103 protein-coding genes (1 of these 103 running past the window's edge) are annotated in these 115,343 nt (G+C 47.2%); 77 read left to right on the top strand and 26 right to left on the bottom strand.

The features are described from left to right. The 6 genes from pstA to F5971_RS18680 all read left to right on the top strand — a co-directional run. A protein-coding gene (pstA, locus tag F5971_RS09550) for a phosphate ABC transporter permease PstA (RefSeq protein WP_081763902.1) crosses the window boundary here: on the top strand, positions 1-777 show its 3' portion. 600 nt of this gene lie to the left of the window's left edge; the window shows 777 of its 1,377 coding nt (coding positions 601-1,377); its start codon lies off the left edge, out of view; its stop codon occupies positions 775-777. Positions 778-779: 2 nt separating this feature from the next. Beyond that, a complete protein-coding gene (gene pstB / locus F5971_RS09545) occupies positions 780-1,613 on the top strand; it encodes a phosphate ABC transporter ATP-binding protein PstB (RefSeq protein ID WP_081763903.1) in 834 nt (277 codons plus the stop codon). A 38-nt stretch (positions 1,614-1,651) separates the two neighbouring features. After that, a complete protein-coding gene (phoU, locus tag F5971_RS09540) occupies positions 1,652-2,374 on the top strand; it encodes a phosphate signaling complex protein PhoU (RefSeq protein ID WP_193494839.1) in 723 nt (240 codons plus the stop codon). A 154-nt stretch (positions 2,375-2,528) separates the two neighbouring features. Further along, positions 2,529-3,542, top strand: coding sequence for an ArsJ-associated glyceraldehyde-3-phosphate dehydrogenase (locus F5971_RS09535; protein WP_193494838.1), 1,014 nt, complete (start codon positions 2,529-2,531; stop codon positions 3,540-3,542). A 2-nt stretch (positions 3,543-3,544) separates the two neighbouring features. Beyond that, positions 3,545-4,774, top strand: a complete 1,230-nt coding sequence (gene arsJ / locus F5971_RS09530) for an organoarsenical effux MFS transporter ArsJ (RefSeq protein ID WP_223116305.1) — start codon at positions 3,545-3,547, stop codon at positions 4,772-4,774. A 1-nt stretch (position 4,775) separates the two neighbouring features. Further along, positions 4,776-5,192 carry a metalloregulator ArsR/SmtB family transcription factor gene (locus F5971_RS18680; RefSeq protein ID WP_272944859.1) on the top strand — a complete coding sequence of 139 codons (417 nt, stop codon included), beginning with the start codon at positions 4,776-4,778 and terminating at the stop codon, positions 5,190-5,192. 67 nt (positions 5,193-5,259) lie between these two features. Here F5971_RS18680 and arsB read toward each other — a convergent pair whose 3' ends face one another. Next, entirely contained in the window at positions 5,260-6,324 is a 1,065-nt protein-coding gene (gene arsB / locus F5971_RS09520) for an ACR3 family arsenite efflux transporter (RefSeq protein ID WP_193494837.1), read from the bottom strand. Positions 6,325-6,631: 307 nt separating this feature from the next. Here arsB and F5971_RS09515 point away from each other — a divergent pair, with 307 nt between their 5' ends. After that, entirely contained in the window at positions 6,632-6,973 is a 342-nt protein-coding gene (locus tag F5971_RS09515) for a hypothetical protein (protein ID WP_036513497.1), read from the top strand. Between the two features lie 57 nt (positions 6,974-7,030). On the opposite strand, the gene F5971_RS09510 is transcribed toward F5971_RS09515, so the two are convergent. Both F5971_RS09510 and F5971_RS09505 read right to left on the bottom strand, forming a co-directional pair. Beyond that, positions 7,031-8,179, bottom strand: a complete 1,149-nt coding sequence (locus F5971_RS09510; protein WP_036513499.1) for an MFS transporter — start codon at positions 8,177-8,179, stop codon at positions 7,031-7,033. A gap of 73 nt (positions 8,180-8,252) precedes the next feature. Continuing rightward, a complete protein-coding gene (locus tag F5971_RS09505; RefSeq protein ID WP_193494836.1) occupies positions 8,253-10,883 on the bottom strand; it encodes a glycosyltransferase in 2,631 nt (876 codons plus the stop codon). Positions 10,884-11,065: 182 nt separating this feature from the next. On the opposite strand from F5971_RS09505, the gene phnD reads away from it, so the two are divergent. The 5 genes from phnD to F5971_RS09480 all read left to right on the top strand — a co-directional run bounded on the left by phnD (position 11,066) and on the right by F5971_RS09480 (position 15,257). After that, positions 11,066-12,034 (top strand): phosphate/phosphite/phosphonate ABC transporter substrate-binding protein, encoded by a 969-nt coding sequence (gene phnD / locus F5971_RS09500; protein WP_193494835.1) that lies wholly within the window; start codon positions 11,066-11,068, stop codon positions 12,032-12,034. Between the two features lie 78 nt (positions 12,035-12,112). Next, entirely contained in the window at positions 12,113-12,943 is an 831-nt protein-coding gene (gene phnC / locus F5971_RS09495; RefSeq protein ID WP_193494834.1) for a phosphonate ABC transporter ATP-binding protein, read from the top strand. After that, a complete protein-coding gene (gene phnE / locus F5971_RS09490; RefSeq protein WP_036513505.1) occupies positions 12,940-13,761 on the top strand; it encodes a phosphonate ABC transporter, permease protein PhnE in 822 nt (273 codons plus the stop codon). Before phnC ends, phnE (F5971_RS09490) begins: the two co-directional genes overlap by 4 nt. Further along, positions 13,761-14,588: a phosphonate ABC transporter, permease protein PhnE gene (phnE, locus tag F5971_RS09485; RefSeq protein WP_193494833.1), complete on the top strand. Its 828-nt coding sequence runs from the start codon at positions 13,761-13,763 to the stop codon at positions 14,586-14,588. Before phnE (F5971_RS09490) ends, phnE (F5971_RS09485) begins: the two co-directional genes overlap by 1 nt. Before the next feature lie 9 nt (positions 14,589-14,597). Further along, entirely contained in the window at positions 14,598-15,257 is a 660-nt protein-coding gene (locus F5971_RS09480) for a histidine phosphatase family protein (protein WP_036513508.1), read from the top strand. Between the two features lie 241 nt (positions 15,258-15,498). Here F5971_RS09480 and F5971_RS09475 read toward each other — a convergent pair whose 3' ends face one another. Together F5971_RS09475 and F5971_RS09470 are read right to left on the bottom strand one after the other, a co-directional pair. After that, positions 15,499-15,999 (bottom strand): GNAT family N-acetyltransferase, encoded by a 501-nt coding sequence (locus F5971_RS09475; RefSeq protein ID WP_036513510.1) that lies wholly within the window; start codon positions 15,997-15,999, stop codon positions 15,499-15,501. Continuing rightward, complete coding sequence (locus tag F5971_RS09470; protein WP_112159198.1) at positions 15,999-16,277, bottom strand: type II toxin-antitoxin system TacA family antitoxin; 279 nt, start codon at positions 16,275-16,277, stop codon at positions 15,999-16,001. The genes F5971_RS09475 and F5971_RS09470 overlap by 1 nt, the downstream gene beginning before the upstream one ends. 91 nt (positions 16,278-16,368) lie before the next feature. Here F5971_RS09470 and F5971_RS09465 point away from each other — a divergent pair, with 91 nt between their 5' ends. Next, entirely contained in the window at positions 16,369-16,599 is a 231-nt protein-coding gene (locus F5971_RS09465; protein WP_193494832.1) for a hypothetical protein, read from the top strand. A 93-nt stretch (positions 16,600-16,692) separates the two neighbouring features. Here the strand turns inward: F5971_RS09465 and olsF are convergent, their stop codons facing one another. The 3 genes from olsF to F5971_RS09450 all read right to left on the bottom strand — a co-directional run bounded on the left by olsF (position 16,693) and on the right by F5971_RS09450 (position 20,035). After that, positions 16,693-18,402, bottom strand: coding sequence for a bifunctional ornithine lipid synthase OlsF (gene olsF / locus F5971_RS09460; RefSeq protein WP_036513512.1), 1,710 nt, complete (start codon positions 18,400-18,402; stop codon positions 16,693-16,695). A gap of 84 nt (positions 18,403-18,486) precedes the next feature. After that, entirely contained in the window at positions 18,487-19,506 is a 1,020-nt protein-coding gene (locus tag F5971_RS09455) for a glycosyltransferase family protein (RefSeq protein ID WP_193494831.1), read from the bottom strand. 1 nt (position 19,507) lies between these two features. Continuing rightward, on the bottom strand, positions 19,508-20,035 hold the full coding sequence (locus F5971_RS09450; protein WP_051514603.1) for a phosphatase PAP2 family protein: 528 nt from the start codon (positions 20,033-20,035) through the stop codon (positions 19,508-19,510). A 156-nt stretch (positions 20,036-20,191) separates the two neighbouring features. On the opposite strand from F5971_RS09450, the gene F5971_RS09445 reads away from it, so the two are divergent. From F5971_RS09445 to F5971_RS09420, 6 genes are all read left to right on the top strand, one after another. Continuing rightward, positions 20,192-20,902: a UTRA domain-containing protein gene (locus F5971_RS09445; RefSeq protein ID WP_036513518.1), complete on the top strand. Its 711-nt coding sequence runs from the start codon at positions 20,192-20,194 to the stop codon at positions 20,900-20,902. 131 nt (positions 20,903-21,033) lie between these two features. After that, positions 21,034-22,845 (top strand): GGDEF domain-containing protein, encoded by a 1,812-nt coding sequence (locus F5971_RS09440; RefSeq protein ID WP_193494830.1) that lies wholly within the window; start codon positions 21,034-21,036, stop codon positions 22,843-22,845. 125 nt (positions 22,846-22,970) lie between these two features. After that, entirely contained in the window at positions 22,971-24,086 is a 1,116-nt protein-coding gene (locus F5971_RS09435) for an ABC transporter ATP-binding protein (RefSeq protein ID WP_193494829.1), read from the top strand. Between the two features lie 16 nt (positions 24,087-24,102). Beyond that, positions 24,103-25,074: an ABC transporter substrate-binding protein gene (locus F5971_RS09430; RefSeq protein ID WP_193494828.1), complete on the top strand. Its 972-nt coding sequence runs from the start codon at positions 24,103-24,105 to the stop codon at positions 25,072-25,074. After that, on the top strand, positions 25,074-26,750 hold the full coding sequence (locus F5971_RS09425) for an ABC transporter permease (RefSeq protein WP_193494827.1): 1,677 nt from the start codon (positions 25,074-25,076) through the stop codon (positions 26,748-26,750). The genes F5971_RS09430 and F5971_RS09425 overlap by 1 nt, the downstream gene beginning before the upstream one ends. A 37-nt stretch (positions 26,751-26,787) precedes the next feature. After that, entirely contained in the window at positions 26,788-27,189 is a 402-nt protein-coding gene (locus tag F5971_RS09420; RefSeq protein ID WP_051514604.1) for a tetratricopeptide repeat protein, read from the top strand. Between the two features lie 165 nt (positions 27,190-27,354). Here F5971_RS09420 and F5971_RS09415 read toward each other — a convergent pair whose 3' ends face one another. After that, entirely contained in the window at positions 27,355-28,188 is an 834-nt protein-coding gene (locus tag F5971_RS09415; protein WP_246187786.1) for a DeoR/GlpR family DNA-binding transcription regulator, read from the bottom strand. 66 nt (positions 28,189-28,254) lie between these two features. Between F5971_RS09415 and F5971_RS09410 the strand changes: the two genes are divergently transcribed. The 5 genes from F5971_RS09410 (at position 28,255) to F5971_RS09390 (ending at position 33,578) form a co-directional block, all read left to right on the top strand. Beyond that, positions 28,255-29,229 (top strand): ABC transporter substrate-binding protein, encoded by a 975-nt coding sequence (locus F5971_RS09410; RefSeq protein ID WP_193494826.1) that lies wholly within the window; start codon positions 28,255-28,257, stop codon positions 29,227-29,229. 5 nt (positions 29,230-29,234) lie between these two features. Continuing rightward, positions 29,235-30,938: an ABC transporter permease gene (locus tag F5971_RS09405; RefSeq protein ID WP_193494920.1), complete on the top strand. Its 1,704-nt coding sequence runs from the start codon at positions 29,235-29,237 to the stop codon at positions 30,936-30,938. After that, positions 30,926-31,975 (top strand): ABC transporter ATP-binding protein, encoded by a 1,050-nt coding sequence (locus F5971_RS09400; RefSeq protein ID WP_193494825.1) that lies wholly within the window; start codon positions 30,926-30,928, stop codon positions 31,973-31,975. Before F5971_RS09405 ends, F5971_RS09400 begins: the two co-directional genes overlap by 13 nt. A 9-nt stretch (positions 31,976-31,984) precedes the next feature. Then, the gene (locus tag F5971_RS09395; protein ID WP_193494824.1) at positions 31,985-33,052 is read left to right on the top strand and encodes an MBL fold metallo-hydrolase; all 1,068 of its coding nucleotides are present in this window, start codon (positions 31,985-31,987) and stop codon (positions 33,050-33,052) included. A gap of 70 nt (positions 33,053-33,122) precedes the next feature. Then, on the top strand, positions 33,123-33,578 hold the full coding sequence (locus F5971_RS09390) for a phosphatase domain-containing protein (protein WP_193494823.1): 456 nt from the start codon (positions 33,123-33,125) through the stop codon (positions 33,576-33,578). A gap of 175 nt (positions 33,579-33,753) precedes the next feature. On the opposite strand, the gene F5971_RS09385 is transcribed toward F5971_RS09390, so the two are convergent. After that, entirely contained in the window at positions 33,754-34,701 is a 948-nt protein-coding gene (locus tag F5971_RS09385) for an Rpn family recombination-promoting nuclease/putative transposase (protein ID WP_193494822.1), read from the bottom strand. 256 nt (positions 34,702-34,957) lie between these two features. After that, on the bottom strand, positions 34,958-35,929 hold the full coding sequence (locus tag F5971_RS09380; protein WP_193494821.1) for an Rpn family recombination-promoting nuclease/putative transposase: 972 nt from the start codon (positions 35,927-35,929) through the stop codon (positions 34,958-34,960). A gap of 309 nt (positions 35,930-36,238) precedes the next feature. On the opposite strand from F5971_RS09380, the gene F5971_RS09375 reads away from it, so the two are divergent. The 20 genes from F5971_RS09375 to F5971_RS09280 all read left to right on the top strand — a co-directional run bounded on the left by F5971_RS09375 (position 36,239) and on the right by F5971_RS09280 (position 57,724). Next, a complete protein-coding gene (locus tag F5971_RS09375; protein WP_193494820.1) occupies positions 36,239-36,790 on the top strand; it encodes a sugar transferase in 552 nt (183 codons plus the stop codon). Then, the gene (locus tag F5971_RS09370; RefSeq protein WP_193494819.1) at positions 36,787-38,721 is read left to right on the top strand and encodes a polysaccharide biosynthesis protein; all 1,935 of its coding nucleotides are present in this window, start codon (positions 36,787-36,789) and stop codon (positions 38,719-38,721) included. The genes F5971_RS09375 and F5971_RS09370 overlap by 4 nt, the downstream gene beginning before the upstream one ends. A 19-nt stretch (positions 38,722-38,740) precedes the next feature. Next, a complete protein-coding gene (locus F5971_RS09365; protein WP_193494818.1) occupies positions 38,741-39,958 on the top strand; it encodes an O-antigen ligase family protein in 1,218 nt (405 codons plus the stop codon). 264 nt (positions 39,959-40,222) lie between these two features. After that, positions 40,223-40,651 (top strand): pilin, encoded by a 429-nt coding sequence (locus F5971_RS09360; protein ID WP_193494919.1) that lies wholly within the window; start codon positions 40,223-40,225, stop codon positions 40,649-40,651. An 81-nt stretch (positions 40,652-40,732) separates the two neighbouring features. Continuing rightward, the gene (locus tag F5971_RS09355; protein WP_193494817.1) at positions 40,733-42,436 is read left to right on the top strand and encodes a PglL family O-oligosaccharyltransferase; all 1,704 of its coding nucleotides are present in this window, start codon (positions 40,733-40,735) and stop codon (positions 42,434-42,436) included. A gap of 92 nt (positions 42,437-42,528) precedes the next feature. Next, positions 42,529-43,785: an MATE family efflux transporter gene (locus tag F5971_RS09350; RefSeq protein WP_223116304.1), complete on the top strand. Its 1,257-nt coding sequence runs from the start codon at positions 42,529-42,531 to the stop codon at positions 43,783-43,785. Between the two features lie 24 nt (positions 43,786-43,809). Further along, positions 43,810-44,970 (top strand): UDP-4-amino-4,6-dideoxy-N-acetyl-beta-L-altrosamine transaminase, encoded by a 1,161-nt coding sequence (pseC, locus tag F5971_RS09345; RefSeq protein ID WP_193494815.1) that lies wholly within the window; start codon positions 43,810-43,812, stop codon positions 44,968-44,970. Continuing rightward, positions 44,967-45,671, top strand: coding sequence for a pseudaminic acid cytidylyltransferase (gene pseF, locus F5971_RS09340; protein WP_193494814.1), 705 nt, complete (start codon positions 44,967-44,969; stop codon positions 45,669-45,671). The genes pseC and pseF overlap by 4 nt, the downstream gene beginning before the upstream one ends. Next, a complete protein-coding gene (gene pseG, locus F5971_RS09335) occupies positions 45,668-46,756 on the top strand; it encodes a UDP-2,4-diacetamido-2,4,6-trideoxy-beta-L-altropyranose hydrolase (protein WP_193494813.1) in 1,089 nt (362 codons plus the stop codon). Before pseF ends, pseG begins: the two co-directional genes overlap by 4 nt. Continuing rightward, positions 46,753-47,268 (top strand): UDP-4-amino-4,6-dideoxy-N-acetyl-beta-L-altrosamine N-acetyltransferase, encoded by a 516-nt coding sequence (gene pseH / locus F5971_RS09330; RefSeq protein ID WP_223116303.1) that lies wholly within the window; start codon positions 46,753-46,755, stop codon positions 47,266-47,268. Before pseG ends, pseH begins: the two co-directional genes overlap by 4 nt. Beyond that, a complete protein-coding gene (gene pseI, locus F5971_RS09325; protein ID WP_193494812.1) occupies positions 47,265-48,317 on the top strand; it encodes a pseudaminic acid synthase in 1,053 nt (350 codons plus the stop codon). Before pseH ends, pseI begins: the two co-directional genes overlap by 4 nt. Positions 48,318-48,336: 19 nt before the next feature. After that, positions 48,337-49,590 (top strand): hypothetical protein, encoded by a 1,254-nt coding sequence (locus F5971_RS09320; RefSeq protein WP_193494811.1) that lies wholly within the window; start codon positions 48,337-48,339, stop codon positions 49,588-49,590. A 115-nt stretch (positions 49,591-49,705) separates the two neighbouring features. Then, positions 49,706-50,842, top strand: coding sequence for an N-acetyl sugar amidotransferase (locus tag F5971_RS09315; RefSeq protein WP_343042595.1), 1,137 nt, complete (start codon positions 49,706-49,708; stop codon positions 50,840-50,842). Next, positions 50,839-51,459 (top strand): imidazole glycerol phosphate synthase subunit HisH, encoded by a 621-nt coding sequence (hisH, locus tag F5971_RS09310; RefSeq protein WP_036513263.1) that lies wholly within the window; start codon positions 50,839-50,841, stop codon positions 51,457-51,459. Before F5971_RS09315 ends, hisH begins: the two co-directional genes overlap by 4 nt. Continuing rightward, entirely contained in the window at positions 51,460-52,251 is a 792-nt protein-coding gene (locus F5971_RS09305) for an AglZ/HisF2 family acetamidino modification protein (protein WP_193494810.1), read from the top strand. A 10-nt stretch (positions 52,252-52,261) separates the two neighbouring features. Then, positions 52,262-53,296: a polysaccharide biosynthesis protein gene (locus F5971_RS09300; protein WP_193494809.1), complete on the top strand. Its 1,035-nt coding sequence runs from the start codon at positions 52,262-52,264 to the stop codon at positions 53,294-53,296. A gap of 3 nt (positions 53,297-53,299) precedes the next feature. Beyond that, the gene (gene wbjC, locus F5971_RS09295) at positions 53,300-54,421 is read left to right on the top strand and encodes a UDP-2-acetamido-2,6-beta-L-arabino-hexul-4-ose reductase (protein ID WP_193494808.1); all 1,122 of its coding nucleotides are present in this window, start codon (positions 53,300-53,302) and stop codon (positions 54,419-54,421) included. Positions 54,422-54,448: 27 nt separating this feature from the next. Next, on the top strand, positions 54,449-55,591 hold the full coding sequence (gene wecB, locus F5971_RS09290; protein ID WP_193494807.1) for a non-hydrolyzing UDP-N-acetylglucosamine 2-epimerase: 1,143 nt from the start codon (positions 54,449-54,451) through the stop codon (positions 55,589-55,591). Next, on the top strand, positions 55,591-56,760 hold the full coding sequence (locus F5971_RS09285; protein ID WP_193494806.1) for a glycosyltransferase family protein: 1,170 nt from the start codon (positions 55,591-55,593) through the stop codon (positions 56,758-56,760). The genes wecB and F5971_RS09285 overlap by 1 nt, the downstream gene beginning before the upstream one ends. A gap of 1 nt (position 56,761) precedes the next feature. Next, the gene (locus tag F5971_RS09280; protein ID WP_193494805.1) at positions 56,762-57,724 is read left to right on the top strand and encodes a UDP-glucose 4-epimerase family protein; all 963 of its coding nucleotides are present in this window, start codon (positions 56,762-56,764) and stop codon (positions 57,722-57,724) included. Here F5971_RS09280 and F5971_RS09275 read toward each other — a convergent pair whose 3' ends face one another. Both F5971_RS09275 and F5971_RS18675 read right to left on the bottom strand, forming a co-directional pair. Continuing rightward, positions 57,725-58,474 (bottom strand): RES family NAD+ phosphorylase, encoded by a 750-nt coding sequence (locus F5971_RS09275; RefSeq protein ID WP_193494804.1) that lies wholly within the window; start codon positions 58,472-58,474, stop codon positions 57,725-57,727. It abuts the gene before it with no gap. Position 58,475: 1 nt separating this feature from the next. Then, entirely contained in the window at positions 58,476-58,724 is a 249-nt protein-coding gene (locus F5971_RS18675) for an MbcA/ParS/Xre antitoxin family protein (protein ID WP_281348311.1), read from the bottom strand. A 45-nt stretch (positions 58,725-58,769) separates the two neighbouring features. Between F5971_RS18675 and F5971_RS09265 the strand changes: the two genes are divergently transcribed. Then, on the top strand, positions 58,770-59,201 hold the full coding sequence (locus F5971_RS09265) for a nucleotidyltransferase substrate binding protein (protein WP_193494803.1): 432 nt from the start codon (positions 58,770-58,772) through the stop codon (positions 59,199-59,201). Next, positions 59,185-59,535 (top strand): nucleotidyltransferase family protein, encoded by a 351-nt coding sequence (locus F5971_RS09260; protein WP_051514587.1) that lies wholly within the window; start codon positions 59,185-59,187, stop codon positions 59,533-59,535. Before F5971_RS09265 ends, F5971_RS09260 begins: the two co-directional genes overlap by 17 nt. Before the next feature lie 41 nt (positions 59,536-59,576). On the opposite strand, the gene F5971_RS09255 is transcribed toward F5971_RS09260, so the two are convergent. From F5971_RS09255 to F5971_RS09245, 3 genes are all read right to left on the bottom strand, one after another. Then, positions 59,577-61,571, bottom strand: a complete 1,995-nt coding sequence (locus F5971_RS09255) for a methyl-accepting chemotaxis protein (protein WP_193494802.1) — start codon at positions 61,569-61,571, stop codon at positions 59,577-59,579. 353 nt (positions 61,572-61,924) lie between these two features. Beyond that, on the bottom strand, positions 61,925-63,613 hold the full coding sequence (locus F5971_RS09250; protein WP_223116302.1) for a choice-of-anchor I family protein: 1,689 nt from the start codon (positions 63,611-63,613) through the stop codon (positions 61,925-61,927). Positions 63,614-63,687: 74 nt separating this feature from the next. Next, on the bottom strand, positions 63,688-64,689 hold the full coding sequence (locus F5971_RS09245; RefSeq protein ID WP_193494800.1) for a porin: 1,002 nt from the start codon (positions 64,687-64,689) through the stop codon (positions 63,688-63,690). Positions 64,690-64,934: 245 nt separating this feature from the next. Here F5971_RS09245 and F5971_RS09240 point away from each other — a divergent pair, with 245 nt between their 5' ends. The 18 genes from F5971_RS09240 to cheD all read left to right on the top strand — a co-directional run bounded on the left by F5971_RS09240 (position 64,935) and on the right by cheD (position 85,986). Then, the gene (locus tag F5971_RS09240) at positions 64,935-65,957 is read left to right on the top strand and encodes a putative 2-aminoethylphosphonate ABC transporter substrate-binding protein (RefSeq protein ID WP_193494799.1); all 1,023 of its coding nucleotides are present in this window, start codon (positions 64,935-64,937) and stop codon (positions 65,955-65,957) included. Between the two features lie 188 nt (positions 65,958-66,145). Continuing rightward, the gene (locus F5971_RS09235) at positions 66,146-67,282 is read left to right on the top strand and encodes a putative 2-aminoethylphosphonate ABC transporter ATP-binding protein (protein WP_425489334.1); all 1,137 of its coding nucleotides are present in this window, start codon (positions 66,146-66,148) and stop codon (positions 67,280-67,282) included. Between the two features lies 1 nt (position 67,283). Then, a complete protein-coding gene (locus F5971_RS09230; protein ID WP_193494797.1) occupies positions 67,284-68,981 on the top strand; it encodes a putative 2-aminoethylphosphonate ABC transporter permease subunit in 1,698 nt (565 codons plus the stop codon). Positions 68,982-69,018: 37 nt separating this feature from the next. Beyond that, positions 69,019-70,152, top strand: a complete 1,134-nt coding sequence (locus tag F5971_RS09225; protein ID WP_337588672.1) for a 2-aminoethylphosphonate--pyruvate transaminase — start codon at positions 69,019-69,021, stop codon at positions 70,150-70,152. Between the two features lie 12 nt (positions 70,153-70,164). Then, the gene (gene phnX, locus F5971_RS09220) at positions 70,165-70,992 is read left to right on the top strand and encodes a phosphonoacetaldehyde hydrolase (RefSeq protein WP_036513294.1); all 828 of its coding nucleotides are present in this window, start codon (positions 70,165-70,167) and stop codon (positions 70,990-70,992) included. Next, complete coding sequence (locus F5971_RS09215; protein ID WP_036513296.1) at positions 70,989-71,885, top strand: EamA family transporter; 897 nt, start codon at positions 70,989-70,991, stop codon at positions 71,883-71,885. The genes phnX and F5971_RS09215 overlap by 4 nt, the downstream gene beginning before the upstream one ends. A gap of 15 nt (positions 71,886-71,900) precedes the next feature. Continuing rightward, on the top strand, positions 71,901-72,566 hold the full coding sequence (locus F5971_RS09210) for an HAD family hydrolase (protein ID WP_036513298.1): 666 nt from the start codon (positions 71,901-71,903) through the stop codon (positions 72,564-72,566). 97 nt (positions 72,567-72,663) lie between these two features. Beyond that, positions 72,664-74,691, top strand: coding sequence for a PhoX family protein (locus tag F5971_RS09205; RefSeq protein ID WP_193494796.1), 2,028 nt, complete (start codon positions 72,664-72,666; stop codon positions 74,689-74,691). Between the two features lie 164 nt (positions 74,692-74,855). Further along, entirely contained in the window at positions 74,856-75,890 is a 1,035-nt protein-coding gene (locus tag F5971_RS09200) for a GGDEF domain-containing protein (protein WP_036513299.1), read from the top strand. Between the two features lie 148 nt (positions 75,891-76,038). Continuing rightward, positions 76,039-76,404: a response regulator gene (locus F5971_RS09195; protein ID WP_036513301.1), complete on the top strand. Its 366-nt coding sequence runs from the start codon at positions 76,039-76,041 to the stop codon at positions 76,402-76,404. Between the two features lie 54 nt (positions 76,405-76,458). Beyond that, complete coding sequence (locus F5971_RS09190) at positions 76,459-78,636, top strand: chemotaxis protein CheW (protein ID WP_193494795.1); 2,178 nt, start codon at positions 76,459-76,461, stop codon at positions 78,634-78,636. A 13-nt stretch (positions 78,637-78,649) separates the two neighbouring features. Continuing rightward, on the top strand, positions 78,650-79,144 hold the full coding sequence (locus F5971_RS09185; RefSeq protein ID WP_193494794.1) for a chemotaxis protein CheW: 495 nt from the start codon (positions 78,650-78,652) through the stop codon (positions 79,142-79,144). Between the two features lie 23 nt (positions 79,145-79,167). Beyond that, on the top strand, positions 79,168-81,591 hold the full coding sequence (locus F5971_RS18670) for a methyl-accepting chemotaxis protein (protein WP_223116301.1): 2,424 nt from the start codon (positions 79,168-79,170) through the stop codon (positions 81,589-81,591). A 67-nt stretch (positions 81,592-81,658) separates the two neighbouring features. Continuing rightward, positions 81,659-82,510, top strand: coding sequence for a CheR family methyltransferase (locus F5971_RS09175; protein WP_051514594.1), 852 nt, complete (start codon positions 81,659-81,661; stop codon positions 82,508-82,510). A 2-nt stretch (positions 82,511-82,512) separates the two neighbouring features. Further along, positions 82,513-83,127, top strand: coding sequence for a chemoreceptor glutamine deamidase CheD (locus tag F5971_RS09170; protein ID WP_223116300.1), 615 nt, complete (start codon positions 82,513-82,515; stop codon positions 83,125-83,127). A 5-nt stretch (positions 83,128-83,132) separates the two neighbouring features. Continuing rightward, on the top strand, positions 83,133-84,188 hold the full coding sequence (locus F5971_RS09165; protein WP_281348310.1) for a protein-glutamate methylesterase/protein-glutamine glutaminase: 1,056 nt from the start codon (positions 83,133-83,135) through the stop codon (positions 84,186-84,188). Between the two features lie 13 nt (positions 84,189-84,201). Further along, complete coding sequence (locus F5971_RS09160) at positions 84,202-85,344, top strand: methyl-accepting chemotaxis protein (RefSeq protein WP_193494791.1); 1,143 nt, start codon at positions 84,202-84,204, stop codon at positions 85,342-85,344. 30 nt (positions 85,345-85,374) lie between these two features. After that, positions 85,375-85,986: a chemoreceptor glutamine deamidase CheD gene (gene cheD, locus F5971_RS09155; protein WP_036513311.1), complete on the top strand. Its 612-nt coding sequence runs from the start codon at positions 85,375-85,377 to the stop codon at positions 85,984-85,986. A gap of 29 nt (positions 85,987-86,015) precedes the next feature. Here the strand turns inward: cheD and F5971_RS09150 are convergent, their stop codons facing one another. Continuing rightward, entirely contained in the window at positions 86,016-87,029 is a 1,014-nt protein-coding gene (locus tag F5971_RS09150; protein WP_036513313.1) for a GGDEF domain-containing protein, read from the bottom strand. 122 nt (positions 87,030-87,151) lie between these two features. On the opposite strand from F5971_RS09150, the gene F5971_RS09145 reads away from it, so the two are divergent. Next, positions 87,152-89,479 carry a putative bifunctional diguanylate cyclase/phosphodiesterase gene (locus tag F5971_RS09145; protein ID WP_193494790.1) on the top strand — a complete coding sequence of 776 codons (2,328 nt, stop codon included), beginning with the start codon at positions 87,152-87,154 and terminating at the stop codon, positions 89,477-89,479. Here the strand turns inward: F5971_RS09145 and F5971_RS09140 are convergent. The 4 genes from F5971_RS09140 to F5971_RS09125 form a co-directional block, all read right to left on the bottom strand. Further along, positions 89,460-90,830 carry a metallophosphoesterase gene (locus F5971_RS09140; protein WP_193494789.1) on the bottom strand — a complete coding sequence of 457 codons (1,371 nt, stop codon included), beginning with the start codon at positions 90,828-90,830 and terminating at the stop codon, positions 89,460-89,462. The genes F5971_RS09145 and F5971_RS09140 overlap by 20 nt on opposite strands. A gap of 1 nt (position 90,831) precedes the next feature. Then, positions 90,832-91,722: a GAK system ATP-grasp enzyme gene (locus F5971_RS09135; RefSeq protein WP_193494788.1), complete on the bottom strand. Its 891-nt coding sequence runs from the start codon at positions 91,720-91,722 to the stop codon at positions 90,832-90,834. Then, on the bottom strand, positions 91,709-93,337 hold the full coding sequence (locus tag F5971_RS09130) for a phosphotransferase (protein ID WP_193494787.1): 1,629 nt from the start codon (positions 93,335-93,337) through the stop codon (positions 91,709-91,711). Before F5971_RS09130 ends, F5971_RS09135 begins: the two co-directional genes overlap by 14 nt. 84 nt (positions 93,338-93,421) lie before the next feature. After that, positions 93,422-95,446, bottom strand: a complete 2,025-nt coding sequence (locus F5971_RS09125; RefSeq protein ID WP_193494786.1) for an oxidoreductase — start codon at positions 95,444-95,446, stop codon at positions 93,422-93,424. Positions 95,447-95,532: 86 nt separating this feature from the next. Between F5971_RS09125 and F5971_RS09120 the strand changes: the two genes are divergently transcribed. Further along, entirely contained in the window at positions 95,533-96,141 is a 609-nt protein-coding gene (locus tag F5971_RS09120; protein ID WP_193494785.1) for a TetR/AcrR family transcriptional regulator, read from the top strand. A 178-nt stretch (positions 96,142-96,319) separates the two neighbouring features. Then, on the top strand, positions 96,320-99,865 hold the full coding sequence (locus F5971_RS09115; protein WP_157682399.1) for a DUF1631 family protein: 3,546 nt from the start codon (positions 96,320-96,322) through the stop codon (positions 99,863-99,865). Between the two features lie 8 nt (positions 99,866-99,873). Here F5971_RS09115 and F5971_RS09110 read toward each other — a convergent pair whose 3' ends face one another. The 4 genes from F5971_RS09110 to F5971_RS09095 are packed head-to-tail and all read right to left on the bottom strand — an operon-like array spanning position 99,874 to position 104,217. Continuing rightward, on the bottom strand, positions 99,874-100,623 hold the full coding sequence (locus tag F5971_RS09110; RefSeq protein WP_193494784.1) for a sulfite exporter TauE/SafE family protein: 750 nt from the start codon (positions 100,621-100,623) through the stop codon (positions 99,874-99,876). Further along, positions 100,624-102,834, bottom strand: coding sequence for a DNA helicase II (gene uvrD / locus F5971_RS09105; RefSeq protein ID WP_193494783.1), 2,211 nt, complete (start codon positions 102,832-102,834; stop codon positions 100,624-100,626). Between the two features lie 29 nt (positions 102,835-102,863). Then, a complete protein-coding gene (locus F5971_RS09100; protein ID WP_036513325.1) occupies positions 102,864-103,838 on the bottom strand; it encodes a homoserine kinase in 975 nt (324 codons plus the stop codon). A gap of 10 nt (positions 103,839-103,848) precedes the next feature. Continuing rightward, positions 103,849-104,217: a DUF2782 domain-containing protein gene (locus F5971_RS09095; RefSeq protein ID WP_237748671.1), complete on the bottom strand. Its 369-nt coding sequence runs from the start codon at positions 104,215-104,217 to the stop codon at positions 103,849-103,851. On the opposite strand from F5971_RS09095, the gene polA reads away from it, so the two are divergent. Then, positions 104,216-106,969 (top strand): DNA polymerase I, encoded by a 2,754-nt coding sequence (polA, locus tag F5971_RS09090; protein ID WP_193494782.1) that lies wholly within the window; start codon positions 104,216-104,218, stop codon positions 106,967-106,969. The genes F5971_RS09095 and polA overlap by 2 nt on opposite strands. A gap of 169 nt (positions 106,970-107,138) precedes the next feature. Here polA and yihA read toward each other — a convergent pair whose 3' ends face one another. Then, entirely contained in the window at positions 107,139-107,789 is a 651-nt protein-coding gene (yihA, locus tag F5971_RS09085; protein ID WP_193494781.1) for a ribosome biogenesis GTP-binding protein YihA/YsxC, read from the bottom strand. A gap of 202 nt (positions 107,790-107,991) precedes the next feature. On the opposite strand from yihA, the gene F5971_RS09080 reads away from it, so the two are divergent. The 9 genes from F5971_RS09080 to tatC all read left to right on the top strand — a co-directional run bounded on the left by F5971_RS09080 (position 107,992) and on the right by tatC (position 114,917). Then, positions 107,992-108,597 (top strand): c-type cytochrome, encoded by a 606-nt coding sequence (locus tag F5971_RS09080; protein ID WP_036513333.1) that lies wholly within the window; start codon positions 107,992-107,994, stop codon positions 108,595-108,597. Between the two features lie 152 nt (positions 108,598-108,749). Then, positions 108,750-109,379, top strand: coding sequence for a thiol:disulfide interchange protein DsbA/DsbL (locus tag F5971_RS09075; protein ID WP_036513339.1), 630 nt, complete (start codon positions 108,750-108,752; stop codon positions 109,377-109,379). A gap of 125 nt (positions 109,380-109,504) precedes the next feature. After that, a complete protein-coding gene (locus F5971_RS09070; protein ID WP_193494780.1) occupies positions 109,505-111,034 on the top strand; it encodes a sensor domain-containing diguanylate cyclase in 1,530 nt (509 codons plus the stop codon). 39 nt (positions 111,035-111,073) lie between these two features. Further along, on the top strand, positions 111,074-112,699 hold the full coding sequence (gene ubiB, locus F5971_RS09065) for a ubiquinone biosynthesis regulatory protein kinase UbiB (RefSeq protein ID WP_193494779.1): 1,626 nt from the start codon (positions 111,074-111,076) through the stop codon (positions 112,697-112,699). A 58-nt stretch (positions 112,700-112,757) separates the two neighbouring features. After that, the gene (hisI, locus tag F5971_RS09060) at positions 112,758-113,150 is read left to right on the top strand and encodes a phosphoribosyl-AMP cyclohydrolase (RefSeq protein ID WP_036513345.1); all 393 of its coding nucleotides are present in this window, start codon (positions 112,758-112,760) and stop codon (positions 113,148-113,150) included. 4 nt (positions 113,151-113,154) lie between these two features. Then, positions 113,155-113,487: a phosphoribosyl-ATP diphosphatase gene (locus tag F5971_RS09055; protein WP_036513348.1), complete on the top strand. Its 333-nt coding sequence runs from the start codon at positions 113,155-113,157 to the stop codon at positions 113,485-113,487. A gap of 51 nt (positions 113,488-113,538) precedes the next feature. Continuing rightward, positions 113,539-113,805 carry a twin-arginine translocase TatA/TatE family subunit gene (tatA, locus tag F5971_RS09050; protein WP_036513351.1) on the top strand — a complete coding sequence of 89 codons (267 nt, stop codon included), beginning with the start codon at positions 113,539-113,541 and terminating at the stop codon, positions 113,803-113,805. A gap of 15 nt (positions 113,806-113,820) precedes the next feature. Next, on the top strand, positions 113,821-114,171 hold the full coding sequence (gene tatB / locus F5971_RS09045; RefSeq protein WP_193494778.1) for a Sec-independent protein translocase protein TatB: 351 nt from the start codon (positions 113,821-113,823) through the stop codon (positions 114,169-114,171). After that, positions 114,168-114,917 (top strand): twin-arginine translocase subunit TatC, encoded by a 750-nt coding sequence (gene tatC, locus F5971_RS09040; protein WP_193494777.1) that lies wholly within the window; start codon positions 114,168-114,170, stop codon positions 114,915-114,917. The genes tatB and tatC overlap by 4 nt, the downstream gene beginning before the upstream one ends. Positions 114,918-115,343: the final 426 nt, after the last annotated feature.

Here is a 115,343-nt window from a genome sequence, read left to right as displayed (position 1 = left end):
CAGTGGGTGGATGAGCTTGAAGCGCGCGGCATCATACAGAACAAGTTTAGTACGGCACTCTTCATGAATCCGGACTCTCGCAGCTCTCTGGCATCGGCGGGTCTTGCTGGCGCATTTATGGGTTCTGTGATGATGATGTTGATTGTGATGTTTTTAGCAGTCCCTGTGGGCGTGGCCTCTGCGATTTATCTTGAAGAGTTTGCACCGAAGAACAAACTGACCGATTTGATAGAGGTCAATATCAACAACTTGGCCGCAGTACCGTCGATTGTCTTTGGTTTGTTGGGTGCCTCGGTCTTTATTCTGTGGTTTAAATTGCCATTGTCGGCACCCATTGTAGGGGGACTTGTGCTATCCCTAATGACTTTACCGACAGTGATAATTGCGACCCGTTCAAATTTAAAAGCGATACCACCGTCCATTCGCCAAGCGGCATTAGGGATCGGTGCTTCAAAAGTGCAGTCTGTGTTTCATCACGTTTTGCCCTTGGCGATTCCCGGCATTCTAACGGGAGCCATTTTGGGTGTGGCACAAGCATTGGGTGAGTCCGCTCCCTTATTGCTGATCGGCATGAGTTCATTCGTTGCCAGCGTGCCTTCAACGCCGTTTGATCAGTCCACGGCACTTCCTGTACAAATTTATTTATGGCAAGGCAATGAGCTGCGCAATTTCTTCGAGGCAAGAACCTCTGCGGCAATTATTGTGTTGTTAAGTCTAATGATTTCGCTTAACGCGTTGGCCATTTGGTTGCGTAAGCGCTTTGAAACTCGGTGGTGATTATGAATATGGAGCAAGCAGCGATGGGTGCGATGCAAATGACGTTTTCTGATGAGAAAAAACCGACTCCTACGAGTGGAAAAGTCAAAATGGCCGCGCGTGATGTCAAAGTGTTCTACGGTGACAACGAAGCCATCCATGGTGTGAATATGGACATCATGGAGAACGAGGTGGTTGCGTTCATTGGTCCATCAGGATGTGGTAAATCGACGTTTTTACGATGCTTGAATCGAATGAACGATACCATCGATATCTGTCGCGTCACGGGCAAGGTGACCTTGGATGAGCGTGATATTTACGATAAATCCTTGGATGTTGTGCAGTTAAGAGCACAAGTGGGCATGGTGTTCCAAAAGCCGAACCCTTTCCCTAAGTCCATTTACGAAAATATCGTGTACGGTCCTAAGTTGCACGGTTTGGTGAATAGCAAAAGCGATATGGATGAGATTGTCGAGTCGAGTTTGCAAAGAGCAGGCCTCTGGAAGGAGGTTAAAGACCGACTGGATTCACCAGGAACGGGTTTGTCGGGTGGTCAACAGCAGCGTTTATGTATTGCCCGTGCGATCGCCGTGAGCCCAGAGGTGATTTTGATGGATGAGCCGTGTTCTGCGCTTGACCCCATCGCGACCTCGATCATTGAAGAGCTGATTGATGAGCTCAAAGGCAGTTATACCATCGCTATTGTGACGCACAATATGCAGCAGGCTGCCCGTGTATCCGATAAAACAGCCTTCTTCCATATGGGGGATTTGGTTGAGATTAGCGAAACGCGTGAGATTTTTACCAATCCTAAAGATCGTCGCACTGAAGATTATATTACCGGTCGTTTCGGTTAATTTGAGCGCCCCACAGCGGCGGTAATGAAGGAGTGAACATGAACAAGCAACGAGTCGACGGTCATACGTCACAGGCCTATGATGCGGAGATGAACCAAGTCGTCAATCACGTTCTAGAAATGGGTGAGTTGGTGACGCAGCAGGTTGAAAAGGCCTTGCAGGCGTTTATTCACAGTGATTCTGCGTTGGCACAACAGGTCGTCGAGAAAGATCATCTTGTCAATAAAATGGAAGTGGACATTGACAATGAGTGCGTGCAAATTCTTGTACGTCGTCAACCCGCAGCGGGTGATTTGCGTGCAGTGATTGCCGTCATTAAAACGATCAAGGATGTTGAGCGTATTGGTGATCAAGCCAAGCGTATTGCACGGTTGGCTTTAAAAGCATCTGAATCCGATCAAATGATGGCACCAAAAGAGTTCAATGAGTTTCAGACCATGGGCAGCCGTGTCTTGGAAATGTTGCGTGGTGCTATGCAAGCCTTCAGAAAAATGGATGCAGAGGATGCCTTAAGCGTTGCCTTGCTTGATAAGCAAATCGACAACGATTATGAAGCTATTTTGCGCCAGAATATGACCTATATGCTTGAAGACCCACGTAACATTACCCGAATTGTCGAAATGACTTGGGCTGGACGTGCGATTGAGCGTATTGGTGACCACGCCCGAAATATCTGCGAATACACTATTTATTTCGTCAAAGGTCAGGATGTCCGTCACCAAGATGACTCTGTGCTAGAGGCAACGGTGAAAGGCCGTTAATACAGCGTAGTGTGTTTAGAAGAAAGGAGCCTTGTGCTCCTTTTTTTAGCAATAAACCTTTGTGCTCTGATATTAGCCGTAAACGATTTGTCATGAATCTGTCATCATATTCGTTTATTGTTATATGCACTTTAACATATATGAGGAAGACGACATGGCGATTAAGGTCGGTATCAATGGCTTCGGCCGTATGGGGCGTTTAGCACTCAGAGCGGCGTGGAATTGGCCTGAGTTTGAGTTCGTTCGTATCAATGACCCTGCTGCGGGTGCTGAGAGCTTGGCGCATTTGCTTAATTTTGACTCAGTGCATGGGCGCTGGTTACATGAAGCCAAGGCTGAAGGCGATCAGATTCTTATCGATGGCAAGTCCATTCAGGTGAGCAGTGAAAAGGAGATTGCCGCTACCGATTGGTCTGATTGTGACCTGGTCTTTGAATGCTCAGGCAAGATGAAAAGCCAAAGCGTCTTGCAAGCCTACTTAGATCAAGGGGTTAAGCGGGTCGTTGTCTCTGCACCGATTAAGGAAGCGGGCGTGTTGAACGTCGTAATGGGCGTGAACGATCACCTGTATAACCCAGCAGAGCATCGTATCGTCACCGCTGCTTCGTGCACCACGAACTGCTTGGCACCCGTGGTCAAAGTTATTAAAGAAAAACTCGGCATCAAGCATGCGAGCATGACCACCATTCATGACTTAACCAACACCCAGACTATCCTGGACGCACCCCACAAGGATCTGCGTCGTGCGCGCGCCTGTGGCTCTAGCTTAATTCCAACCACAACGGGATCGGCGAAAGCGATTATCGAGATTTTCCCTGAACTGGCGGGTCGTATCAACGGTCATGCGGTGCGTGTTCCGTTGGCCAATGCTTCTTTAACCGACTGTGTATTCGAGGTTGAAACACCCACCAGTGCGGAGCAGGTCAATGCCTTTTTAAAAGCCGCGTCTGAAAACGAGTTGGCGGGCATTCTGGGCTATGAAGAGCGCCCATTGGTGTCTGTGGATTACCGTGGGGATTCACGCTCCAGCATCATCGATGCCTTATCAACGATGGTGGTGAATGAAACGCACGTCAAAATCTATGCATGGTACGACAATGAGTGGGGCTACAGTGTCAGAATGGTCGAGCTGGGGCGTAAAGTTGGCGTATTAGATTTAGGACAATAACCATGTTAGCAGGGCTTTCGCGTGAGGTGCGGCAATATCTGATTGTCACAGGCAATTATTGGGCGTTTACGCTGACAGACGGTGCACTGCGCATGTTGGTAGTGCTCTATTTTAACCAGTTAGGCTACAGCCCCTTACAGATTGCCCTGTTGTTTATTTTTTATGAAATTTTTGGCGTGGTGACCAACCTTGTCGGAGGTTGGCTTGGCGCGCGTTTAGGTTTAAACCGCACCATGAATGTGGGGTTGATTCTGCAGGTTGGCGCGTTATTGATGCTGACCCTGCCTGCAGAATACTTAACCGTGGCTTGGGTCATGCTGGCGCAGGCCTTGTCGGGGATTGCCAAAGATTTAAATAAAATGAGTGCCAAGAGTTCGATTAAACTCTTGGTTCCTGACAATGCTCAGGGCACGCTCTACCAATGGGTGGCGTTGCTAACCGGTTCAAAAAATGCGTTGAAGGGCATCGGTTTTTTCTTAGGGGCCATGTTGTTAACACTTCTGGGCTTTACGGGTGCGGTTGCTGTGATGGCGGCCATGTTAGGTTTGGTGTGGATTTTTTCCATTCTCACCTTGCGTGATGATTTAGGTCGTATGAAAAACAAGCCTAAGTTCACAGATGTGTTCTCGAAAAGCCGTGCCATCAACTATCTGTCAGCAGCGCGTTGCTTTTTGTTCGCGTCCCGGGATGTTTGGTTTGTCATCGCCTTGCCTGTTTTTTTGAAAGACGGCTTGGGTTGGAGTTTCTGGCAAGTGGGCTTTTTCATGGCCAGTTGGGTGATTGGTTACGGCATTGTGCAATCCGTAGCACCGTATTTTACCGGCAAACGTTCGGGTCGAATTCCGGGACGTGGCGCCGTGGTTGCATGGGGCAGTGTGTTGGCCGCTTTACCCTTGATGATGGCGGTCGGTTTATCGTTTAACTGGGATGCACAAACGCTATTGATATCGGGCTTGATGGCATTCGGTGTGGTGTTTGCGGTGAATTCATCTCTGCACAGTTACTTAATTGTTAGCTATGCCCGTGGTGACGGTGTTTCGCTGGATGTCGGTTTTTACTACATGGCCAATGCCATGGGGCGTTTACTCGGCACAGTTTTGTCAGGATGGCTCTACATGGCCTATGGCTTGCAAATGTGCTTGAGTGTTTCGGCAGTCATGGTAGGGTTAGCAGTATTGATTTCGTTGGCTTTGCCGCAGGGGCGTCAACTGGATGCAGTAGAGGAAAAGTAGAGTGATCGGCGTTGAAAAAACAGGCAATCCAGTAGGTTACGAAGCGCAACGGCAGAACCTGAGCGAAGGGGCAGGGGATGCTCTGATGTTCTATAAGAATCTAGCAGAAGAAAACCGATTGCTCAGCTTGTTGCTGCTGAAGCAAGAAGGTGAACTGTGCGTGTGTGAGATTATGGAAGCACTGAATCAGTCGCAACCCAAAATCTCTCGTCATTTGGCGCAACTACGTCGGTCAGGGTTGCTCGTAGATCGACGCCAAGGGCAGTGGGTCTTATATCGTCTTAATCCTGATATGCACACTTGGATGCAGGACGTATTAGAGCGGACGCTCATCGAAAACCCTCATCTGCTGGAAGAGCCCAGCCGACGTTTAAGCGATATGTCGACTCGGCCAATCTTCTGCTCCACGTCCGCCTGAATAGACCGTCTTCAGTTGCCGATAAAAGGCTGCTGAAGAGGTGTTTAGATTTGTGAGGACTTGACGGCTAAGCAAACTGTCCTCGGGTACGATTGGCATAGCGCACCAGCGCTAACATCAAAGGCACTTCCACCAAGACGCCAACCACCGTTGCCAAGGCCGCGCCAGATTGTAATCCAAACAGGGCAATCGCCGCGGCAACCGCCAACTCAAAAAAGTTACTTGCGCCGATCATCGCACCGGGTGCGGCAATGTTATGTGGCACCTTCCAGCGCTTTGCCCAGTAGTAGGCCAGTAAAAATATCAGCACAGTTTGTATGATAAGTGGCACAGCAATGAGGGCGATATGCAAAGGGTTGGCTAAAATCACATCGCCTTGGAACGCAAACAGCAGCACCAGTGTAATAATCAAGGCAATGGGTGTGACTGAGCCAATTTTTGGCAAAAAAACCTGGTCAAACCAATCCTGACCGTTCTTTTTAATGATGCTAATGCGGGTGAGATACCCCGCAGCTAAGGGAATGACGATATACAGCACAACTGACAGGGCGACGGTGTCCCAAGGTACGGGGATGTTAGAGATCCCTAGTAGTAGCACCACGATGGGAGCGAAGGCAAAGAGCATGATGAGGTCGTTTAGCGCGACTTGTACGAGGGTGTAGGCGGCATCGCCACGGGTTAGGTAGCTCCAGACAAAGACCATCGCAGTACAGGGTGCCGCACCCAGTAAAATCGCCCCGGCTAGGTATTCATAGGCCAAGGCTTCAGGAATAAAGGGGCGAAACAGCACCACCAGAAAAAACCAGCTGATGGCGAACATGCTAAAGGGTTTAATCAACCAATTGACGCAGGTGGTGATCATCAATCCTTTTGGTTGTTTGCGCACGTTCAATAAGGCTGAGAAATCAATTTGCACCATCATCGGAAAAATCATACCCCAGATTAAAAGGGCAACGGGTATGGAAACTTGAGCAACTTCATAGGCGGCTAAGGCTTGCGGTAGGGCGGGTGCAAACTGCCCCAGTAGTACACCGGCGATGATGGCCAGTCCGACCCAAACGGATAGAAATCGGCCAAAGACTCCCATGCTTTCACTAGAGGGGTCCGCGTGAGTGGCGGTGGACTGAGTCATTATTGTTTTCCTTTGAATGATATACGTTTTTTCATATATAAATAAGTATAGCGAATTTCAAAGGTGTTACCATTACCGTTTTGTGAAAATTGCCTCGTGACGTAACAATTAACTCCGTTGAAGCAATAGGCGGTTGAAGTCTGTGAATTGAGTGAATCATGGCTAAGTTTGAGTGTTTAGAGTGTAACATGGAGAGCGATAATAGCGCTTGGAAACACAGGGTATCTCTGGTTAAATGCATTGAGTTACAAGATTCCGATCAGAACAATAATAACTGACACCATGTTTAATGGTCAGAGATTGAACAATGAGCATTACCTTACCCTTGCCTCCGCACAAAAAAATCACCTTTACCTGCCGTGTTGAGGCGGGTTGCCTAGGCCCTGATGGAGCGCTTCATGTACAGGCGTTTTGCCAACATGCTGAACAGGAAATCGCGTTTTTTGATACAGGTGTCATACAATGGCGCTTGGTGCCTCGACATGACAAGTCGGAGGACGAGATCCAGTATTCCATCGCCTCAAAGATCCTGACGCGTGAGCAAGCGGCTCGCTATTTTTCCTTGCTAGACCGTGACATTGAAGATATCGAAAATTTCTTCCACGGTTTTCTAGTACGATTGATCAACGAGTATCTCGGGCACGAGTAAGTACTCACTTACGCTGATCTTTAAGAGACTTGGGAAAGCGGTCTTCCGATAGCGATTCTAGGCGGATCGCGTCTTTCGGTTCTTAAAAATCCATACGCTTAGGAGCATCGTGATCAGGGTTGAGCCCCAATAGAACTCAGTGATCAAGTCCTGCTCAATCAAAATCGCTGCAAATAAAGCCCCAATCGCAACGGAAAAATCACGCCAGAAGGTGAAAGCACTTAATGAAAGCTGACGTTCATTTTCTTGCTCACTGATATCCGCTAACAGCTTCGGCATTAAAATCATGAGAAGCGCATGTCCCGTGGCTGCCAGTACGCTGGCAAAGAGAATCCAAGCCGTTGGCATCAACAGCCCCGATACCAACAAGCATCCGACCGTAAACACCAACCAACCATAGGTATTGGCGAAGAGGGCGAAACGCACGGAGATGAGTCCAATCACCATGCTAAAAATACGCTTTGCCGCGAAAATAAAGGCGACCGTGGATAAGGCAATGTGGGTTGAATAGCCCATATTGACCAATTGTGGCGCTAGAATGATGACCCAGACACCGTCAAACAATAAACACAATAAAAAGGTGAGCTGGTGCAGGGGAGCCGGTTTGGGCCAAGATGCCGTTGCCTTTGCTTGGCTTTGGCGTTGCGGGTTAGGCAGTCCCAAGGCCGGAAGAATGGCGAGCACACACAGGAGCGTACCGAACATTAGCACCTGACTCAGGGTTAAAAAGGTCAGTAGCCAAGGCGAGAGTAGCATGACCAGCAGCGGCCCGATTTCTTGAAAGCTGGTAAACCAGCCTAAGTTTTTAAGGCTAAGGGATCGCTCTTCCGTCGCATAATGCAAACACGCCAAACGCATTAAGGCAAAGGCACAGCCCCAGAGCACACGTGAAGCCAACAAAATCCAAGGGCTGGCCATGAGCACAAAGCATAGGCTTGCTATCGTGGCTAAGGCAATCGCCTGCAATAACGCCTTACGCGCACCCATGATCTGAAAATAACTGACGAGCCATGGATTGATCAGCAGTCGAATGAAACGATTTAAGGATAACAGGAGTCCTACCCATAACAGGGTTAAGCCAAACGACTCGAAGTACAGGGGTAACAGCAAATAGAGTAAGGCGTCCGACACCAGTGTCAGGGTCAGCACTAGGCTGGATAACAAGGTGTTTCGCGTCGAATGCTGAACAGGTGTTGATGCGGACATAACCGCCGCTCCTTTTAGCGAAAAAGAGCAGGCTAGAATAAACTAAAAGCGAGCGAGACGGGTAAAGGATTTTTTACAATCCAATATCGCTTAACAATTGGGACATGATATCGCTTGCCCGATAGTCAGTTTCCCGCAGTTGTGCGCCCTTTTGGAGGGTTTGGCGTGCTTGTGGTTCCCAGTGTAAGTATTGGCAAACGATCTGTGCCATTTCTGTTGCGTTTTCAGCGGTAAAGGAGTTAATGCCATGCTGAATAATGTCTTTAGGGCCTTTGACATTGTATGCCACGACGGGAAGACCTGTGGCCATGGCTTCTAAGACTACACAGCCAAAGGTGTCAAAACGTGAGGGCAGCAGGAGCAGATCGGCTTGCAGGTACAATGAGGCGAGTTTGTCTTTTTCTACCCAGCCTAAATAGCAGGCATCCGGCATACGCTTTTGCAGTTTTTTCAATGCAGGGCCTTTGCCTGCGATGAGCAGTTGTGCATCTGGGTGAAGCGTTTTGATGGCAGCAAAAATACCGGGTAAATCCAATACCCCTTTTTCACGGCTGATGCGTCCAGCAAATAGCAGCGTTTTACCTGGCGGCTTAGCACCACGTTGAACACCCGCTTCGACATAACGCGCATCTATCCAATGCTGAGTGCTATAGAGACGTTCAATTGGAAAATCCATTGCGTCAGAGGCTAACCAAGCTTTGTGGTCAGAATTGAGGACAAACAAGCCATCATACTGTTGATAAAAAAAGCGTAACAAACGTCGCAGGCGGTCGCTGGACTGTGCATCCAATGCAGCACTTCGTTTAAAGAATTCATTCCAGTCGGTATGCATGTAGAAGTAGGTGGGCACCGAAAAGGCTTTCTTCAGATACAAGGCGATGAGTCCCATCACCAACTCGGTGGAGCAGATAATTCGATCATAGCCACCCACTTCAAACAGTGTTTGCACCTCCAGCATGTCCGGGATATAGAGCGTCTGTTCACTCAGTGATGGAATACTAAAGGACTTCATTGGTTTTAGAACATGCAGGTGAGCCTGTGCCTCCTGAGTGGGATGGCAGATCAGCATATCAATCGGCAGTTCATGCGCTTGCACATGAGCAAGGGTCGACTGCAGTACTGAAGACACACCATTGGCATCGGAAAAGCTATCGGTTAACCAAAGCACGCGCTTCGAGTGTTGGCCTTCTTGTAAATCCTCGGCCAGATCATTTAAAAAATCACGGTTGGCGTAGAGCACCTGACTGCCCGCAAAGGAGGCCCCGCCGATGACCAGAGTTGCCAGTGCAGGGAAGGTCACCTGATCCAGCAAGCCAAATATGTTAAGATCCGTCATGCGTGGATGCTTAGCGTAGCTGTTGTTAAACAGGCTTCTAAACGAGGTAGGCAGCTCAAAATGCTCAATGAGGGTCTGGGCATTGATACGTTTGAGGGTCTTCTTAGGCAAGGATAGAATTTCGTGTTCTAAGCGGTCAAAAAAGACTTGAGTCACTTCCCGATACAAGGCGGGAAGCGTCTGGCGTAGGGTTGCCGTAAAGTGCTTAGGCTGTTGTTGGCGAGCCTTGGCAATGTCTTTGATAATCTTTAACGTGGGCTTAAAGGCTTTGCTAACTCCTAAGCTTTTCCAGAGGGCCGGTGATTGGCCATGCAAGGCCTGATGAAAGGTTTTTAAAAAGCCCAAGGTGTATTTATGGCGTTGCAATTCCTGCATCGCATTGCTCACGGCCAAACACATTACCTTGTCTTGTAAACGGCCTTTATGCAGCATTAAACGCAATAAGCCGGGGTCTTCCATGTTGAGCGTTACCTGCGCGAAATAGTCCAGAAAGGCCGTGGTTAGGCGTTCCTCTTCACCTGGCTCACCATAGGGAGCGGTATACCCCTTGCGTAGGGCCTCTAGTGCCAGTTGCGATAAGGGCGTGCTTATGCGCCGTTCAGCCAAGTTATCCACGTGTAGGAACGTGCCACATTCTCCTGCAAAAATGCCGTTATGGTCATCGGAGCCACCCGTCATGCATTTGTTAAAGGGGTGAGCACAAAAATCGGCTGGATTGATTTTATGCTTATGCGCCAGTTCTGTGATTTTTTCGTCTGTTAAACTGGCGACCCAGCGTTGGGTTAGATGGTTTTGCCAATAACCGCGTTGACCGTTGAGCACTTCAAAACGCTCGAACAAGAGGGCGAACTTTTCCAGTAATTCGATGTTTGGCTTCTTTTTGGCGGTATAAAAGAATAAGGGATGGGGTAAAACCGTGGGAATATCTTGCTCAAGTGCATAGGCTTGGAACTGAAAAATATTGAATCGTAGTTTGTTCAGCCTGACTTCTTGAGCGGGCGAAAAGCCATAGGCCAAGACATGAATGCTTAAACTGTCATCGGGAAAGTGGCAGGTAAATTCAGCGCCTGAGAGAATATCCAGACCCTTGTCCATCAACGTCCAGCAGGAGCGAGCATTGTTATGATTGGTAACGGTCATTAAATCCGCCCCAGCATCATTCAATCGTTCCAGTAGCTTATGTGACGGTAACCAGGTCTCGGGTAGCTTAAGCAAACGCCCCCAGAGCTCGTCAGGAACATCGCTATTTAAATCATGACAATGCAAGTCTATTTTCAGTCGATTCTCAACAGGAAAGCGCGCTCCCTGCGTGAATAAAAAACGATCATATTCTTGACGAATTTGAGAATGGAAAGGGCTACCCGTCATGGCAAGACGTTCCTGAGAATAAGTTACATTCTATGGTATGAAACCGATATGACAGTTTTCTTACAAAGGGTAAAAAAGATGAGTAAACAATGTGTCATTGGATTGTCATGAAATCGTCACCGGGATGAAATGAAGTCACTTTAGAGTTTTGACCTAAGTTTAAAACTAAGGGTAAAACACCAATGAACCTCGTTTCTAACATTCAGAAATTCGCGACGCTGCCTGTTCTTTTAGGTTTAGCGATCTCCAGTGCAACCCTACAGGCCAGTGATTTGGCACCTCGTTTCACGGATGCGAACGGCGACATGGTGGCGGATGCACCAACCGACCCGAAGGATTGGATTGATCCTAATGTACTGATTTTCGCCTATACACCGGTTGAAGACCCCGCTGTGTATGCTCAAGTGTGGGACGATTTCTTAAAGCACATGGAAAAAGTGACCGGTAAGCGTGTGCAGTTTTTCCCAGTGCAGTCGAATGCGGCTCAGTTAGAAGCCATGCGTGCTGGACGCCTTCATGTCGCAGGCTTCAACACAGGCTCAAATCCGTTGGCGGTTAACTGTGCGGGATTTGTACCCTTCACAATGATGGCGCGGGACGATGGCAGCTTTGGGTACGAAATGGAGATTATCACCCGTCCAGATTCGGGGATTGCGAAGGTTGAAGACATCAAAGGTCGAAGCTTAGCCTTTACTGCGCCAACCTCCAACTCTGGGTATAAAGCGCCTTCAGCACTCTTGTCTGCCGAGTTTGGTTTAGAGGCTGAAGTTGACTTCACGCCGTCTTTTTCCGGCAGTCATGACAACTCCATTTTAGGGGTTGTGAATAAAGACTACGATGCGGCGGCAATTGCGAACTCAGTGTTGAAGCGTATGGTGTCTAGAAATGTCGTGTCTGAGGCTGACTATACCACTATTTACACCTCACAAACCTTCCCAACCACGGGTTACGGTTATGTGTATAACCTGAAGCCTGAATTAGCCGAAAAAGTGAAAGAGGCGTTCTTTAGCTATGAGTGGGCGGGTTCACCCTTAGAAGCTGAATTTAAAAACTCGGGTGAAGCTCAATTCATTCCAATTACCTATAAAGAACATTGGGAAGTGGTGCGCACTATCGATGCAGCGATGGATGTCACCTACAACTGCAACTGATTTAAGGCTCGAGCTTACGCTCATTTGGCCCCTCTTTATGAGGGGCTGTTTTTTTGTATAGTTTAGGAGCCGTTTGCTATGTTAAGCATTCAATCGTTAAGTAAGCGCTACAACACGGGTGATAGAGCCCTGACGAATGTGAATATTCAGATTCCAAAAGGGCAGGTTGTGGCTTTGATTGGGCCGTCTGGAGCGGGCAAAAGTACACTCATTCGCTGTGTCAACCGATTGGTTGAGCCGACCGAAGGTCAAGTGTTTTTGGGTGATACACAGCTGACTCAACTAAATAATCGCCAGTTACGTGCGGCGCGTCGTCGTATGGGAATGATTTTTCAGGATTACGCGTTGATTGATCGTTTGTCGGTCATGGAAAACGTCCTGTCTGGCTATTTAGGCTATACGGGATTTTGGCGCAGTTTTTTGCGTCGCTACCCCCAAGATGTGATTGCCGAAGCCTTCCGCTTATTGGAGCGCGTTGGCTTAGAGTCATTTATTGATAAGCGTGCCGATGCCTTATCCGGTGGACAGCGCCAGCGCGTTGGTATTGCACGGGCCTTGTTGCAAAACCCACAGATTCTTCTTGTGGATGAGCCGACCGCCAGTTTAGATCCGAAAACCTCACGCCAAATTATGCGTCTGATTCGTGAGTTGTGTGCAGAGCGCGAGTTGTCAGCAATTATCAACATTCACGACGTGCATTTAGCACAGCAGTTTGCTGACCGTATAATCGGGTTAAAAGCGGGAGAGGTTGTGTTTGACGGTGAGCCCGAGGCGTTGGATACCGATATGCTAACGCTGATTTACGGTGAAGAAGACTGGAACCCGCAAACTGACACGGAAGACGATGACAGTGTTCAAACGCAAACGCCGGATCCGATTCGCATGGGCGCTAAGGTGGCGATGGTATGAAACCCCTGTTGAACCGAACCGATTTGGCTCGCCAAGGGCAGTGGCGACCCATGCCATTAATTCGAGATGTGCGTTATCGCTATCTGTTGATTCTGGCTGTACTGGCGTACTTCTGCTTGGCTTTTCTGAGCATTGATGTGAATTGGACGCGTGTTGCAGAGGGCATGGGCCGGGCTGCGCGCTTCTTGTCCGCTTTCTTACAACCGGATTTTACCTCTCGTAGTCAGGATATTATCAATGGATTGTTAGAGTCGTTGACCATGACGTTGACCTCGACAGTCATTGGGGTGTTATTGGCCATTCCGGTGGGTGTTGGGGCTGCACGTAATATTGCGCCTTTGCCAATCTACTTGTTCTGTCGTGCCATTATCGCCATCTCACGTACCTTCCAAGAAATCATTATTGCCATACTGTTTGTGGTGATGTTTGGCTTTGGTCCTTTAGCGGGCATGATTACCCTGGCCTTCGCGACGGTCGGCTTTATGGCGAAGCTGTTGGCTGAAGATATCGAGGATATTGATGAGCGCCAAGTGGAGGCCATACGTTCAACGGGCGCGCGTTGGTTGCAGTTAATGAATTATGCGGTGCAACCCCAGGTGATGCCAAGGTTGATCGGTTTGTCTGTGTACCGCTTGGACATTAATTTTCGGGAGTCTGCGGTGATTGGTATCGTCGGGGCTGGTGGTATAGGTGCGACGCTCAACACGTCTCTGAGTCGCTATGAATACGGTACGGCCGCAGCAATATTGATTATCATTATTGCGATTGTCATGTTAACCGAATATTGCTCGGGTTATATCCGCAGGTGGGTACAGTAATGCCAGTCCGTTATTTAGACAATTCGACATCGCTTGCAAATGCACAGTGGAGCGCTAAAACCCGCAAGCAACAATGGTTAAGCTGGTTGACTTGGTTGCTGGGTGTTTCTTTATTTATTCTGTGTTGGAAAATGATTTCGGATAACACCCTTTGGGTTTTTGTTGAAGATGCACCCAAACAGGGAGCTGATCTCATTTCTAGGATGGTTCCACCCCAGTGGGACTATACCCCCAAGCTTTGGCAACCCCTGTGGGACACGATTAATATCGCTACTTTTGGCACTCTGCTGGGCATCGTAATGGCTTTTCCGTGTGCCTTTTTGGCTGCACGCAATACCACGCCTCATCCGCTGATTCGCTCAGCAGCGTTGATGATTATCGTGTCTTCACGCTCAATTAACTCGTTAATTTGGGCGATGCTGTTGGTCACCATTCTCGGCCCTGGATTACTAGCGGGTATTTTGGCCATTGCGTTGCGCTCCATTGGCTTCGTCGGAAAACTCCTCTATGAAGCCATAGAAGAAATCCACCCAACTCCCGTGGAAGCTATTACCGCAACGGGCGCAAGTCGATTGCAAGTCATGGCCTACGCCGTTTTACCGCAAGTAATGCCTGCCTTTGCGGGCATTAGCATCTATCGCTGGGACATCAATATTCGTGAATCAACCGTGCTTGGGTTGGTCGGTGCGGGCGGGATTGGTCTGCAGCTCAATGCCGCCATCAATACCCTAGCTTGGGACAAAGTCAGCATGATATTTATATTAATTTTTGCGACGGTGTTAGTGTCTGAGTGGATCTCGGCTAAAGTCCGCAAAGCCTTTTTGTGAGGATTTAACATGCGTTTAACGGATGCAAATGTAACGCGGATCGACTTGATACGCCACGGCGAGCCAGAAGGCGGTCGCAAGTTTCGTGGTAGCACTGATCATCCTTTGAGTGTATTGGGCTGGTCTCAAATGCAAGCGGCTGTCGGTGAATATAACCAATGGGATGCGATTGTAACGTCGCCTTTACTGCGTTGCTGCGAGTTTGCACATTGGTTAGGTGATAAGCATAACATTCCCGTGGCGGTGGAGTCAGATCTGGCTGAAATGCATCTGGGTGACTGGGAAGGGCTGACCATGGCCGAAGCAAAAGCCCGTTTTCCGGCCATCGATGAATACCCAGATCAGGTCACGGCTTTCTGGGCAGACCCTTTGCATTATCCGCCACAAAATGGTGAAACCTTCCAGCGTTTTGACTTGCGGATACAGCAAGTGTGGACACGTATTTTAGAGGCGTACAAAGGTCAGCGTGTGTTGATTGTGGCGCATTTGTTCACCTGTAACTTTATTATCCGCCAAGTGTTGCAACAGCCACTCGAAAAAGCGATTTTCTTCGACTTGCCGTATGCCGGCCTGAGCCGTTTGCGCTTTGAAGACACGCCGACCAGTGAACTCATTCAGTTGGAATGGGTGGGACGCAGTGACATACCCAGTGCGCCGTTGAAGTCTTAGGGTTATTAAGGAATTAAGGGGGGTAAATATCTTAGCGTACGTTTTTCGTTCCGTTGGACTTTACACCCCTTAATATGCCCAGTCCCTCAGCGCTTGCCAATATGTAAGTAGTGAGTCCAAATCTGGCCTTGCTTTTCTGCGTCTGACCAACGGGCAGAGGTTAGTACTATGGCTTCCCGAGAGTTTTATGGCGGATCAAGCCGAGTTTGCCTGTGTATTTTCGTTGGAGCCAGAAAAGGCTTTATTTTAATAATGCTTTGAGATCCTTAAGCATTAGAAATAAGTGGTATGGATCGGTTGGGCTATTTTCGAAATCCCATGCTTCATACCATTGTCGAGCGGTCTCATTCTTGGCATGAACCAGCAGGCATCGAATACCTGCGATGTCAGCAGCTTGTGCGGTACGCAGCAATGCGTCTTTTAATAGAGCCTTACCTAGACCTTTTCCTTGGTGTTGTTGATCAACTGCTAAGCGTGCTAACACCATGACGGGTACGGGGTGTCGAGCTAATCCTTTTATGATTCTCTCTGGGGCGGAGCTTGGATCAACACTTCCGACTGTTAAACTGTAGAATCCCACCACTGCATCGTCGAGGCAACACACATAGGTGTGTGCACTGTTGGCCTTTTGATTGATCAGCGCATATCGTTTCAGAAATTGATCTAGAGCTGTTTGCCCACTATCAAATCCATTTACAGAGTCCGTCGGTTGAAGTTTGCGAATGGGTTGATAACGAGCCATTAATCCAGTAGCCCTGGCTGGCTAAGCAATTTTTTCATGTTCGGTTTAGCTTGAGCGGGACGATCCAGTGCATCTTGAAAAGCCGCCCATTGCTCATCACTGAGTACAAATTTTTGGCGATCTGCCAACGCTTGATTAGCTGCAGTCACTCCTGCATCCAGCAGGAACTCACTAACACTCTTATGACACGAACGTGCGGCATCCTGTAATAACTGCTTAACAGCGCTATTCGCCCGAATATCGATCCGTTCAGTCTTTGATTGATTCACATTGTTCATATTCGTCACCATCATTCTATAGGCTTAATCGTAGCGTACGTACGATATCCTGACAAGCGTTGCATTTGTATTTACTAGAGTGCAGCAGTCTATGAAAAGGTATGTTGGTATATCAACGGAGATAATCTGTTCGGTCTTTACCGTCAATCGAATGGTCGTAATGTCTAGGCAGTTTTTATTAATTGGCAGTCTTGCCCAGTCTCTCAGCGCTTGCCAAGATGTAAGCCGTGAGTCTAAAGCTAGCTTTGCTATTTCCGCTTCTGACCAACTGACAGAGGTTAGTACTATGGCTTGCCGAGAGTTTAATGACGGTCTGGTGTAGAACGCCGACTTTTTCGTTGGAGCCGACACACGCGGCAGAGATGGATCAAGGAATAAAGCAACACACATAGGCTTGTGTACAATTGGCTTTCCTCTACCCCATATACCTCTGCCGCTTTTTCTCTTTAATCTTATCGATCTCCACCAAGACCAGCCCATCAATACAGTAGCCAAAGTCCGCGTCGACACTAAAATCGAGAAAGCGTACACCGCCATCTTCACACAGCTCAGTGTATTGTTTGTAAAGCGTAGGGACGGTAACTCCGTACATATCCAAACGCTCTTTCAAGACAATGAAGTCATCTTTGGCATCTTGGAAGGTAAAGAGTTTTTGCGCTTCTTGAAGCCCTGCTTCGGAGGCGAGGTAGGGGGCATTGGCACTGGCCAGTAGTGAGATTTCACCAAAATAGTGCCGATAGTAAATGACGAGCAAGTCACGCGCGGTTTGTGGGAGCTTCGCTGAAATCGAGACAGGGCCGATCATATGGGTTATGTGGGGGCGTGAGCGTAAATACGCGCCAATTCCGTACCAGAGATAATCTAAGCTGCGTCGTCCCCAGTATTTGGGCTGCACAAAGCTGCGACCTAGCTCAATTGTTGTGTTTAAGGTGGAGTGAAACTCCTCAGCGTAGCTAAACAAGGTAGACGAGTAGAGGCCTTTAATGCCCAGCTCTTTCATCAGTGTATTACCATCACCAATTCGATAAGCGCCCACCAACTCTAAGGCTTCATCATCCCAAAGAATCAGGTGTTGATAATGCCGGTCAAAACTGTCCACATCAACGCGCTCGCCAGTGCCTTCTCCGACACGACGGAAAGTGAGCTCGCGTAAACGACCCAGTTCACGTAGAACGGTCGAATCGGGGCGATAATCGAATAAAAAGATCTGCATGCCTTCTTGAGTGACGCCTAAACGCTCGGCTTGACGCAATTCACGCCGCAAAGCGAGACGCTCCTCAGGATGGGCTATCGGCTTTTCGGTGACAAATAACGGCTTTTTGTTTTTAGGAAGACGATAGACATGCTTCTTTAACAGCTTAATCTTTGTTTTTAGAGGTAAATCCGAGCCATCAAAACGCTCTAGCGGAATCAGCTCCCCAATACGAACGGGCATATCCTCGGTATGTTTTTTAAACATCTCATTGACCAGCATTAAACCGCCAATAGGGCGGTAAATTAGGGACAGTGAGTAAAACAGGGCTGAATTTTTGCTGCTTAAATGAACGGGTAGAATAGGGGTGTTGGTTTTGCGAGCGAAATGCACAAAGCCACTTTGCCAAGGGCCATCTTTAATGCCCGTGGCGCTGGCTCTTGAGACCTCTCCGGCTGGGAAGATAATCAGCGCTTCTTCTTTCTTTAAACAATCCGTCACTTTACGCAGGGTTTGCCGATAGCCGCTTTTGCTTAGGTTATCCAAAGGCAGCAGTAACGGCCGCAAGGGTTCGAATTGCCAGAGTAAATCATTGGCGATAATTTTGACGTCTTTGCGTACTTCACCGATCAGCTTTAACAACACCAATCCGTCTAGAGTGCCAAGAGGATGATTGGCGACGATGATCACTCGGCCTTGAGTTGGAATGTTTTCCTTTTCGCGTGCCGATACCAAGTAACTGATATTAAAGTGTTCCAATACTTTATCGGTAAACTCAAATGCACCGAGGGCTTGGTGCTTATTTAAGAAGAGATTGACTTCCTCTTCATGAAATAAGTGCCTGAGCATATTCAAAATGGGGCCTTTGACCATTTTAGGCTTGGTTAAAAGCTTGGGATACTTTTCAGAGATCAAGGTTTCTATGCTAATCATCGGGCAGATCCTATGGGATTATCTATAAAGATCTAACCTGATTTAGATGAAAGGCGCGTGACAACGGTGTGTCATTTCGATGAATCAAGTATCCCAAACAGACTCAACAAACCCTGCCACGGGCACTTCACAACCTGACGCTAACCAAGCGGCAATCGCATCCGAGACGGGGGGGAAGACCATGGGGGTTGCACTGGGTTGTTTTAGCCACTCTAAAAGTTCATTCGGATCAAATCGCTTTAATAGGGTGCCCTTTTGCATTTGGACCAGTGCTTTGGCATTGCAGATTTGCTCAATTTGGCCTTTAAGGGGTTTGGTAAGGATCTTTTTGCCTGCGACGAGAGCTTCGCTGCACAAACCAAAACCACTGTTGCAAATGACCCCCTGGCTGGCAACAAGATCTAACGGAAATTGAGTTCGTGATAGCGGGACCAAATGCACATTCTTATAGTAAAGAGGGTAGTCGACCTGGGTATACACACGAAAATACTGTTCAGGACAGCCCTGTAGCCAGCTGACGACCTGTGATGTGTCTTCGAATGGCAAGTACACGAGGATCATACTAGGCTCTGCTTCATGTGGTGCACAAGGAAGAGGGCTGATTAAAGGAGGAAGGATGGGCGCATTGAATGCCTGCCAATGGATACCAAGATAATGGGTAGCGGGGGCAAAGGCGCTGAGGCTGAGTGTAAGCCAAGGAGCGCGTTGGGTGCCAGGCACCTTGTACTTGAGGGCATACTGGTGCGCCAATCCAACGCACAATCGCTTTTGACGCTTTGCAGCCCAAGCACTGACCGGTTCGAAGTCTGTCAAAACCAGATCATAGTGGCTGACGTCCAGTGCACGAACATCGCGTAAAAACTGCAGGGGCTGAGTATTCATAAGGGTTTGCAGTGCCTGGACCTTGCCCTGATCCGTCTTGAATGTGAAGCCAGAAAAGCAGCGATAATTGCCAAACCTATCCATATCAAACAGGTCTTGAGAGGGGCGACCACTAAATACAAAGTCGACCTCTATCCCTGCGCGTGTTAAGGCGGGCAGCATCGCTCGTGCACGTGTTATATGACCATTGCCTGTGGCTTGCACGCCATAGAGGATTTTCATCTCAACTGCTCTTAAAGACCAATAAAAGACTCGCGACGGATAGACCTAAACAACAGCCTGCCAAGATGTCGGTTGGATAGTGGACACCCAGCAATACGCGAGAGACGCCAATGCATGAAGCCACGGTAAAGGCAACTAAACTCAATCCGGGATAAAACTCAGCTAACAGGAATGCAAACATAAATGCAGCGGCGGTATGACCTGAAGGGAAACTAAAGCGATCTGACGGGGCAATGCTGGCATGTAACCCTGCGAAGCGACGATAAGGGCGCTCGCGTTGAATGACATTCTTCAAGAATAAATACAAAGGCAACTCAATTAAAAAGGCAAGTCCGACCCAGAGTAAAAATGCACTGCCAATGACCCGGTCAAACAAAAAAACACCGAGGACAATGAACGCATATAAATAGCCATCGCCACATTTTGATAGGGTTAAGCTTAAATGATGGATAGGGCGGTGTTTACCCCAATCATACAGGTAAAAAAAGAGTTGCCGATCGACGGATGTGATTTTATCCAGAGTCATCATATTCTCACTCCTTATTTCAGTCGCTTCATTATCCTGCATGAAAAATGACAGAGGGATGACAGGTGCGTTAAAACTTAATGACGTGGACGGTTGATGCGTAAGCAGCGTGTTAAGATTCTGCGAATATGGGTAAACTAGCCAATTTTGGATGCTGTCATGTCAGACCAGCCACTCTACTTACAACTCAGGGATCAATTGCTTGAGCACATGGCGCGAGGAGCTCTTCAGCCGGGAACGCGTTTGCCTTCTGAACGCGCATTGGCTGAGACCTTCGAAACCACGCGTGTGACATTAAGACAGGCACTGGCTCAGCTAGAAAGTGAAGGGGCTATATACCGCAGTAATCGCCGTGGTTGGTTTGTGTCCGCACCTCGTCTGGAATACGATCCGGTGATGGACATTAGCTTCACACGTTATGTTGCTGATCAAGGTCGAACACCGCGTACGGAGGTGGTTGGTATTGAGCGGATGCCCGCTCCTGTTCACGTTGCCAAAGCCTTAAAATTGGGCGAGGTTGCGGATGTGTATTTACTGAGACGTAAACGCTATGTTGATGAACGCTTAGTGTTTATTGAGCGCATTTGGTTAAACCCTATTTACTTACCGCATCTTGATCAGCAGCCAGTGGATGCATTATGGAAAATGCTCAACGAAAAATATGGCATTGAGCTGAAACGAAAACAAATCACCATCACACCCATTGCACTTATTGGCTCTATAGCTGAGGCTTTGGATGTGAACTCGGGGTGTCCCGGGTTGTTTATCACGCGTTTGGGTCAAACCGCAAAGGGTGAAGCCATTGAGTATGATGAGGAATACTGGTTACATGATGTGCTAACCATTCGTGTGAGTACTCAAAGTCTTTAATTCCGCTGTTGGCTGTTGGGAGCACTTGTTTGTCATCAAGCTGTCATAAAACTTACATATTCTTACAATGCGCTTTGTATTCAAGGTATTGATTTAAAGTCAGTAAGCGACTCAAGGACAAGAGTCAGTCGATGAAACAGCCGGAATTGCGCGCAGGATACACCGATAATGACACAAGAGTTCATGATGACATGTCTAAGATTTTCCCCCTATTACCTACGAATGAACAGCTTTGTGTCGAATTATCGGCAATCTTAGCCAACAAGCGCATCAGTACCTTGTTTCAACCGATTGTGGACGTACAGCAAATTGAGGTCTTCGGATACGAAGCCTTAAGCCGTGGGCCTTCTGACAGCCCCTTGCATGCGGCACCGATTTTGTTCGAAACCGCAGAGCGTTGTGAGAAGAATAGTCAACTGGAGTTGTGCTGTTTGAATGCAACGTTGGAGCATTGGCAACAATACTCTTTAACCAACAAAGTGTTTATTAACATGAACCCTGAGATGTTAATGCATCCCGGGTTTGGCGTTAAAAAACTGCTGTTAAGTCTAAAAAAGCGCAACATTTCGGCCAGTAGTATTGTGATTGAAATGTCCGAGCGCTTTCCAATCACGAATATAGTGCAGTTAAAATTAGCCGTGACCTGGCTCAGAGAACAAGGCTTTTTGATTGCCATAGATGATCTTGGCGCAGGGTACTCTGGCTTGAAGCTTTGGTCAGATTTAAAACCCGATTTTGTGAAGATTGATCGTCATTTTATACGTGATATCCATGAAGACTTGGTGAAGCGCGAGTTTGTGCGCTCGCTGGTTGATTTATCGGAGCGAATTGGGTGCGAGATCATTGCCGAAGGCGTGGAAACCAGCGCCGAACTCGCGGTGGTAAAAGCGTTAAATATTCATCTGATTCAAGGTTTTTACTTTGGACGACCTCGTGCTATTCCCAACGCCTCATTAGAACTGTGTCAAACCAAAGAGATGCCTCAGCCGCGTACGTATGGGCAGTTTGCGCGTGACCTTTCCGAGTATATTGAGCCGGTGAGTTCAATGACGTCCTTAAAACATGCTTGGGACGTATTGCAAAAAAATCCTACGATTTTTTCCTTGCCAATCGTAGATGATGGCCGACCCTTAGGACTTTTACACCGTTGGCGTGTATTGGAGCTGTATGGAAGTCAGTATGGTCGTGCCTTGTATGAAAAGCATCCCGTCATTAAGTTTATTAACAAGGACTCGTTGATTGTCGATGTTAATATGTCGTTGGACGATGTCAGCCAGCGCTTGATCGATGAAGATTACCACTATCTTAAACAGCACTTTATTGTTGTTGAGCAGGGGTATTACTTGGGAATGGGGACGACGCGCTCCTTGCTTAAACAGCTAACGCAGCAGCGTATTCAAATTGCCCGTTATGCGAACCCCTTAACGCAATTGCCAGGCAATGTGCCGATTAAAACTGAAGTTGAGAAGCGTATTGAGCGAGGTGAAAGTTTTTATTTTGCCTATGTTGATATCAGTCATTTTAAGCCTTTGAATGATTATTTGGGGTATAAAGTGGGTGACACGGTTATTTTAAAATTAAGCGTGTTATTGAAAAGTACCTTTACCGGTGCGGCCGATTTTGTAGGTCATATTGGGGGGGATGATTTTGTGGTGATGTCGAGAAATCCGCAGATTGAGTCTGTGTGTCAAAGGCTTAGAAGGGACTTTTTTGAAAGCATCAAACATATCTACAACCCGAGCATTTTAGAGCAGGGCTATCATCTGGGCAAAAATCGAAAAGGAAAGGAGCAAAAGATGCCCCTAGCCTCTATCTCTATCGGAGTGGTGTGGCTTAAGGGCATGAGTCGGATCAGCGAGGATGAGTTGGCCGAGATGGCCGCGATGGCAAAGTCCGAGTCCAAAAAAGCGCTGAATGGATATTTTCAATTGACCGCTGAATAAGCGAATCTAAACGATTGCGGATCGATGGTTCCTTAGTTTCCGTCATGTATTTGTCATCTGTATGTCACCGAAACGCAATAAAAAGGGATTAGCCTCTTTGGATTGTTTTTTAGGGTGGCTTTCCTGTGAATGCATTAACACAACATACAACGCAACCGGCTCTAGACATAAAGGGCGTCGTAAAACGCTTTGCCGGCGTTGAGGCCTTAGCCTCAGTCAACCTGACGTTACCTGCTGGGCAAGTGTTAGCGTTACTCGGTCCATCTGGCTGTGGAAAAACCACCTTGCTGCGTTGTATCGCAGGGCTTATAGAGCCATCTGAAGGCCGTATTCTGATCTCTGGCGAAGAAGTGTCAGGTCCACGCGGCTGCCTGCCACCCGAAGCACGGCGGTTGGGCATGGTGTTTCAGGATTATGCCTTATGGCCGCACATGACTGTGGCTGAAAATGTCGCCTTTCCTTTGACGATGCAGGGCATCGCTAAATCTGAACGTCAGAAAAAAGTTGAATGGGCTTTAAATACTGTGGGTCTGCAAGCCTTTGCCAGTCGATCCCCTGGTACTTTATCGGGCGGTCAACAACAGCGAGTGGCCTTAGCGAGAGCGATCGTTAGTGAACCGCGTTTGTTGTTGATGGACGAGCCCTTGTCGAATCTGGATAAGGGGTTGCGAGAGTCTCTCGCCGTTGAGATTCGCCGTCTGATTAAATCCCTGCACTTAACCGCAGTGTTTGTCACGCACGATCAACACGAAGCCTATGCCATGGCGGATCAGGTTGCGGTCTTACACAAGGGGATCATTGAACAGATTGCACCGGCTCAAGTGCTGTATCGTCAACCAGCCACGCCCGATGTCGCTAAGTTTCTAGACGCTGGGACTTTGATGAGTGCAACCGTCGATGCTAAAGGGCTTTGGCTGGACTCTTCTTTACCACCCTTGCCTTTGTCTTTGCCTGATGCAGAAGAGCAGACTCAAGTGCAAATTATGCTACCGCGATCCGCATTACAGGTGTCGTCGACACCCTCGGCTTATCCGGTCGAGGTGTTTGCCTCGGTGTATCAAGGTGAGTTCTACAGTATCACCCTAGTGCTGTCCCCGAGCGGTGTTCGCCTGCAGATGCTGACGCAAGATCCTCCTGCACCTCAAGGCTATCTTCATATTGATCTGCGCCAGATTCGGGCGTGGGATTCGAATAACCGTGTCATCGAACTGCGTTCTGTATCCGATCATACCTACATTTAAAACGTGAGGCTTCACTGTGAACACAAAACAACTTTTGGCGTCTGCTATTTTATCAATCACCTTGGCTGCCAGTGCCCAAGCACAAACCTTAACGGTTTACTCCGCTGGCCCCGAAAGCTTAATTAACCATCTTGCGCAGGATTTCACGGCCCAGTCTGGAATTGCGGTGAATGTGTTTCAAGGGACGACAGGGCAGGTGATGGCCCGTTTAGAAGCTGAACAGGCCAATCCCATTGCCGATATTTTGATTTCAGCGTCTTGGGACTCTGCCGTTGACTTAAAAGCGCGCGGCGATTTGTTGGAGCATGTGTCACCGAATGCAACACAGGTCCCCGAGTATTTAAAAGACACGCATTATGTTGCCCAAGGCGTGTCGGCCCTCGCGATGGTGTGGAATAAAAACAGTCAAGTGACGATGCCAAAAGACTGGTCAGACTTGGCTCAGCCTGCTTACAACAATGAAGTCACCATGCCGGACCCTGCTCAGTCTGGGGCGGCTTTTCAGTTGATTACAGGCTTGCTGGCTTCACAGGGCGAGGATGCAACCTGGTCATTAATGCAACAGCTGAAAGACAACAACATGATTGTGCCAGGACCGAATGCACGTGCGCTGAATCCTGTGTTGCAGGGTGCCAAGTCAGTGGTGTTTGGTGCCGTGGATTACATTGCTTTAGGTCAGCAAGCCGATGGTGAGGCGATTGAAGTGGTGTTTCCTGAAAGTGGCACGGTGATTGCACCAAGACCGATGATGATTTTCAAATCGACAAAGTCACCTGATCAAGCGAAAGCCTTTATTGATTTCGTTTTGTCCGATGCCGGTCAAGAGCGTGTAGCGCAAAGTTACTTAATGCCAGCGAGAACCGATATTCCAGCATTGCGTCCAACGCTTAATGAGCTGAACCTGATTCAGTATGATGAAGCGCAATACGAAGCGCGTCGCGAAGACATACTGCAGTCTTTCAGAGCGATTTTTGGTCAGTCAAACTAATGAGATTATCGGCTTATACGATGCAAGGTGTGATGCTAGCAACGGCTGGCATCCTCCTACTTTTGGTTGGACTGCCTTTACTCTACATTGTATTGCAGGCGATCTTCCCAGACGTAAGCCGGGGCAGTTGGGCTCAGCCTTTTTCGGTGTTTATTCCGACACTGAAAGATCCTGAGCTCGCGCATTTGCTCGGCAATACTCTTAAGCTTGGTTTGGCGGTTGTGCTGGGCAGTGCTTTGCTCGCGATTCCACTGGGTGCTTTAAGAGCACTGGCGAAAGTGCCAGGTGCTGCTATTTGGGATGTGGTGTTTCTGGTGCCTTTCCTGATACCACCTTACATTGCTGCTTTAGCTTGGATGATGTCCTTACAAAACCGAGGCTACTTGCAACAACTCCTCGGGTTTAATGCCGATGCATTTTTATTCTCCTTCTGGGGGATTGCATTCGTTATGGTGCTGAATGTGTTTCCTGTGGTGTATTTTGCCATTTCAAGAACATTAATGGCTGTCGGTGGGCGTTATGCGTCGGTGGGACGCGTCTGTGGTGCCGGGCCATGGCGGTCATTCTTTCGAATTAGCTTGCCCTTATCGATCCCCGGTATGGCGGCGAGTTTATTGTTGGTGTTTGTTTTAACGATTGAAGAGTTTGGAACCCCCGCGACATTGGGTGCTCAATCTGGCTACTTTGTGTTAGTGACGGGCATTCATGAGCGTTTTTCCGACTGGCCTTTGGATATTCCTGGTGCGTCGGTCTTGTCATTATTGTTGGTGATACTGGCGATGGCAGCCTTTTATTTTCAGCATTGGTTAGTCACGCGTCGTTCGTATATTTCGGTGACGGGTAAGCCGTCTGCGATTGAGCAGATCGAACTGGGCCGTTTGAAATGGCCGGTGTTTATGCTCTTTATGTTGGTTGCGTTTATTTCGGTAGCGGTTCCGATTCTTGCGGTTTTAGCAACGGCGTTATCTTCAACCTTATCGGGTGGGTTGAGTTGGAGCAATCTATCACTGCGGCATTTTGAGGCACTTTTTAATAATCGTGCCGGTGCGTTGCAGGCTTTGTCGACCAGTCTAGGCTTGGCGACAGGGGCGGCGCTGTTAACAGGTATTCTGGGTGCATTGATTGGCTATTTAGTGGTGCGAGCACAAGTTAAAGGCCATAAGCTTTTGGATTTTTTATCGTTATTGCCCAATGCCATGCCGGGGATTGTGGTGGCTGTGGGTTTAATTCTCGCGTGGAATCAAACCCATTGGCCGATTCAGGTGTACAACACCAGTGCTATGCTGTTGCTGGCCTACACCTGTTTGCTACTGCCGTATCCGGTGCGGTATGCTAGTGCAAGCTTCCGGCAAATGAGTGAAAATCTCGAAGCCGCCGCGCGCGTCTGTGGGGCTGGGTTTGTACAAATGTTTATTCGAGTGTTGCTACCCGCCTTGTCTCCGGCACTGATTGTGGCGATGCTTCTGGTGTTTGCGATCGCGTCAAGGGAGCTAGTTGCTTCGCTCATGGTTGCCCCAGCAGGCCTGACGACGGTATCAACCTTTGTTTTTGGTCAATTTGAGCAGGGGTCACCCGGCCTTGGGATGGCGATGAGCGTTGTGGCCATTTTTAGTACGACATTCCTCTTATTGGTGTTGACCCTGTTGGGACGTCGTCGATTGAGTGGTGAATATTAACCTGAAGACCTGACAGAATAGAGGGGCGGAACACCGAATGCGTTTTATTGGCACGTTGCTCGCCCCTGTGGTGTTTTGGATTGCGTATGCGTTGTTTCGCTCACCCTTTGCCCGCAGTGGCAAAGCCCAACACCAAGGTGTGATGAAGTTATTCCGTTACGCGGCCGATCATGGCAACCGCCGTGCCTTATCCGTTTACGGGCATTTGCTGCATTTTCGAGGAGAGGGCGTCAGTAACCGTATTCAGGGCGCCATTTACCTGCAGCGCGCCGCTGATTTAGGGGATATGAAAGCCCAGTATCAGATGGGTCGGGTATTTGAGCAGGGCTTCGAGCATTATTTTCAGCCGGATGGTGTAAAAGCCAAACAGTATTATACGCTCGCGGCCAAGCAAGGACATATGTTGGCACAGCGTTGGTTGGAGCAGAGTGATGTGTAAGGGCTCCAACCGTTTGTCAACGTACTAGTCTTTACTGCCTGATGTATTGGGTTCTGATGAACCTACTCACCGATGCGCAAATTGCACTAGCATCAGGCCTAACCGAAGAAGACATTGCAGCACTGCGCACGACACTTCACCACTGAGTGTGTTTATAGGACGTACTCAGCCTACCAACACGTCCACCTGTTTGGCAGATAATTGACTGCGTAGGCTTGAGTGCAGTGCCTCGTCGCTAATCACGCTGTGGAAATCGCTGATATGACCCGCTCGACACACGCCCTCAGAATTAAACTTACTGCTGTCGATTAACAAAATATGATGGCGGCTGTTGCGCAATAAGGCTTCTCGGGCCATGACTTCGTCTGTGTTGTAGTCATAGAGATGCCCTAATTTATCCATGCAACCCACTGAAACGATGCCAATTTCGGCATTAAAGCGATTAAAAAACTCAATTGAGTCACCACCGACAACATCCTGATCTCGCTTTCTGACCAATCCACCGGCAATTAATAACTCACAACTCGGGTGGTGGCAGAGATGGCGTGCGGCGTGCAAATTGTTGGTCATAATCCGCAGACCAGAGACTTGATAGAGCACTGCAGCCAAATGCTCGACAGTGGTGCCTGTGCCCAATAATAGGCTTTGATGCTCTGCAAGCAGGCTTAAACAGCGTTGAGCAATACGTGCTTTTCCTTGAGCGTTGCGGATTTGTCGTTGTTCAAAGTCCACGTTCTCTCGGCCTGGAAAGGGTGCAACAACACCATGGCGGCGAATCAGTAACCCTTTATCTCCAAGGGTGCGTAGATCGCTGCGAATGGTTTGCACCGAGACCTGATACTGTTCGGCCAATTGCTCTGGGCGCACAGCGCCTGCGTGATTAATCTGTTTTAAAATTCGCTGGCGTCTTTCTTTCGAATTCATAATGACCTTCTCAATAAATATAGGCTTGGCTAAAAAACGAAAGCATTCAACTAGCATACGAAAGAAAGATGTCATTTTAGTGTCACCTGAACCCTTTAGCATGGTCACCTCTTCTTGATGAGACAACAAAAGGTGATGTCCATGTTCAATGTTAAAAAAGCGTTACTCTCTGTGGCTCTTGCGCTGCCGTTGACAGTTCAGGCTGCCGAAAAATTGGTGCTGTATACAAGCCAACCCAATACCGATGCTCAGATGACGGTGGATGCCTTCATGAAGGCACACCCAGGTATTGAAGTTGAGTGGGTAAGAGACGGTACGACTCAGTTGATGACGCGTTTGCGTGCGGAATTGAGTGCTGGGGTATCTAAACCCGATGTGCTTTTGATTGCCGATAGTGTGACAATGGAGTCTCTGATAGAAGAAGACCTTCTTCAGCCGTATATGAGTCCTGAGCGTACGGGTTACGATGCAGCACTTTATCATCCCGAAGGTTATTACTACGGCACAAAAATGATTACCACGGGCATTGCTCATCATACCCGTGCTCCTCACCAACCCACGTCTTGGACGGATCTGACACACGAAAATCTTAAAAACCAGGTGGTGATGCCAAGTCCTTTGTATTCGGGCGCGGCCTTAATTCATTTGGCGGCACTGACTGATATGGATGGATTTGGCTGGGACTACTACCAGCAGCTCCAGGCCAACCAAGTCAGCGCTCAAACGGGCAATGGAGCTGTGTTATCCGCAATCACTGCTGGCACAAAACCCTATGGCATCTTAGTTGACTTTATGGCCATTCGTGAAGCGGCCAAAGGTGCGCCGATTAAGTTTGTCTTCCCCAGTGAAGGCGTCACTGCCGTGACTGAACCCGTGGCGATTTTCAAAGAGGCAAACCATCCAGAAGCCGCTCAAAAGTTTGTCGATTTTCTCTTGTCGAGTGCAGGCCAAGCATTGGTATCTGAGCAAGGCTACATTCCAGCATTGGAATCCATCGCGTTACCTGACGGATTTCCGGATCGCTCCGAAATACGCTTGATGCCATTAGACGCCGCTAAAGCACTGCAAAATGCTGAAGACAATAAAAAGCACTTCAGTGAGATCTTTGGAAGCTGATGACCATGCAGCCAATCTCGAACATCAGCAGTCAGCCTTCGCGCTGGCTGCTTTCTATACTCCTCTTGGTTATCTTGCTGCTGACCTTGATTCCGAGTCTTCGTTTGTTGATCGAGGCGTTAAAGGACTGGCATTTATTAGGCGATTCTACCTTTGCGCAGGTATTGCAAGAGCCTTCGACTTGGCGAGCCTTCTCACGGAGTCTTTACACCTCTGGTTTGGGAACACTTATTGCCGTGTGTTTAGGCAGTTTATTTGCATTTAGTGTGACCTTGACCAACATCCGTGCGAAAACGGCCTTGGTGTTTTGTTTCATGCTGCCGATGATGATTCCGCCGCAAGTGACGGCCTTAAGCTGGTTGCAGTTAATGGGTCCTGGTAGCCCTTTATTGAATACCTTGGGTTTGGCTCCGGCATTGGGTTCTCCACAACCCTTGTATTCGGCGGAAGGTATTGCCATGTTGTTGGGCATTCAGCATGCGCCTTTGGTGTTTTTAGCTCTGCGCACCAGTTTAATTCATTTGCCTGGTGACTTAATCGAAGCGGCCCGTTTATCGGGTGCACGTCAGCATCACATCTGGCTCGATATTATTCTGCCCTTGACGCGCAACGGTTTGATTGCAGGCACATCAATTGCGTTTGTATCGGCACTTGGGAACTTTGGTATTCCTGCGATGCTGGGCATTCCAGCGTCTTACTACGTATTGCCCACGCTCATTTATCAAAAAATGTCGGGTTTTGGGCCGAGCGTACTGCCTGAAATGGCGTCACTATCGGTATTAATCGGCGTATTGGCCTTGATTGGAATACAAATTCAACAGTATGCCGCACAAAAGGGCCGTTTTCGCTTACTCGGCAACAGCAGTAAAGCGCAATCATTTGATTTGAAAAGAGGGCGAGTTGGGTTGGAAGTGGCCCTTTGGTTAGTGATCAGTCTGATTTTAATGGCCCCCTTACTGGCGTTAATGACCAGCTCTTTAGTGCCTGCATTAGGAGTGCCGTTGACTTGGGAGACCCTGACGTTCTCGGCCTATGATGAAATGGTCTCTCGTCAAGGGATGACTCGACGTGCCTTTTCCAATAGTTTGCTGCTGTCTATTAGTGCGGCATTGTTACTGATGGTGCTCTCTATCCTCATTGCCAATAGTTTGCGTAAGTCATCGGCGAAGATAAGTACTTGGCTGCTCAGTAGCATTGAAATTCCCTATGCCTTGCCCGGCGTAGTCTTGGCGATTGCCTGTATTTTGCTCTTCGCTAAACCCTTGCCGTTCATCAATCTCGCGCTCTATGGCACCTTGTGGATTATATTTATCGCCTATTTAGCGCGCTTTTTAAGCGTTGCGTTAAAGCCCGTTTTGGCCAGTATCAATGAAATGGATCCGAGTCTTGAAGAGGCCGCGCAAATTGCAGGCGCGTCGCCTTCACGACGACTGATCGACATCGTGTTGCCCTTAATCGCACCGGCTGTTGGGGCGGGAGGCCTGTTGGTGTTTTTAACATCCGTGAATGAGTTGACGGTCTCGGCGTTGCTTTGGAGTGCGGGTCGAGAAACCTTGGGGGTTCTGATTTTCAATCTCGATGAAAGTGGTGACAGTATTCTCGCGGCCGCCATTGCGGTGCTGGTCGTGCTGATGGTGTTTGTATTGATGATGTTGTTGAGCTTGTGTGCTCGCTATTTACCCAAAGGAGTTGTCCCTTGGCAGAGTTAATCCTGAATCAGGTCAGTAAAGTATTTGAGCAAAATCCTGTGGTGGATCAGATTTCGCTTAACATTCCACAAGGTAGCTTTGTTGCGCTCTTAGGGCCTTCCGGTTGTGGAAAAACCACCACACTGCGCATGTTGGCAGGATTCGAGACGCTCAGTGGAGGTGAGTTACGTTTAGGACATCAAACCCTTGCAACCGCGAAGGCTCAGATCTCCCCTGAAGACCGCAATATGGGTATGGTGTTCCAGTCCTATGCCTTATGGCCGCATATGACGGTGGCTGAAAATGTCGGATATCCATTAAAGCATCGACGCATTCCTTCAGGTATGTATCAAAAAAAGGTAAATGACGCCTTAGAAACCGTGGAAATGATGCCTTACGCGCAACGTTATCCACAAGACTTGAGCGGTGGGCAGCGTCAGCGTGTTGCGCTGGCGCGTTGTTTAGTGACCGATCCTGACGTGGTGCTGCTGGATGAGCCGTTGGCCAATTTAGACCGCCACCTGCGGGCATCCATGGAAGAGAGCTTTCGAGCCTTTCATCAGCGCACAGGCGCGACCATGATTTATGTGACGCATGATCAAGCTGAAGCCATGTCGTTAGCCAATCAAATTGCTGTTATGGAAAAAGGTCGGCTGGTGCAATGGTCCAGTCCAGAAGCGCTCTATCACCAACCTAAAACCCAATGGGTGGCTGAGTTTATCGGACAGGGCAGCATTTTGATGGGGCAGAAAGTTCCCGAGAACCAAACCCTGACGGGAGAGGGCGTCAATGCGTTGTTTCATCCAACCAATGAGCGTGCGCAAAGTGCATTTCTGGTTCGACCCCAGCATGTGCAGATTGAGTTAATCAACGCTTCCTTGCCGCAATCAGCGACTTTGACGGCCCGCGTGATCTCTCAGGTGTATCGTGGTGAGCGTTATGAAATCCATCTGGAAATGCCGAACCAACAGCGGTTACAGGCCTTTCATCCAGTGGCTGTCCCGATTGGAGCCACGGTTAGCCTTAATCTCACACAGGCTTGGTCATTGGCGGCATAAGGGGTCAGTATGGCAGTTGTAATACGGTGTCTTAGCGGTTTGGGTGACAAAGCACCTGCCGCGATTTTACTGCAAGCAGAGGGTGTCAACCTGCTGTTGGATGCAGGCGGAGCCTTACAATCTGGTGAAGCGATTGATTGGCCTAGGCAGTTAGAGGGCATCAAGCTGGATGCCATCTTAATCACACACGACCATATTGATCATATCGGCGGTGTTGCTCAGCTGGATTTTAATATTCCTCTTTATTGCACGGAGATTGCGGCACTTAGCTTACCCAAAGGGCGAGACTGGCACCCTTTGCCATTGCGCGGTACCTGCAGGATTGCCGGGATTTCGGTGACAACAGGCTTAAACGGTCACTCATTAGGTGGTGTTTGGTTGCATTTCGGTCTTGATGAAGGCATCTATTACTCAGGTGACATCAGTCTGGAGTCCCTGAGCTTTGCCTTTGACTGGCCACCCAAAGCCAAGGTAGCGCTGTTGGATGCCTCGTATGGCGATTATGATCAACCTCAACAGGCGTGTATCGACGCCTTGATGGAGCGAATGCGGCCACAGAGTCTGCTGCCAGTGCCTCCCTCGGGGCGTGCATTGGAAATGGCGATTCAGTTGGAACAACGTGGTTACACTGTCAGTTTGGATCCCGTATGTGTAAAGTTTTTGGAGCAAGTTAAGTCGCTTAGTCCTAGGTATTTTCAAGAGGGCTTTCATGCGGCACTGGCGCAATTTTCGCCGAGGCTTTGGATGGAAAGTGATCTAGACACCCCTTGTGTTCGCTTGGCGGCCGATCCGGATGGTTGTTCCGGCGCGGCGGGGCATTTAATTGCAGATCCACACTATCAAGGTCGCGTAATTTACACGGGCTATATGCCAGAAAAAGCATTGAATGACGTGCAAACAGGACGTGCTGAATGGACGCGTTGGAATGTGCACCCAAGGTTCAGTGATATTTGTGGATTGGTCGAGCATCTGCAGGCTGAGCGTATCTACCCCTTGTTCGCTAAGCCTGAGCAGCTGCAGCGCTGGCAAGAAACCTTTAAGCAGCGTCTGTGTTTATCGAATTGTCTAACCGATTAAGCCTGTCGATTGAGCCATTACTCTCCAAAACTATGTTGAAACAATTTTTAAACAATAAAAGGACATATGCATGAAAAAATACTCCGCCGTTATTGTTGATGTGGATGGAACCCTAGCTGAATTCGATCCTGAAGAGGTAAGGCATTGGGTGTTGGGTGAAGAGAAGCATTGGGATGCGTTTTTTGATCATATGGAAACGGCCGCGCCTATTGATGCGGTTGTTAAGCTTGTTCGTATTCTGCATCAGCAAGGGCAAAAAATCCTTATTTGCAGCGGTCGTCCTGAAACGCATATGGCACGTACCCTAGCTTGGCTGAATGCTCATGAAATTCCGTATGATGGTGTTTATTTACGTAAAGAGCGTGATGACCATTTGCGGGATGAAGTGGTCAAGGCCGAGTTGCTTGAAGATATGAAAGTTGCCGGATTTGAGCCCTGGCTGGTACTGGATGATCGTGATGCGGTGGTTGCGCAGTGGCGAGCTTTGGGGTTGACGTGTTTGCAGTGTGCGGAGGGGGATTTTTGAGGCGGTAGTGGTGGGTAGTAAGCCCTGACCTATCAAGACTCAAGACACGGCATTAATCCGTCCATGGAGCCTCGCGTTCGCCATCCATGGCGAACGACGGTCTTGAGTCTTGCTATGTCAGGGCTTTTGAGGAGATGTGTGCTGCGTTGAGGTCATTAGAGTATTGGAGGCGTTGTTAGTGCTTCGATGTTGACCGAAGCTCAGTTACAACCTTGACGGGTAATCCGGCGATTTTGGCGATCATTGCGTCATCCATTTCCGTCAATTTTATTAGGTTGCGGGCAACTTCACAGCGAGCTTCAGTACGACCTTCCATATGACCCTCCATACGAGCGGTATTGCGCTCTTTTTTTACTAAGTTTTCTAAGTTCTCTGCTAGCATGTCTTTGTCCTCTACTAGGCTATTGAGTCGATTGAGTTTGATCTCGGCTCCTAGGTAACTTAAATGTCGCTTAATCCAACGGGTCACAACTCTATCAATACGCTCTTTATGCGGAGACGCCTGAATGATCGCTGTGATTTTATCGACCGCTTGTTGCAGTGCTTCCATACTGTGCCCTGCATTCTCAACGCCAAATATTCCGCTCAGAGGGGTCGGCTTAAGCCCGAGTTCTTCATTAGTATAGCTTCCTTCATCCACTAAGTAATAGCGTAGATGCGGTTGATAGGCTTTCAAAAAATCGGGTGGCTCTGGGAAAATCAGCTCACTAATGTCGTGTTTTGCCGACCAGCGTTTAGATCCGTTGTATAACACAATCGGCAATATTGGAGGTAACCCTTTCTTTAAGGTCGTTTTTTTGTTTTTCAGTAAATGGTCATAAAAGCATGCCACATAGTGCATTAGCCTGATGGGCATGGTTGGGTCGGGTTGAGATTGAAACTCTAGTAAAATGTATAAGTAGACGGGTTGCTTAGCGCCGTCCCAAGAGATATCGACCGACCACACGACATCTTCCAGTTTTTCTTCAAATAGTGGCGTGATGTAATTGCCGCTGTGGATAGTAAGTGTTGAGAAATCCATGATGTTAGCGATTTCGGAGGGTATAAAGCCTTCAATGAGTTGCTGGACAAACTCAGGATAGCTAAAGACTTCCTTGTACGCGGTGTCGTAATGCTTTGCCATACGAGAGACTCCTTTCTGTTGGCATTGTGTTACATCCTTGTGAGTGAGAAGGGCCTTGTGGAGTGAATAATCAACGAGGCTCTTTTCGTGGACATTAGAATAAGCCCTGACCTATCAAGACTCAAGACTCGGCACAAGCCGTCCATGGAGCCTCGCGTTCGCCATTCATGGCGAACGACGGTCTTGAGTCTTGCTATGTCAGGGCTTTTGCAGAGATGTGTGCTGCGTTGAGGTCATTAGAGTATTGGAAGTGCTGTTAGCTTTTCGATGTTGATCGAAGCTCAGTTACAACCTTGACGGGTAATTCGGCGATTTTGGCGATCATTGCGTCATCCATTTCCGTCAATTTTATTAGGTTGCGGGCAACTTCACATCGGGCTTCAGTACGACCTTCAGTACGACCCTCCATATGGCCTTCCAGTCGACCCTCCATACGAGCGGTATTGCGCTCTTTTTTAACTAAGTTTTCTAAGTTCTCTGCTAGCATGTCTTTGTCCTCTACTAGGCTATTGAGTCGATCGAGTTTGATCTCGGCTCCTAGGTAACTTAAATGTCGCTTAATCCAACGGGTCACAACTCTATCAATACGCTCTTTATGCGGAGACGCCTGAATGATCGCTGTGATTTTATCGACCGCTTGTTGCAGTGCTTCCATACTGTGCCCTGCATTCTCAACGCCAAATATTCCGCTCAGAGGGGTCGGCTTAAGCCCGAGTTCTTCATTAGTATAGCTTCCTTCATCCACTAAGTAATAGCGTAGGTGTGGTTGATAGGCTTTCAAAAAATCGGGTGGCTCTGGGAAAATCAGCTCACTAATGTCGTGTTTTGCCGACCAGCGTTTAGATCCGTTGTACAACACAATCGGCAATATTGGAGGTAACCCTTTCTTTAAGGTCGTTTTTTTGTTTTTCAGTAAGTGGTCATAAAAGCACGCCACATAGTGCATTAACCTGATGGGCATGGTTTGGTCGGGTTGAGATTGAAACTCTAGTAAAATGTATAAGTAGACGGGTTGCTTAGCGCCGTCCCAAGTGATATCGACCGACCACACGACATCTTCCAGTTTTTCTTCAAATAGTGGCGTGATGTAATTGCCGCTGTGGATAGTAAGAGTTGAGAAATCCATGATGTTAGCAATTTCTGAGGGTATAAAGCCTTCAATGAGTTGCTGGACAAACTCAGGATAGCTAAAGACTTCCTTGTACGCGGTATCGTAATGCTTTGCCATACGAGAGACTCCTTTCTGTTGGCATTGTGTTACATCCTTGTGAGTGAGAAGAGCCTTGTGCAGTGAATAATCAACGAGGCCCTTTTCGTAGAGATTAGAATAAGCCCTGACCTATCAAGACTCAAGACTCAAGACTCAAGACTCGGCACAAGCCGCTTTCACAACCACATTGCACTAAATAAAGTTTGTTGGTGTCTTCATTAGTCGATATTATTGCAGGCGAAAAACAAACAGATTTACATTTTTTTCTGTGTTGATAAGGGTGTAAGCTATTGTTTTATAAATCATGCGAGGTGAAAAGGAATAAACATGATTCGCAGTTTGGATGTGTTATTTTCGGTGCTTGGATTACTGTTCGGGGCCCCGATTTTTCTAGTGTTAACGATTATCGGCTTTTTTGATACTGGCTCCCCCATCTTCCGGCAGACACGAGTTGGGCGTAATTTACAGCCCTTCACTCTGGTTAAATTCAGAACAATGAAACCGGAAACCGCCTCGGTGGCGACCCATCTCGCCAATAGCAGCGACATTACCCCCTTTGGTCATTTCTTGCGTCGAACTAAACTCGATGAGCTACCCCAGTTATGGAACGTGCTAAAAGGGGAAATGAGTTTAGTGGGGCCTCGTCCTTGCTTGTTTAACCAGCATGAGCTTATTCAAGAAAGAGACGCGCTGGGTGTGTTTAACGTGCGACCAGGGATTACAGGGCTGGCACAAGTGAATAATGTCGATATGTCGACACCTGCCAAACTTGCCGCGATGGATCAGCAAATGATCCAGAACCTTAATCTACGGCAGTATTTTCGCTATATCTTTCTAACGGTGTTGGGTAAAGGGCAAGGTGACAGGACTGTCTCATGAGTAATTTTAAGAAAACGGATTTTTTTCATTCAAAGCTAATGCAGTTAAGTCGTTATCAAAAACGTCTACTCATGGTGATGGCCGATGCGGTTGCCTTGCCCCTCGCCCTGTGGTCCGCGTTTGCTCTGCGCTTTTCGGAACTATGGCCCGAAGCCTATCTTTACCCAGCCGCAATTTTATTTATTTTGTTACCCGTCATGGGCATTCTGATTTTTATTCGGATTGGGCTTTATCGAGCCGTCATTCGCTACATCGGTAGCCAGATGATCTGGACGGTCGTGTCGGGCGTGTTAATCCTATCCATGATGCTTTGGGCGGCTGCATTTGTCATTAAAATAGAGCCCTTCCCCAGAACGGTTCCGGTTAATTTTGCCATCATTGCCTTGATTTATGTGGGTGGAACCCGCTTTTTAATGCGCAGTTACTATCAATGGAGCTTAGACTTGTTCATTGATAAAAGCCCAGTACTCATATATGGTGCAGGCGAAAGCGGTGTTCAGCTGTGCCGGAGTTTAGAAAGTCATCACGAATACAAATGTGTCGGCTTTTTAGATGACGATCCATTGCTGATCGGGAGTAATGTAACAGGATGCAAGGTCTTTGATCCAAAGCACCTTTCCACATTAATTGAGGCACGTAACGTGAGTGCCGTGTTTCTTGCCATGCCCTCGATTAGTGCGAAAGCGCGCCGCGATATACTGCAACGACTGGAGGAGTTTCCTGTTCATGTCAAAACCCTGCCGTCCATGCACGAAATTTTAGCGGGCGAATCCATCACCAGTTTGCGTGAAGTGCAGATAGAAGATCTGTTAGGTCGAGACCCCGTTCCCCCCATTCGAGCGCTGATTGATGACAGCATTCATAACAAAGTTGTGATGGTGACGGGTGCTGGAGGCTCTATAGGCTCAGAAATATGTCGGCAAGTGCTAAAGAATACGCCACGTTGCTTAGTCTTGTATGAGCGAAGTGAGTACGCACTCTATGCGATTGAGCAAGAGCTGGCGCTGTTATCCAAGACACTGGGTATCACTGTTCCACGGATTTCACTGCTAGGGTCGGTGACGAATACACAGCGTATTGACGATGTGCTTAGTCGGTTTCAGGTACAAACGCTCTACCACGCCGCTGCCTATAAGCACGTCCCCTTGGTTGAGCATAATATCCTTGAAGGCATCGAAAATAATGTACTGGGCACCCAAATACTCGCCGAGGCTGCATTACGGGCAAAGGTTGAGCGCTTTGTATTAATCTCTACAGATAAAGCCGTTAGACCCACCAACGTGATGGGCGCGACGAAACGACTTGCTGAGCTGATATTACAAGACTTGGCGCAGCGATCCTCTCAATCTACATCCAAGACCATCTATTCCATGGTGCGTTTTGGTAATGTACTGGGGTCGTCTGGATCGGTAGTGCCTTTATTTCGAACGCAAATTGAAGAGGGAGGGCCTGTGACCGTAACCCATCCTGACATTACCCGCTACTTTATGACGATCCCAGAAGCCGCAAACTTGGTGATTCAAGCCGGTTCTATGGCTAAAGGTGGGGATGTATTTGTTCTTGATATGGGTGAACCTGTCACCATTACCGATTTAGCCAAGCGTATGATTCGACTAATGGGCTTTTCCGTTAAGGATGAGCGCAATCCTCAGGGGGATATCGCGATTGAATACACAGGGCTTCGACCGGGTGAAAAGCTCTATGAGGAATTATTAATTGGCGATAACGTCACTCCGACGCAACACCCTAAAATTATGAGAGCCAATGAAGAAATGCTGTCCCCCGATATTTTGCAGCAAACATTGGTTGAGCTAGAAACAGCGGTCCACCAGAATCAGGTCGACGTTGCGCGTGAATGTTTAACACGAAGTGTGTCTGGTTTTACACCATCCGATGCATGTGTTGACTGGATGACAACGCGCTCAACTTAAACAAAAGGGACGAAGGACGATGAACAATACGCTTCCATTGAGAGGTCGGTTAACGTTTTTGTATTTGAACAGTTTTCTGGTTTTTTTACTGCTCGTTAACTTGATCGTTGGTGATGTGCATTTAGTCCGAAACCTATTCGCTCTTTTGGCCTTGCTAGCGGTGCCCTTTGTGATACGCAACGCGAAGATTGAGGCATCGGATGGATTTTGGCTTGTCTCCTTGCTGGTCTTTGGCGTCTATCACCTTTTACACATCCTGCTGCTTGGCGACTGGTCTGAACATGGATCAGGCTATATTAAGTTTGTGTTGTTTGCTGTTTTTTATGTGTATTTACAGCAGACAGGCTATATCCGTGAGTCCATCTACCTTGGAGTCGTGTGCGGCAGCTTACTGACGCTGTTGAGCGGTGCGTTGGAAGTATGGCACAGCCATGGCGATGAGCGTATTGGTGTAGGTCACAACCCTATTGTGTTTTCTAACCTATTGCTGATTTACGGCCTAGTTCTGGTTGATTTTCTGTTTCGTTCATATGCGCGGCCTTACAAGCTAGGCGTTGGCTTTATTCTGCTGGGTTTGCTTATTCTCCTTTCGTTCACGGGCACGCGCGGTGCTTATGTGACCTTGATTGCCTTGGCTGTGTTCTTTGCCTGCATGAAACTGCGAACGCTTGCTAGCAAGCGAAGCCTAGTCATTGCCTTGGCCTTGGTGCCAATTGTGTTGGTAGGCTCCTATATTTCCCATGATGGCTTAAAAGACAGAGTGCAGGATACAAGAAGCGAAATTGAAACCCTCATGGAGGGAGACTTTGATACATCTCTTGGGCTGCGACTCAATGCGTGGTGGATTTCGGCTGGATTGATAAAGGAGCAGCCTTTATTTGGCATTGGAGAGAGCCTTGATAGGCTGAATGCAGAGTCTGAACGATGGGTTGCCGAGCACCAACTCTCCTTCAATGCAATAACCGAGCTATCACACGTACACAACCAGTATGTGCAGGAAACGCTCGAATATGGCGTGTTTGGATTGCTGTGTTTGATACTGCTCGGCATTGCATTTGCCTTCCGAGTATCCGAGAGCACGAGGGTGCTAGTGTATGGCTTGCTGATTATTTTTCTGGTTTTGTCCTTAACCGATACGGTATTCAAAACGAATGTGTGGGTGACGGCCTTTTTTGTGGTGGGTTCCATCCTGCGCCTAGAGTCAAAAGCGGTTTCCATGCGGGATGTTCTGCGTTAACACATTGGCGTAAATCTGTCAGAAAGTGACAATATTTGTCACTTTAGGTGCCCTAAACTGTCACTTTGGTTGGATTGTAAAATACTGAGAATGTGAATATGGAAAATCAATCGAATTTAATCTATTGATTTGTATGAAGTAATTAAATTGATTTTTGAATTTTCCGATTTTGGCACGATACCTGCTCTATAGTTAATAAGCTTCATGCAATCCTCAAGGATCAGAGGCTTGAATCCTAAACTTACTTTTTCGTTGGAGAAACAAATGAAAAGACAACAAGGTTTTACATTGATCGAGCTGATGATCGTTGTGGCTATCATTGGTATTTTGGCTGCTATCGCGCTGCCTGCTTATCAAAACTACACTACACGTGCTCAGGTGTCTGAGCTGGTATTAGCCGCTTCTTCTGCCAGAACAGATATCTCTGAGTTTACTGCGACAAACGGAGCGTTGCCACCTGCTAGCTTTGTTGTTCAAGGTCAATCATCGCAGTTTGTAGCATCGTTGGGTTGGGATGGAAGCGATATTATTGTTACTGCAACTGCAGCTATAGCGAATATCACAGCGGCTGAAAGAGCTAGTGCAATTGTATTAAGACCAACACGTCAGAATAACAACCAAGTTACTTGGACTTGTGGTGGTGCCGTGCCTGAAAGATTCCGTCCGTCAACTTGTAGAGATTTCACTTTGTAAATTTAGTTAGTAATCTGGTTTTATAGCAAACAGCCTAAATCTTGCGAGATGGGCTGTTTTATTATTTAGGTGAAAGTATAAATGGATTTTAGTTTTTTTAAGAAAACAACATTTTCTATGTTCTTCTTGTTGTTTTCTGTGTTCCCTTTTTTTTATCATCCAAATATCGGAATGAGTGGTTTATATCTTCCGTTTAATAATTATGTCTGGATTTTGGCTCTCACGATAGCGTTTTTTATTATAGTTCGGCAGGCTTTTTTAAAAAATATATTTTTAAGTAAGGCGGTAATTCTTCCATTTGTTACTATGATTTTTTTGCTTTTTAGTTCTGTTGTCTCCGGAGTTTCGAATGAGAATGTATGGCTTTTTAGAGCTTTATATATGGTATTTGGGTTTGTTTTTTATTTTTCTTTGTTTCAGTTAAGCTTTGATGATTTCGATAGATTTAAGCTTATTTGCATGGTTCTTATAGGTGCTTTTTTTTTAGCAGTCATAGCATATCTTCAGATCTTTAATTTAAAGTACGCGTTTTTTGATATAAGTTATTTTCCTGTTCTAAATTACCCAAACTATCCAGGCTCTATTTTTCAGCAGAGTAATGTTTTTGCTACTTATTTGTCATCTGTTCTGTTGTTGGTGTTGTATGTTGGTACTGTTTATAAAGAAAAAACAAATATTTTGTTGTTATCTTTCTTTACTTTTTTTTGTTCATCAGCATTGATGATGACTTCATCAAGAGTTGGACTGTTAGGCTTGGTTTTTGGGTTTCTTTTTTTTATTATGGCTAATGGTAAGCCAATATATAAAAGTAGGGTTTCTTTTTTTTGGGTTTTTAGTGTTCTTTTAGGGTTGTTTTTTGGTTCGTACTTAACTGATATTTTATTGCAGAGTACTGATAAGGTATTGGCCTCGGTTGATAACGATAGGCTGCATATATACAAAATAACGTTAAATGCTATTTTGGAAAAGCCATGGGTTGGTTATGGTTATGGTTCATTTTCTAAAGTTTTTCATGATTTTGCTGCTTTGTATCATTTGAATCAAACCGATTTAAATTACCCACCATCTAGGGTCATGTTTACACACCCGCACAACGAACTTCTTTACTGGTGGCTAGAGGGTGGAGTGGTTGCTCTCTCAGGATTGTTGTTTTTTTCTTTTATTTTGATTGTTGGATGTATTAAATTAGGTCGATTTAAGGGGCTGTTTTTTTTATCTATATTATCACCTATAGGCTTGCATTTATTTGTTGAGCTGCCATTTTATTTGTCTAGTGTGCATTGGTTTTATTGTATATTTATTTGTTATGTGTTTTTTTATGATGACTCAAAAGTTTTTTGTATTAGTCTTTCAAAAGGTATGACTCTTTTTTCTTGTGCTTTTAGTATTATAGTATATGTTGTTGCGATCTCATTCTTTGTTCATACGTTATATTCAATTTTTAGCATTAAGAGATATGTTGACTCTAAATTTAATGATATAAGTATTTTGAGTCCTGCAAGAAATAATATCTATACTGTAAATTATGCAGATTATCTTGTGATGGTGTCTTTATTTTATACGGACTTGGCTCGTGGTGAAAATCATAGAACTGATCTCTTTATCGGTTGGGCTATAGATCGAATTGAAAAGGAACCCAATATTGAACTGTATATTGATTTAGTGGAGGCTTATAGCTATATTGGCGACAAAGATATTGCTAGACACTTTATGGATGAAGCCCTTTATTATTTTCCAAGCCAGGTAGCGCTACTAAATACCGAAGTAAAAATTTTTGGTGATTAGCCCTCTTATTGTTTTTTGATTTTAGTGTAGTAAGAATGAAAATTAATGTGTAGTGTAAAGTTAATTGAATTTTTCTTATTCTTTAGGTAATAGTGAGTAAAGTGAATGAAAAGCTTTTAAACATATCTATTCGTGCTCTAGTGATGATCAGCCGCTTCATCTTTCTATTTATGCTGGTCAAGTTATTAGATCCTTCGGATGTGGGGATCTACGGGCTGGTCGTCGCGGCTGTAGGCTACTCATTGTATTTTGTTGGTCTGGATTTCTATACCTACACCACTCGAGAGATATCAAGTGCCAGTAAACAGTACTGGGGTTCCTTCCTTAAACGTCAGGGGCTGTTGACTCTTCTTTTGTACATTCTTGTTCTTCCAATGCTGATCTCACTGTTTTATATGGATATTTTGCCTTGGAGCATACTGAAGTGGTTTTTCTTCCTCGTCGTGCTTGAGCATATTTGTTTGGAGTTAATGCGTTTTTTTATAGCTGCCTCAGAGCAAGTGACAGCCAGTATTGTGCTGTTTCTTAATCAAGCCTTATGGGCCGTGTTGGTTATAGGATTAATGCTGTTAGATGAGTCTTTCAGGCGCTTAGACTACGTATTGTTTTTTTGGCTAATAGGTTCATCTCTAGCGATTGTCTTCTCTGTCTTTAAAATTGTAAAAATGAACTTAGGCGGTTGGTCAACGGCTGTTGATTTTCATTGGATAGTGTCAGGTGTAAAAATAGCGATTCCTATGTTGGTGGCAACCCTAGCCTTCAGAGGCGTCTTTACCTTTGATCGCTACTGGTTAGAGAGCCTAGCTGGCTTAGACGTTGTTGCGGCATACGTATTGTTCATCGGCGTGGCAGGTACGTTAATTGCGTTCCTTGATGCCGCTGTATTTTCGTTTGTCTACCCTAAGCTGATACATGCGTATAAAAATGATGACTCGAAGATGTATAAAAAATGCATGCGCGAGATGTTGATTTTTGTTTCATTATTTAGCGTGTTATTTATGATTGGTAGCCTATTGGTATTTCCATACTTACTGAACTGGATCGACAAACCCGTGTATTTTCAATTTTTTGATATCTACTATTGGGTTTTAGCTGCAATGATCATCAATGCATTTTGGATGATTTTTCATTATGCAATTTATTCACAGCGGCATGATAGGCACATCGTTTATTCTCATCTAGCTTCTATTGGCTCATTTTTGATTTTAGCCTTTGTTTTTTCAAGCATTTGGGGTTACTACTCTATACTGGTTGCCTTATGTGTATCCCAGTTAATCATTCTCATCTGGAAGCTATTCGCATACGTACATTTAACACCTAAGCATTTTTTTGGTATAAGTAGCGCATAACGCTCAATCATTAAAGGAATAAGTATGATTCCCTACGGCCGTCAAGATATTACGGAAAGTGACATCAAGGCAGTGATCGATGTTTTGAAATCGTCGAACCTGACTCAGGGGCCCGCTGTTCCAAGGTTTGAACAGGCGGTACTGAGGCATTGCAATGCAAAATACGCCATTGCAGTGAACAGTGCGACATCTGCTTTGCATATAGCCTGCCTTGCATTGGGGCTAGGGGAAGAAGATTGGCTCTGGACAAGCCCTAACACCTTCGTAGCTTCGGCCAATTGCGGATTGTATTGCGGTGCAAAGGTGGATTTTGTTGATATAGATCCCAAAACCTACAATATGTCCGTGGCGGCTTTAGAGCATAAGCTCATTGAGGCTGAACAAAATGGCACCTTGCCTAAAGTCGTTGTGCCAGTTCACTTTAGTGGCCAGCCTTGTGATATGAAAGGCATCAGTGCACTGGCAAAGAAATACGGTTTCAAAATTATTGAGGATGCCTCACATGCTATCGGTGGCAAGTATCTGAATGAGCCGGTTGGCAACTGTCGTTTTAGCGATATTACGGTATTTAGCTTTCATCCTGTCAAAATCATTACGTCGGCTGAAGGAGGGATGGCCGTCACGAATAGTGAATTCTTGGCAGAAAAAATGTCCTTATTTCGCAGTCATGGTATTACGAGAACACCAAGCTTAATGACCAAGCCAATGGAAGGGTCTTGGTACTACCAACAAGTTGATCTTGGATTTAATTACCGGATGACGGATCTGCAAGGTGCACTCGGTGCGAGCCAGATGGATCGTCTAATGCATTATGTCGCGCGTCGGCACCAAATAGCGAAACGCTACAACACGCTATTAGCGGATTTACCTTTGGTCACACCTTGGCAACACAAAGATGGCTATTCCGCCTACCATCTATATGTCATACGTTTAAAGTTGGATCAAATCAAACTTTCGCATGTTGACGTCTTTGAAGCGTTACGTGCCAAAGAAATCATGGTGAACTTGCATTATATTCCTGTGCATACTCAACCCTATTATGAAAAAATGGGCTTTAAACAGGGCGATTTTCCTGAATCAGAGCAATACTATGCAGAAGCAATCAGTATTCCAATGTTTCCAACCTTAACCGATGATCAGCAGGATTATGTGGTTGATGCGCTTAAAGAACTATTGCTGACATGAACGTAGCGATAATCCCGGCTCGTGGTGGCAGTAAGCGCATTCCTCGCAAAAACATTAAAGACTTTTGCGGTAAGCCAATGATTGCTCGCTCAATAGAGGCAGCGCTGCAGAGTAACTGCTTTGAACGGGTCATTGTATCAACCGATGATCTGGAAATTGCGAGTGTTGCTAAAGTGTATGGCGCTGAGGTTCCTTTTATACGACCTGCCGAGCTAAGTGATGATTTTACTGGCACTCAGCCTGTTATTGCTAATGCAATCAACAGCTTACAAAAAGAATCGGATAAACCTATTGATCGTGTTTGCTGTATCTATGCAACAGCGCCTTTTGTACAAACTACGTATTTGCAAGCAGGATTAGAGCGGCTTTTGCAGCAGCGCGCTGAGTTTGCTTTCAGTGTGACCAGTTATGCCTTTCCTATTCAGCGCGCTTTAAAACTGACCACTGCTCAGCGGGTAGAAATGTTTTATCCTGAGCATTTTGATACACGCTCGCAGGATCTGGAAGAAGCATGGCATGATGCGGGTCAGTTTTATTGGGGGACAACAGAGGCTTGGCTAAGCGGTAAGCCGATCTTTGGTGATTATTCCACTCCTGTGGTGTTACCACGTCACTGCGTTCAGGATATTGATACTCCGGAAGACTGGGAGCGGGCAGAATGGTTATTTAAAGCGATGCAAGCGACACAGGGAAATCCATGAAGATCGTTTTCCGGGTCGACGCATCTACCCAAATAGGCACAGGCCATGTTATGCGCTGTCTGACGCTCGCGGATGCATTAAGTGAGGCTGGGGCGTGCTGTTATTTTATGTATCGTGAACATGAAGGGCATTTAGGTGCTTTGATTCAGCAACGCGGCCATCACGCCCTTGCCTTGCCTTTACAAGCCTGTAAACCGAATAAAACACCTGCTCACTCACTTGCCCACGCCGCATGGCTTGGTGCAAGCCAGCAGGAGGATGCTCAAGAATGTGCTCTGCTATTGCGGACTCTGCAGCTCGACTGGTTAGTCGTTGATCATTATGCACTGGATAGAGTTTGGGAGTCTCAGTTACGGCCTTATTGTCGCCAGCTAATGGTGATTGATGATTTAGCTGATCGCCAACATGATTGTGACCTGCTGTTGGATCAAACCTATGGTCGCGACACTCAAGACTACATAGACTGGGTTCCTAGCCACTGTGAATTGCTTTGCGGCTCTATGAATGCGCTTCTACGTCCGGAGTTCGCCCACTGGCGTGAATACAGTTTATCGCGTCGTAAAGAAGCAAGGTTGCAAAATATTCTGATCAATCTTGGTGGTGTCGATAAGGACAATGTGACAGGCCAAGTGTTAGATGCCCTTCATAGCTGCTCATTGCCGTCGGATTGCACTATAACAGTGGTTATGGGTGCAACTGCTCCTTGGATTAAAGAGGTCAATAAACAGGCGCAAATGATGCCTTGGCCGACTCAAGTAAAAGTGGGTGTAAGCAATATGGCGGAGTTAATGGCCAATAGTGACTTAGCCATAGGGGCTGCGGGTTCGACCTCTTGGGAGCGTTGTTGCTTAGGTCTTCCGACAATTATGCTGGTGTTGGCTGAAAATCAGGAGATGATCGCGACTCGATTGAGTCGTCAAGGTGCCTGCACTATTTTAAAAGTAGATAATTTGAACACATCCATTCGTCACTTAATTTCGAATTTTGTGCCAGAGAGTCTTACTCGTATGACACTTGCGTGCCTGCATGTAACGGATGGTATTGGAGCTAAACGTATTATTCAGCATTTAGGCCTGTCAATATGAGTACTTTTACAGGCTCTTTGAAAAGAGTGGAGCATCGGGATTTGCTCTTGTTAATTACCTGGCGCAATCATCCCGATGTTAGGGCTTATATGTATAGTCAACATCAAATCTCGCCAGCTGAACACCAACAGTGGTTTGACCGACAAAGCCATGATCAAAATAGTCATTTGTTCATTTACTCCGAGGATGGTCAGCCCTGTGGCTTCGCTCAGTTAAAGGTGACTCAAGAGCGTGCTGAATGGGGATTTTACCTTGCGCCGGAAGCGAAAAAGGGAACAGGTGCAAGGTTGGGTAAAACTGTTCTCGATTGGGCCTTTCAGAATTTGAATCTACATAAAGTGTCGGGCGAGGCTCTAGACTTTAATCATGCTTCAATCCGATTTCATCATAAACTGGGGTTTGTTGATGAGGGGCGTTTGCGTGATCATATTAAAATCAATGAAACCTTCCATGATGTACTCTGCTTTGGACTCCTTGAATCAGAGTGGGCAATTAAAAGAGAAGCTTTATGACATTGAAAACCCTAAATATTGCTGGACGACGAATTGCACTAGATCAGCCGCCTTACATCATTGCGGAGCTTTCTGCTAATCATAACGGTAAGCTTGAGACAGCGCTGAAAATTATTGAAGAAGCTAAAAAGGCAGGTGCAGATGCAGTTAAACTGCAGACGTATACAGCTGATACCATCACTTTGAATTGTGATTCCGAAGAGTTTCAGATTCGGGGTGGTCTATGGGATGGCAAAACGCTTTACCAACTCTATCAAGAAGCGCACATGCCTTGGGAATGGCATAAACCTCTGTTTGAGTATGCAAATAGATTAGGAATTACGATTTTTAGCTCTCCCTTTGATACGACAGCCGTTGATTTATTGGAAGACTTGAACGCACCCGCTTATAAAATTGCGAGCTTTGAGGCGGTGGATTTACCCTTGATAGAATATGTAGCTCGAACAGGTAAGCCTATGATCATTTCGACAGGGATGGCGAATGAGAGGGAGATTCAAGAAGCAATAGATGCAGCAAAAGGGGCAGGTTGTAAAGAGCTGGCCATACTGCACTGTGTTAGCGGCTATCCAGCACCTGCGGAAGATTACAATCTCCGCACGATTCCCGATATGATTCAGCGTTTCGGGCTGGTAACAGGATTGTCTGATCACACGCTTGATAATACAACAGCCATCACTAGTGTTGCGCTGGGAGCTTCTATCATTGAAAAACACTTTACCCTAGATCGCAACGGTGGTGGACCTGATGATAGCTTCTCACTGGAACCCAAGGAGTTAGCCGAACTCTGCCGGAATAGTAAAACAGCTTGGCAAGCCTTAGGCAAAATTGACTATGGCCGCAAATCGAGTGAATTGGGTAATGTGAAATTTAGGCGCTCTCTTTATTTTGTTAAGGATATGAAGGCGGGCGATGTCATTACAGAGGATTGTATTCGTAGCGTTAGGCCAGGGTACGGTGAGCTTCCAAGAGAGTATCATCAAATAATAGGAATGAGAGCTAGTTGCAATATATCAGCAAACACGCCAGTGAAAAAAGAGAACTTATTATAACTTATATTTTGATGATTAGATGAAATTGAATATTGACGATTACTGTACTCATTTTTTAAAGGCGGCTAGAAATCAGTCTGCTTTTGATGTTTTCTACTATGATTTTTTTAATAAGTCAGCCAAGGAGTATGGATATATTCCTAGGCCTGCTTTGTGGATAACAAAAAAAACGAAATTTATTGGTTTTGTTATAAGCTGCTCGAGTGTCGTCGGTTTTTTGTGGAAGTATCTAGCCTTTTTCTACTTCATATTAAAGCTGATCATGATTTTAAGCAGGCGAAAAGGAAGAGTAGCCCTTTCCGTATCGTTGGTTGATAAGCTTGTGTTAGTGGTTTGTAATAGAACACTTGAGGTTGTAAAACAAGCGGCTCCTATAGATGAGGAAACCTTCTGGCTAGCAGTCCCTAATTTTGATAATACTAACAGCCCCCTTAAATGTGTTAATGCACAGTCGGTTCTGACCTTTTTTGAACTGCTGATGGCTTTTTATATTACCCTAAGAGTGCACTTATACTTAATAAAAGAAAATGATCCTTCTGTTTTTTTTCAAAGCTATACAGCGTTAGATTGGATTGTCACCTATATGGCTCTGAGTAAAATAAACCCTAGTACTCTTGTTACAGCAGAGCATCATGACCGTTGGGCTGTTTTGCTTGATACTTACTGCGAACATCGTAAAAAATCGACGCAGGATCAGGTGAATCTTATTCTAGTTCAACACGGTCTAGAGTTTGCTGCAACCTATGAAAAAATGGCTATGTTAGGTTATCCAGAAGGACTTCCATATAAATTAGAAAATCTTAACTGTATCTATACATACAATGCTGATCAATTTAATATTTTTAAATGCCATATACTTAAAAAAGACGCTAGAGGTGCTGAACCTTTATGCATGTTCTATGAGTACAAACTTCGGCTGTCGAATATTAATTCAGAAAAAAAGACGTTGTTGATTGTTGGGAACACACTCTGTGAAGATTTTCATCTTAATTTGCTTTCGAAGTTAAGCAGTAATTTTGAAATCGATTTCTTTTATAAACCACACCCAGTTCAAAAATCCAGTGACGTTATTGTTAATGCAGGCTGGTTTTTTATTGAGGATAAAGAGTGTTACCCAGCAGTTGATCTAGTAGTTTCCTATCCTTCTACATTGGTAAATGAATATAGAGCGTTAGGGGTTAAAGTGATAGAGCACGATTTTCAATCAACCGATTTATTTGTTGATGAGCTAATGCATACTCTTGAAAATGAGTTAAGGTGGAAGAAATTTTAGCTTTTGACCTTCTTTTCTCCGAAACGTATAATTTTTATGTTTGGTAAAGAGTTAGCTTTATATTCATGAAAATTGTTAGAATATCAATAGGATTTGTTTTGAAATTAATGGAGTATTGAGTTTGGCTACAATATGTACTCGATGTATTATGAATACATCAGACCCAAACATTGCATTCAATGACGAAGGTATTTGCAATTACTGCAATAACTTTGAAGCCACCATCAAACCCAGTTGGGACACTGGCGCGAAGGGCATGTCGGATTTGCAGCAATTAGCAGACTCAATTCGCCAAAGTGCTAAAGGCCATGACTTTGACTGTATCATCGGTCTATCGGGTGGTTTAGACAGCTCCTACGCCGCCTATATTGCAAAAGAAAAAATGGGCTTACGGCCCTTGCTGTTTCATGTCGATGCCGGGTGGAATACTGACCAAGCGGTCGGCAACATCGAGAAACTGGTCGATGGCTTAGACTTAGATCTGTACACCGAAGTTGTGAACTGGGAAGAAATGAAGCGCCTTCAGGTTGCCTTTCTCCGTTCAGGCATTCCAGATCAAGATCTGGTGCAAGACGCCGCCTTTTTCTCTGGCCTCTACAAGTTTGCCCGTCAGAACGGCATCAAGCACATTATTACTGGCTCTAACTTTTCGACCGAGTGTTGCCGAGAGCCAGAAGAGTGGGGTGGTTACCTTGGTATTGATAAAACCCTCTTTGGGGATATCTGGAAACAGTTTGGTGAAGGCGACCTGAAAACCTTTCCCTTAACAGATATACTGGTTTATAAGCTCTGGTATCAAAAAATACTGGGCATGAAGGTCCATCATCCGCTCAACCTAGTGCCTTATGTCAAAAAAGACGCCGAGGATGAGTTGGAGCGCCTATTCGGTTGGCAGCGGTTTAAGCATAAGCACCATGAATCTCGTTTTACTCGGTTTTACGAAGACTACTGGCTGCCACGCCGTTTTGGTTTCGAAAAACGGCGAGCCCACTTTTCGAGTCTGATCATGACGGGCCAGATGACGCGAGAAGACGCATTGGATCGTATCTCTCGGCCTGAAATGGATGAGCATTTTTTAGAGCAAGAGTTTGAGTATGTTGCGCATAAACTGGGCTTATCGGTTGACGAACTGCAAGCCTTATTCGATATGCCGAAAAAAACCTATCGTGATTACAAAAATAAACGATGGTTAATTGGTGTAGGCGCGAATGCCTTGCGGCGGTTAGGTTTAGAGAAGAGGTATTTCCGTTGATCCGAATTGTGGATTATGGTGTGGGCAATATTCAGGCGTTTTTGACCCTGTTTAAACGCTCAGGCATTCAGGCAGAACGTGCAAGCACGCCAGAGGATTTGAAGGATGCCACCCGTTTGGTAATTCCGGGTGTGGGGCATTTCGATCATGCGATGCAGCGGTTGAATGACTCGGGCATGCGACCCGCATTGGATGCCTTGGTGCTTGAGCAGAAGGTGCCCGTGGTGGGTGTTTGCGTAGGGATGCAGATGTTAGCCGAAGGGTCTGATGAAGGCCGCTTACCCGGATTGGGTTGGATACCCGGTCGTGTGAGAGCCTTTGCCGATCATCCACAAAGTGCCGCCCTGCCGATGCCGCATATGGGGTGGAACACACTGGAGCCTCAGCCCAATTCCTTACTTTTTTCCCGTGGCTTTGATGCGGCTCCGCAGTTTTATTTTCTGCATTCCTATTATTTTGATGCCGCGGATAAAAAGAGTGTTGCAGCACGCGCGCAGTATGGTTTGGATTTTGATGCAGTGGTTTCGCAGGGGCATATTCATGGCGTGCAGTGTCATCCTGAAAAAAGCCATCATTGGGGTGTTCAGTTGCTAAAGAATTTTGCGGAGCTGTCTTAAATGCTGAGACCACGAATTATTCCTTGTTTGCTTGTGCATCAAGGTGGATTGGTTAAAACCCAGCGCTTTAAAGACCCCAAGTATGTCGGGGACCCGATTAACGCGGTTAAAATCTTTAATGAGAAAGAAGCCGATGAGTTGATGGTGCTCGACATTGATGCGGCGGTAAATGGAACTGCACCAGACTTTACTATGATCGCCAAATTGGCCGCTGAATGTCGTATGCCTCTGTGCTACGGTGGTGGTGTGACGTCTGCAGAACAAGCCTCACGTATTATTGATATGGGGGTCGAAAAAGTGGCCGTTAGTTCTGCAGCCATTCGCAATCCAACATTGTTGACTGAAATAGCCGCAGCGGTAGGCCGTCAGTCTGTGGTCGCTGTATTGGATGTGCGTCAGAAAAAAGGCTTTTTCGCCAAGGGATACGAGTTGTGTATTCATAATGCCACCCAAGCCGTTAAGTCAGATCCGTTGGACATGGCAAAGCAGTTGCAGGAGGCAGGAGCCGGTGAGATCGTGATTAATTTTGTTGATCAAGACGGGCTCATGCAGGGCTATGATCTGGAGTATGCGGCAGAGTTTAAACGCGTGCTAAAGGTGCCAGTTACGTTTTTAGGTGGAGCCGGTTCGCTGGATCACCTTCAACAGCTGATCTCTAAGTTGGGGATAGTGGGGGCGGCGGCTGGCAGTTTGTTTGTTTTTAAAGGTAAGTATCGCGCGGTATTGATTAATTACCCGTCACCAGAGCAGAAAATACAGCTCTGTCGCGATGCATTAAATATAAAGGGATGAGGAGTCAGTTTTGTTTACAGATAAAGTCTTGTTGATAACGGGAGGCACTGGCTCCTTCGGTAATGCGGTACTGAACGGATTCTTAGACACAGACATTGCCGAAATCCGTATTTTCAGCCGTGATGAAAAAAAACAGGATGATATGCGCAAGCGGTATTCGCATCCTAAATTAAAGTTTTACATTGGAGATGTGCGCGATTATCAAGCGGTGTTGAATGCCACGCGTGGTGTGGATTATATTTTTCATGCGGCGGCACTTAAGCAGGTCCCGTCTTGTGAATTTCACCCGATGGAAGCGGTAAAAACCAACGTCATTGGGACTGAAAACCTATTAGAGGCCGCCATTCAAAACGAAGTCAAGCGCGTGGTGTGCTTAAGCACCGATAAAGCCGTTTATCCAATTAACGCCATGGGTATTTCTAAGGCGATGATGGAAAAGGTCATGGTAGCGAAGTCACGCAATGTTGACCCTGCGAAGACCGTGATTTGCGGTACGCGCTATGGCAACGTGATGGCTTCTCGGGGCTCGGTTATTCCACTGTTTGTCGATCAGATGCGGGCTGAGCAGCCATTGACCCTTACCGACCCAAACATGACCCGCTTTATGATGACCTTGGCGGATGCAGTCGACCTCGTGCTCTATGCCTTCGAAAAGGGGAATAACGGCGATATGTTCGTGCAAAAGGCTCCCGCCGCGACTGTTGAAGTCTTGGCCCATGCGTTGTCGGATCTGTTGGGCAAGCCAAATTATCCGATTAACATCATCGGCACCCGTCATGGAGAGAAGCTCTATGAAGCGCTGCTCAGCCGTGAAGAAATGGCCTGCGCCGAAGATTTAGGGGGGTATTATCGCATTCCACCTGACCTGCGTGATTTAAACTATTCCAAGTATGTTGAGCAGGGCGAGGAAAAAATCTCGCACGCAAGCGATTACAATTCGCACAACACTCAACGTCTTGATGTTGCGGGTATGCAGCAACTGCTCTTAAAGTTGGAGTTTATTCGTGAACTGCGTGAAGGCCGTTACGTAAACCCAGAGGAGTAAACAATGCGTGTTTTGGTAACGGGTGCCGATGGATTTATTGGCAAAAATTTGTTGGTGCATCTGTCAGAACGCAAGAATGTTGAGGTGATTCGCTTTACCCGAGAGCACTCAGCTGACGATTTAGCATCGATGCTCGTGGGCGTGGAGTGTGTGTTTCATTTGGCGGGCATAAACCGTCCACAAGATCCTGAAGAGTTTGAGCGCGGTAATACAGGCTTAAGTCAGCAATTAGCGGATGCGTTTGTGGCGTCGGGTTGTAAAGCGCCCATTCTGTATACCTCTTCTATTCAGGCTGAATTGGATAATCCTTACGGCGTGTCAAAGCGTGAGGCAGAAGAGGCCTTGTTGGCGCTGCGCGATCAACACCAGGTACCAGTTTCGGTATTCCGTTTGCCGAATGTGTTTGGTAAGTGGGCAAAGCCGAACTACAACTCAGCTGTAGCGACCTTCTGCCACAACATCGCGCATCATTTACCCATCCAGATTAACGACCCAGCGGCGATGATCAACCTCGTCTATATAGACGACGTTATCGCACATTTTTTGGAGTTGATGGATAAAAAACAACCGGGCGAGGCCTTCGAAACCGTTCAGCCAACTTATCAGGTGTCGGTCGGTGAGCTGGCCGAACAGCTTTACCGTTTCCGCGACAGCCGCCAAACACTGGTGACGGAGCCTGTGGGTGTCGGATTCGTGCGCGCCCTCTATTCAACCTATCTGAGTTATGTTCCGAAAGAGCGCTTTGCGTACGAGGTGCCCAAGTACGGCGATTCGCGCGGGGTGTTTGTGGAAATGTTAAAAACCCCGAATGCGGGGCAGTTTTCATATTTTACGGCGCATCCTGGTATTACCCGTGGCGGTCATTATCACCATACTAAAACGGAAAAGTTTTTGGTGATCAAGGGCACCGCCCGTTTTCAGTTCCGCCATATGCAGACTGGCGAGTTTCATGAATATGTGACCACGGGCGACAAACCGGAGATCGTGGAGACCATGCCAGGCTGGACGCACGATATTACCAATATCGGTGATGATGAAATGATTGTTATGCTCTGGGCGAATGAGATCTTTGATCGGGAAAAGCCAGATACCTATACCTGCCCATTAACACCGACCGACGTGTAACCTCGGTTTTGAAGACTAGAGTGATATATGACTAGCGTGGTAAAAAAACTTAAAGTAATGACGGTGGTGGGGACTCGCCCAGAAATCATCCGTTTGTCGCGCGTGATCGCTAAGCTGGATGCGCATTGTGAGCACATATTGGTGCACACGGGGCAAAACTACGACTACGAGCTAAACGAAATTTTCTTTCAGGACCTCGGCATCCGTAAGCCCGATTATTTTTTGAGCGCGGCAGGTGCGACTGGTGCGCAAACCATTGGTAATGTGATTATCAAGGTGGACCAAGTACTGGCTGAGGTTAACCCTGAAGCATTGCTGGTATTGGGCGACACCAACAGCTGCATGGCGGTGCTGCCAGCGAAACGGCGTAAAATTCCAACCTTCCACATGGAGGCGGGTAACCGTTGTTTTGATATGCGCGTGCCGGAAGAAATCAACCGCCGCATTGTCGATCACACCGCCGACATTAACATGAGCTATAGCACCATCGCGCGGGATTATCTGGTCGCCGAAGGCCTACCGCCAGATCGCATTATTAAAACAGGCAGTCCGATGTTCGAGGTGTTGAACGTCTACCGCGAAGGGATTGAAGCGTCGGATGTGTTGCAACGTTTAGGTTTGAAAGAAGGGCAGTTCTTTGTGGTGAGTGCGCACCGTGAAGAAAACGTAGATTCCGACAAGAACTTTATGAAGCTAGTCGACGTGCTGAATAGGGTCGCAGAACATTACGATCTTCCCGTGATCATGTCGACGCATCCCCGCACACAAAAGCGAGTGGACGCTTTGGGAATCAGCTTTCATGCCAATGTGCAATTGTTGAAGCCGCTGGGCTTTAAAGACTACAACAAGCTGCAGTTGAGTGCGAAGGCCGTCTTATCCGACAGTGGCACGATCAATGAGGAATCCTCCATTCTGAATTTCCCCGCCTTGAATATTCGCGAAGCGCACGAGCGCCCGGAGGGTATGGAAGAAGCAGCAGCGATGATGGTCGGGCTTGAGGTTGAACGGGTAATGCAAGGCTTGGCGATTCTGGACACTCAAGGCCGTGGTGAGCAGCGTGATTTACAACTCGTCGGCGACTACAGCATGCCGAACGTATCGGATAAAGTGGTACGGATTATTCACAGCTATCGCGATTACGTTATGCGTACCGTTTGGAAAGAATATTGATGTTTAAACGTTTGGATTTGGCTGTGATAAACCGCAGTTTTTGGCCAGTGTATCCGGTCATTGGCGAGGCGTTGATGCGCTTTTCCGAACAGCAAGCCAAACACCAGTCTGTTGGTGTCATTCTGCAGGATCATGCGGATATAAAGACACATCTTGCCAAAGAGAAGCGCGGCGATGGCGTGCAGTTTTTCCCTTGCCATGCGTTTTCTGTATCCGGCAGCAGCATTTTGCGTCGTGCCATCGATGCCGTATTTTTTATGTTGTGGGTGGCGGCCGTGTTGCTCATTAAACGACCCAAAAACGTCTATGTGTCCACCGACCCGCCTGTGTTAGTGCCTTTTATTGTCATGCTCTACTGTAAGCTGTTTCGGGCGAGCTATGTGTATCATTTACAAGATATTCACCCTGAAGCCGCCAACGTGGTTATCCCTGTACGGCCACTACTCTATCGCCTCTTATTGTCGATGGATGCGTTAACCATGCGTCATGCACAGTTACTGATCACCATCACACATGAGATGGCTGAGGAAATAAAACGCCGTTCGGGCACGACCGCGCCGATTCGGGTGTTATCCAACCCGTCTGTTTCCTTTGATCAGGTTGTTGTCCCGCCACACAAAGTGCTGGGCTTTACCTTTTGTGGCAATGCGGGGCGTTTACAACGTATCCCCTTACTGATTCGTGCCATTGATCAATACGCATCAGCCGGTGGAACCTTGCCGTTCGTGTTTGCGGGGGCAGGAGTCTTTGCGGGTGATTTACAGCAATTGGCGGATAAACATGACAATGTCACGTATAAGGGATTGGTGTCTGCCTCTGATGCGGCGCAGTTGAATGCCGACTATTGTTGGGCACTTTTACCGATTGAAGACGACGTGACACGGTTTGCCTTTCCGAGTAAATCCTCCTCCTATGTGTTTGCGGGAGCGAATATCCTGGCGATATGTGGTGCCCATACCAGTGTTGCGTCTTGGGTGCTGGATAACCGGCTGGGTGTGGTGATTGAGCCAGATGTTGAAACGCTCTGCTCCTTCTTCTTTGACGTTGAGCGGCATGTTGTGGATATGTCGGTGTTTGATACTGAGCGCAAGGAGCTCAAAGAAAGCCTTGGATTCGATGTGTTTGTGAAGCAACTAACCGATTTAGTCATTAACGAAGGAGAGGGCTAGGATGGCGCGGATATTACTCACAGGGTCAACGGGTTTTGTGGGCACAGCCTTGTTAGCTGCATTCAAAAACGTTACTGGAGTGCAGGTTGTGCCTGCGGTTCGTCGTGTAAGCGCATCGACCCCTGAAGGCTCGATTGCAGTAGGCAATATGGATGGTACCACGGACTATTCTGCCGCGATTCAGGGGATCGATATAGTGGTGCACGCAGCTGCTCGGGCGCATATTATGCGTGATGAAGTGGCCGATCCTTTGGCTGAATACCGTAAGGTCAATGTAGAAGGCACTTTAAAACTGGCCCAAGACGCTGCAGCCGCAGGCGTTAAGCGCTTTATTTATATCAGCTCGATCAAGGTGAATGGTGAGTCAACCACAGGACGCGATCCATTTTCGGCGACTCACCCGCCAGCACCGCAAGACCCGTATGGACTCTCTAAGCAAGAAGCGGAGGACGGACTGCGTCAACTGGCTGTCGATACAGGGATGGAGGTTGTGATTATTCGTCCACCCCTGGTCTATGGACCGGGCGTTAAAGCCAATTTTTTGAGCTTGTTAAAGGTGTCCGATACGGGGTTGCCACTGCCGTTTGCGCGGATTAAAAACGTGCGCAGCCTTGTGTACGTGGGCAATCTAGTTGATTGTATCATCCGCTGCACCCAGCATCCTGCGGCTGCGAATCAAACGTTTTTGGTGTCCGATGGTGAGGATGTCTCGTTACCCGAACTGGTTAAGCATATTCGCACAGCGTTGGGGCGCCCAGCTCGTTTGATGCCTGTGCCTGTTGGTTTGTTTAAGCTAGCGGGTGCTCTGACGGGTAAGCAAAGTGTGGTAGATCGTTTAGTTGGGGATTTGCAGGTGGATACCACCAATACGCGTGTGTTTCTGGATTGGACGCCTCCTTTTACGCTGGAGCAGGGGCTTCAAGCGACAGTGGCGGAGTATAAACAGTCGATTTTGACGAAGTGATCAAGCCGGTAAAGGAAACCTACCCTCAATCAAAAAATCGGTGAGCTGAAATTGAAATATGCGTTGTGAACGTATGGCTTTAAACGTCACCTGCGCTTGAGTGATCTCACAAAACCAATGTTCTTGGGTCTTTGGTTGGTGATCGACGAAGGCCTTTGGTGTGAATAGAGCGCAGCAGAGCTCATCCTGATTCAATCTTGCCGATCGATATTCAAATGCCTCGACCCCTGCTAGGCGCATGTCGGATCCAAGTGCTTGTGTAGGCGCGTAATCAGTAGGGTGACAGAGAGCCTGTTTGAACTGATCAAACGGGTCGACCTGTAACTGAATTCCCTTGACGGTTTGATAGGCGACACTAAACAAACAGTGTTCGGTTCTGAGCTTTTCAGATGGCGGATTGCCTAGCATGGATCGTAAAAAAACAAAGCGATAATAGGCGGATTTGCTAAGCGTGCTTTCAATCGATAGACCGCCGTAAAAAAGACTGGGTTCATGTGTGCGCCCAAACCGAGAACCCCATTTTAAAGGCGGATAACGAAAAGGTGTTTTCAAAAGGTAGTGTAAGCGATCAAAAGCACCGTTAGGATAACTCGGCTTTGATGTTTCCAGTAGATCCTCTAGTAATGATTGCTCCTCAAGGGTATCAACCAAACTGAGCGTAGCGGCTTGCTCTTGATTCTCGACAAGCCGAAATAGAACACCTTCAATAGGCTTAATTTGACCCTCGCCCTCACACTCAGACCAGATCATTTTATACTTTACCTCGTAATGCATCCAAGCAGGTCAGAACTCGAATAAGCCCTTGTATGGTTTGGACTTGTTCCGCCGGAACCCCACCCGTGAGCGTGTTCTGTGAGCGCATGAAATGTTTAATCCACGCAGCATCCCCTCCCGTTAAAGCAAAAAGCGCGCGTGCGACTCTGATATGATTGTTTCTGCAGGGTCTTGTGCAATTGCATTGACAAAGCCTTGCGACCTGAAACCGGTTGACACCCTGCAAGAGCAAAGATATGTTGGCCAACAACGCTAAAGAATAGGGAAGAGCATGACGGAGCAACTCGATTTAAGTACCTTAGAGAATGCAATTAATTCACTAAAAGAGGCGATAGCCGTCGTCAGCGATGATGTTTGGTTTAAACAGCAATCCTCAGCCGTGCAGCATACCCTGATTGCTGGCGTTATTCAGAATTTTGAGTTTGTCTATGAAATCAGCGTGAAGATGTTGCGCCGTCAATTGGAAAAAGACGCAGCGAGTCTCGATGAAGTCGATTCGTATAGCTTCAGAGATATGATGCGTACTGCGGGAGAGAAGGGTTTAGTTAGAAATGTTGAAGCTTGGTTTTCGTATCGGACTTTACGCAACATTACTTCACATACATACGATCATCAGAAAGCTCAAACCGTTTACCAAGCCTCCTATGCATTTGTTTTAGATGCGCAAGATTTACTGGAAAGGATAAATGAACGAAACCAATGATTCTAATATCAGTATATCCCCTAGGGAGCATGCAATCGTTCGAGACATTTTAAAGAAATATATTGCGCAATATGATGTCTGGGCGTTTGGCTCACGTGTTAAAGGTCCACACAAACCTTATTCAGATCTTGATCTTGTCGTCATGTCGAATCAGCCACTAGAGATTGGTGTTTATTCGGATTTAGTAGACGCTTTTACGGAGTCTGACTTGCCTTGGAAGGTTGATATTGTGGATTGGTCAACGACCAGCGCTACCTTTCGTGACATTATTTTGCAAAGACGTTGTTTGATTCAAAAAGGCAATGAACCGATTAGTAAGGTTGATCTGAAATGAGCTTGGTCAATCATAAATAGACCAAGCTCACCTCATTTCCCTCACTTCATCGCATTCAACCGCTTAGCAATGCCATCAATTTTCTCACTCATTGTACTCAGATGACTGGAGTCCGACGCGTTACTGTCTGTCAGTGCTTGTAAGCGAGAAACAAACTGGCTGAGTTCATGTGATACTTTTTGCTGTTCTCCGGCGGCAATTGATATTTGAGTGGCTTGGTCTGTGATTTGTGAAAACGCATCGACAACCTTCTGCAGATGCATTGCAGTTGTTTGCGTAGATTCAACAGCATGACCTGTTTCGCTCTGGCCTTGTTCCATGGCGGCCACGGAGTCTTGTGATCCTTTCTGTAAGCGGCTTAAAATCGCTTCTATTTCGACGGCTGAGCTTTCACTTTTTGCCGCTAAGCTTCGTACTTCATCAGCAACGACGGCAAATCCTCGTCCCGAGTCACCCGCACGCGCGGCCTCTATGGCTGCATTGAGTGCAAGTAAGTTGGTCTGTTCTGCAATCGCTCGAATGGCGCTGAGCATTCCATTGGCTTGACGGCTATCTTCATCGAGCTTAAGAATATTCTGTTGGGCTCGTGTAATGGTGTCAGCAAGCGTTTGCATGGTTGTTGCCACGCGGGACATTTCTTGTCCGCTGCTTAAAACGTCCTGATGAATGCGCTCAACCGTACCCTTGGTTTCATTCGCAAAACTAGCCACATCTTGGGAAGTGGCTCCCAGTTCTTCTGTGGCTGCAGCCAGCATATGGTTTTCATCACTCAGGCTGTTGGCTTTATTGAGAAACTCGTTACTGAAGCTTTTCAGTTGCTCGGCATCGTGCACAAGGCTTTTTGATTCGTTGTGGATCTCATCCAACAAGGCTTTTAATTTATTGCCATATGCATTGACTGCTTGGCGTAATTCACCAATTTCGTTCATCGTACCAGTGTCAAGTGCTTGAGCGCTATTCCCCTTGATTAACCCTTTAATCTGCTCTGTTGTCTGCTGAATTTTATGCAGCAGATTGCGAAAGAAAAAGGCGGCTAAAATACCCACTGTCACAAGAAGTGCTCCAATCGCCAGCATTAAAAAGAGGCCCATGCTTTGAGCCGTTGCAGTCATTTGACTTTTAGGTACCACCAAACCAATGATCCAGCCCGTCTGGGGGTGCCTAATCAGGTCGACATACGCCGCTTCGTTGAGAATGGCATCATTTGGCAACTCAATCACTTCAGACTCTCGCAAATTAAGAGCTTGTGTAATCACATTAGCTAGCCAAGGTATTTCTCGACCCAGCTCTGTTGCTGTGATTAAGCTATCATCAGATTTAACAATGTTTGCAGCGGATTTTGGAAAGCTAATCATTTGCCCTGTGGAGTCAATTGCGAATACGTACCCGCCATTCTCACGCCCATGCTGCTCTAGCACAGCCGTAATACCATCTAGCATCATGTCGACTGTGGCTACCCCTGTAAAACGTCCATTCTCATGGATTGGGACTGTACAGGTTACCATTGGAATCTGCGTAAAGGGGTCGATGTAGGCTTCAGACCAGCTGCAACGATCTAAAGGAGCGTTTCGGCCGACTTGGTACCAGCTCTCATTATGGTAGCCTGAACCCGTTGGATCGTTGTAGTCGTCTAGGTATTCGATTCCGCTATTTGAGCGACCCCAAAAAAAACTTCGACGTTGGACACCGGGTGTAAAGGTGTTGGGTTCAGGCCAAATGCCACCGCCTGCAATGGCAGAGTCTCCATGGTTGTCGATGATTTCAGGAAAGAGTTTTTTAAATAATGCCTCGTCTTTGGGAAGTTTTGAGGTTACCAGAGCTAGCGTGCTGGTAAGAAGCTGGATTTGCGCTAAATTTTCACTGAGTAAATCAGAGAGCCCTGCTTGATTAACCGAGATTTGTTGTTGCTGCTGTGAAATCAGGTCGGGTTTTACCTTCAACTCTACCACGGCGACAATCACGAGAAGTGCTAAAACGAGTATGCAAACAAAGGCCAGGTTGATTTGTTGACGTATCATCAGTGTTGGTTTGGACATAAACACCCTACCTTGCTGCAGATTAGAATTCTATTATTAATAGCATGGTGCTTTGTAAAGGTTAAGTAAAAATATTGTTACAATCCGAACCTTGACAAGGGAAAAGAGGGCTCTCGGAGTCTGACTTGCCCTGGAAGGTGGATATTGTGGATTGGTCAACGACCAGCGCTACCTTTCGTGACATTATTTTGCAAAGACGTTGTTTGATTCAAAAAGGCGATGAACCTATCTAGTAGACGGCAGAGATATGCTAGAGCACACATCTCTGCAAAAAACCTGACGTAGTAAGACTCAAGACCATCGTTCACCAAGGATGGATTGATGCCGAGTCTTGAGCCTTGATGCGTCAGAGCTTATTCCACAAAGTACACGGTCAAACTGCCACTGACTTCACTACCGACCAACAACATGGCTTTACCCGTTGGGCTTTGATCGGCATGAACAAACGCCATTCCCTCTGGTCCTAAGTCTCCCGCTTCTGGATTGGCTAACACGAGTCCATTCACTTCACGGTTGATCTCGACATCAAAGTTGCGATTATTCACGTAATCCACAAACTCGGTTTGATAGGGGTTGGTAATGTCGTAGACAAAAATACCGCCCATCCGCTCCATGCCAATAAAGGCATAGGTTTTATCACCCACTTGTCCGACGGCTAAGGCTTCTGGTTCGGCGCCCTTATCGTCGCTGCGGCTGTCAAAGCTTGGCTGCTCGCTGTGATTGCTGTTGAAATGCTCAGGAAAGCGTTCAGCAATGATCCGTTCAAACTCATTTGCACTGTCGTAAACCTGCACGAGCTGGTTGTTTTCTTCTTTCCAGATTGAGAATGAGCGCGCGCCATAGCTGTAGAGTGAGTCGAAGGTACAGCCCATCGGGAGACCTTGTGCATCTGGGGTGCAATCTGAATTAGCGCCTTGCACGGCCGAAATACGCAAGCGACCTAAATTTTCGGGGTCTGTCAGCTTACCTTCAAAGGCAGGAATGCCAGAGGTATCAATGGCGAGAGTGCCCCCGAGTTTCTTTTCAATATCGGCGACACGGAACTCTTCAGAGAAGCCCTTATAGTCTCGCGCATCGCCTTCATTGGCAGTTAAAATGTAAGACTGGCCCTGGTATTCATACAGGCTAATGGTATCGGGTTGATAAATCCCTAAGACTGGCCACTGGCGGATATTGATTTTGTCGTCTTTATCGCTAGCATCGAAGGCATTTTCCAGCAAACTGTGGTCTTTATATCCCAGAGGATAGATTGCGTCGACCGTTGCTTTTTCGATATCCACTTTGGCAAGTGCGTTGTTTTCTTGCAGCGCGACCCAAGCGAAGCGACTGTCTGAAGTGATGGTGATGTATTCAGGCTCAAGATCTTGAGCTACGCTGGCACCTGGACCGAAAATACGAATGCCCTGCTCAATCAATGCCGCTTTCTGATCATTGAATGCCGTAAAGTCCGCTGTGCGCACGATGGCTTTGTCTAAGCCTGGACGAATATCGACGATGGTAATCGAGCCTTCAGGATCAAGGGTATAGTCATCGTTTGGCTCACCTTCGTTGGCGCTAAGAATATAGTGGCCATTGGGTGAAAAGGTGACCATATCGGGTAAAGCACCGGCTGGGTAGGCCGTGATAAATTTGACCGATCCATCCAACTCTAATTGATAAACCGCGATATAGCCGATGTCTTGTTTAGGATTAGCTTCGATGGCCGCTGCCATTAAATTGCCATGCACGGCAACGCTATTGACGGCAGCCATGTTTGTACCAGTGATAGCGTTCATCACGTCAGCGGCAATATCCAGCGATTCGATCTTGATGGGTGAGCCTATTTCTGAGAGATCAATCACATCAACCTGTCCAGACAACGCATTGACGATGTAGGCCTGCTGTTGTGTTGGACTGTAGGCAACAATCTCGGCAGCGCTTTGCCCAAAGGGCACTGTGTCAGGCGCGTAACGACCAGCTTCGGTCAGCGTTAAGGCTTGAGCCGAAGTGGAAAGGCTGGCAGTGATGCATAGAGCAAGAGCGGCTTTTTTGAAAGTAGTCATCGTGTTCATCCATTAGAGGCAAGATAGGAATAAAAAAGGCTCATTACATGAGCCTTTTATCAAATCGTTCTCGATTAAAAATCTACGCGGTAACCGACCAAAAATTTGTCGCCACGGCTGGCATACAAAGGCTTGGTGTAATCATGGTATTCAGCATACACACGGCCACGGCCCATGCGCTGTTGAATGCCCAATGCATAGTGTCTGCCTTTCAGGTCTGCTGCGTTGTCTGGTTTGCGCTCTGTCTGGCCAAATTCGGCCATCAGGGTTGTACGATCAATCGCGTAGCTTGCGCTGATCACGTATTCATTCGCTTTACCCTGAGTTCTAACAAAAGAGCTGCCGCCAGTTTTGTCTTCCAAGTGAACGTATTTGGCTTTCAAGGTCAGGTCAGAGACTTTAAAGCCTGCCGCTAAGCCCCAAGTGTTTTGGTCAATACCGTAGCTACCTGCTGCACTTTTAGCAGATTTGGCGTTACCAAATGCACCGGCGAAATAGAGGTTATTGGCATCATAGGCAAGGCCTAAGCTGTAACCATCAACCATGCGGTCTTTAGGACCCGTTGAACCGCTGGTTCTGATGTCATCACCTGCAAACACAGCTGAAGCCGAGGCTTGTAAGCCGTTCATTTTTGGCGATGCATACACAAGGGTGTTGCCTTGACGACGGTTGAACTGACGTGCCACCTGTGAGTGACCGCCCTGAGCACCTGAGTTGAAGTCATCTGCATACGCGGTGACTAAGGCTTGGATTGGAGCGTCTTGCTTACCACCCGTCAGGGTACCCCAAGAGCCTGTAGCCCCTAACCAAGCATAACGGCCTCCATTTGAAACCAACGCACCACTGTTAATATCCAGTGCTTGTTCCCAGCGGAAGATCCCTTTGGTGTCTTCAAGACCAAGATCAACAGTGCCGCGTAGACCAATACGTGTGCTATCGTCGTCTAAAGACATGGATTTGTTGTCTTCTTTGGCCATTGCCATTCTAAAAGATCCGTAAAGAGTCGCATCGGCCATGGCCACGGCTGGCACGATAAGACTGCTGGCAATTGCCATACACAGAAGTGACTTTTTCATTAAATTCCCCTATGACGCCTGTTTAAAATTAAGTGAGTACACAAAAATCGAATCAAACTAGTATGTTGTGAAGTAAGACGTCCTGTCTGGGCTGCGATCATAGGGTCTATTTGTTGCATCAGGATGTCAGTTAAATGACATTTTCGCTCATGAGAAAACGTAATTAACAGTTCATCAAAATGTCATGCAGTTGTCATAAGTCGCTTTTAATATCTGGTCTATACCAATACAAGGGGGCTTCACTCATGTCATTTACTACCTTTAAGAAAACCACGCTCGCTTTAGCGACAGCTTTGTGTGTCTCGACGGTGGCTTCGGCAACCGAATTGACCGTGTACACGGCGGTTGAATCAGATGACTTACAAAAGTACGCGCAGCGTTTCAATCAAGCACATCCAGACATCTCTATTCGTTGGGTTCGTGATTCTACGGGGGTTATGACCGCGCGTTTATTGGCTGAAAAGGATAACCCAAGAGCCGATGTGATTTGGGGATTGGCGGCGACCAGTTTGCTGTTATTAGATGAAGAAGGGTTGTTAGAGCCCTATGCACCCAAAGGCGTTGAGTTACTGGATCCTAAGTTTGTCGATGCGAACACACCACCTGCTTGGGTAGGGATGGACGCATGGGTGGCGGCAATTTGCTACAACACGATTGAAGGCGAAAAGCATGGCGTGCCGATGCCAACGAGCTGGGAGGATTTGACCAAGCCTGAATACAAAGGCCATGTGGTGATGCCAAACCCAAGTTCTTCTGGTACGGGGTATTTGGACGTGTCGAGCTGGATTCAGCTGTGGGGTGAAGAAAAAGCATGGCAATTCATGGACGGTCTGCATGAAAACATCAGCCGCTACACGCATTCGGGTTCAGCGCCATGTAATTTGGCGGGATCCGGTGAGGCAATTGTCGGTGTTTCCTTCGCATTCCGTGCCGCACGTTTGAAATCGCAAGGTGCACCGATAGAGGTGGTTTTCCCATCTGAGGGCTTAGGCTGGGATATGGAAGCCGCGGCCATTGTGAAAGGCACGAAGAACATGGATGCGGCCAAAACCTTGATGGATTGGGCTGTCAGCCGTGATGCCAACGAGCTTTACAACGAAGGTTATGCGGTGGTGGCGATGCCTGGAGTGGCAAAGCCTATTGAGAATTATCCTGCAGACATCGTTGAGCGCATGATTGATAACGACTTCGCCTTCTCGGCCGTGAATCGTGATCGCATCCTTCAAGAATGGCAGCGTCGTTACGATGCTAAGTCAGACTCTAAATAAGTCGAGCCAAGTCAGTAGATCCCCGTCTTCGCGGGGATAACAGCCCTCGCAAGAGACGGCTGCTTGCCCCTAGCACGAGACGGTTAGGTGAAAAGCAGCCGCCCTTGTGGGGCTGTTTTTTTGTCGAGGATAAGCCGGGGTGTTAATCACGCGGTCTTGGGGATTCAATGGGTGATGTTATGAGAACAATGCAACAACCGTCGTTGGCGGCGTTGGTCGGACAGACGGCGTTTATGCCGGATTCGGATGTATCTGAGTCAATTTGTTTAGAAATTGAAGGGCTGAGCAAGTCCTTTGGTGCGTTTGTAGCCTTAAATACCATCGATCTCACCATTTATGAAGGTGAGTTTGTTTGCTTTTTAGGGCCGTCCGGCTGTGGAAAAACCACCTTATTACGTGCGATTGCTGGGTTAGAGCCTCAATCGAGCGGACGTATTGTGCAAATGGGTAAAGAAATCTCACATTTGCCACCACAACAGCGTGATTTCGGCATCGTGTTTCAGTCGTATGCCTTGTTTCCCAATTTAACGATTGCAGACAACATTGCCTATGGTTTGCGCAATCAAGGGCACTCACGTCAGGCGCTGCAAGCACGTGTGCACGAGCTGATGTGTTTAATTGGTTTGGAAGGGTCTGAGAAAAAGTATCCTGCGCAATTGTCGGGCGGCCAACAGCAGCGTGTGGCCTTGGCAAGGGCTTTGGCGACGAAGCCAGGGTTGCTGTTGTTAGACGAGCCGTTGTCGGCATTGGATGCACAGGTGCGTGTGCATTTGCGTCAACAGATTAAAGCCTTGCAAAAGACCTTGGGTGTGACCACGGTGATGGTGACGCATGATCAAGAAGAGGCCTTAACCATGGCGGATCGTATTGTGGTAATGAACCACGGTGTGATTGAGCAGATTGGAACGCCAGAAGAGGTCTATCGTCATCCAAAGAGTGCATTTGTTGCTCAATTTGTTGGCAATATGAATTTCTTGAGCGCAGAGGTGTGTTCTCCAACGGCCGTGATGCTCGGCGCGCAGCGCTACACCACACAGCCTCATGCTTTTGAAAACAAACGCCCCGTGCATCTGGCGATCCGACCCGAAGAGGTGGTATTGACGTCTTTAGGGCAGGCGAGTTCGCAGCTCGAAGCACGTGTGATCCATATTGAATACTTAGGTGCTTTTTTACGCTTAACCTGTGATGTGACGAGCGCCGACGTGCAGTTGCGCGTCGATATTCAGCATTCAGAGGCTGTGCAGCATCAGATCCAACTGGGCAAAGACGTCCATTTGACCTTACCCGCCGCCAGTTGTCGTGTGTTCAGGCAGGATGGTCACTAGTATGTCAACCTTAACAACGTCCCGCATCACGGGCCTTTTTAGTGTCAATCAAGAGGCTTGGGTTAAACTGGGTTTGATGCTGATAGCCTTGGCCCTCATGTTGATTGGCTTAGTTTTTCCTTTATACACGCTCTTGTTGAAAAGTGTGCAAAACTCGGCGGGTGACTTTATTGGCTTGGCCAATTATCGGCATTACTTCTCAACCCCTTCATTGGTTAATTCAATCGCGAACTCGTTTTTCATCGCGATCATGACCATGTGTTTAGTGGTGAGCTTAGCCTTTGTGTGTGCCTATGGCATCACACGCACCTGCATGCCCGGTAAGCGGGTGTTTAAAGTGTTAACCCTCTTACCGATTTTAGCGCCCTCGTTGTTACCGGCGATTAGCTTGGTATATATCTTTGGTAATCAAGGCTATTTAAAAGGTTTGTTGGGCGGTGAATCTATTTACGGTCCGATAGGGATTGTCATAGGTATGTGTTTCTGGATTTTTCCGCATGCCTTAATGATCTTGGTGACGGCCTTGTCCAACAGCGATGCACGTTTGTATGAAGCGGCACGCTCCTTAAAAACACCAGCGTGGCGAACGTTTCTGACCGTGACCTTGCCGGGTATTCGCTATGGGTTGATCTCGTGTGCGTTTGTGGTATTTACCCTTGCCATCACGGATTTTGGGGTGCCGAAAATCATTGGTGGGCAATACAACCTATTGGCAACTGACATTTACAAGCAGGTGGTCGGTCAACAAAACTTCCAGATGGGCGCCGTGGTGAGTATGATTTTGTTGTTGCCTGCGGTCTTAACCTTTATCGCAGATCGCTGGGTGCAACGTAAGCAAACCGCTCAATTATCGGCACGTGCGGTACCGTATCAGCCCAGTCCATCTCCTGTTCGTGATTGGGTTTTTGCGCTCTTGTGCTTCTCCGTTGCGGCTGTCATTTTGTTAATGATTGGCACGGCTGTTTATGCATCCCTTATTCAGTTCTGGCCTTACAACTTGAGCTATACCTTGCGTCATTATCAGTTTGATGGCTTAGGCGGCAGTGGTTGGGAGTCTTGGTTCAATTCGTTAAAAATGGCATCCAGTGTTGCGGTGATCGGTACGTTGGTTATTTTTACCGTGGCGTGGATGGTTGAAAAAACGAAGGAGTTTGGCCTGTTGCGCCAGTGGGTGCATTTATTCGCAATCTTGCCGATGGCCGTCCCGGGAATGGTGCTCGGCTTGGCGTATATTTTCTTCTTTAACCATCCGAGCAACCCTTTAAATATACTCTATGGCACCTTGGCGATTCTGGTTTTGAATACGCTGGTGCACTTTTATACCGTGTGTCATTTAACCTCAATGACGGCTTTAAAGCAGCTGGACCCTGAGTTTGAAGCGGTCGGAGCTTCATTAAAAGTGCCGTTTTGGCGCACCTATCTGCGTGTCACCTTACCCACCTCCTTACCAGCGGTGTTGGATATTTCGGTGTATTTGTTTGTGAATGCCATGACGACCGTGTCGGCGGTGATTTTCCTCTATGGACCCGATACACGTCTAGCATCGGTTGCGGTGCTGCATTTGGATGAAGCAGGTTACTTTGCCAGTGCAGCGGCCATGTCCGTGTTGATTTTGCTGACGTCGGTTGTCGTCAAAATTCTGCACGCCATGTGTACACACCTAATACTGAAGCGCTCGCAGATATGGCGTCAGCGTTGATTTTACTTTCGACTCTATCCGTAGATTGGATGAAATGATGAAACAAGAACCCTACTTATTAACGCCCGGTCCACTCACGACGTCGACCCGAGTCAAAGAAGCCATGCTGCGCGACTGGGGCTCGTGGGACAGTGATTTTAACGAAATTACGAAAGACGTGTGCCAACGCCTGCTGATGATTGCCAATGCACAGGCATCCCATGTGTGTGTTCCGATTCAGGGCAGCGGTACGTTTGCGGTTGAGGCCGTGTTTGCCACCTTGCTTGATCGTACCAGTAAAACCCTAGTGTTGATGAACGGTGCCTATGGACAACGTGCCGCGAAGATATTACAGCGTATGGGTCATGCCCACGTCACGCTGGATAAGGGCGATTATTTACCGCCGCTGCCTCATGAAGTTGAGGAACTATTAATCGATGACCCCGCCATAACACATGTGGTGTTGATTCATTGTGAAACCAGTTCAGGCATTCTCAACCCCTTGGACAGTATCGCTCAGGTGGTTGCAGAGCAGGGGCGGCAGTTGATTGTGGACTCGATGAGCGCTTTTGGTGCCTTGCCTGTGGATGCAGCTCAATTACCTTTCACGGCCTTGGTGTCTTCGGCCAATAAGTGCCTTGAAGGGGTGCCTGGATTTGGTTTTGCGTTGATCGAGAGACAGGCATTGTCCGTCTGTGAAGCGCGCTCACCGTCACTGTCCTTGGATTTGTACGATCAGTGGCAGTACTTGGAGAAAACCGGTCAATGGCGCTTTACACCTCCGACACATGTAGTGGCCGCTTTTCATCAGGCGCTTAATGAATATGCAGAAGAGGGCGGGCAGGCCGCACGCTTGGCGCGTTATACCCGCAATCGTGATCGATTGGTGTCGGGTATGCGTGCGTTGGGGTTTGCCACACTGTTAGAGGATGAGTGGTTGTCACCGATTATTACCACCTTTATTGCGCCAAGTGATCCTGCATTTTCCTTCTCCGATTTTTATCAATGCATTAAGGCGCAGGGCTTTTTGATTTACCCCGGTAAGTTGACCGAAGTCGATAGTTTTCGCATTGGCTGCATTGGTCAGTTATTTGAAGCTGAAATGGATCAAGTGCTCCTGGCTGTTGCCAGTGCGTGCCAAACCCTAGGTGTAACACTGGATGCGCAGCATCTACCAACGAAATCTGAATAGAGGAGAGGTTCGATGTACCGATATAAAAGACGTTACACGGGGCCTGTACAGGCTGTGATTATGGACTTAGCGGGAACCTGCGTCGATTTCGGTTCTTTGGCACCGATTCAAGCCTTTCAAGCCTTATTTGCGGAAGAAGGCGTGCCCATCTCCATCACAGAGGCTCGGGCACCCATGGGAAAAGAAAAGCGTGAGCATATAGAAGCCTTATTGGCTATGCCGCGTATTGCACAAGAATGGCTGGCAGTGAAAGGCACTAAGGCTACGGATGAGGATATTGATCGGCTTTACCATGCGTTTGTTGTGCATCAGGTTGCGGCCATTGCCGATAATCATCAGTTGATTTCTGGCATTGATTTGGTGATGGAGTACTGCGATGACATGGGCATTTTGATTGGCGTGAATACGGGCTATAGCCGTGAAATGATTCAAGGTCTGTTACCTGCGATGGCTGAACAAGGCTTTACACCGGACTCGGTCGTCTGTGCCAGCGATGTTCCGGCTGGACGCCCCTATCCTTGGATGTGCTTAACCAATGCGCAAGCGTTGGAGGTCAGTTGCGTGCAAGCCTGTGTCAAGGTTGACGATACGGCTGTGGGCATTGAAGAGGGTCTAAATGCAGGGATGTGGACCGTTGCAGTGGCCGTGTCGGGCAATCAAACGGGGTATTCTGAGGCGCAGTGGTTGGCGCTGAGTGAAGAGGAGCGGGATGTGCAAGCGATTGTTGCCCATCAAGCCTTGGCATCTTCAGGGGCGCACTATGTCATTGACTCAATTGCCGAGTTACCTGAGGTGCTAGACGATATCACCCTACGTTTAGCAAATGAAGAGCGTCCTTGAATAGTCTTGCACTGACACTGGTACTGGTTTCAGCCTGCTTACATGCAGGCTGGAATCTCTTAGGAAAAAAGCAACAGCCGTCACTGGCACTTTTCACCCTAATGATGTTGGCCGGGGCGATTGTCTTTAGTCCTTGGTTGCTGATCTATAGGGACTGGCTTGCCTTACCTCTGGAATTTTGGGGAGTCTGGTTGTTGTCAGGTGCCTTTCAGGGCATTTATATGGCGGGTTTAGCCTGGGCCTACGCGAGGGGAGACGTGAGTGTACTCTATCCTTTGGTGCGAGGCCTTCCCGTGATCCTAGTGCCTTGGGTAGGGGTATGGTTGGGGGGGTATCTCTATTTATCGACTCAGGATTGGCTGGGGATGTTTCTCATTTTCGCGGCCTGTGTCTTGTTGCCCTTACGAAGACTCAGCGACTTTCATTGGCGTTTTTATATGACGCCTGCGCTGGGTTTTATGTTGTTAGCCGTATTGGGCACGGTCGGGTATTCCTGGGTTGATAAACATGCCATTGATCTGATGCGGCAAGAAGGGATGATGCCCTTTTCAGCAGGCATGGTGTTTATGGTGTTGCAGGCATGGTCCGCTTTTTTATGGATGCTGCCGAGCTGTTTTATGTTTGCAACTGAGCGCAAAGCCTTGCGCCAACAATGGCAGAACAATATGCGTGTCTGCATCATGGCAGGTTCTATGGTATTGGCCACGTATGGTTTGGTGCTGATTGCGATGGGGCATACGCAAGACGTGAGTTACGTTGTGGCGCTCCGCCAAGCATCGATTCCGATAGGTGCACTGTTGGCCGTAATCTGGTTGAAGGAAGTCTTGTCCCCTATTAAGTGGATAGCCTTAACCATCATGATGCTGGGCTTGGTTTTAGTCGCATTACCTTAATCTTGAGAAGCAATAATGATCGAAAAAATAGCCGTATTTGATTTGGACCACACGTTAATTAAAGGCGACTCCTCTGCGCTTTGGGCAGAGTATTTGCATGAGTTGGGTTGGATCACAAGCCCTGACTTCAAACATCAACATCAGCAAATGATGGAGACTTATGCAAAGGGCAATCTGGATATGGGCGCCTATTTGGCGTTGAATTTGTCACCCTTAATAGGTCGTGAATCCAAGCAGGTATACGCCGAAGCTGAGCGTTTTGTCTCTGAGCGTATTCTCCCGTTGCTTTACGCGGATGCGGTGCATTTGCTTCACCAGCTACGACAGCAAGGTGAGCATTTGTTAATGATTTCCGCCAGTGAGGTATTTTTGGTTGAGCCTGTTGCAAATGCGTTGGGCTTTGATGGAGTGATCGGTATTGATGTCGAACACCATGACGGAAAACTAACGGGTAAGCCCTTGTTACCTATGAGTTATCAGGAAGGAAAAGTCCATCATTATCATGCCTACTTAGAGCGTTTAAATACCTCGGGTTCGCAAGTCATCAGTCGTTTTTACTCAGATTCTCACAATGATATTCCCTTATTAGAGAAGGTTCAGTTTCCCGTGGCCGTCAATCCGAATGAAAGGCTATTGCACGTAGCACAAGCGCAGCAATGGCCGATTTTAAACTGGAGTTGATCTTGGACTTAACGTTTTTGTCACAAAAATGCACCCAAACTGAAACACTTGTTTATTAGTCTTTTGCCACTGTCAATGAATCCAGCGGAGAAGCGCGATGAAGAATACACAAAGCACGATCTTGAGCATCGATAATCACGAGGGTGATGAGCCACTAAGCAACCACTCCGATAATGCTTCCTTTCAAAGCATTATCGAGAAGCGCATGTCACGCCGTACAATGATGAAAGGTAGCTTGGGCACGGCGTTGATGGGCTTTTTTGCAACGACGGCGTATTCACCTTTGGCGGCAGCAGGCAGCAATAAACACTCGCCTTTAATTGGTTTTGAAGCCATTGATGTCAGCGCTGCAGATACGGTTACCCTACCAAAAGGATACAAGCACCAGGTTATGTTGCCTTGGGGACAGCCCATTTCAGGTCATCAGCCAGCGTTCGATCCTTTAACCAATTCTGGTGAAGATCAAGCGCATCAAGTGGGCAGCCATCACGACGGGATGCACTTCTTCCCGATTGAAGGCAAAGATCCGTATCAAGGCAGCTCTGAAGACGGACTCTTGGTGATGAACCATGAGTACGTTGAGCCACGCTTTATGCATGCATCGGCCCAAGGAAAAGAGTTATCTCGCAATGCCGTACCTCTCAAAGCCGACGGTCAACGTGATGCTGATGAAGTTCTGAAAGAAATACATGGCCATGGCGTGAGTGTGGTGCGTGTTAAAAAGCAAGCCAATGGTGACTGGGCTGTTGAAGCCGATCCACGCAACCGCCGTATTCATGGCTTAACCGAAATGGAGATCAGTGGTCCTGTGCGTGGCACGGATTTTGTAAAAACAAAATTCAGCCCAGACGGCACAAAGACACGCGGCACTTTAAATAACTGTGCGCACGGTGTCACACCATGGAATACCTATTTGGCTGCAGAGGAAAACTGGGCAGGGTATTTCATTAACCATGGTGAGCAGCCGCGTGAGCAAACACGTTATGGTGTCACGAAAGAAGGCTCAGGTCGCTATGCTTGGGAATTGGCGGACACGGGCGCGGATGAATTCGTACGTTATGATGTGACGCCGAAGGGGGCATCTGCGACAGAAGACTATCGTAATGAAGCCAATGCTTTTGGTTGGATGGTCGAGATTGATCCGTTTAACCCAGACGTTGCGCCCGTTAAACGCACGCAGCTTGGACGCTTTGCACATGAGGGCGTTGTGTTCCAGCCTGCCGTTGAAGGTGAGCCAATTGTTTGCTACTCCGGAGACGATGCGCGTTTTGAGTACATATACAAATACGTCAGTGCTCAGCCTTACAAAAAGGAGACAGCAGGCGGTCATTTGTTGGACAACGGTACCCTGTACGTTGCGCGTTTCAATGAAGACGGCTCTGGCGATTGGTTGCCTTTAGTGTTTGGTATGGGGCCTTTAACACCGGCCAATGGCTTTAACAGCCAAGCCGATGTTCTGGTCAACACACGTTTCGCGGCGGATACCGTCGGTGCGACTAAAATGGACCGCCCAGAATGGGGTGCCGTGGATCCTAAGACCAAGGATGTTTATTTTACACTGACCAATAACAGCCGCCGTACGGAAACGGATGCAGCGAACCCACGTGCGGAAAATGACTGGGGGCAGATCGTTCGTTGGACGGAAGCCGATGGTCAGGTGAATGCCAAGTCATTTAACTGGGATCTGTTTGTGTTGGCTGGACCTGAGTCCGATTCGGATCTGGCTGGCGCCAGCTTGGACGGTGGCAATATCTTTAACAGCCCAGATGGCTTGTGGTTCGATGCAGATTCGCGTTTATGGATTCAAACCGACATGAGCGAAAGTGTCGTGAATACTGGAAAATGGGAGCAGTTTGGCAACAATGCCATGTTGGCCGCCGACCCGGTTAATAAGATTATCCGTCGTTTCTTGGTCGGCCCTGTTGGACAAGAAATCACGGGCGTTGTAACGACGCCTGACCAAAAAACCATGTTCGTCAATGTTCAGCATCCCGGTGCGACAACCTCTCCAGAAGACTTTGCCAAGGGTTCCTTGGTCAGTCATTGGCCGCATGATGGGGCGCTGTATCCACGCTCTGCGACTCTGGTGATTACCCGTGAGGACGAAGGCATCATCGGTGCGTAAGTCGTTAGATTAATCGACTGCTGACTCTTTTAAAAAGCCCTGCCCAGCGTCATTATGACAGCGGCGGGGTTTTTTATACCTAAAAGATAAATCTAACATTGGAATAAAGCCGATTCTCTGTATATTATCTAATCTACGTTAACTATACGCTTAAAGGTTTCGTTTTGTCTTTAACACCTCACCTGCTAGATCGGTTGGCATCGCTGACATCCATTCGTGATCTTGAGTTGCTTGAATTCAGCATGCTGAAAACAGTACACGAGCTTTTCCGTCCTGAGCAAGTGATGATGCTCAAGTACGATTCGGATGGTGAGGTTCGGTTTACCCTGCGGTATGGCCATAATGGAAATTATGATAGCCAAACGCTGCGTAAAAAGTTGATTGATGAACCCGAAGTGCTCAGTGCTCTTCATATTTCTCGACGCTTAAAAACCACCTATCATTCTAAAAAAGCCAATGGCAATCATATTTCCATTTATCCAGTATTGGATCTGCAACTCTTAAGCGTGGCATTGGTGGTTGAGTCGCGGCGTATCAATTCTCAGAATGATTCGCGTGTTATTCATGCGTTATTGCAGATCTATCGCAACTTTTGTCAATTAATAGAAGATTCACAGCGCGATCAACTCACGGGGTTGCTGAACCGAAAAACCTTCGATGACAGCATCCAGCGAGTGATCGGCATGTCGAGTGAGCGTTTTCCATCCTTTGGAGATGATGACCGCCGTGCTAGCGTAGAGGGTGAACCTGTGTATTCCCTCGGTCTGATTGATATTGACAACTTCAAGCAGATCAATGACACACTGGGCCATATTTATGGCGATGAGGTGTTGTTACTCATGTCGCAAATTATGCGTCATACCTTTCGTGAGAGCGATTTGATTTTCCGTTTTGGTGGTGAAGAGTTTGTGGTGATTACCGAAACGGATTCAACGGATACGGCAATGGTGGCCTTTGAGCGCTTTCGGGCGGCCATCGATGAGTACGCCTTCCCCCAAGTGAGCCATGTCACGGTGAGTATTGGTGTCGTTGAAGTGAATTCAATGGATGTGGTGCATACGTTGCTTGATCGTGCGGATAAAGCCTTGTACTACGCAAAAAATCATGGGAAAAATCGAGTGTGTTCTTATAAAGAGCTGCTTGAACGAGGGGCCGTCAAAGAGCCTACCTACTCCAGTGGTGATATAGAGCTTTTTTGAGAAGGTGTTTCCAGCCGAGTAAGGCCAGGTTTCGTCTTTGGATAATTTCTTGATGCGCCTCAACGTGATTGTGTCCTTTGCATGATATAACGTGTTGCGAAAGCGCATCCATCGTCTTTCAATAGTCAATAAAAGTTTGAGGTTGTATATGGGTAAGTCAATACTGACGGTTGATGACTCAGCCTCCATTCGTCAAATGGTAAGTTTTACGCTGAAGGCGGCTGGGTATTCAGTCACTGAAGCATCGGATGGAGTACAAGGGTTAGATAAAGCAAAAACGGGACATTATGATTTAATTTTGACTGACCAGAATATGCCCAATATGGATGGGTTAACGTTGATTCGTCAACTGCGGACTTTGCCAGCGTATCGATCAGTGCCCATATTAGTTTTGACCACGGAAGCGGGGGACACGATGAAAATGCAGGGCAAAGCGGCGGGTGCGACGGGCTGGTTGGTGAAGCCCTTCGATCCACAAAAATTGATAGATGTTGTTAAACGCGTGATCGGCTAACGATTTGTTTTCCTTGCAGGGTGATGTCTCTCCTGCAGCATTAGGGAGTCTAGGATGAGCATCGACCTGAGTCAGTTTCATCAAGTGTTCATTGATGAAGCCTATGAGCATCTCGACGCGATGGAGCAGTTGCTCTTAGCCATCGATATCGAGCACCCCAATCTTGATGATTTGAATGCAATTTTTCGTGCTGCACACTCCATTAAGGGGGGGAGCGGCACGTTTGGCTTTTCAAATATTGCGGATCTGACGCACGCCTTAGAGAGCCTACTGGATAAGCTCCGTAAGGAAACGTTGCCGATTACGCATGAGATGGTCAGTGCCTTTTTAGCCTGCGGTGATCTTTTAAAGCTGATGTTGGAAGCGCATCAAGACGGGGGGGACCTAGACGAGCAGCGTGTAACAGATATGAAGACGCTTTTGCTCAGTTTAGGGGAAGAGGCTTCGATACTGGAGGATTCCGCTACGCATACACCGACCCAATCACCGGTTACTACGTATCGAATTCGTCTTCATCCTGACTCGGATATTTTTTCGGGACCGGCCTCCTTTGAGGCACTGGTGGCTGATTTATCCCGTTTAGGCACTTTGATCTTAATTGCGGATCAGGGAGCAGGGCGCTATGAGTGGACTTTAACGGGCTCGGTTGTGTTACAGGATCTGCTCGATACCTTTGCCTTTATTTGCCAGGATTATGAAGTCACCATTACTGAGGAGCCTGCCGTCGTCGAAGATGAAGGGTTTGGTTTCTTTATGGACCTTCCTGAGCCATCCTCAGCATCGGATGCTGATTTTGGTTTTTTTGTCGATGAAAGCGAGTTGCCAGCGTCGCAGGCTTCAGAGGATTCTGGCTTTGGCTTTTTTGTCGACGAGACAGAGTTGCCTGCAGTTAAACAGGCACAACAAGAGACAGAGCAAGGCTTTGGTTTTTTTGTGCCTGAGTCTGAGCTGCCCAAACAAGCCGCCTCGATTAAGGAATCGCCTGCTGCCGTGGCCCCTGTACCCGTGTCTGCGCCTCGTAAATCGAAACAAGCCGATGCGAGCAAGGCACACGCCGAGACCTCCATTCGAGTGGGTGTGGAAAAGGTGGATCAGCTCATTAACCTAGTGGGTGAATTGGTGATTACGCGCTCGATGTTGGCTCAATCGGTAAGCGAGCTTGATCCTGTGCACTTTGAGACGATTCATAAGGGATTGGTCAATTTAGAGCGTAATTCACGAGATCTGCAAGAAGCCGTGATGTCGATCCGTATGCTGCCAATAAACTTTGTGTTTGGGCGTTTCCCTCGCGTTGTGCGGGATCTGACACAAAAAATGAGCAAGAAAGTGCGATTAAAGCTCGTCGGTGAAGAGACCGAGTTGGATAAAGGCCTCATTGAAAAATTAGCGGACCCCTTGACTCACCTATTGCGTAATAGCATCGATCATGGCATCGAAATTCCCGAGGTACGAAGAGCCGCAGGTAAGCCTGAAGAGGGCACCATTACGCTGAGTGCAAGTCATCAAGGGGGCAGTATACTGGTGCAAATTACCGATGATGGTGCAGGTTTAGACCGCGAAAAACTCATCGCTAAAGCACGAGAGAAAGGACTGCCGTTGTCTGATAATCCGACGGATAAAGAGGTCTGGCAGTTAATTTTCGCACCGGGCTTTTCGACGGCAAAAGAAGTGACGGATGTATCGGGGCGTGGTGTCGGTATGGACGTCGTTCAACGTAATATTTCGGAAATGAAAGGCCAGGTTGAAATTGAATCCGCTCAAGGCGTCGGAACCACCATCGGACTGCGTTTACCGCTCACCCTCGCTATATTGGATGGTATGATTTTGCGTGTGGCTGATGAGGTCTTTGTCTTGCCACTCACTCGCATCCTCGAGTCGTTTCAGCCAGATTCATCGCAAATGAAATCGGTTGCTGGGCAGGGGCGCGTGGTGCAGATGCGTGGAGAGTATCTTCCATTGGTCGAGTTGCATAAATTATTGGGTATTCAACCGCAGTATATGCGTCCAGAAGAGGGCATCTTAGTGGTTGTCGAAACGACGCAAGACAAGGTTGCCCTTTTTGTCGATGAGTTGATTGCACAGCAACAAGTGGTCATTAAAAGTTTAGAAACCCATTTTCGTAAGGTCGATGGGTTGTCAGGCGCAACCATCATGGGCGATGGGCGCGTGGCCTTGATTCTGGATATCGACCGCTTAGCACGTATGCACAGCACCTTTCAAGCACATAGTTAATTGAGGCCTATTCATGACAGATGCCGCTAGCTCACAGCATAATCAAGCCAAACGCGAGTTTTTAACCTTCACGCTTGGAGAAGAAGAGTACGCCATCGATATCCTAACCGTGCAGGAAATTCGTGGTTACAATGCCGTCACCCGGATTGCCAATACACCCGACTACATAAAAGGTGTGATTAATATGCGTGGCGTGATTGTCCCCGTTGTTGATATGCGCCTGAAGTTTCACCTTGGTAATGCCACCTATGACGAGTTTACCGTCATGATTATTTTAAACCTTGGTCAACGCGTCGTGGGGATGGTGGTTGATGCGGTGTCAGACGTCGTGGCGTTAAGTGCAGACGATATTCGACCTGCACCGGATTTTGGTGCCACCTTTGATACGCAATATTTACTGGGTTTGGCATCGGTTGCCGAGCGGATGGCGATCGTTGTTGATATTGAAAAGCTAATGTCGAGTCAGGACATGGGACTTGTCGATCAATTGAGTTCTGAGGCCGTTTAATCAGGCGAGAGGGAGAGCGATACATGAAAGCGTTTAACAACCTGAAAACGAGCCTAAAAATAGGCTTGATGACCTTCGTCATGTTGATTGCCTTAAGCTTTGCCAGTTTCGAAGCCTATCAGGGATTTACGGGTTGGTCTAAATATGCGCAATTGATGCGAGACAACCGTATTCCCTCCATGGTGTCCTTGATGACCATGAATGCCGAGCGTATGACCATACGCGCACAAACCATTGAAGTACTCACGCAAACGGATGGATGGCGTGATAAGTCTTTGTTACAGAGCATTGCACATCAACGCCAGAACTCTTGGTCTGTGATTGACCAGCACTGGGAGCGTCTTGCTGGTATTCCCCGTGTGACAGCAAGAGGACAAGCCATCTATGATCAATTGGCGGCGGAATACCAAGATTGGCGAGATGCGTACGTTGATCTGGATGCCTTGATCGCCACCATGATTGAAACAACCGATGAGTTTCGTTTTCAACGCTTGATGGCCGAGTACCGCCGAGCGGTAACAAGCATGGTGCCTAAGTCGGACGCAATGGGGCAAAGTTTTGAGCTGTTGGTCACGAATAACACGACACGTGCCGCTGCAGATGCAGAAGATGCCGTTGAGACCGCTGAGCATGAGTTACAGTCATTGGCGATCAGCAGCGCTGCGGCACTGGTGGTCATTTTGCTCCTTGCTATTTTTATCTTGGCCAGTATCGTAAAACCATTGCGTGCCTTGGTTGCCCATTTTCGTGCGATTGGCGAGGGCGATTTAAATCAAGTGATCGAAGAAACGCGTAAGGACGAAGTGGGAGCGGCCTTGCAAGCCTTGGCCGTGATGCAGCGTAAATTAAATGCGGACATTCAAGAAACTCGTCGTGTGAGCAATAGCAACCTGCGTATTAAAAACGCCCTCGACAGTGTGTCGGCCAATGTGATGGTTGCAGACGCCGATTTTAATATTATCTATATGAATCCAGCGGTTCTGGACATGTTCAAAACCGCTGAACAGCAGATTCGTATCGATCTACCAAACTTTGATTCCAATCATTTATTGGGCAATAGCATTGACCTTTTCCATAAAAATCCAGCACACCAACGCCATCTTTTGACAGCGCTGCAATCCAAACACGATGCCACCGTTCGCATTGGGGGCCGAACATTTGACTTAACCGCAAATCCAATTGTGAATGAGGAGGGAGAGCGCTTGGGTTCAGTGGTTGAGTGGAAAGACAGAACCCTTGAAGTGGCGGTGGAAGACAAAATTTCGCGCTTAGTTGAAAAAGCGGTTGAAGGCGACTTCACGACGCGAATCGATACAGCCGATTTAACTGGATTCTTTAGCCGCTTGGGCGATGGTGTTAACCAACTGATGTCGGTCACTGACCGAGGTTTGCGAGAGGTCATGAGAGTTTTAGGGCATCTGTCGCAGGGTGAGCTAACTGAGCGCGTGACGGGGGACTATCAAGGGAGCTTTGGTGATTTGCAATCGAGCACCAATGCAACCGTTGAGCAACTGACCAATCTAGTGATTGAGATTAAACAGTCGGTTGAGGCCATTAACACAGCCGCTCAAGAAATATCAGCAGGTAATACGGATTTATCGCAACGTACGGAAGAACAAGCCTCCAGCTTGGAGGAAACCGCATCAAGTTTAGAAGAACTGACTTCAACGGTTCGCCAGAATGCTGATAACGCGCGTCAAGCCAATCAACTGGCGCAAAGTGCATCGCAAGTTGCTGAAAACGGTGGTGAAAAAGCCCGTCGAGTGGTGAAAACCATGGAGGCTATCAGCGAAAGCTCCAATAAAATTGCCGATATCACCACGTTGATTGACGGTATTGCGTTTCAAACGAATATACTGGCTTTGAATGCTGCAGTGGAAGCCGCGAGAGCCGGTGAGCAAGGCCGAGGGTTTGCCGTTGTTGCGGGTGAGGTGCGCTCGCTTGCTCAGCGTTCGGCCGCGGCGGCAAAAGAAATTAAAGAGCTGATTAATCGTTCAGTGGATATCGTTCATGAGGGCAGTGATCTAGTCAACGAAACCGGTAAAACGATTGAAGAAATTGTGGTGTCGGTTAAACGTGTAACGGACTTGATGGGCGAAATCTCAGCGGCTTCAGAAGAGCAAAGCCAAGGCATCGAGCAAGTGAATCAAGCGGTTACTCAAATGGACGATGTCACGCAGCAGAATGCGGCATTGGTCGAGCAGGCCGCCGCATCAGCCGAGTCCTTAGAAGAGCAAGCATCCGCTCTTGCTCTGTCTGTTTCCACGTTCAAACTCAATGAAGAGCAGCCTGTATTGACGAAACCGGCTCCGACGAGTCGACAGGGTGCACAGCCAGCATTACGAGTGCCACACACCGCGATGCCTAAGCGAGTAAAGCCGCCGATTAAACCGCCGATTAAACCGCCGATTAAACGTCAGGCGGAGGATGAGTGGGAAGAGTTTTAATGAGGGGTGAGTCCGTCAGCTGATCGAGGATGGCCTGACGGAGTTCATAGTCACAGAGAGGTTGAAGTTGATTGATCGAGAGTTTGTGTTCAATCCTGAGGATTTTGAGCGGATTCGTCTACTCATTCGCTCGCGCGTTGGCATCGCCTTATCTGACAAAAAGAGAGATCTTGTCTACAGTCGGATTGCGCGTCGTTTAAGAATTTTAGGCCTTAAGACGTTCTCTGAGTACCTAGACTATTTGGCGCAAGCACCGGATGAAATGCAGGACTTCATTAATGCGCTGACAACCAATCTCACGTCTTTTTTTCGAGAGTCGCATCATTTTGATTTCTTAGCCGATCAGATGCGACAGAGCGAATCGTTAGGAGGGGCGCGTCATTTTAGCATTTGGTCCAGTGCGTGCTCGACGGGAGAGGAAGCCTACTCGATTGCCATGACCGCGATTGAAGCCTTTGGCAGTTGGACTCCGCCCGTTAAAATTTTAGCAACCGATGTGGATACTCATGTATTGGCTCACGCGCAACAGGGCATTTATGGGGTTGAGCGTGTTGAAAAAATGGATGGACAGCGTTTGAAAACCTTTTTCTTGAAGGGCAAAGGTGATCGTCAAGGCTCAGTAAAAGTTCGGCCTGAGGTTCAAGCACTAGTGAGCTTTCAACCTCTGAACTTGTTGGCATCCCATTGGAGCTTGCGGGGCCCTTTTGATGCTATCTTTTGTCGTAATGTCATGATTTACTTTGATAAGCCGACCCAGTACAGCATTCTAGAGAAATTTCGTCCTTTGCTGAGTGAGTCGGGGCTGTTGTATGCCGGACATTCAGAAAGTTTTCAACATGCAGCGAATTTATTTAAGTCTAAGGGTAAAACGATCTACTACCCTGTCCGATTAGCGTCGAATAGTACGATAAGGCGATGACCGTGCAAGATGAGAATGCTAGGTCTGGCATCAATCCAGATGTTTACTACGATCCTTACTTTGAACAGCATGCTGTTAAGGTTTTGCCAGGGGAGTTTTTTGTCACCGGTAAGGATATGATGATTGTCTCCGTTGTAGGGTCCTGTGTTTGTGTGTGCATTCGTGATCGTCTCAAAGAGCTGGGTGGCATGTGTCATTTTATTGTGCCAGATCGATTTTTAGATTCTGCCGTGTCTTCAATCGGTGCCATACATTACGCAGGCCATGCGATGGAGATGCTAACCAATCAATTGATTAAAATGGGCAGTCAACGACGTGATTTGGTTGCAAAGGTGTTTGGTGCATCAAACTGGATAAAAACGTCTGACGCTAAGCAGCTATGTGAAATGAATGCTCATTTCGTGCTGCACTATTTGCAGCAGGAAAGCATTCAAGTGGCTAGCCAAGATCTTTTGCAGCCTTATCCCAGTAAACTCTATTTTTTTCCTCGAACGGGTAAAGTGTTGGTTAAACGGCTACACAAGTTAAACAACACGACGTTGTTGGATCGCGAATCAGAGTACTTAGAGCGTTTAGTGGATATGGATTTATCAGGCCCGATGGAGCTATTTAATTGATGGCGATATTAGAAACCAAAATAAAAGTATTGGTCGTTGATGATTCTGCGCTTATTCGACAATTGTTAACAGAAATCATCAACAGTTATGAGGATCTGACGGTTGTGGCAACCGCTCCGGATCCACTCGTGGCAAGAGAGTTGATTAAACTCCACAATCCGGATGTCCTCACGCTGGATGTTGAAATGCCAAAGATGGATGGCTTGGATTTTCTCGAACGCTTAATGCGACTGCGGCCCATGCCTGTCCTGATGGTGTCATCCTTAACTGAACACGGGTCCGATGTGACCTTGAGAGCCTTGGAATTAGGTGCGGTCGATTTTATTGCGAAGCCTAAATTGGATATCGTTTCAGGTTTAAAAAGCTATGCGGATTTGATTGCCGACAAGCTACGCATGTGTGCAAAAGCCAACATTCGAACTCTTGCGCAAACAGCGAAATTACCTCTGCAACGTTTATCTTTACCGTTGAGTTCCACTGAAAAAATCATATTTGTGGGTGCGTCTACTGGTGGTACTGAGGCGATTAAGGCGTTGCTAATGCCTCTGCCCCCAGATATGCCAGCCATTATGATTACCCAGCATATGCCAGAGCATTTCACGCGCACCTTTGCAGAACGTTTAAACACATTATGTCAGTTGCGTGTGATGGAGGCTGAACACCGTCAGCGAGTGCTGCCCGGTCATGTCTACATTGCACCGGGGAATGCGCATTTAGAAGTCGTTAGAAGTGGTGCTAATTATTTAACATCACTCAGTGATGCGCCTTTAGTCAATCGCCATCGACCTTCTGTGGATGTGTTATTCTTATCCGCGGCGAAGGTGGTAGGGGGTAATGCGATAGGCGTGATATTGACAGGCATGGGAAAAGACGGTGCCATCGGCATGAAAGCAATGAAAGACAGCGGTGCTGTGACCTTTGCACAGGATGAAAAAAGCTGCGTTGTATTCGGGATGCCAAAAGAAGCGATTGCCATCGGTGCAGTCAATCAGGTGCTATCTTTAAATGCTCTTCCAGAAACGCTCATTGAGTCTGTTGGGCAACGTATTAATCGGGTTTAAAAAGGACGGTGTTATGAGTGTACGGTTTCTTCTAGTATGGCTAGCCGCATTGGGTATGGGAGCCTTAGTCTCAATGTGGGTCTATCCCGTGCTCGGGGTGCTGATAGCCCTTGTGATCTTATCACTCCATGTTCTTTTTCCTCAGAAGCAAACCAATCCGGATATCGTCAAACCCTATCGTGTCGATGATGATCAAGAAGTGGTCGATAGTCTCCAGGAAATGGGCGAAAGCATCGAACAAGTGGTAATGGAAAGTATAAGTGATCTCGATGCACTGCATAAAATGGAAAACGATGCACTGAACACGCTGGCCCAGTCTTTTGTGAGCTTAAAAGAGCAAATCGAAAAGCAACAATCCTTAGTTTCCGGTTTATTGATTAGTGGCAGTGACTCGTCAAAGCAATCAGGGCAGTCACACATGAGTGATTTTGCCAAAAGTACACTTGATACGATGAACCATTTTGTCGAGATTACCGTAAAAATGAGTGATGATTCGATGGAGATGCTGAACCGAGTGTCGGCACTGTCGGATGGTATGCCAGCTTTGCTGCAAACCTTAAATGATATCGATACCATTGCCAAACAGACCAACTTGTTAGCCCTGAACGCCGCCATTGAGGCGGCCCGTGCCGGTGACAGCGGTCGAGGTTTTTCGGTTGTCGCGGATGAAGTGCGAGCGTTATCGAATCGGTCAGCAAGCTTCAGTAAGAGTATCCAAGATAACTTGAATCAGATGAATGCCGATATTATTACGCTGGTGGAAGATGTTCGCAAAATAGCCTCAAAGGACATGACCTTCATTATGGAGTCAAAACAAGAAGTGCAGCAGGCGATTGATCGCTTACTGGATAAGGCTCATGCAGATGAACGTGTTACACAAGAGATGGACGTGATCGCTCAAGATCTCATGGCCGCGGTGTTCAGTGCCATGCGTGCCATGCAATTTCAAGATATGAGCGGTCAGACCCTACGTCATACGATTGACGAGCAAAAACATTTACTCTTTTTGACATCAGCCCTTAAAAATGACAAGAAAAATTTGGATGATACTGCGTTGGAAAAGAGCCTTTTCGCCTTTAAAGAAGAGCGACGTCAGCGTAAATCGAATCCCGTATCCGCGAGCTCCATGAAGAGTGGCGACATTGATTTGTTTTAACCGCTACGTTGCGCTCTATAGGGTGCTGACATGGCTTTAACGGGTTTTGAGCACTGCGCAACAAATACGTACTTTGATCGTCAGTTCGGTCTTTCTGCGGTTAAGGTATTACCCGGTGAGTATTATGTCACCAACGCTTCGACGCTGATTGTCACGGTTCTGGGCTCGTGTGTGTCGGTGTGTTTGCGTGATAAGGACTTGGGCATAGGAGGGCTTAATCACTTTTTGTTGCCGCAGGACAATTCACCCTATGAGAATCGATTGATTGCCCCTTCAGGACGTTATGGCGTCTATGCAATGGAACTGTTGATCAATCATTTACTCAAGCTTGGTGCTCGTAAACACCGTTTAGAAGCCAAGGTATTTGGGGGTGGGCGTGTGCTCAAGAATATGACCTTTGTGAATGTTGGCAATCGAAATGTTCAGTTTGTTCTTGACCATCTTGCCAGTGAGTCCATTCCCGTGGTGGCACAGGATGTATTGGATACCTACCCCAGAAAAGTGTATTTTTTTCCAAAAACAGGGAGGGTGATGCTGAAAAAAATTCGATCCTTGCACAATACGACGATTCTTGAGCGTGAACAAGCGTATCTGCATGCCATTGCAACTCAACCCATGTCCGGTGCAGTTGATCTGTTTTAATCCATGCGTCGAGTCACAATGCGCAAGTGTTAAATGCAAACAACCTTGTTTCTACCCGTATTTTTCGCTTGATAGAGGGCCTGATCAACTCGTTCAAGCATCCGTTCTGGAACATCAAACGCCTGTTGCAGCGTAATGCCAAAGGAGGCCGTGATTGAGCTGATGGTGCTGTTTGTCGCTTTGTGTTTCACGCGGATGGCCTGAATTTTGTGGCGAATGCGTTCAGCCAATGCGAGCGCATTTTCTTGGTTATGTTCGTAAATCAGAATAACGAACTCTTCTCCCCCAAAACGCACACCATCGGCACTTTCGTGGCATTCATCTTTGATAATCTGGCCTAAACACTGAAGAACTTTATCGCCGAGCATATGCCCATAGGTGTCATTGAGCTTCTTGAAGTGGTCGATGTCGAGCATAATCAATGCCAACAGTGGCTTAGGTGTCGAATTGCAAACGCGTGTGAGGGTTTCATCAAAGAAGCGACGGTTGTAGAGATGAGTTAACGCATCGGTATAGACATCTTGACGTGTGGCAGTTAACTCGTCTTGCAGACGTTTGATTTCTTTTTGAGCATCGCTAATCCGTTGTTGAAAGTGGCTTGTCGCTTCTGATACTTTTACGGTATGACTGTAGAGTGATTGTGCGATGCTCTCAAGAGCAGGCGCTTCGTCCGCTTCATGCAATGCATGTAAGCTTTCTTGCAACAGCTGAGTGAAATCATGGGTAGAGGCGACGGCCAACTCTGCTGAATGGTTGAGGCCCGTTGCAACGGAAATCAACGCGGCTTGAAGTTTTTCTGTTTCGCCTAACTCTTGACTGATCAAGTGGCTACGAAACAGCTTTGTTTCGAGTCCAGCTGGGCATGTGCCGTATTTCTGGATCGTTTGATCTAATTCTTGGTTGAGTCGAGGAAGTTTATGTGTAACATAGGTATACCAAAGTGCATAGTTGAGCGGATGCGGCGGTATTTTGTATTTAACCATAAGGGGGACGGCTTGCCGTAGATACTCGGCAGCTTGTTGTGAATTGTCAGAATACTGCATAGCCCTTCTCAACATCGAGGTTTAAATACATTAATAATCAGATAATAGCATTAATTAATGAGCACGCTACAATAAGTTTTTAGGGATGTTAAATTGCCTCAATCAAAATTTGGAAGAGATCTGTGAGCGAGTTGTTGAGAGAAGCATCGTTTTGCTTTGATCCCAGAGAACTGGAAACGCCTATTTGGGTTTTTGATCAGCAAAGAGCACACATTGTTTGGGCGAATACAGCTGCGCTTACCCTTTGGAATGAGAAAAGTCTGGGCGCGTTGCGACACCTGACCTGTCAGGATTCCTCGCGGGCATTGCTTTCTATCTATGGCGCAAAACTTCCGCGTTATGAATCTTGGGTGTTCTACGCGAACAATGAACCTGTCAACGTGAGTTGTCATTGCAAGCAGATCACGCTAAAAGACGGTCAGTTGGCTGAGTTAGTTGAAGTGTGTGCGTTAAACGACGTTGCCAGTGATCACATGCTAACGGTGTTTGATGATCAAGGCGTTGTTCTGTCTCGGAATAAGCATGCTGAACGTGTGCATGCGGGAAAAACACGTCTTTCAGAGTACTTCCTACACAGTGCGCAGGGTGAAAGTTTATACACTCAATTGAAAGCATCGGGAGCGGATATCAAAGCGGTTGACCTCCAAGTGTCGAATCAGATATGGCACCAAGTTGGGTTGAAACTCTCTTTCGATATAAAGGCGCGTAAAACTGTTTTTTTGATGCATGAAAAAGACATTACCCGTCAAAAAAGCCACCAAATACAGTTAGAACATGCCATCTATTACGATGCGGTCACGGGCTTACCCAATCGCTATCTGCTGACAGATCAACTTGAACTGGCTTTGCAGTCTTGTAAAAAAGATAAACTCTTAGCGATTGTGTACCTCGATTTAGATCGATTTAAGACGATTAATGATGAGTATGGTACAGATCAGGGCAATCAGCTGCTCATAGAGACATCTCTGCGTCTGAAAAAGTCCTTAAGGACGGGCGATATCTTGGCTCGTTTAGGTGGGGATGAGTTTGTCATTGTTCTCACCAATGTGGGCAGCATGGAAGAGTGTCGCATGGTGTTAGAGCGTTTGTTGTCGGCGATTCGTAAACCGATGAATTTGTCTGGGCATCTGCTCAATATCACCGCAAGCTTGGGTGTGACGGTGTATCCTGATGATTCAGCAGATGCGGATCGTTTAGTCCGCCATGCCGATCAGGCCATGTATCGTGCGAAAGCGATGGGTAAGGACTGTTACCACATTTTCGATACGCAAGAAAGCGAGCAAAATGATTCACAACTAGAATACTTAGCGCGTATTGAGCAGGCCATCGATCAGGACGAAATGGAGCTGTATTATCAGCCGAAAGTGAATATGCGCACTGGAGATGTCCTAGGGGCAGAGGCGCTTATTCGTTGGAATCATCCAGAACACGGCGTCCTGGCCCCCGGAGCATTTTTGCCTGTCATTGAAAATACACCCTTGATTATGAAATTGGATCATTGGGTACTTGAAGCTGCATTCAAGCAGCTATCATTCTGGAAGTCACAAAACGTTGAGTTGACCCTAAGCGTGAATATTGCGGCGCTTGACTTGCAACAAGATGACTTTTTTGATCGTTTCCAAACCCTAGTAGCGAATTATTCCGATGTGGACGTTCGCCTATTGGAATTGGAAGTGCTTGAAACGGCCGCTTTGGACGATGTTGAAAAAGTGTCACAGGTGATGGAAAAGATTACCCGGCTGGGTGTTCAGTTTTCGTTAGATGACTTCGGAACAGGCTATTCATCCTTAAGTTACTTACGTCGCTTACCTGCTTCGGCACTTAAAATTGATCAAAGCTTTGTTCGTGACATGTTATGGGATGTCGGTGATACGACGTTAGTGCAAGGTGTCATCAGCTTGGCCACGGCCTTTCAGCGCAGTGTCATTGCCGAGGGGGTCGAGTCGGAAGAGCATGGTGAACTCCTTCTGCGTTTGGGCTGTGACATAGGTCAGGGCTATGGAATTTCGCGTCCAATACCGGCGCCTGCGTTTGAGGAGTGGCGGTGTTCATGGCATTCATTCCCGAGTTGGAATGCCTGCCAGAACTTTCCAGTTAACCGTGACAACTTAGCCTTAATATATGCTGAAGTGGAGTTTAGAGGTTGGTTACGTGACGTTCACAAATATGTGAGGGGCACGGTGTCGGAACCTCCCGCATTTTACTTTTTAGAGCATCCTGGCCACTGGGTGAAGAAAGGCCATTTACAGCAGGTCTGCCAACAGCCTGAGTTTATGAATATTGAACCTTTATACGCACGTATTGAGCAAGTCAGTCATGAGCTCTTCTATGGGGCTGTCTCAAGCGAAGAAGACGCACGACTTCGAGTGCTGCAGCATCTTGAGTTATTGAGCCAAGAATTAATTGATCAATTACGCACTTTGTACGTGATTACGAACTGCCAGTGGTAGTGCGTGTGCTAAGCACAGAAGCAAAGGTGCTAAGACTGCTGAGATCAAAGTGCTTGCAGGCGGGGTAGTCGGAGCTGATGCCGAGAACATAACCTTCGGGATGAATGACCGTCACTCCCGCGCCTTGTCCCTTAAGTGACTCTGCTGTTCTTGAGGGGTGGTTGATCGTGGTGTCGCATTCAAAATGCAGGACGTTGCTGCGCAGGCTAATGCGCTGTCCATGGTGTAGGTTTCGATGGCCATGCACCAGAGCAGTGATACCTGCCTGATCCAGTGCGTTAGCGCCCAAGGGAGTGAGCACTGGGTCTATCGAACGGTATTTTGTGCGTATCATATTGCCTAATGCGCCAAAGTAGAGGCGCAAAGGGTCTCCGTCCAGTGCCATCTGATAGGTTTGATTCAGTTGCTTGCACGAATGCTCAGCCAAAAAATTGGCCATTTCATCATCGCAACCTGCATGTAAAAATAAGAAACTGCCCACTTGGTAGCCTAACTGTTGCTGTTCGAAAAACCAAAAAAACTCGCCCTCTGGCGACAAAAATGCCTCCCTCCAGAGATAAATAGCTGCATATATATCACGAAAGCTTAATTGAGCATCTTTGGCATAGCGTTTGAACGCATCGGCTCGATACGCAAGGCGCTCCAGTTCCCGAGCCGTCTGTTGCTCGGTCATGAAGGATTGGGTCGCTTTTTTGAACACGTCTGAGGTGGTGGCGTTTGGCAGTAAGCGTTCTTGGCAGCTGGCTTCATCGGGTAGGGTCTGCAAGACGTCGGCAGACAGTGTGTATTCGTTTAGAAGTTCCTGAAAAAACGGAATAACTTTGCGCCCCAGCCGGATTAATAAATAACGGCTAGCCGGGTGTGATTCGAGAATACTGCGCATGGCAAGCAGCATACGCAGGTCATGATTACCCGCCAGTAGTGTCAGTTTCAGGTTTTGATCGAGCAATGTTTTGAGTAGGCGCAGCACACCTAAATTAGACGGCCCCTTATCAAAGCAGTCACCGCCAATGACTATCTCAAACGCATCCGATGGCAGTGTGAGTCCTAGTGAGCTGTTTGTTGCTCCAAAGGGGGTCATGAGGCCACTGGCGATTAACGAGGCAGTAAACGCCGTTGGGTCAGCATGCAAATCGGTGAAAAAGAAGAGCGGTTTTTTTGGCCAGCCCCAGCGGGTGGGATCTGATAATTGCCGCAGACGATCTTGCGTTGCAGACGCGTTCGTAATTTGCCAGTTACGTCCCTGTGCACTGGGATCTAGCCAAGGTTCGATATGTATAGGTAGGCTTAAATCCGGCAGGTCATGTTGTGAATACCGGGTCTGATCTGCGGGGGAAAGCCAAGGTAACATATCAGGCACTCAATTCTTGGATAGCATAGTCGGCATAGATCGAGGCAACATCTATTCCGCACCCCATTTTAGCCCCTTTGAAGCCCCCCAGTGTGGACACTTCAAATACAACAGGTCCCTCAGGCGTCATGGCAATATCAACGGTTGCAAAGTCTAGATTAAATGCAGACTGTGCACGCTCGGCAATGCTCAGAGTCTGGTTGTCCGGCGTATAGGGTGCATAATGACCGCCGCTATGAATGGTCGTATTCCACGTGTGCTGGGCTGCAACCCGCGCATAGGCACCGATGAACTGGCCTTTTAGAAAAATCAGGGCCATGTCTTGTCCACCTAACTCGATTTTTTTCTGAACATATAAAATGGGGTGGCGGGCTTTGTAGCGGTTAAGTTCAAGGATCAGCTCATCTTTCGACTGTTGCGCGCACAGTATCTGCATACCTCTTGCTTTCGTCGAAAATAAAGGCTTGATAACAGCACTGTTCCATTCGAGTATTTTCGTAAGAGCGCTATCAACGGACTCCGTAATTAAGGTTTGTGGCATGGGAATTTGATGGTTACGCAGGGTCACTGAACAGGTTAATCGATCCAATAGACGAATTAAACTGTTTGCGCTGCTGAATACCCGAACGCCACATGCCTCAGCCACCCGCAGAAGCTCCAAGCGCTCAATACTAACATGACCAAAATCAGAGCCAATTTTCTTGATGATTATGCCATCGAGTTCACATAGATTGTGTCCTGCGAAGGTGACGCAACCTTGTGTCAGATTCAGTTCGAGCTTTGCCAGTTCAATGACTAACCGAAAACCCGTTCGTTTTTCAATTTCGTTGGCGAGGACTTCGGTCGACCATTTGCCAGGGATGCCGACGACTCCAATTTTAAGACTGCTCATGAAGTACATCCTTGAAAGGTAAACGGTACTGATGGAGCGGTGCACCATCGTGTTGAACGATATGGTTGAGTAGAACAATACCTTTATCAAACAGATAGTTTGCGTGAGTTGCATCAAGAATAAAACGAGTTGAGGTGATGAGGCTACGGGCAAGGCCTAGAGCCATGCGCACTTCAAACGTCGGATCATTTTGCTCCTGAGCAAACTGCTGTGCAATTGAAAACATCGAAGCCGCCGTCTCATTTACACGCACTTTTGACATTTCATCAAATAAAGGCAAACGCAACGCGGAGACAATAAATACCGTGACGTCTTGAACGTAATCCATGTGTCTTGAACGATGTAGGTCAATAAATCGAATTTGTTTGTGCGTATCGTCGTACAAAATGTTGTCCAGATTGAAATCGCCATGAATATAGACTGAAAAAGGGCAAGAGAGCTGATTATCAATTTGTTCGGCTTTTGAAAGGAGTGCTTTGAGGCTGAAAGGCGTGTGTGCCTTGAGTTGCTCATTAAAGCTTGAATGTATGTTCAAAATAGCCGGTAAGCGCTTTTTGAGTTGCTGAATAAACAAAGGAAAGGCCTTTTCTTTTCGGCGTGTGGATACCCAGATACGCGGTAACATCTGACTCATTTTTTCTAATCCGCGTTTAAGCTCTTCTGCACTATCCTGAAGGAGCATTTGTTCTAAGGTTTTGCCAGGTAAGTGCTCAATGATGAGCGCACCCGAGCTACCTTGGTGATGGTGCGACAAAATCTGCGGGGCGATGCCCGGGAAAAGAGAGTTCCAGCGTTGTAAGCCTCTGCGCTCTTCTTGAACTTTCCGTAACTCTCCTTCCTTGAGTACACCAATAAAATGATCATCTTCTTCATTGGTGATTGCCGAAATGGCGCTGCCAGACCGCGTTTCAGCGATGGTTTCCAGTGATAAGCTGTCCCACGCCTGATGTCCCAGTCTAGAGACCATGGCTTGTAAGGATAAAAATTGCTTCATGTTCATGGGTTGCCCCAAGAGCACAGCAATCAGAGACTCGCTAATATTGACGAGAGATTCTCCCATCTCTAAGAAATAGCGTGCGAGAAACAAGCTGCTAATTAAGGACTCTGTCTCTTTCTTTCGTTTTAAGGCCTTAAGATGAGCATTGAGTGTCTTTTTATAGAAGTGTGCGAGTTTTTGTTTGACTTGTCCGATGCGTAAGGCATCTTGCGTGTCATTGGAGCTGAGAATCCCTTCAACTTGTTTAAGCGCGGTCTCGATGCGCTCCAGTTGTTTAGAATATTTATGCTTGGTTAGCATTTTATGGGTGTTCAGCTGTTGAAGCTCACGAGCGGCGTCTCGGCATAGGCTGGCAATGCGCTCTAATTCATCGGCAATATCGCCTGCCGCCTTCAACGACTGAGCATCCAGTGACTGTTTTTCTTGAAAAGCCTTCAGACAGCGCGCATGAACACGCTGCTTTAGGTTATAACTATGACCACTGCGCTCCGTAATTGACTTCATCAGCGCCGTCGATGGAGTCTCAACAAGGGTCATCAGGTTTTGCAGTTGTGTGCGAACTTCAGCCAGTAAAAAAACAAGCTGCGTTTTGACTTCGCTAGGCAGCGCCAGATTCATAGCTCTATCTCAAGATTGAATAGGACGTTAATCATAACGATAGAGCCACTGGATCGCCACCCATGGTCAAAAAGTGTTGATCGTTTAGAGTTGTATTGCCAGCCGTGTTCCTTGATCGATGGCACGTTTCGCATCCAGCTCATTCGCTTTATCGGCTCCTCCAATTAAATGGACCGGTTTGTCAGAGAGGTGTTCAACCAACGTGCGATTGGGTTCCTGGCCAGCACAAATGACGATGTGATCGACCTCAAGACACATAGCTTCGCCTTTCACCGTCAAATGCAGTCCGTGATCATCAATGCGCTGATATTCACAGGCATTGAGCATTTTGACGCCTCGTTTGCTGAGACCTGCTCTGTGTGCCCATCCTGTGGTTTTACCCAGTTGGGCACCCACCTTGGAGGCTTTTCTCTGCAATAGAAAGACGTCTCGTGCGGCGGGATGAAAAACGGGCGTCACATTTTCCACAGAGCCTCTGGCTTGCATAGACATGTCTACGCCCCATTCTTGCATGTACTGTGGAATATTAAGACTGCTGGACTCGCCCTGGTGTATCAGGTATTCCGCTAGGTCAAAGCCGATGCCTCCAGCGCCAATGATGGCGACCCGTTGGCCCACCTTGGCGCCTTGCATCACATCAAGATAGCTAAGGACGGTTGGATGGTCAATGCCTTGAATATCAGGCGTCCGCGGCTGTATCCCAGTGGCCAGAATGACTTCATCAAAGTCAGAGTCATTGAGCAGGCTTGCACTCACCTGTGTGTTAAGTTGTAGATCGACAGAGGTGAGCTCAAGTTGGCGTTTAAAGTAACGCAGCGTTTCGTAAAACTCTTCTTTGCCGGGAATGCGTTTTGCAATGTTGAATTGCCCACCTATTTCGGACGCTGCATCAAAGAGTGTCACGGAATGACCACGTTTGGCTGCTGTGATCGAAAATGCCAAGCCAGCAGGCCCTGCACCAATCACTGCTAGCTTTTTAGGCTTGAGCGTAGGTGTAATTATGATTTCAGTTTCATGGCAGGCTCTGGGATTGACTAAGCAGCTTGTCAATTTGCCTGCAAAGATATGATCAAGACAGGCCTGGTTGCAGCCTATGCATGTGTTGATCTCATCGGCTCTTCCTTCAGCGGCTTTGTTGATAAATTCAGGGTCGGCAAGAAAGGGGCGAGCCATGGAGACCATGTCAGCATCCCCTCTTGCCAGCACCGCCTCGGCGACATCGGGCATATTGATTCGGTTGGAGGTGATTACCGGGATAGACAAGGATTTGCGAATCTGTGCGGTCGCCCAAGTAAACGCCGCACGCGGAACTTTCGTTGCGATGGTTGGAATGCGAGCTTCATGCCAGCCGATGCCTGTATTAATAAGTGTCGCGCCCGCGTTCTCCACGGCTTGTCCGAGTTCGACGATTTCATCGTGACTGCTGCCGCCTTCAACAAGATCTAGCATCGATAGTCGATAAATAATGATAAAATTCGAGCCGACGGCTTGACGAACACGTCGAACGATTTCGATCGGGAAACGGATGCGTTGCTGATAGTCGCCACCCCATGCGTCGTCACGTTGATTGGTGCGTTGAGCGATGAATTGGTTGATCAGGTAGCCTTCAGAACCCATAATTTCCACACCATCGTAACCAGCAGCTTGTGCAAGTAATGCGCACTGTTCAAAATCTTGGATTTGTTTTTCTACGTCTTCGGAAGTTAAGGCTTTGGGTGTAAATGGATTGATGGGGGCTTGAAGGGCAGAGGGCGCGACCAGTTTTGGGCTATACGCATAGCGTCCAGTGTGCAGTATCTGCATGCATATTTTGCCCCCTTCTTGGTGAACGGCTTGCGTAATGATGCGGTGCTTCTCAACATCGTCAGGATTTGAAAGCTGTGCTGACCCACTGTGAACAACGCCTTCGCTATTGGGCGCAATACCGCCAGTGACAATCAGGCCAACGCCTCCACGAACTCGTTCGGCATAAAAGGCAGCCATGCGCTCAAATCCTTGTGGGGCCTCTTCTAGACCTAGATGCATTGAGCCCATTAATACACGGTTTTTTAGTTGAGTGAAACCAAGATCAAGCGGACTGAATAAATACGGATAGAGAGCGTGAGTCATGACGAGTTTCCTGTTATTGATATTATCTGGACAGTGTCAAGATAGAGGTGTATTTTGACACTGTCAAGATTAAGGATGCATTTTCGATGACGAGTAATCAAAAACAGCACTATCATCACGGTGATTTGTATAAATCATTACTAGATGCGGCAACAAAGTTGCTGCGTGAAGGGGGGGTAGAGGCTTTATCAATGCGTAAGCTAGCCGATCGTGTGGGTGTATCGCGTATGGCACCTTACCATCATTTTAAAGACAAAAATGATTTACTCTGTGCCATTGCCGAACAAGGGTTTCGCTTACAAGAAGGCTGCTTATCTGAATGTGAAGTGTTGCCAACGGCAGCCGCGTTAAAGACCTATGTATTGACCTATATTCGCTTTTCTCAAGAGCATGCCGAGACGTATGACTTGATGTTTGGACGCGATATCTGGAAAACAGGAGTGCCAACGGAGTCCTTAAAACAGGTTTCAAAAGTTACGTTTAAGCGTTGGCTTGACTGGATTGAGCGACTGCAAAGAGAGCGGGTGTTAAGCGCTGACGACTCAGCCCTGAGAGTGGCTCAGTCAAGTTGGGCGGGTCTACACGGTTTGTGTCGTCTTTTTAATGATGGTATTTATTTGAATCCAGAGGATTTAGACGCAATCGCGTGTACTTTGGTGAATTCTTGGCTGGAGCCTAGCAGCATTAAACGTTAGTTCATGTAAGGTTCAGTGAAACATGCGTACTATGCGGTATATTCTTTAGGTATCAATTTCTTAGGTCAACAGTCCTCAGCAAAAGAGCATTGAAACGGATTCGTGGTGCTCGCATTGTATTAACGGGTCGAGGGTTTTATACTGCTTAAGAGCTTGGACGGTCGTGCTGAGAGGTGTTGTGAAACTGGACTCCAACGCAAAGCAGGTGTTACGCCACAAATGTAATGCTCTGTTTTTGTCATTCATTGATGATGTCGTCGATCATTTTTTTGCGAGCGTACCTGCACATCTAAAAGAAGCGGGTCTTCAAGCGGACTCCCTTCGTGAATCCTCGTATTTTATTAAGCTTGCCAATGATTTTGATATTCTCAAGCCCACTATTTCCAAAAAATTCAAAGCGCTTTTGCACGAACGTATTCAATCCGACTCAACGGAGACTCCCTCATTTTTAGGCAGTTCCGATACGGCTGTGCTTGAACTGGTGGATGAAACGGAGTTTGATGATTGGCTAAAAATTGCAACGGTCAGCGAAGCGCTAGAAGCCAAATATTCGCAGCCTATGTTGGATTTTGAAGCCCGATACGGTGTAGTTTTAAATCTAACACTTGATCGAAACAACAATCCGTTTGGGCCCCGTTTGGTGTGTCGTTCTTTCCAAGAGGCGATTAAGGATGAAGACTTTAATAATCCGATTCGCGCGATTTTGTATACAGCTTTAGGGCATTCGTTAGAGCAAGACTATCCGGGTTTTTTGCAACACTTAGCTACGATCTTAGAAGATATCACACCGCCTTTAGAGGTTAAAAAGCCAACAGAGCGGCCTGCCGAGTTGGATTTGCCGAAGCCGATGGTTCAGTCAAGACCTGAATCAAGAGTGGCTGAGTCAGATGCGTCTTATACGACCAAACGAACTGAAAACAGTCGATCCAATGCTGAATCCAGTTTTGCCCAAATTCTAGAGCTTTTAGATCAAGAGTCATCGCCTCTGCCTGCGTCTGCTGTTGGGCGATCAAGTCAAGCATCTGCAATTGATAATTCAATCCGGGTGTTGTCTCGCTTAACGGCCGTGTTGAACAATACACGTCAAACCTTGCTCAGCCGAGAGGAGCCAGCGGCAAACACGCGAGCTAGGCCAGTAGGCTATTCTACAGGCCAGACAGCGCCAATGGATGAAATTTTGGCTGGGATAGAAAGCATGTCGGCGGGACATCTGACTCGAAGTCAGCCTGCTGCACAGTCCCCAGCTGAGCAGTTACAGGCCTATTTGTCGGTGAATGCCGGCCAAGCTCGATCGATTCCTGCACACCAAGCCGAAGTGCTCAATGGTGCGGCGCGTTTATTTACCCGTGCGCGGTCTGAGCATGATGAGGCATCTGACATCGATAGTCTGCTCAAACGCTTAGAGCGGCCCTTGTTAAAACTTATGCTGAAAGATCTCGATTTCTTGATGAGCGATGCCCATCCTGCACGAGATGTTGTGAACCTCATTGATCAATTTGCGATGGCGGCGGATTCGAAAGGGCGCTTTTTTGATGCAAAGCTGAGGCGTTTCTTGGCGCTGCAAGTAGATTTAGTGGACCGAGAGTTTTCCAAAAACCCTGATGTTTTCAGTCAGGTCAGAGATAAACTTCAGAAAGTTATTCAACCAATTCGTAAAGCGCGTCGCAATCGTGTGTTTCGTACTCAGCAGCGTTATGAGTCACAAAATGTACTGCGCAATGCAAGGGAGCGAGTCGATGCGTTCTTAGAAACGCGCTTAGGAGGGGAGCGAATTCCCGTTCTTATTGTTCGTTTACTTGAGCTGGGTTGGCGCCAATACCTTGTGCTTATGCAACTGCATACGGATGCAGAAAAGCGCAAACACGCCATAAGCGTGTTTGACTTGATGTTAAAGCGGTTAATGCAGGAGCCCGTCTCAGGGACCTTTTCAGCCATGGAACTCGCCGAAGACATCACACAAGGATTGATTAGCGTGGGGGCCGATGCACATGAAATTAAACCCTTGCGTTTATCCCTGTTAGCCGCTTTGACTCAGCCCGAAGGCCTTGTCGAGTATGTTGAGGTGCCGCGCCGGTCGGTACCTGATTTGAGTGAAACTAAACTGGCTATTACTAAACATTTGGATATTGGTCATTGGTGGTTGTTTTTAAAAGATGAGCGTTGGGTGCCGATGCAGTTGATTTGGCAAGCCCGCTCAGGAGGTCTACTTGGATTTGTTGATCGCTCTGCATCTGAACAGCAATCTCTGACACTCGATGAACTGTCTGAACGCGTTGCTCAAGAAACAGCACGAGAAAATGAAAAGCAGTCATTACCCCTGTTGGAGCGTTCAGAATATGCGTTATTTGATGAGTCCTATCGAGATTTGATTCATCAGGCACTGCATGATCCCGCAACGGGCTTGGCAAATCGTAAAGCATTATTCAGAAGAATGAATGCGGCAGCAGCAGATGCTAGTGCCTTGGGTCATTCCTGTTTGTGTCAAATTGAGTTTGATCAGACAAGAGTTGTGTACAGTAACTGTGGTATGGATGCTGGAGATCGTTTACTGAAAGACTTAGCCAGCAAGATTGAAGATCTTCTGTTGCCTTCTCAACAAGTGTCAGTAGTGAACAGCGATACGTTCATTCTGTTGCTTCCTGATGTGGTTGAGGCACAGGGAAGAGAAATTGCCATGCAGATAGTGGCTCGGTTAGCGGATTATCGATTTGAACACGATCGAGAAATATACAGCATTGGTTTAAATATAGGACTAGTTGAATATACCCCATCACTCATGAGCGTGGATGCTGTTCTTCGCCAAGCAGATTCAGCGTGTTTAGCGGCCAAATCTGAAGGTCGCAATCGCTACCGAGTGTATGAGTCGTACGATGCTCAGTTACAAGCACAGGAAGCACTCAAAGAGTGGGCTGGACGAATCGATCGTATTATTGAAAGTAATGGTTTGTATTTACGTTGTCAGAAAGTCGCTCCAGTGGACGAGACGGCTGGACTTCTGCCGTATTATGAGGTTTTACTGGGCATTCGTGATCATGGTGCCCATGTGGTGTCATTTAGTACAGAAGCAAAAGTTGAAAATATTCAGCCAGCAGATTTTTTTCCGGCGGTAGAACGCTGGAAACGCTCACATGAAATCGATCTATGGGTCTTGGCGCAAGTATTTGACTGGATACGTCAAAATCGACAGTATTTTGATCAGATAGGTGGATTTGCGATTAATTTATCTGCACAGTCACTGAGCAATGCAGCCGTGTTGGAGTATTTGCGCCAGCAGTTGAGTAATCATGATCTACCCATGAATAAAATTACCTTTGAGATTACCGAAACGGCTGCGATTGATAGCTATGCGAAAGCACGTGAGTTTATGGCACAAGTTGGTAGCTTTGGTTGTCAATTTTCGTTGGATGATTTTGGGACAGGCTTTGCGTCTTATTCACATCTTAAGAATCTGAAGGCTCACTCTTTGAAAATCGATGGTAGCTTTGTGAAGGATATAGTGGATAATCCCGCGGATTATGCCATGGTGAAGTCAATGAATGAGATCGGTCATTTTCTGGGCATGAAAACGGTCGCTGAATTTGTTGAGTCGCCCGCTATTCTTGAGAAATTGAAAGAAATTGGTGTCGATTATGCTCAGGGATATGCTGTCCACAAGCCGATTCCGGTCACTGAGTTGTTGAAAGAAGAATTTAATGCCCCTATCCAACCAGTTGACCCCATTTAGCCCCTTTATTAGTGCATTGCCTGCCAAATAAGTTGGAAAGCTAAAAGCGTAAGAATTAGATTGAAGAGTAACCCAAAGCGTTTGTCCGTTAGGGTCTTGAGCACTTTAATTCCCACCCAATTTCCGATCGCTCCACTGATAATCATCAGTAGCATCAAACCTAGCCACTCGCTGAAAACGAATCCAGCTGCACCGAATACAAAGGCCTTTGGTAAATGTTGGATGCTCATACAGGCGGTAAAGTTGGCGACAGTTAAAAAACGATTACCCTTGTGTTGTTGCTTTACAAATGCGGCAACAAGCGGTCCTGTGGCTCCAGCAAACATGCTTATAAAGGTCGTGATCGCTCCTGCGATAAACGTCCCTACACGCCCTAAACCAATGGGAGGGATTTTGGGGCCCCAGCAGAGAAAAAGAATAAAACCGGCAATGCTTAACTGCAGCATAGAGATTGGGAGCTGGACAAGGAAGTGGCTGGCCAACACAGCTCCTAAACAAGCCCCCGGTGTAAATGTGGCCAGCAGTTTCCAATCAATATGTTGCAACGTCATGATGGCACGATTGAAATTTGATCCCAGTTGAACCATGCCGTGCACAGGAATTACAGCGGCGGGTGGCATCGAAATTGCCATAAGAGCGAGCAGTAAAACACCGCCCCCTACACCAATGCTGGACGTGATTGCCGCCGTGAATCCGGCGGCAATCACCAAAAAAATACCCATCCAAGGGGCGATTTCAGCAGGGAGCAGCCATTCCATTTACAACGCCTCCAAGCGAGCAAAGCCAGCAACTAGCCACTTGCTGCCTTCATTATCAAAATTCACTTGAATGCGTGCTTTTGGGCCAGACCCTTCGTAGTTAACGATGAGTCCTTCACCAAACTTGGGGTGTAAAACGCGTTGTCCTAAGTTGAAGCTTAATCCCGGAACACTTGTTTGTGCTAAACTAGGTGACTGAAAAAGCGAGCTTTTATTTGAATTCTGACCGCTGCTGAAGGGGCGTCGAACATTCGCGTTCAAGCGAACCTCTTCAAGTAATTCGTCTGGAATCTCTTTGATAAATCGGGATGGGCGATTGTATTTTTCTTGTCCATGCAGACGGCGTGATTCTGCCAGAGTGAGGTAAAGCTTTTGCATGGCTCGGGTAATGCCGACATAGCACAGTCGACGCTCTTCTTCTAAACGCCCAGGCTCTTCCGCTGACATGCTGTGAGGAAACAAGCCTTCTTCCATGCCCGTTAAGAAGACAAGAGGAAACTCAAGTCCTTTTGCGGAGTGAAGTGTCATGAGTTGCACACCATCAGCATGAGTATCGGCTTGGGCTTCACCCGCATCCAGTGCGGCTTGATCGAGAAATGCAGACAGTACATTGGCGTTTTCGTCGCTATTTTCCCGCTCCCACTGTCCCGAGAATTGTCGGGCAGCGGTTACCAGCTCGTCTAGGTTTTCAATGCGGGATTGCCCCTTTTCACCTTTTTCCTTTTCATGATGCTCAATCAAGCCAGAGATTTTAATGACGTGGTCGGTTTGCTCGTGCAGCTCCAGTCCTTCGGTTTCAGTGCCCATTTGGTTGACTAAGTTAAGGAATCCTTGCAGCGCATTGTTAGCGCGCGCTGGCAAGACCTTCAACTCAACGATCTCATTGGCTGCGCGCCACATGGCGATGTTCTCTTGGCGAGCACGTTCGCGAATGAGTTCAATTGTGCGCGTTCCAATACCCCGTGTTGGCACATTGATAACGCGCTCCATCGCCGTGTCATCTTCGCGGTTGGCAATCATGCGTAGGTAGGCCAGTGCATTTTTTATTTCGAGGCGGTCATAAAAGCGTTGTCCGCCGTAAATACGATAAGGCACTCCACTGCGAATGAGTGCTTCCTCGAGTACTCGGGATTGGGCGTTGGAACGATAGAGGATAGCGCTTTCATCACGTCGGTTGCCCTGCTCAATCCATTTTTCAATTTGGTCGACAATAAAACGGGCTTCATCTTGTTCGTTGAATGCGCTGTAGACCGATACCGCTTCACCTTCGCGACCTTCGGTCCAGAGTTTTTTCCCTAAGCGTCCGGTGTTGTTCTGAATGACGGCATTGGCTGTTTGCAGAATGCGGTTGGTGGAGCGGTAATTCTGCTCAAGGCGGATGGTGTCTGTTTCAGGGAAATGATCGGAGAGGGTTTGAATATTTTCAATCCGCGCCCCACGCCAGCCATAAATAGACTGGTCATCGTCGCCCACGGCCATGAGTTTCTGTTCGCCTTGGCAAAGCAGCCTTAACCAACCGTATTGAATGGCATTTGTATCTTGGAACTCATCGACTAAAACATAGCGGAATCTTTCTCGATAATGCGCCAATAGAGAAGGGGATTTATCCCTGAGAAGTTCTAATGAGCGTAGCAGAAGCTCACCAAAGTCGATCATACCGCCGCGCTCACAGGCGGTCTCGTAGGCGCTGTATAGATCGATCATGGTTTGTTGGAAAGGATCGGCTGTTCGGTCAAGATGTTGACTGCGTAAGCCCTCATCTTTTTGCGCATTAATAAACCATTGAACTTGGCGCGGCGGCCAGCGTGTATCGTCCAGATTCATTTCTTTACACAGACGCTTAATCAGTCGAAGCTGGTCATCACTGTCCATGATTTGAAAGTTGTCTTTCAACCCCGCTTCTTTCCAATGCGCGCGCAGCATCCGATGCGCAAGTCCGTGGAAGGTTCCCACCCACATGCCGTGTGAGTTGATCTTTAACAACTCTTCAATACGGCCACGCATTTCTCGTGCCGCTTTGTTGGTAAAGGTAACCGCCATAATCGAAAATGGAGATAGGCCTTCTGTTTCAACAAGCCATGCAATACGGTGAACCAGTACTCGCGTCTTACCTGAGCCAGCACCCGCAAGGACCAAAAGGTTTTTAACAGGGGCAGTTACCGCTTGACGCTGAGCATCGTTCAGCGAATCAATAATATGAGTGACGTCCATTAGCCTTCAACATTGAGTAAATTGATACGTTAACGCAAGACAGCCGGGGTTTTAATCCTCGACAGTAAAATTTGCTTGTATTGATTAGGGTCTTTGAGTTTCATCGCCCCCCCTTGACGAGAAGCCTGAGCTATCCCTAACCAAGGAATCAGCCTTGAAAGCCAAAAGCGCATGGCGGCTGTTCGTGTTAAGACTGGCCAAGCCATTGCCTCGTCATCTGTAAATGCGCGAATGCTGGCATAGCCTTCTAATAAGGCCTTTTCTCGAATAGGGTCTAGTGTACAGTCTGTATTGCAACACCAATCATTAGCGACAATGGCTAAATCATAGAGCTGATAGGCGGTTGCGGCATTGTACATATCCAGAATCGCCACTAGGGCATCGTCTTTAAACAGGGCGTTGTCATGAAACAAATCCCCATGAATAACACCCATAGGAAGATTTAACTTGGCGTCTCTTAGCTGGTCAAAAGCGCGGACTTCTTGTTTTAACAGGGCGCTGTCTTGTGCATCCAATAAATGAGAAATTGCCTCGCTCTCACGACGCCACCAAAAAACACCACGATGTGCTTGGCGTGTTAAATAAAAATCAGCACCAGCCTCGTGGAATTTGGCAAGAGCCTCTCCAATTTGAAAGCAATGAGTGGCTTTGAGTTGTGTGGCAGGTACATCCGCACCAAAGAAGCGCGGTTGCAGTAATGCCGGTTTCCCTTTGAGTTGCTTGAGTGCAATGCCATTCTGATCTTTGATTGCGTAAGGTACGGCAATATTCCGTGCCGCCAGCCATTGGCCGAGTTCAACAAAGAAGGGCATTTCCTCCAGTGACAGTTCCTCAAAAATGGTGAGGACATAATCATGGATAGCATCGTCTTTGTTGAGCGTCACAAAGTAATTGGTGTTTTCAATCCCACCCTCAATGCCTTGATAGCTGACGAGTGTGCCAAGATTGAAATCAGTCAAAAGAAGCGTAAGCTCTTCGGTCGTAATTGAAGTATAAACAGCCACTGCGTCGTTCCTACCAGGTGAAAATAACCCATTTTGGGATGAGTACAGTGGACTCTCCAACACGAATCAAATCACCTCCCTCTCCTTTAGGGACGAGGTAGTAAGCAGGTCCAACGCCAGGTACCACCTTGATCTCCTTCAAAATACCGTTTACCCGATATTCGAAGTAAGTCGCTTCGCCATCATTACGAATGACGATTTGTTCCTCTTCCTCGAAGCTGTTTTGGGCTTGAAGAGATCCGAGCGTTAAGCAGCTTAATAAGGCAAGGAGTAAGAGTTTTTTGCCCATTTTGTATTTCCCGTCAGTTTCAGCGTGTAATTTGATATGATTGTGAACCTTGATACGATTCACGGCAACCAGCAAAGCGGAATTAACCATGAGTGAACAGCACCCACCTATTATTCTAGTCGACGGCTCGTCGTATTTATACCGCGCATTTTTTGCGTCACAGCAGGCCGACTTACGCACTCGAGATGGTTTTCCCACGGGTGCTGTGCGGGTGGTCACGTCGATGTTACGGAGTTTGTTAAAACTCTATCCGAACAGTCCACTCACCGTTGTCTTCGATGCCAAGGGTAAAACCTTCCGAGACGATATTTATACAGAGTATAAAGCGAATCGACCATCAATGCCTGATGATTTACGACTGCAAGTCGAGCCTATTCATCAAATTATACGTGCGATGGGCATTGAAGTATTGGTTGAAGACGGTGTCGAAGCCGATGATGTGATTGGAACCTTGGCGTGCGAAGCCTCCCGTCAACAGCGTCCCGTAATTATTTCAACGGGTGATAAAGACATGGCTCAGTTAGTGAATGAGTATGTCACCCTAATCAATACAATGAACGACACAGTGCTGGATGTCGAGGGCGTTAAGCAAAAGTTTGGTGTGGAGCCTGAGTTAATTATTGATCTGCTGGCACTGCAAGGCGATAAGGTTGATAACATTCCCGGTGTGCCAGGTGTCGGCGAAAAAACAGCCTTGGCGTTGCTGCAAGGCATCGGTGGTATCCATGCTTTGTATGAACATTTAGATAAAATAGCGGGCTTAGGTTTTCGGGGTTCGAAAACTATGGCCGCAAAGCTCGAAGAGCATAAAGACGCAGCCGAGTTATCCTACCTGCTGGCCACGATAAAAACAGACGTGCCTTTGCATATCAAGCTTGAAGATATACCTTGTCCGACCCCTGATGTGTCGGCTTTATTAGATCTTTTCAAGCAGTTTGAATTTAAAAGTTGGATTGTGGAACTTGAGGCGACTGTTCAAGGAGGGGAGTCGCATTCTGTAGAATCCAATGAAAACCCCTTCTCCGCTGTGATAGAAACCCAATATGAAACGGTGTTGACTTGGGAGCAGTTTGAACACTGGCGTGTACGCCTAGAAGGTGCCGATGTTTTCGCCTTAGACACTGAAACCACTAGCTTGAACTATATGGAAGCCGAGTTAGTGGGTCTATCCTTCGCCGTCAAAGCGGGCGAGGCTGCCTATTTGCCCTTAGCACATGACTACGTTGGTGCACCCACCCAGTTAGATCGTGCTAAGGTCCTAGAGGCCCTTAAGCCGTTATTGGAAGAGCCTACAAAAGGCAAAATAGGCCAGCATATTAAGTACGATATGAATGTTTTAGCGCGTTATGGAATCGAGCTGCGCGGTGTTGTATCCGATACCATGCTTGAATCCTACATCCTTAACTCCACCGCAGGCCGCCATGATATGGACAGTCTTGCAGATCGGTATTTAGGAGTAAAAACCACTTCATTTGAGGAGATTGCGGGGAAAGGCAAGCATCAACTGACCTTCAATCAAATTGATATGGACATCGCTACCCCTTATGCCGCAGAAGATGCCGATATCACCCTGCGTTTGCACCAGTCGCTAGAGCCGAAACTGAGCGCTGAATCTCGTTTGCTGGATGTGTTGCGAGAGATAGAGGTTCCTTTGATTCCTGTTCTTGCTCAGATTGAGCGCCAAGGCGCAAAGGTGGATGCGACACTTCTAGCCAAACAAAGCCAAGAGCTTGACGTTAGGTTGCATGAGTTAGAGCAGCAGGCATATGCCTTAGCGGGGGAAACCTTCAATTTAGGCTCACCTAAACAGTTGCAGGTTATTCTTTATGAGAAGCAGGGTATTCCTGTGACCAAGAAAACACCCAAGGGCGCACCATCAACCGCGGAAGAGGTGTTGCAGGACTTGGCGTTAGACTATCCTTTACCCAAGGTCATTATTGAACATAGAGGCTTGAGTAAACTCAAGTCAACCTATACCGATAAATTACCGGTAATGATCAATCCACGCACCGGAAGAATCCACACCTCGTACCATCAGGCTGTAACCGCAACGGGACGTTTATCCTCCTCAGACCCCAATTTGCAAAACATTCCAGTGAGAACGCAGGAAGGGCGGCGGATTCGTCAGGCCTTTGTAGCGCCCGAGGGCTATAAAATTCTAGCAGCCGATTACTCTCAAATTGAACTCAGGATAATGGCGCATTTGTCGGATGATGAAGGTCTGCTGAGTGCCTTTGCCAAGGGAGAGGATATACATAAGGCCACGGCGGCCGAGGTGTTTGCTGTACCGTTGGATGAGGTTTCTGCAGATCAGCGGCGCAGTGCAAAAGCGATTAATTTCGGATTAATTTACGGTATGTCAGCGTTTGGTCTTGCGAAACAGTTGGGCGTTGGGCGAAATGAAGCACAGCGATACATCGACCATTATTTTGAAATGTATCCCGGTGTGCAACGCTATATGCAGAATACCCGAGCCCAGGCAAGCGAAAAAGGGTATGTCGAAACCCTGTTCGGGAGACGACTGTATTTACCTGAGATTAATGCTAAAAACGCAATGCGTCGACAGGCGGCCGAGCGAACAGCGATTAATGCGCCGATGCAGGGCACCGCTGCGGATATTATTAAGCGGGCGATGATAGAGGTTCACGCCTGGTTAGCCAGTTCAGGGTTGGATGCGAAAATGATTATGCAGGTTCACGATGAATTGGTATTCGAAGTGAAAGCGGACGCTGTGCCTGAGTTGACCGAACAGATTCAACGTCTCATGGCAGGTGCAGCTCAACTCAATGTGCCCTTATTGGTTGAGGTGGGGGTCGGTGACAATTGGGAAGAGGCTCACTAACAACAAGCCTTCCATAGACGGGAACTTTGACATGGCAGATGACTCAAAAAAATGGGTCATCTGTGAAATCTAAAGTGCCTAATAGAGAAAGGTGACTCTTTAACGTAGTCTACGCATGCCCTCAGAGCCGTTTTCCCCTTCGGCTCTGAGGGACTCTTTCCGAATAGGGTCAAGATGGATCGTTGGCGATGTCTTGATCATCTGAAGAGAAAAGCAGTTCTGTGAGTCTTGCTCTTAGCTCATCTACGCCTTGGTGTTTCAGCGCAGAGAAGGTTTGTAACGAAACCCTATCTCCTAAGCGCTTTTCCAACTGAGATTTAAGCTTTAGCAGCGTGCTTTGAGCAGGTCCTCTGGTTAATTTATCCGATTTCGTCAGCAGGACATGCAAAGGCATCCCGGTTCGTTCACACCAACCCACCATCATTTCATCAAATTCTTTCATGGGATGACGGATGTCCATTACCAGCACAACGCCCTTTAGTGCTTCTCGATGTTGAAGATACGCATCAAGGTGTTTTTGCCAATGCGTCTTCATGGCGACTGGTACTTTAGCATAACCATACCCGGGTAGGTCGACGATTCGATACCCAGGAATGTTAAGGTTGAAGAAGTTTATCAGCTGTGTTCGTCCAGGGGTTTTTGAGGTGCGCGCTAATTTCCCATTTTGTGTTAATGAATTGATTGCACTGGACTTTCCGGCGTTTGAACGACCTGCAAAGGCAACTTCAGCGAGGCTGTCATCAGGGCATTGATTGAGTTTATCAGCGCTGACACAGAAGGTTGCGCTGTTAAAATGGAGTATTTGATGAGCATCGGACATTCGTTTATCACTATGGTAGGATCGTCACACAGAACAAAGGCGTTCCAGTTTGTGAGGATATTAGTTTATAATACGACCAATTTTACCTGCGAACTGAGTTAAGCTCTAGTCAGAGTAGGCAAACATTTATAAGGTTAGTGGCGATAAGTCCAATCAAAGCTAGCTTAACGATAATTTACTAGCAAGAGTCCGGGTCAAGTCAATGAACAAATTACTGATCAGCTTACTGATAAGCGTTGGAATCACCGGTGTTGCGCATGCCGCTGGTGGTAATGCAACTGCAGGTGCATCGAAAGTAGCCGTGTGTGCGGCTTGCCATGGTGCCGATGGCAACAGCCCAATGGGAGCCTTCCCAAGCCTCGCTGGGCAAAACTCGCGTTATCTGCTTAAGCAAATGCAAGATCAGTTGAGTGGCGCTCGAGTGATTCCTGAAATGACAGGGCTGCTGAACAACCTTTCAGATCAAGACTTGCGTGATATTGCTGCGTTTTATGCTAACCAACGTACAACCATTGGTCAGGCAGATGCCGAGCTTGTTGAAAAAGGCCGTAAAATTTATGAAGCGGGTATCGCTGATAAAGGCGTTTCTGCTTGTATCGCATGCCATATGCCAAACGGACAGGGTAACAATCCTGCGCGTTTCCCTGCTTTAAGTGGTCAACATCCTGAGTATACCCTGTTGCAGTTGCAAAAATTCGCATCGGAAGATCGTGCGAATGACCCTAACCGTATGATGCGTGATATCGCAGTCAAAATGACTGAATCAGAGATGCGTGCTGTATCACAATACATTCGTGGTCTGTATTAATCAGTATTCATTCGATATTCATGAAGGGTAGCTTAGGCTGCCCTTTTTATTGCCTTTAGCGTTATGTGTTTGTCTTGAAGAGATCAACGAACTTTTATAAGGCATTTGTGTCGAACTGAAAAATCATGTTTTAACTGGGAAGAGAGATGAGTATGTTTAAAAAGTTACTGTTGGGTGCCACCTTTGCCTTGATGTCTGTGATGGCTACGGCGCAGGAGCCTCAGTTCCGTGCAGGAGAGCACTATATCGAATTGCCTTTTGCTGTGGCTACACGCAATCCTGAGAAAGTAGAAGTCGTGGCTGTTTTTGGATACTCATGTCCGCATTGTGCAAACTTAGAGCCTGTCCTGCAGTCTTGGGCCGCGCAACAAGGTGATGACGTTGATTTTCAACATTTGCCAGTTGTGTTTTCTCGTAATTGGGAACCTCTCGCAAGAGCCTATTACGTTGCGGACTTAAGTGGCAAGGTGTCAGAAACGCATTTGCCAATGTTTGATGCTGTGCATGTTGAAAAGCGCCAATTTAGAAATCCAAATGATTTTGCTGCTTTTTACCAAAACTACGGTATTGACCCTAATGAGTTTAAGAAACTCTATGAATCATTTGCGGTTGATATGCGTTTGAAGCAAGGGCAGGCTCGAGTTCGTGGATATGAAATTACAGGGGTGCCTGCGATGGTTGTCAATGGTAAATACCGCATTACAGGTCAGACAGCAGGCAGCAATCAGCAAATGCTGAATGTCGTTAATTACCTTATAGAAAAGGAAAAAAACGCTCAGTAATTTAACCTGTTCAGGATAAAAGTGCCGAATAATTTTGCAAGCAGCTTGTGAATTCTCCCACTATTCGGCACTTCTAGTTTATAGTTAGCTTATCTCACAGTGTAGTTTGGCTCGAGGTAAGCTAAGTGCAATCAGAAACCGACGAATGGCGCAAAAAATATAAAGAGACCGCGCGTGAATTGGAAGAAATGGGAAAGCAGTGTGACCTGAGCTTTTCACAACTGAACCAAATCATAACGTCCATGAGTATTGCGTTACAGGGGCAAGACCCTAAACTTGATCAAGTGCTGTCACTGTTAGGTAAGCAATTATCAACCAATAGCTATGGCACGCTACGAGATATCTCCCGTCACTTAGAAAAATGCTCACGCGAACTGGATACTCAAAAAGTTAATTTGAGTCGTCAGATTAAGCATTCTCTTCAAGAATGGCTCAAGCAGATTAAAACACTGGATGTCGAGAAAGTCGAGACCTCAGCAATTGTCGAACTATCTCGTGAGCTGTCCATCGCAACTGAGGACATGTATTCCTTAGGCGCATTGCTAAAGCAGTTGGTGCAGTTGCAGACTCAAGTGATGGCGCGTGGTCATTTGCAAAGTCCTTCGCAGTCATCTTCGGATGACTCAAGTGCAATTAAACAGCAGTTGATTGAGCTTGTACAAGCCCTGAGAGTTCCTGAGCAATATTCGGATGCCTCGGAGGAGTTAATTCTAAGGCTCAAGACTGCTCAAGAGTTTTACGAAATTGCTCAGGTGATCGAAACGCTTGTTGAGTTGATTCGACGAGTATTTCCCAGTGTTACCGATGATTTTGAAGATTATTTAATTAGTTTAAATTCTCAACTAGGTTACATTCAGTCCTTCTTGTATGAAAGCCGTACCGAAGAAAGTCATGCTGTTTTGCAGCATCAGGCGCTGGATAAAACGGTGAGAGATGATGTAAGTCTGATTCAGCAGGAAGTGCACAAATCGACCGATATTAATGATCTAAAACAATCGGTAACCCTGCAACTGGCAAGTATCATTAAAACGATGGATACCTATCGACAGTCTGAGGAGGCGCGTGAATCTCGGCTGCAGCATCGTTATACTCGTCTTTTAGAAAAAGTGAAACAGATGGAGCTGGAGACGCAGGATGTTAAATCTCGCATAGAGGACGAGCGCTTGAAGGCGAGAACAGACCCTCTGACGGGTCTGCCGAATCGTATAGGTTACGCCGAGCATTTGGCCAGTGAGTTTGAACGCTGGAATCGGTATGGTACAACCTTTACCTTATGTATTGTTGATCTGGATTATTTTAAGAAAATCAATGATGATTATGGCCATTTGGCGGGAGATAAAGTGCTGAGGTTGGTGGCAAAAACACTGCGCAGTAATTTGCGCACGCATGATTTTATATCTCGATTTGGCGGTGAAGAGTTTATTATTGTTTTTCATGCGGCAACTAAGGATGTTGCGTGTACAGTGGCTGAGAAATTGCGAAAAGCAATTGAAAAAAGCCCGTTTAACTTTCAAGGAAAACCCGTTCATGTTACGGCTTCTTTAGGACTAAGCGAAGTGCAAAAAGGGGATGTGGCTGATAGTGTGTTTAGTCGAGCCGATGAAATGCTCTATAAAGCGAAGTCATTGGGTCGTAATCAAGTTGCAGTGGATTAGTGCTGCTTATTTTTTCGTTTTGCTACAGGACTTTATTGAGTGCGCCCTGTTTATCGAAGTTTGAAAATATGGTGGGTGATTGCCCGCTATCGTTTAGATACATTTTTAATTCGTCAAACCTTACCCTTGCCATTGAAACTGTTGCTTTGGCTGCTCCCTTGGCGTTATTTGATTCCGGCCAAAGGCTCAAGTGCCGTGCGTTTGCGACTGGCGTTAGAGGCCTTAGGACCCGTTTTTATCAAGTTTGGTCAAATGTTGTCCACTCGAAGAGATTTGTTAGCCGATGATGTCGCATTGGAATTGGCCCGTTTACAAGACAGTGTGCCGCCTTTTTCAGGCCAGCAAGCGCAACGGATTATAGAAGAGTCGTTAGGGCAGTCGGTTATTGAGCTCTTTGCCGAGTTTGAACAAGCCCCTATGGCATCAGCATCTGTTGCTCAAGTTCACAGTGCTACCTTAAAAAATGGTCAATCAGTTGTGGTTAAGGTGATTAGGCCGGGGATAGCGAAAGTCATTCAGCAGGATATTTCACTTCTCTACACCCTTGCATGGCTGGTCTGTAAGCTGTGGAAAGAAGGGCGGCGACTTAGACCGATTGAAGTGGTTGAGGAGTATGAGCAAACCATTTTTGATGAATTAGACCTGAGGAAAGAGGCGGCAAACGGCTCGCAGTTGCGTCGAAACTTCGATGGTTCTTCTATCTTATATGTGCCTGAAATTTACTGGGATTACACGCGCCGTAACGTGCTTGTCATGGAGCGAATTTATGGTATTCCTGTTGCGAACATGGATCAGTTGCACGCGCAGAATACGAATATGGAAAAGTTAGCGGAGAGAGGTGTTGAGATCTTCTTTACGCAAGTGTTTCGCGATAGTTTTTTTCATGCGGACATGCATCCAGGAAACATATTTGTTTCCATAGATAATCCTGAAGATCCTCAATATATTGCGATTGATTTTGGTATCATAGGGTCCCTCAGTGAAGAGGATCAAAGTTATTTGGCGCGTAATATCTTGGCATTCTTTCGAAGAGACTATCGCCAAGTGGCTCAACTTCATATTGATTCGGGCTGGGTGCCGAGCAATACGAATGTTCATGCTTTCGAAACGGCCATTCGCAGCGTATGTGAACCCATCTTCGAAAAGCCATTGAAAGAAATATCGTTTGGCCTTGTTTTATTGGGACTTTTCCAAACAGCCAGACGTTTCAATATGGAAGTGCAGCCTCAGTTAGTGCTGTTGCAAAAAACGTTGCTCAATATAGAAGGGTTAGGGCGGCAGTTGTATCCAGACTTGGATTTATGGAAGACGGCAAAGCCTTTCTTAGAAAACTGGATGAAAGAGCGCATGGGGCCAAAGGCAGTGTTTCATGCAGTTAAGGAGCAGGCTCCTGAGTGGTTGGAAAAGTTTCCTCAGGTTCCACAGTTGCTTTTTGATGTTTTGCAAAGCACAAAACGTAACAAGGACGATTTGATGCAGATTGAGACTCGCATGCGACAAGACGCAGAGTTGAAGGCTCAATCGTCTCGTCGTTATATGTTGCTGGGTGTAACATTTATCGCCTTAGCGCTGGTTACAATAAGCCCTAACCTTAATTATGAATCGATCCCTATCGAGGGCTGGGTGTTACTGGGTCTTGGGTGGTTGAGTATTTGGAAAGCCTAAACCTTGTTGAGCGTTAATTACATATCGAGCGAATCGCGTAAACTTAAGTGTGGTGAGTATGTCTGATGAATGGTTGAATAGAATAAAATGGGACGCTCAAGGGTTGCTTCCGGCGATAGCTCAGGACAGTGAGACAGGGCGCGTGCTCATGTTTGCTTGGATGAATCGTGATGCATTACGCTTGACCGTTGAAGAAGGTCGAGCTGTCTACTGGTCTCGATCACGCAATCAATTATGGCGAAAAGGCGAAGAGTCGGGTAACGTGCAAGAGCTTAAAGCCATAGAATTAGACTGTGATGCAGATGTTGTGTTATTGCAAGTGAAGCAGTTGGGTAATGTTGCTTGTCATACAGGCCGAAACAGTTGTTTTTATCGCCGCTTAAATAATGCGAACGAATGGGTTACCGTCGAAGGCGTGCTTAAGTCACCAGAAGATATGTATAAGAGATAAAAGCATGAGTGATATTTTAGATCAGCTGAGTGTTGTTTTAGAAGAGCGAAAGCAAGCAGGCGCTGAGAGTTCATATGTGGCATCCTTGCATGCCAAAGGCTTGAACAAGATATTAGAAAAAGTGGGTGAAGAGGCTTTCGAAACGGTTTTGGCTGCCAAAGACGCCGAAATCACAAAAAATAATCAAGCGCTAGTGAGTGAAACCGCTGACCTTTGGTTTCATTCTTTGGTAATGTTGTCTCATCTTGGTGAGGATCATAGGTCTGTATTGGCGGAGCTTGCTAGACGGTTTGATGTATCGGGTCTTGAAGAAAAAGCTTCTCGCATCAAAAAATAAACCTCGTAACTTTAATTTTAAACCTATCAGATTGGGTATTGGAGAGTAAATATGGGCTTTGGTGGAATCAGTATTTGGCAACTTGTCATTGTTTTAGGCATCGTCATTCTATTATTCGGTACAAAAAAACTGCGTGGGTTAGGTGGCGATATTGGCAGCGCTGTGAAGGGATTCAAAAAAGCAATGAATGAAGAAGACACAAAAGACGCGAATGAGTCAGCCGATAAGAAAAAAATCACCAATGAAGATGCTCAGTTTTCTGAACAGGCTTCGACTGACGAGAAAAAAGATAAAACACCTGACTCTTCCTCTAAGTAAAAAGTAGTCTAAACGATGTTTGATATCGGTTTTGCCGAAATATTAATTGTGAGCGTTGTTGCGCTTTTGGTGCTGGGCCCCGAAAAGCTGCCAACGGCAGTCCGCACCTGTGGGCTCTGGCTTGGTCGGATTAAGCGCTCAGTGAGCGCTATTCAGAGTGAAATAAGCGAAGAGTTAAGAATTGAAGAGCTGAGGCGGACGACAGCGATCAGCAAAGAGCAGCTCGAAAAGGAGCTGAAGGAAATGCGTCAGCCGTTTAATGCGGCATCGCAAGACGTAAGTAAAACAGTAGAGGAAGCTGCTAAGGCTGTGGATACGCCGGACGTGGCCTCTAATCTTCAAGACAACGAAAGTAATAAGCCATGAGTACCGAAGATAAAGATCAAGAGCAGCCGCTCATTTCACATTTAGTGGAACTGAGGCAGCGCCTTATGCGTTCAGTTCTCGCGGTTCTGTTGATTTTCCTAGCGTTATTTTATTTCGCCAATGATCTATACCTTTTTGTGTCAGCCCCTTTAACGGCCTTGCTGCCGGAAGGGACAAGTATGATAGCCACGGATGTGACTTCGCCTTTTTTTGCGCCCTTTAAGTTGGCGTTGGTGGTTTCATTAGGATTGGCGATGCCCTATATACTGCATCAGGCTTGGTCGTTTATTGCACCGGGTCTTTATAGCAATGAAAAGAAACTGGCTATCCCTTTACTGTTATCCAGCGTTGTCTTGTTTTATGCAGGGATTGCGTTTGCGTACTTTGTCGTGTTTCCGCTGATTTTTGGGTTCTTTACGAGCGTCGGTCCTGATAATGTTGAAGTTATGACCGACATTAGTAGCTACCTTAACTTTGTTTTGAAATTGTTTTTTGCGTTTGGAATTACATTTGAAATACCTATAGCAACCCTCCTGCTTATTCGCTCGGGCGTCGTGTCTGCTGACAGCCTTGCCAGTAAGCGTGCCTATGTAGTGGTTATCTGTTTTATTTTTGGAATGCTCCTGACGCCACCTGACATCATTTCACAAAGTCTATTGGCCATTCCTATGTGGCTTCTTTTTGAGTTGGGTCTCTTCATGTCTAGGCTGTTGTTCAAGCCAGTCGTTGATGATGAGCGTTCTTGAAGTATTTGGCCTTTTAGATGGTGGCTTTAAAACTTTTTTAAAAAAGTAGTTGACCTCTCCCAAAAACCTCTTTAATATTCGCGCCTCGCTTGAGAGACAAGCCCTTCCGGGGGAAAGTCACTGAAGCGGGGCTTCTTTTTAAGTGTTTGATTCAAATGCAGATTAAGAAGTGGTTGGTGGTTTTTCAGGTAGATGTTTCGAGAAAATGATTTAAAAATTCTTGAAAATAAAGCTTGACACTGACGAGGGGTTCGGTAGAATACGCACCTCGCTTGAGACGACTCAAAACACCGAGTTGCCCAAGACGCTCTTTAAAAAATTAATCAGGTAATGCGTGTGGGCGCTTGTTCAGGTTAGGCATTAAAGCTTAATCAAAAACAAGCAACCTATATGTGAATTCATTTAGATGTACGTTTTTGAGCATGA

The sequence above is a fragment of the Nitrincola alkalisediminis genome, from assembly GCF_009821115.1.
Classification (GTDB): Bacteria; Pseudomonadota; Gammaproteobacteria; order Pseudomonadales; family Balneatricaceae; genus Nitrincola; species Nitrincola alkalisediminis.
This window is presented reverse-complemented; position numbering and strand designations above follow the sequence as displayed.

Excerpts from the sequence above, each read along its gene's own strand:
- phnE (WP_193494833.1), top strand. The coding sequence starts at position 13,761 with ATGCCAGTCCGTTATTTAGACAATTCGACATCGCTTGCAAATGCACAG.
- F5971_RS09075 (WP_036513339.1), top strand. The coding sequence starts at position 108,750 with ATGTTTAAAAAGTTACTGTTGGGTGCCACCTTTGCCTTGATGTCTGTG.
- pseG (WP_193494813.1), top strand. The coding sequence starts at position 45,668 with ATGAAGATCGTTTTCCGGGTCGACGCATCTACCCAAATAGGCACAGGC.
- F5971_RS09095 (WP_237748671.1), bottom strand. The coding sequence starts at position 104,217 with ATGGTTAATTCCGCTTTGCTGGTTGCCGTGAATCGTATCAAGGTTCAC.
- F5971_RS09135 (WP_193494788.1), bottom strand. The coding sequence starts at position 91,722 with ATGAGCAGTCTTAAAATTGGAGTCGTCGGCATCCCTGGCAAATGGTCG.
- F5971_RS09425 (WP_193494827.1), top strand. The coding sequence starts at position 25,074 with ATGAGATTATCGGCTTATACGATGCAAGGTGTGATGCTAGCAACGGCT.
- F5971_RS09410 (WP_193494826.1), top strand. The coding sequence starts at position 28,255 with ATGTTCAATGTTAAAAAAGCGTTACTCTCTGTGGCTCTTGCGCTGCCG.
- F5971_RS09225 (WP_337588672.1), top strand. The coding sequence starts at position 69,019 with ATGAAACAAGAACCCTACTTATTAACGCCCGGTCCACTCACGACGTCG.
- F5971_RS09235 (WP_425489334.1), top strand. The coding sequence starts at position 66,146 with ATGCAACAACCGTCGTTGGCGGCGTTGGTCGGACAGACGGCGTTTATG.
- F5971_RS09420 (WP_051514604.1), top strand. The coding sequence starts at position 26,788 with ATGCGTTTTATTGGCACGTTGCTCGCCCCTGTGGTGTTTTGGATTGCG.
- F5971_RS09480 (WP_036513508.1), top strand. The coding sequence starts at position 14,598 with ATGCGTTTAACGGATGCAAATGTAACGCGGATCGACTTGATACGCCAC.
- F5971_RS09260 (WP_051514587.1), top strand. The coding sequence starts at position 59,185 with ATGAACGAAACCAATGATTCTAATATCAGTATATCCCCTAGGGAGCAT.
- tatB (WP_193494778.1), top strand. The coding sequence starts at position 113,821 with ATGTTTGATATCGGTTTTGCCGAAATATTAATTGTGAGCGTTGTTGCG.
- phnD (WP_193494835.1), top strand. The coding sequence starts at position 11,066 with ATGAACCTCGTTTCTAACATTCAGAAATTCGCGACGCTGCCTGTTCTT.
- phnE (WP_036513505.1), top strand. The coding sequence starts at position 12,940 with ATGAAACCCCTGTTGAACCGAACCGATTTGGCTCGCCAAGGGCAGTGG.
- pseF (WP_193494814.1), top strand. The coding sequence starts at position 44,967 with ATGAACGTAGCGATAATCCCGGCTCGTGGTGGCAGTAAGCGCATTCCT.
- F5971_RS09370 (WP_193494819.1), top strand. The coding sequence starts at position 36,787 with ATGAGTAATTTTAAGAAAACGGATTTTTTTCATTCAAAGCTAATGCAG.
- F5971_RS09510 (WP_036513499.1), bottom strand. The coding sequence starts at position 8,179 with ATGTCCGCATCAACACCTGTTCAGCATTCGACGCGAAACACCTTGTTA.
- F5971_RS09205 (WP_193494796.1), top strand. The coding sequence starts at position 72,664 with ATGAAGAATACACAAAGCACGATCTTGAGCATCGATAATCACGAGGGT.
- F5971_RS09365 (WP_193494818.1), top strand. The coding sequence starts at position 38,741 with ATGAACAATACGCTTCCATTGAGAGGTCGGTTAACGTTTTTGTATTTG.
- wecB (WP_193494807.1), top strand. The coding sequence starts at position 54,449 with ATGACTAGCGTGGTAAAAAAACTTAAAGTAATGACGGTGGTGGGGACT.
- F5971_RS09150 (WP_036513313.1), bottom strand. The coding sequence starts at position 87,029 with ATGCAGTATTCTGACAATTCACAACAAGCTGCCGAGTATCTACGGCAA.
- F5971_RS09275 (WP_193494804.1), bottom strand. The coding sequence starts at position 58,474 with ATGATCTGGTCTGAGTGTGAGGGCGAGGGTCAAATTAAGCCTATTGAA.
- cheD (WP_036513311.1), top strand. The coding sequence starts at position 85,375 with ATGGCTTTAACGGGTTTTGAGCACTGCGCAACAAATACGTACTTTGAT.
- F5971_RS18670 (WP_223116301.1), top strand. The coding sequence starts at position 79,168 with ATGAAAGCGTTTAACAACCTGAAAACGAGCCTAAAAATAGGCTTGATG.
- pseC (WP_193494815.1), top strand. The coding sequence starts at position 43,810 with ATGATTCCCTACGGCCGTCAAGATATTACGGAAAGTGACATCAAGGCA.
- arsJ (WP_223116305.1), top strand. The coding sequence starts at position 3,545 with ATGTTAGCAGGGCTTTCGCGTGAGGTGCGGCAATATCTGATTGTCACA.
- F5971_RS09240 (WP_193494799.1), top strand. The coding sequence starts at position 64,935 with ATGTCATTTACTACCTTTAAGAAAACCACGCTCGCTTTAGCGACAGCT.
- olsF (WP_036513512.1), bottom strand. The coding sequence starts at position 18,402 with ATGATTAGCATAGAAACCTTGATCTCTGAAAAGTATCCCAAGCTTTTA.
- F5971_RS09360 (WP_193494919.1), top strand. The coding sequence starts at position 40,223 with ATGAAAAGACAACAAGGTTTTACATTGATCGAGCTGATGATCGTTGTG.
- F5971_RS09380 (WP_193494821.1), bottom strand. The coding sequence starts at position 35,929 with ATGGCAAAGCATTACGATACCGCGTACAAGGAAGTCTTTAGCTATCCT.
- phoU (WP_193494839.1), top strand. The coding sequence starts at position 1,652 with ATGAACAAGCAACGAGTCGACGGTCATACGTCACAGGCCTATGATGCG.
- F5971_RS09140 (WP_193494789.1), bottom strand. The coding sequence starts at position 90,830 with ATGTTACCTTGGCTTTCCCCCGCAGATCAGACCCGGTATTCACAACAT.
- F5971_RS09320 (WP_193494811.1), top strand. The coding sequence starts at position 48,337 with ATGAAATTGAATATTGACGATTACTGTACTCATTTTTTAAAGGCGGCT.
- F5971_RS09445 (WP_036513518.1), top strand. The coding sequence starts at position 20,192 with ATGTCAGACCAGCCACTCTACTTACAACTCAGGGATCAATTGCTTGAG.
- F5971_RS09190 (WP_193494795.1), top strand. The coding sequence starts at position 76,459 with ATGAGCATCGACCTGAGTCAGTTTCATCAAGTGTTCATTGATGAAGCC.
- F5971_RS09395 (WP_193494824.1), top strand. The coding sequence starts at position 31,985 with ATGGCAGTTGTAATACGGTGTCTTAGCGGTTTGGGTGACAAAGCACCT.
- F5971_RS09265 (WP_193494803.1), top strand. The coding sequence starts at position 58,770 with ATGACGGAGCAACTCGATTTAAGTACCTTAGAGAATGCAATTAATTCA.
- hisI (WP_036513345.1), top strand. The coding sequence starts at position 112,758 with ATGTCTGATGAATGGTTGAATAGAATAAAATGGGACGCTCAAGGGTTG.
- phnX (WP_036513294.1), top strand. The coding sequence starts at position 70,165 with ATGTACCGATATAAAAGACGTTACACGGGGCCTGTACAGGCTGTGATT.
- pstB (WP_081763903.1), top strand. The coding sequence starts at position 780 with ATGAATATGGAGCAAGCAGCGATGGGTGCGATGCAAATGACGTTTTCT.
- F5971_RS09130 (WP_193494787.1), bottom strand. The coding sequence starts at position 93,337 with ATGAATCTGGCGCTGCCTAGCGAAGTCAAAACGCAGCTTGTTTTTTTA.
- uvrD (WP_193494783.1), bottom strand. The coding sequence starts at position 102,834 with ATGGACGTCACTCATATTATTGATTCGCTGAACGATGCTCAGCGTCAA.
- F5971_RS09125 (WP_193494786.1), bottom strand. The coding sequence starts at position 95,446 with ATGACTCACGCTCTCTATCCGTATTTATTCAGTCCGCTTGATCTTGGT.
- F5971_RS09185 (WP_193494794.1), top strand. The coding sequence starts at position 78,650 with ATGACAGATGCCGCTAGCTCACAGCATAATCAAGCCAAACGCGAGTTT.
- pseI (WP_193494812.1), top strand. The coding sequence starts at position 47,265 with ATGACATTGAAAACCCTAAATATTGCTGGACGACGAATTGCACTAGAT.
- F5971_RS09390 (WP_193494823.1), top strand. The coding sequence starts at position 33,123 with ATGAAAAAATACTCCGCCGTTATTGTTGATGTGGATGGAACCCTAGCT.
- F5971_RS09535 (WP_193494838.1), top strand. The coding sequence starts at position 2,529 with ATGGCGATTAAGGTCGGTATCAATGGCTTCGGCCGTATGGGGCGTTTA.
- F5971_RS09285 (WP_193494806.1), top strand. The coding sequence starts at position 55,591 with ATGTTTAAACGTTTGGATTTGGCTGTGATAAACCGCAGTTTTTGGCCA.
- F5971_RS09230 (WP_193494797.1), top strand. The coding sequence starts at position 67,284 with ATGTCAACCTTAACAACGTCCCGCATCACGGGCCTTTTTAGTGTCAAT.
- F5971_RS09375 (WP_193494820.1), top strand. The coding sequence starts at position 36,239 with ATGATTCGCAGTTTGGATGTGTTATTTTCGGTGCTTGGATTACTGTTC.
- F5971_RS09250 (WP_223116302.1), bottom strand. The coding sequence starts at position 63,613 with ATGACTACTTTCAAAAAAGCCGCTCTTGCTCTATGCATCACTGCCAGC.
- polA (WP_193494782.1), top strand. The coding sequence starts at position 104,216 with ATGAGTGAACAGCACCCACCTATTATTCTAGTCGACGGCTCGTCGTAT.
- F5971_RS09245 (WP_193494800.1), bottom strand. The coding sequence starts at position 64,689 with ATGAAAAAGTCACTTCTGTGTATGGCAATTGCCAGCAGTCTTATCGTG.
- F5971_RS09440 (WP_193494830.1), top strand. The coding sequence starts at position 21,034 with ATGAAACAGCCGGAATTGCGCGCAGGATACACCGATAATGACACAAGA.
- F5971_RS09450 (WP_051514603.1), bottom strand. The coding sequence starts at position 20,035 with ATGATGACTCTGGATAAAATCACATCCGTCGATCGGCAACTCTTTTTT.
- F5971_RS09280 (WP_193494805.1), top strand. The coding sequence starts at position 56,762 with ATGGCGCGGATATTACTCACAGGGTCAACGGGTTTTGTGGGCACAGCC.
- tatA (WP_036513351.1), top strand. The coding sequence starts at position 113,539 with ATGGGCTTTGGTGGAATCAGTATTTGGCAACTTGTCATTGTTTTAGGC.
- F5971_RS09195 (WP_036513301.1), top strand. The coding sequence starts at position 76,039 with ATGGGTAAGTCAATACTGACGGTTGATGACTCAGCCTCCATTCGTCAA.
- wbjC (WP_193494808.1), top strand. The coding sequence starts at position 53,300 with ATGCGTGTTTTGGTAACGGGTGCCGATGGATTTATTGGCAAAAATTTG.
- F5971_RS09455 (WP_193494831.1), bottom strand. The coding sequence starts at position 19,506 with ATGAAAATCCTCTATGGCGTGCAAGCCACAGGCAATGGTCATATAACA.
- F5971_RS09475 (WP_036513510.1), bottom strand. The coding sequence starts at position 15,999 with ATGGCTCGTTATCAACCCATTCGCAAACTTCAACCGACGGACTCTGTA.
- F5971_RS09305 (WP_193494810.1), top strand. The coding sequence starts at position 51,460 with ATGCTGAGACCACGAATTATTCCTTGTTTGCTTGTGCATCAAGGTGGA.
- pseH (WP_223116303.1), top strand. The coding sequence starts at position 46,753 with ATGAGTACTTTTACAGGCTCTTTGAAAAGAGTGGAGCATCGGGATTTG.
- yihA (WP_193494781.1), bottom strand. The coding sequence starts at position 107,789 with ATGTCCGATGCTCATCAAATACTCCATTTTAACAGCGCAACCTTCTGT.
- F5971_RS09160 (WP_193494791.1), top strand. The coding sequence starts at position 84,202 with ATGAGTGTACGGTTTCTTCTAGTATGGCTAGCCGCATTGGGTATGGGA.
- F5971_RS09465 (WP_193494832.1), top strand. The coding sequence starts at position 16,369 with ATGAAAAGGTATGTTGGTATATCAACGGAGATAATCTGTTCGGTCTTT.
- F5971_RS09415 (WP_246187786.1), bottom strand. The coding sequence starts at position 28,188 with ATGACATCTTTCTTTCGTATGCTAGTTGAATGCTTTCGTTTTTTAGCC.
- F5971_RS09470 (WP_112159198.1), bottom strand. The coding sequence starts at position 16,277 with ATGAACAATGTGAATCAATCAAAGACTGAACGGATCGATATTCGGGCG.
- F5971_RS09110 (WP_193494784.1), bottom strand. The coding sequence starts at position 100,623 with ATGGAATGGCTGCTCCCTGCTGAAATCGCCCCTTGGATGGGTATTTTT.
- F5971_RS09505 (WP_193494836.1), bottom strand. The coding sequence starts at position 10,883 with ATGACGGGTAGCCCTTTCCATTCTCAAATTCGTCAAGAATATGATCGT.
- F5971_RS09515 (WP_036513497.1), top strand. The coding sequence starts at position 6,632 with ATGAGCATTACCTTACCCTTGCCTCCGCACAAAAAAATCACCTTTACC.
- F5971_RS09080 (WP_036513333.1), top strand. The coding sequence starts at position 107,992 with ATGAACAAATTACTGATCAGCTTACTGATAAGCGTTGGAATCACCGGT.
- tatC (WP_193494777.1), top strand. The coding sequence starts at position 114,168 with ATGAGTACCGAAGATAAAGATCAAGAGCAGCCGCTCATTTCACATTTA.
- arsB (WP_193494837.1), bottom strand. The coding sequence starts at position 6,324 with ATGACTCAGTCCACCGCCACTCACGCGGACCCCTCTAGTGAAAGCATG.
- F5971_RS09355 (WP_193494817.1), top strand. The coding sequence starts at position 40,733 with ATGGATTTTAGTTTTTTTAAGAAAACAACATTTTCTATGTTCTTCTTG.
- F5971_RS09385 (WP_193494822.1), bottom strand. The coding sequence starts at position 34,701 with ATGGCAAAGCATTACGACACCGCGTACAAGGAAGTCTTTAGCTATCCT.
- F5971_RS09210 (WP_036513298.1), top strand. The coding sequence starts at position 71,901 with ATGATCGAAAAAATAGCCGTATTTGATTTGGACCACACGTTAATTAAA.
- F5971_RS09255 (WP_193494802.1), bottom strand. The coding sequence starts at position 61,571 with ATGTCCAAACCAACACTGATGATACGTCAACAAATCAACCTGGCCTTT.
- F5971_RS09120 (WP_193494785.1), top strand. The coding sequence starts at position 95,533 with ATGACGAGTAATCAAAAACAGCACTATCATCACGGTGATTTGTATAAA.
- phnC (WP_193494834.1), top strand. The coding sequence starts at position 12,113 with ATGTTAAGCATTCAATCGTTAAGTAAGCGCTACAACACGGGTGATAGA.
- F5971_RS09055 (WP_036513348.1), top strand. The coding sequence starts at position 113,155 with ATGAGTGATATTTTAGATCAGCTGAGTGTTGTTTTAGAAGAGCGAAAG.
- F5971_RS09405 (WP_193494920.1), top strand. The coding sequence starts at position 29,235 with ATGCAGCCAATCTCGAACATCAGCAGTCAGCCTTCGCGCTGGCTGCTT.